This window comes from Ruegeria sp. D1(2025), from assembly GCF_056536425.1.
On record NZ_JBQFPO010000004.1, the window covers coordinates 229,393 to 344,735 of the forward strand.

The window sequence follows — 115,343 nt, forward strand, 5'->3', positions numbered from 1 at the left end:
GCCACCCTTAATCTTGGGTTTCACACACAAATCAGGCGCAGCATACTGCCACCCGGCAGTCGCGTTGGCCCGCGATATGAAACAGCTCTGGTTCATTCCGCCGCGATCTTCTCGGCCTTGCGTGCCTGCGCCTGCGCCGAAAGCTCGGCCATCAGCTGCGAGGCCCGCGCAATCGGGTTGGTCAGGTAGAAATCCTTGACCGCGTTGCGGAAGGTCGCCGTGCCCAACGGGCCGGCATCCAGCGGCTGAACTTCATTTTCGACCACCTGATCGATCTGGGCCAGGTGCGGAACCGCTTCGACAAGCGCGGTGCGCAACTGCGCCAACGAGTCGAAGGGTAGCGTAGCACCCAGCTCGGCCGACAGGGCACGCAGGATCGCCCAGTTCTCTTTCGCCTCACCGGGCGCGAACCCGGCGCGCATGGCCAGTTGCGGGCGGCCTTCGGTGTTCACGAACAGGCCGTTTTCCTCGGTATAAGCGGCACCCGGCAGGATCACGTCGGCGCGATGCGCGCCGCGATCACCATGGCTGCCCTGATAGATCACGAAGGCGCCCTCACCGATCTCGACCTCGTCCGCGCCGAGGTTGTAGATCACGTCCGCCGCTGAAACGGCATCCATGCCACTTTCGTTGGTCGCATCCACATCCATCGCACCTACGCGCGAGGCGGCGGTATGCAGAACGATCAGACCGCTTTCCGTGTTTGCAGCAATGGTTTGTGCGGCGGCCAGAACGGCGGCGCCGTCCGCCTCTTGCAACGCACCTGGGCCAATAATGACCAGCGAGCGTTTGCCCTTGATCGTATCGTCGCCACCCATGTCCACGACCTTTTGCAGCGCCGTGCGGTCATCACCCACATGGTGATACTCATAGGTCAGGTCCACAGCGGGACCTACCAGTGCAACCTCGGCCCCGTGCGCCCAGGCCCTGCGGATCCGGGCGTTCAGAACCGGAGCCTCGTCACGCGGGTTTGTGCCGATCAGCAGAATGCGTTCAGCAGCGTCAATATCCTCGATCGCCGCAGTCCCGGCATAGGCCGCACGATTGCCCGCAGGCAGTTTGGCCCCGTCGGTGCGGCATTCAACAACACCACCCTGCCCTTCGATCATCTGTTTCAGAGCAAACGCAGCCTCGACCGGAGCCAGATCACCGACGATCCCAGCCGGTTTCTCGGCCCCTTTCAGCGCCTCGGCGGCCTTGGTCAGCGCCTCAGACCAAGAGGCCGGGCGCAGCTTGCCGTTCTCGCGCACATAAGGCTTGTCCAGACGCTGACGGCGCAGGCCGTCCCAGACGAAGCGGGTTTTATCGCTGATCCATTCTTCGTTCACGCCATCATGGTTGCGCGGCAGGAAACGCATCACTTCACGGCCCTTGGTATCGACGCGGATGTTCGAACCCAATGCATCCATAACGTCGATGCTCTCGGTCTTGGTCAGCTCCCACGGCCGCGCAGTGAAGGCATAGGGCTTCGACGTCAGCGCCCCGACCGGGCACAGATCGATAATGTTGCCCTGCAGGTTCGAATTCAGCGTCTGGTTCAGGTACGACGTGATCTCGGCATCCTCACCACGCCCGGTCTGGCCCATCTGGGTGATCCCGGCGACTTCGGTGGTGAAGCGTACGCAGCGGGTACAACTGATGCAGCGCGTCATCGCGGTGCCGACCAGCGGTCCAAGATCCAGATCATCCACCGCCCGCTTGGCTTCCTTGAAGCGCGTGCCCGACAGACCATAAGCCATCGCCTGATCCTGCAGGTCGCACTCGCCGCCCTGATCGCAGATCGGGCAATCCAGCGGGTGGTTGATCAGCAGGAACTCCATCACGCCTTCACGGGCCTTCTTGACCATGGGCGAGTTGGTCTTGACCACCGGCGGCTGTCCTTCCGGCCCCGGGCGCAGATCGCGCACCTGCATCGCGCAGGAGGCAGCCGGTTTCGGCGGGCCGCCAACAACCTCGACCAGACACATCCGGCAGTTTCCGGCAATCGACAGGCGCTCATGATAGCAGAAGCGCGGCACTTCGACTCCGGCCTGTTCACAGGCCTGGATCAGGGTCATCGCACCATCGACTTCGATATCCTGCCCGTCGATATTGATCTTGCGGAGGTCAGACATTCTCTAGTTCGCCCTCAAATACACGCCAATGGCGCTGTTTCTTTCGATTTCCGTCTGCCCCAGTGAGCAGAAGGACTTGGGGTTGTCATAAGACACACCGTTCTGGGCCAGATAAGCCTCGCCCTTGGCGCGCATCCGGTCCTTTTCGGAATCCGAGTCCACATAGGCGCGGATTTCCTGATCCGAGTACCCCAGTTTGTTCGCTTTGGATCGCAATCCCCACATCACTCCGATCGCCTTCATCCGGCGCCCGCTGATCGACGGGCACTGTTCCGAAATCTCGTTTGCGATGGCGATGTAGTAGAGTTCGTTGTCGATCTCTTTGACATCCCTCAAAGGCGGCTTGGCCTCTGCCATTATCGGGAAGGTTAATACTGAAATCAGAGCAACTGCCTTCGCGCCGAGCGTGATCCTTCCGTTCGGTATGGAAGGTCCACAACGAAGTTTTCTCCGGGCGCTAAGCAATAGCTGCCCGGTCAATCCGCCGCGATATGAAAAACCCTGCTTCATGGTCTCTGGCAGGTTCCTGCAAATGTCAGTTTGTCATCCGCTATGCGCAGATTCTGAGGTGCCGTATCAGGTCCGACCTTCCAGGCGATCCTGGACGATCCGAAGTTCTGAATACAGAACTTGGTACCCTCATAACGGCCGGCTTCGAGCGCGCCGTCCAACGACGCGGAAACACCTTTCACGGTCACGGTGAACTCGGCCGGCATGGCCTTTTTGTTTACCGCTTTCGCCTTGGCCCGGAAGGATTTGCCATCGAACGTGACCCGGTCATCCGGAGGTTTGACAAGGCCGCATGCCGTCACAAGCGACAAAGCCGCAACCGCCACTGTCAGCATCGATGCAGCCCTTGGCTTGCTGGTCGTATTTTCGCGTGCACCTGTCGACATCAGAACGCCGCCACCAATGCCATGAGACCGGTAAGGAACATGCAGGACCATGCCACGACGTACAGCACGGAACGCAAACCGCTGTTGGGTTTGCCGACGCCGCGAATATGGACGAACAACATGACCAGTCTGGCAACCAATGCCACCGATGCAAAAAGGTTGACCCAGAACGGGCTTACGCCCATCAAAATTGCGGCAACTGTAACAGCCAGAAACGCAGGCAGCGTCTCGGTACCATTCAGATAGGCCCGGTTCAGGCGGTAAGCCTTGTCCGAATAATCCTGATCCGGTGTCGCCCCCGGAGCCAGCCCTTTTCCCTGTTTGGCCAGCGCGGTGAACGGTGACAGAAACAGAACAACCAGGGTGAAAATCACCAATGCGGCGATTGCGTGGGAATATTCGGCATAGATTTCCATTGAGTTCACTCCGCAGCCATCGCACCCATGCGGCCCGACTTCTGAGCCTTGATGCGATCCTCGATTTCTTCACGGAAGTTGCGGATCAGGCCCTGGATCGGCCAGGCCGCCGCGTCGCCAAGGGCGCAGATCGTGTGGCCTTCGACCTGTTTGGTCACGTCGAACAGCATATCGATCTCTTCCAGTTCCGCCTCGCCTCGAACCAGGCGGTCCATGACGCGCATCATCCAGCCGGTACCTTCGCGGCAGGGCGTGCACTGACCGCAGCTTTCGTGCTTGTAAAACTTTGACAGACGCCAGATCGCCTTGATGATGTCGGTGGACTTGTCCATCACGATCACGGCCGCCGTGCCCAGGCCAGATCCCAGATCGTTGCGCAGATGATCGAAATCCATGATCGCATCGCGCATGTTCTCACCGCGCACACAGGGAACGGACGAACCGCCCGGGATCACCGCCAGAAGATTGTCCCAACCGCCGCGTATACCACCGCAATGGGTTTCGATCAGCTGTTCGAACGGGATCGACATGGCCTCTTCAACCACGCAGGGGTTGTTCACATGGCCAGAGATCGCAAACAGCTTGGTGCCCGCGTTGTTCTGGCGGCCGAAGCCCGCGAACCAGTCGGCCCCACGGCGCAGTATCGTCGGCACCACAGCAATCGATTCCACGTTGTTCACCGTGGTCGGACAGCCGTAAAGACCCGCACCTGCCGGGAACGGAGGTTTCATCCGCGGCATACCCTTCTTGCCCTCAAGGCTTTCGATCAGGGCGGTTTCTTCACCGCAGATATAGGCCCCGGCACCGTGATGCAGGAACAGGTCGAAATCCCAGCCCGAACCAGCGGCGTTCTTTCCCAGCAAGCCAGCGTCATAGGCCTCATCAATCGCGGCCTGCAAAGCCTCACGCTCGCGGATATATTCACCACGCAGGTAGATGTAGCAGGTGTGCGCGTTCATCGCGAAAGACGCGATCAGGCAGCCTTCGATCAGCGTATGCGGATCATGGCGCATGATCTCGCGGTCCTTGCATGTGCCGGGCTCGGATTCATCCGCATTCACAACCAGATAGGCCGGGCGCCCATCGCTTTCCTTTGGCATGAACGACCATTTCAGACCGGTCGGGAAACCCGCACCACCACGACCACGCAGGCCCGAGTCCTTCATCGTCTGGATGATCCAGTCGCGCCCCTTTTCGATCAGGCCAGCGGTGCCGTCCCAATGCCCCCGGGCCTGCGCGCCTTTCAGCGTGCGCTCATGCATCCCGTAGATGTTGGTAAAGATCCTGTCCTGATCCTTCAGCATCATTCGTTACCTTCAGCTGTCCTGACGCATGCGCCAGAGTTGAAAAATGTTCACGCCCGCATAGATGAATGCCGCCAACGCAGCAAAATCAAACAGCAGCGCGTGTCGCGCCGTCAATCCCAACGCGGGGCCGACAAACAAGTTCATGGCAAGCCAAATCGTCATCGTCACTGCGATGACGATACCGATATGTCGGCCCTTTCGGGCTATGGCCTGTTCTTTGTCCTTGTCCATCACACATTGATGCCCCGGATGGGCACCGGCTATTACTCTTCGTATGTGCCGTCTTTCTTGGCACGTTTCGCAAACTCGGTTTCTTCACCAGCGGCCAGCTTGCCCGCCTGCTCGATCCAGCCATCCCGTTCGATCCGGCCCTTGAACTTCAAACGCGCGTCGACCCAAGCCACCTGATCAGGCGTCCAGGCGGCGATCTGGTCAAAGTGGTAGAATCCCAGCTCGTTCAGCGTTTGCTCCAGCTTCGGCCCGACGCCTTTCAGCAGCTTGAGATCATCTGCCTTGCCATCCCGCGCAGCAGACAGCGTTTCAGGCGCGTTTTCCTTGGCCTTCGCCTCAGCCGCCTGTTTCACTGCAGGCTTAGCCGGCGCAGGTGCTTTGGGAGGCTTCGGAGCCGTCTTGGTCGCGGCAGCCTTGCCATCCTTGCCCAGCCAGGGCGTCAGGATCGGCACTTCGGTTCCGTCGATCCGCTTGACTGTATCACCCTGATCCGTCGCCAATGCGACGCTGGCGTTATACTGCGTTCGGCCACTGTCATGCTCGGTCAGGCTGGTCAGCCCTTTCAGCGGTTCCGCCGCATAGCGCCCGTTCTGCGGACCCGGCGTCGGAACCTTGCCCGCCGCCAGATCGTCAATGATCTGGCCAAAGCTCTCGGCGGTCAGATCCTCATAGTAATCCTTACCGATCTGCGCCATCGGAGCATTGGTGCAGGAGCCAAGGCATTCGACCTCTTCCCAGCTCAGCTTGCCATCGGCGGACAGTTCATGCGGCTTGGCGGCGATCTTTTCTTTGCAGACCGCAATCAGATCCTCGGCCCCGCAGATCATGCACGACGTCGTGCCGCAGACCTGAATGTGCGCAACAGATCCAACCGGTTGCAGCTGGAACATGAAGTAGAAAGACGCAACCTCAAGCACGCGAATATAGGCCATTCCCAGCATGTCGGCGACGGATTCAATCGCCGGACGGCTCAGCCAGCCCTCTTGTTCCTGTGCACGCCACAACAGTGGGATGACCGCGCTGGCTTGACGGCCTTCGGGGTATTTGGTGATCTGCGCTTCGGCCCATTGCTGGTTGGCAGCGGTGAAGGCAAAGCTTTCGGGTTGTTCGGGATGAAGACGGCGGAGCATTAGCGGTCAATCTCTCCAAATACGACGTCCATAGTGCCAATGATGGCGGCGACGTCGGCCAGTTGATGGCCCTTGGCGACGTGGTCCATGGCTTGCAGGTGCAGATAACCCGGAGCGCGCAGTTTGGCGCGGTAGGGTTTGTTGGTTCCGTCTGCGACCAGATAGACGCCGAACTCGCCCTTGGGGGCCTCGACGGCGGCGTAGACCTCGCCCGCAGGCACGTGGAAGCCTTCGGTATACAGCTTGAAGTGATGGATCAGGCTCTCCATCGAGGTCTTCATTTCCGAGCGTTTCGGCGGGGTGATCTTGCCGCGTGCCAGTACATCGCCGGGGCAATCACGGATTTTCGAGATGGCCTGACGGATGATGTGCAGCGACTGGCGCATCTCTTCCATGCGGCAGAGATAACGGTCATAGCAGTCGCCGTTCTTGCCAACGGGGATCTGGAATTCGAACTCGTCATAGCACTCATAGGGCTGCGCGCGGCGCAGGTCCCAAGCGAGGCCCGATCCGCGCACCATCACGCCCGAGAAACCGTATTTCTGGATGTCATCCTCGGTCACAACACCAATATCGGCGTTGCGCTGTTTGAAGATGCGGTTTTCGGTCAGCAGGCCGTCAATGTCATCGAGAACTGAGGGGAACTCATGGCTCCACGCCTCGATATCGTCCAGCAATTCCGGCGGCAGATCCTGATGTACACCGCCGGGGCGGAAATAGGCGGCGTGCAGGCGGGCCCCGCAGGCGCGCTCATAGAACACCATCAGCTTTTCGCGCTCTTCAAAGCCCCACAGCGGCGGGGTCAGCGCGCCAACATCCATCGCCTGCGTGGTCACGTTCAGCAGGTGGTTCAGGATGCGCCCGATCTCGGAATACAGAACCCGGATCAGCGAGCCGCGACGTGGCACTTCCACACCGGTCAGCTTTTCGATGGCCAGACACCAGGCGTGCTCCTGATTCATCGGGGCCACATAGTCCAGACGGTCGAAATACGGCAGGTTCTGCAGATACGTCCGGCTTTCCATCAGCTTTTCGGTGCCACGGTGCAGCAGGCCGATATGCGGGTCGCAGCGTTCGACGATCTCGCCGTCGAGCTCAAGCACCAAACGCAGAACTCCGTGCGCCGCAGGATGTTGCGGGCCGAAGTTGATGTTGAAGTTGCGGATCTTTTGTTCTCCGCTCAGCGCGTCCGTGCTGCCGTCATCGTATCTTGAGCCGTCCATCAACGCCCTCGTTTCTTCTTTTTCGCCTCAGCCCGGACCCGGACCTTTTCGGCTTCGGCCGCTTTCGCTGCAGCCCCCGCAAGCAAGACGCCCAAGGCGCCTAAAACGATCAGTTCGCCCATCATGTCAGCGTCGCTCCATCTCTTGCAGCTTCATGGCCATCATCCACAAAAGGACAATGACCACTGGCGAAATCACGCAAGCGAACGCCCAGTTCTGGTTGATCCCGAAATGCGGCAACAGCTTGGTCATCGGAATGACCGTTGCAACCACCACGATAATCCAGATCAAGAACTCCATGATTACGTCTCCTGTTTTTCGTCCCCTGGCAGAATGTAGTTCGCACCTTCCCATGGGGACATGAAATCGAATTGACGATATTCCTGAACCAGCGACACGGGTTCGTAGACCACGCGCTTCTGCGCCTCGTCGTACCGCACCTCGGTATAGCCGGTGGTCGGAAAATCCTTGCGCAGCGGATAGCCGCGGAAGCCATAGTCGGTCAGGATACGCCGCAGGTCCGGATGGCCCGAGAACAGGATGCCGAACATGTCGAACACCTCACGCTCGAACCAGTTGGCCGAGGGGTGAACGCCCACGATCGAGGGCACCATGTCTTCCTCGCGGATCGAGACCCGCAGGCGGATGCGCTGATTCTGGTACATCGACAGGAAGTGGTACACCACATCGAAGCGCTTGGCCCGTTCCGGGTAGTCCACACCGGTGATGTCCACCAGCGTCGAAAACTTGCAGTTCGGATCGGACGTCAGGAATTCGACAAATTCCACAAGGTTCGACGGGGCCACATCAACGTTCAGCTCGCCGTGGGATACATCCCAGGACAAAACGCAATCGGCCCGCTTCAGTTCCAACTGTGCGCCGAGTTCTTTGAGTGCTTCGCTCATCAGCTCTCTCCTCAGCGTACGATGGTGCCGGTGCGGCGGATTTTGCGCTGCAACTGCATCAGACCGTAAAGCAGCGCCTCAGCCGTCGGAGGGCAGCCGGGGACGTAGATGTCCACAGGAACAATCCGGTCACAGCCGCGAACAACAGAATAGGAATAGTGATAGTACCCACCGCCATTGGCGCAGGACCCCATCGAGATCACGTAACGCGGTTCCGGCATCTGGTCATACACCTTGCGCAGCGCCGGTGCCATCTTGTTGGTCAGCGTCCCCGCGACGATCATCACGTCAGACTGACGCGGAGAGGCGCGTGGAGCAATGCCAAACCGTTCGGCATCGTAGCGCGGCATCGAGGTGTGCATCATCTCAACCGCGCAGCAGGCCAGACCGAATGTCATCCAGTGCAGCGACCCGGTACGCGCCCAGTTGATGATGTCTTCGCTCGAGGTCAGCAGGAAGCCCTTGTCCTGCAGCTCGGCATTCAGGGCCTGGGTGGCGACTTCCTTGTCGACGCCAGCGGTGTTTGAGCCCGTCATCACTCCCATTCCAGGGCCCCTTTCTTCCATTCATAGGCAAAGCCGATCGTCAGCACCGCCAGGAATACCATCATGGACCAGAAACCCACATCGCTAATGTCGCGGAAGCCCACGGCCCAGGGGAACAGGAAGGCGATTTCCAGATCGAAGATGATGAAGAGAATCGAGACCAGGTAGAATCGGACGTCGAATTTCATCCGCGCATCGTCGAAGGCATTGAAGCCACATTCATATGCGCTGACTTTTTCAGGATCAGGATTGCGAACAGCAAGCACCACAGCCGCAAGAATAAGGACTATTCCAAGGCCTACGGCGACGGCCAGAAACACCAGGATCGGGAGATACTCCCGCAACAGCTCTTCCACGAGTGGCTCCTTTCCTGCGCGTCCGGTCCCGGGCGCGCCGTCAATTGGCGTGTTGACTGGACATTCTCTATCCGCGCGGGGTCAGAGGGTCAACCAAGCACAGGCGGCGAATGCCGTATTAATCTGCATGCCTGACCCCGATACACCGCCCGGATTTCGCTTTATCCAACAAACGGGAAGATGCTGCTAAACCTTACTATTCCATGCAGGTTTTCGTTTCTCGAAGAACGCACTGATTCCCTCTTGCGCCTCTTGTGTTTCCCACCTTTGGACCAGGGCGTTGATCGTGTGATCAATCACGGCATCGTCGATTTTCGGGCCCAACGCCTGAACAAGGCTTTTGGCGGACGCGACAGCCCCGGGCGCGCAGGACAGATAAGGTTCCACATGGGCTTCCACCGCGTCCTCCAGACCTTCGGCGGGCACGGTCTCAGCCAGCAGCCCAAGATCCACAGCCTCGCTCGCATCAAACAGGCGCGCGGACATGAAGACACGGCGCGCTCGCGCTTCGCCCATGCGAGCAACGACGTATGGCCCGATGGTTGCCGGGATCAGACCAAGGCGGGTTTCCGTCAGGCCCATCTTCAGGCTGTTCACACCGATCGCAATATCGCAGACGGCCACCATGCCCACACCGCCCCCGAACGCGTTGCCCTGCAAGGCGCCAATCAACGGCTTGGGCAGAGTATTCAGGGCGTTCAGCATTTCGGCCAGCTTGCGTGCTTCGGTGAACCGTGTGGCGGAATCCGCTGCCATCTGGTCCTGCATCCAACCAAGGTCGCCCCCGGCGCAAAAGCTCTTTCCTGCCCCGGTCAGAACAACCAAGCGCACGTTTTCATCCTTGCCCAGCGCCGCTGCCACGTTGGTCAGTTCCGCAATCATTTGCGCCGACATGGCGTTGTGCTTTTCGGGGCGGTTCAGGGTCAACCTGGCGACACCACGCTGATCAACTGCAATATCGATCGTTTCAAACATCGTTTTTCTCCTGTGGGTCTTCACGGATCGCAGCCGCCAAAAAGGTCGCCGCCTCGGCCGGATCTGTCTGCGCTGTGTCGATCCTGATATCGGGATTTGGAAACGGGTCGTATCTGCGCGTCTCAACGGCCTGCCAGGTCGGCGGTGACCAATTGCGTAACTCGACCACGCGCTTTTCGACACGTTTTCGATGTTCGGTCTTGTCTGAGCACCAGAATTCCACATCAAGATGCCGCGCCCGGGCTTTCCCCGACACACCGTGCCAAGCGTCTCGCGTCAGGCTGATCGGGTTCACACAATCGGCTATCACATCAAACCCCTGCTGCAAGGCACCAGTGGCAACGGCTTGTGCTGCGGCATAGCCGCCATCTGCAAGATCATCGACCTTCATATGCGACGACCGCATGGCGGTTTCGATCTGATCAATCCAAAGCCACAACGCACCTGTCCGCTCCGCAACCATTCGGGCAATTGTCGTTTTGCCAACACCCGGCAAACCGGACAGACACATCAAAACCGGCACTCAAGTGCCCCGCATCGAACGGGCCATCTCTGCCGCTTCCTGCAGGGTCGCGGCGTCCAGACCCGTGTCATAGCCCAACCGTTCAAGATGCGCCGCAACCGCCTCGGTCGCCACGTTCCCCGCCGCCCCCGGCGCGAATGGGCAGCCGCCCAACCCGCCGACCGCCGCATCGAAGACACGCACCCCGAGTGCCAGAGCGGCATCGATATTATCCATCGCCCGGCCATTCGTGTCATGAAAATGCCCCGCCAACCTTGTGACCGGCACCTGCTCGCGAACAGCAAGGATCATGCGCGCGATCTTGTCGGGCGTGCCCTGCCCGATGGTATCGCCCAATGAAATCTCATAGCAGCCGTGCGAAAACAGCACATCAGCCACTTCGGCGACTTTCTCCGGCGCTGTCGGTCCGTCATAGGGGCAGTCGGTCACGCAGGAAATATACCCGCGCACCGGCAAGTCGATATGCCGCGCTTCCTCCAGAATCGGCTCGAACCGCGCGATGGATTCCGCAATAGACGCATTGATGTTTGCCTTCGAAAACCCTTCGGATGCCGACGCGAATATGGCGATTTCGTCAGCATGTGCGGCAATAGCATCCTCATAGCCGCGCATATTTGGCGTCAAGGCAGCGTAGCGGACGCCAGCCGCGCGGGTAATGCCTGCCAAAACCGCTGCACTGTCTGCCATTTGCGGCACCCATTTCGGTGATACAAAACTCGCAACTTCGATGCGATTGAAGCCGGCATCGCTCAGGCGGTTCACCAGCTCCACTTTCTCGGCCAAGGGGATCTGGCGCTGTTCATTCTGCAGACCATCCCGGGGCCCGACCTCAAAGATTTCGACTCTGTCACCCATTCCTGCGCCTCTCCTGTGTTGTTCCGATCAACGGCTGAACCTGCCCCGACAATGGCATGCGATGCATCACAGGGATAGGCTACTCCTCTTCCAGCCGAACAAGCGCGGCACCGGCTTCGACCTGCGATCCGGGTGCGGCCAGAACTTCGGCAACGATGCCGTCGCGTGCGGCCAGCAAGGCGTGCTCCATTTTCATCGCTTCCAGAATGGCCAAGCGGTCGCCCTCCGATACGGACTGACCAGCCTCGGCGAACACGGCCTTGACCAGACCGGGCATGGGCGCCTCGATCACGTTTGTGTTGCCGGATGCTGTCGTATCGCGATCCAGCGGATCGATTAGTTCAAACGCGTGGCCGTAATCGTCAAAAACCGTGATGACGGCTCCGCTGATGGCAACGCGAGGCATGGGCTGACCGTCCAGACGCCAGAGGCCATCGCGCCGCCGTGCCTCGATCTGTTTCTGGTTTACATACCACAGTTGCCGGTCACGCCCATCGACCTGCACGTCCAGATCGATGACATCGCCCCGGTGCTGCAGGTGGACCGCACGACGCAGCGGCTCCCACAGAGTGAAACCGGTCTCGTGATCCGTGTTGACAAGGCCCAGGGCCGCCATAGCGGCGGCCACGGAATGTCCGGCAGAGGGTTCTGTTTCCGAAGTCAGCCCCGGCAATTCCCGGCCAATCAACCCGGTATCAACGTCTCCTGCTGCAAATCCTGCATGCCGTGTCAGCGCGCCCAGAAATGCAAGGTTCGTGACCGTTCCAGCGACCTCGGTTTGCTGCAACGCACGGTGCAATTGCTCCAGCGCCGCCGATCGGGTTGGTCCATGCACGATGACCTTGGCAATCATCGGATCGTACCACGGGCTGATTATGTCACCGGCACGCACACCACTGTCGGCGCGGCAATCATCTGGAAACCGAAGATGAGAAAGCTGTCCGGTCGCGGGCAGAAACCCTTTTGGTACGTCTTCAGCGTAAAGCCGCGCCTCGAAGGCATGCCCGCTGATCGACAGATCTTCTTGACCGGCGGGCAGCTTTTCCCCGGACGCGACCCGCAATTGCCATTCGACCAAATCAACGCCAGTGATCGCTTCTGTCACGGGATGTTCAACCTGCAACCGTGTGTTCATTTCCATGAACCAGAACCGGTCCGGGCGCAGCCCTTCCGAGGCATCTACAATGAACTCAACGGTCCCTGCGCCCTTGTAGCCGATCGCTTCGGCGGCCCGGACACCTGCCTGCCCCATCGCCTCGCGCATCTCGGACGTCATCCCCGGCGCTGGCGCTTCCTCGATGACCTTCTGATGGCGCCGCTGTAACGAGCAGTCCCTTTCGAACAAATGCACGGCATGAGTTCCGTCGCCGAACACCTGCACCTCGATATGGCGGGGTTTGGCGACGAATTTCTCGACCAGAACCGCGTCATTGCCAAACGCCGTCCTAGCCTCGCTGCGCGCGCTTTCCAGCGCGGCGTCGAAGTCCTGCGGCTTTTCGACCAAGCGCATGCCTTTGCCGCCGCCACCGGCAACCGCTTTGATAAGAACCGGGTAGCCAATGGTATCCGCAGCCCCGGCAAGGTGTTCCGGGTCCTGGTTTTCGCCGTGATAGCCGGGAACAACCGGCACACCGGCCTCCTCCATCAGAACCTTCGCGGCATCCTTCAATCCCATCTTGCGGATCGCATCGGCGGACGGTCCTATGAACGTCAGGCCGGCAGCTTCGACTGCATCCACGAAATCGGGGTTTTCGGACAGGAATCCATAGCCGGGATGGATCGCTTGCGCGCCGGTTTTTAACGCCGCCTCGATGATCACGTTCCCTTTAAGGTAGCTGTCCGCAGGGGCCGCGCCACCGATATGCACAGCCTCATCGGCCATCTGGACGTGCTTGGACCCGATATCGGCGTCCGAATAGACGGCAACGCAGGAAACGCCCAGCTTTTGCGCAGTTTCCATAACTCGGCAGGCAATCTCACCCCGGTTGGCAATCAGAATTTTAGTGAACACAAGCCCAGTTCCTCTCTGAACAAAAATCCCTCGACGAAGGATTTCTTCCCAAGAATTTTCGCAGAAACTTCTCTGCCATCACATCCTGAACACGCCGAAGCGCGTCTCCTCGATCGGGGCATTCAACGCAGCGCTCAGCGAGAGGGCCAGCACATCGCGGCTTTTGCGCGGGTCGATGATGCCGTCGTCCCACAACCGCGCCGAGGCATAGAGCGGATGCGACTGCTCCTCGAACATGTCCAGCGTGGGCCGCTTGAATTCCGCTTCTTCTTCAGCCGACCATGTGCCGCCCTGCCGTTCGATCCCGTCGCGCTTGACCGTGGCCAGAACACCCGCCGCCTGTTCGCCACCCATGACCGAGATGCGCGAGTTCGGCCAGGTCCAAAGGAAGCGTGGCTGGTAGGCGCGGCCCGCCATGCCATAGTTCCCGGCCCCGAACGAGCCACCGACAAGCATCGTAATCTTCGGAACCGAGGTCGTCGCCACTGCCGTCACCATCTTGGCCCCGTGCCGTGCGATGCCTTCGTTCTCGTATTTCCGCCCGACCATGAAGCCGGTGATGTTTTGCAGGAAAACCAGAGGGATTTTGCGTTGTGAACAGAGTTCAACGAAATGCGCGCCCTTCTGGGCTGCCTCTGAAAACAGCACCCCGTTATTGGCGATGATCCCGACGGGGCAGCCTTTGACATGGGCGAACCCTGTCACCAGCGTTTCCCCGAACCGCGGTTTGAACTCGTCAAAGCGCGAGCCATCCACCAGCCGCGCGATTACCTCGCGGATGTCATAGGGCGTGCGCAGATCGGCGGGGACCACCCCCAGAATCTCTTCAGGATCATAAGCGGGGTCCTCCGGGTTCGCCCAATCCACGGTCTGCGGCTTGCGCAGGTTCAGCGATGCGACGGCCCGGCGCGCCAGCGCCAGCGCATGGGCATCATCCTCGGCCAAATAGTCGGCTACGCCGGACAGGCGTGTATGAACGTCACCACCGCCCAGATCCTCGGAACTGACCACCTCACCCGTTGCGGCCTTGACCAGAGGCGGCCCGGCCAGAAAGATCGTCCCCTGCTCTTTCACGATGATCGTTACGTCCGACATCGCAGGCACATAGGCGCCACCCGCCGTGCACGACCCCATGACCACCGCAATCTGAGGGATCCCCTTCGCGCTCATCCGCGCCTGATTGTAGAAGATGCGACCAAAGTGGTCGCGGTCGGGAAAGACCTCATCCTGATTGGGCAGGTTCGCGCCGCCACTGTCGACCAGATAGATGCAGGGCAGATGATTTTCCTCGGCGATCTCCTGCGCGCGAAGGTGTTTCTTGACCGTCATCGGGTAGTATGTGCCGCCCTTCACGGTGGCGTCGTTACACACCACCATGACCTCGCGTCCCTGCACCCGGCCTATGCCCGCAATGGCCCCGGCAGACGGCGCGGCATCTCCGTACATGCCATGGGCCGCCGTTGCACCGATTTCAAGGAACGGAGAGCCCGGATCGAGCAAGTTCGCCACCCGGCGGCGCGGCAGCATCTTACCCCGGGATTCATGCCGTGCACGGGACTTTTCACCGCCCCCCATACGGGCCGCTTCCGCAGCAGCGGAGATTTGTGCCAATGCCTCGAGATGAGCAGCGCGATTTTGTTTGAAGCCCTCGGAGGTGGGCATGGCTTTGGATGTGAGTTTCATACCTTGACCTCTAATTTCAGCATTTGATTACTCAGCGGCATTGCAACAAAGACCACATAAATCAGAAAGGGAATGAATTTGGCGACGCCCGATGAAACGAAAGGTGCCATTGACGTTATACTGTCTGCTAGCACATCTAGTATTCCCTGAGAAATTAGGAAGAAAATCGGGACAAACATCAAGATAAGTGAAACCAAGAAAAAGCTCAGTGCGTTACCAAGCCTAACTCTTAGAACGCTGTTACAGTTCGCGCATTTACCTGCGGGCAAATGGCCTTCAACAATATCAACACTCCCCGCAAGCATCCAAGACACCCATAGCGGAAGCGGTTCACAACAATTCGGGCACTTTAGGCCAGCCAGTCGTCGAAAAAGCCCAATCAATTGTTTGTTTCCTCTGCAGCCAAGTGCTTCAACTCTTTCCGAATAACCTTCCCCGTCACCGTCATTGGCAATTCTTCCAAAAACGCCACCTCGCGCGGATAGGAGTAATGCGCCAGACGGTCTTTGACCCAATCCTGCAACTCGGCCCCCGACGCCTCGGCGCCGGGTTTCAGCACGACATAAGCCTTGACGATCTCGGTCCGCAGCGGGTCAGGCTTGCCGACTACGCCCACGGTCGCTACCGCCGGATGGGTCAGCAGGCAGTCTTCGATCTCGGCGGGGCCAATGCGGTAGCCAGCTGAAGTGATCACGTCATCTTCGCGGCCGACAAAATGCAGGTATTCCCCCTCCCACACGCCGCGATCGCCAGTGATCAGCCAATCGCCGCGAAACTTCTCGGTCGTGGCCTGAGGCCGGTTCCAGTACTCCAGCATCATTGAGGCCGACCCCTGCCTGATCGCTACGTCGCCTTCCTCGTCCGTCGGAACACCATACTCGTCGATCACCGCGACCTCATGCCCCGGCACCGGTTTGCCGATGCATCCGGGACGGACCGGATAGTCCTCGGCGCAGGAAGACACGACCATGTTGCATTCGGTCTGACCGTAGAATTCGTTGATGGTCAGGCCAAACGCCTTTTCCCCCCAGGCCAGCATTTCCGGGCCCAAAGGCTCTCCTCCCGAGGCGACAGAGCGCAGGCCGGGAATGCTCTGATCTGCCGCTTTCAGCATCCGCAGCGCAGTCGGCGGGAAGAAGACGTTCCGTATTCCACCCCGCGAAATCACGTCGGCGCACCCTTCGGGCGAAAACTTCTCAAGCCGCGCGGCAACCACCGGAATTCCCAATGCCAACCCCGGCATCAACACGTCGAACAGTCCGCCAATCCAGGCCCAGTCCGCAGGTGTCCAAAGGCAATCACCGTCCCGCAGATGGTTGTGGCTGATCGACACGCCCGGCAGATGGCCGGTCAGCACCCGATGCCCGTGCAAAGCCCCTTTCGGAGTCCCTGTTGTACCAGATGTATAGATCAAAACCGCAGGGTCGTCGGGGCCCGTGTCGGCAAAAGGCACCGGATCACCTGGTTCTCCGATCTGGTGCGCCAGCAAAGGTTCGGCCAGATCGCCCAGCAGCGCGGCCCCTTCGGCGTCGGTCAGCACAATCCACGCCCCGGAATCCCCGACTCGCGAAGACAGAGCATCGCGGCGGAACAGCTTGAACAGCGGCACTGAAATGGCACCGATTTTCCAGATTGCCAGATGTGCCGCAGCGCACCAGACAGACTGCCCCAGCAACACACCAACCCTGTCCCCGGTCCGCACCCTGCGCAACAGCGCCCGTGCCAAACCATCCGCCAGAGCGCTGAGTTCGCCGTATGTCACGGATGAGGTTTCTTCACCGGTCAGATCCAGCAGCGCCAATTTGTCCGGGGCCTGCGCCAAGCACTGCCGGGCCATGTTCAATTGCGCCGGACAATCCCAGCTGTGATCGGCGCGCAAACCCGGTATGACCTCAGTGGGACGCATGGGTTTTTTCCATTGTTTTACTGCGCTTTACCGCCGCTACCTCATTTGGCATTTCGACACGGATTTGACTCAGATCAGAGTCCGCCAGCCTTTGATCCGGCACCACAGCCTCATCAACATAACCAAAGGCATGAATATGACCAAGAAACTCGCCGCTTTGACCTTGTCTACTGCACTGGTTGCGCTGGCCGCGCCGGCTTTTGCACAATCGCAAGGGGACTGGACCGTGGGTATCGGTGTCGGCTACCTCGACCCGAAATCCGACAATGGCACTCTGGCCACGCTGGATGCCGAAGTCGGGTCCAGCACCCGCCCGATCTTTACCGCCGAGTACTTCGTCCGCAACAATCTTGGTATCGAACTTCTGGCCGCAACCCCGTTCAGCCACACCATCGCGCTGGGTGGCATTGATGCCGCCAGCACCAAGCAACTGCCGCCAACCCTGTCCCTGAACTATCACTTCCCGACCAACAGCGCCTGGAAGCCCTATGTTGGTGCCGGTCTGAACTACACGATCTTCTTTGACGAAAAGTCGGCCTTGGGCGATCTCGATATCGACAATTCCCTTGGCGTCTCGCTGCAGGCCGGCCTGGACTACATGGTCACCGAACAAGGCTCGGTGCGACTGAACGTGCGCTGGTTCGACATCGACTCGGACGTCACGCTGGACGGCGCCAAAATCGGCAAAGCCGAAATCGATCCGTGGCTGGTCGGTGTGTCCTACGTCCATCGCTTCTGATCCGTTCGCAATCCCGCCCCGCTGGTCCATTGGCCTGCGGGGCGAATTATCTCAGAGCATCTTGTTCATCATTTCGCGCCCAATCAGCATCCGACGGATTTCGCTGGTCCCGGCACCAATTTCCATCAGCTTTGCATCCCGGAAGATGCGGCTGACCGCGGCGTCGGACAGGAACCCGGCCCCGCCCATTGCCTGCACCGCCTGATGAGCCTGCGTCATGGCCTGCTCCGACGCATAGAGGCAGCAAGCCGCCGCGTCTTGACGGGTCACGTCGCCCCGGTCACAGGCCTTTGCGACCTCGTAGATATAAGCTCTGGCCGAGTTCATCGCGGTGTACATATCGGCGATCTTGCCCTGCATCAGCTGAAAGGTACCGATTGGTTTGCCAAACTGCTTGCGCTCGGCCAGATAAGGCATGACCTCATCCAGACAGGCCGCCATGATACCGGTTCCAATCCCCGCAAGAACGACGCGTTCGTAATCCAACCCGGACATCAGCACCGAAACGCCTTTGCCCTCCTCGCCCAGAACATTCTCGAAGGGCACTTCGACATCTTCGAAGATCAGTTCGGCGGTATTCGACCCGCGCATCCCCAGCTTGTCGAAATGGGGTGAGGTCGAAAACCCGGTCATCTCCTTTTCGATCAGAAAGGCGGTGATGCCCTTGGACCCTGCGTCCGGATCAGTCTTGGCGTAGACAACCAGCGTATCGGCATCCGGGCCGTTGGTGATCCAGTATTTGTTGCCATTCAGCCGATAATGATCGTTCCGTTTCTCGGCCCGCAGCTTCATCGACACAACATCGGATCCGGCCGAAGGTTCGGACATCGCCAACGCGCCGACATGCTCACCGGAAATCAGGCGTGGCAGGTATTTCTGTTTCTGCTCGGCGTTGCCGTTCAGCTTGATCTGGTTCACACACAGGTTCGAATGGGCGCCGTAAGACAAAGACACCGAAGCGGACGCGCGAGCGATTTCCTCGACCGCGACCGTGTGCGCCAGATAGGACATTCCGGCTCCGCCGTATTCCTCGGGCACGGTAATGCCCAGCAGGCCCAGTTCCCCCATTTCCGTCCACAGATCATTCGGAAACGCGTTCGAGGAATCGATCTCGGCGGCCATCGGTTTGACCCGCTCCTGCGCCCAGCGATGCACCATATCGCGCAGGGCATTCACATCTTCGCCCAGATCAAATTGCATTGTTGCGGTGAACATCCGGGGCCTCCCTTGCCGGTTTAATGAACAGTTGTTCAATAACGACATACCAGCTTGCATCCGGCCGGTCAACGTTACGGTTTCACGATCTACCAAAACGAAAAAACCGCCGCCTGATGGCAGGCGGCGGTTTGTTTGAGAAATCAAGCGTGCGCCGCAGGCGCACTCAATCGGATTGCGCCTGATAGACTGCTCCGACTTCGGATCGGATAATCCGTGCAATGACGCGACAGTCTTCAAGCGAAAACGTCAAAGGCACCCGCATATCCATGATGCCGGCCAGGATACGGTCGCTCGCTGGCATGCGAGTGCTTTCCGCATAGCGCCAGCTGTCATAGCGCGAGGTAAAACCGGCCGGTTCCGCCCCGCCAAACCACTTCAACTCCACCCCTCGCGCGGCACAGCGGGCAATGACCTCTGCGATGCGGTCAGGGGGCCAGTCCAGCAGCAGAAACTGGATCGAAGACCCGACATAGGTCTCGGCCTCCGGGCGTTCGACAATCGTCAACCCGGGCGTTTGGCGCAAACCTGCCTCAACTTCTCTGTAACGTTCGTTCCAGCGCTGCACCTGACGGTCGAGATCCCGCAGTTGCGGGCGCAGAATCGCGGCCCGCAGATTATCCATGCGGCCAGAAACGTTAGGCGTGGTGTATTTGATGCGCTCGAAAACCTCCGGCCCGGGGGCGGCCAGATGCCGTTCATACAGCATGTAGGATCCTGACAGCATCGTGGCCTTGGCGGCCAGTTCCTCATCATTGGTGATCAGCAGCCCGCCTTCACCGGAATTGACATGCTTGTAGGTTTGACAGGAATAGCACCCGATGGAGCCCTGACGGCCCGACAATTGCCCCCGCCATGCCGCGCCCATCGTGTGGGCGCAATCCTCGATCACCGTGACACCGGCCGCATCACACATCTGCATCAGCCGGTCCATGTCGCACAGATGTCCGCGCATATGGCTTAGCATCAGAACGCGTGCCTGACCCACCTTGCTTTCCAGATCGTCCAGATCGATCGTCAGGCTTTCCGTCACCCCGACAAACACCGGGCGGGCACCGACCGAGGCGATTGACCCCGGCACCGGAGCCAGCGTGAACGCATTCGTCAGAACCGGATCACCAGGCTGAACCCCGACGGCCCGTAAGGCGGTCGCCAGCGCATACCCCCCCGAGGACACGGCGAGACAGTATTTCGCACCGGTCTGCGCGGCGAATTCCTGTTCCAGCAACGCAGTCTCACCCAGTTCCCCGGGCACCACGTTATAGCGATGCAGCCGACCGTGCCGGAGGACGGCTAACGCGGCTTCGATTGCGTCTTCGGGGATGGGTTCCTGCTGCGTGAAGCTGCCAGAGAATGTTTCGGTCATGTGCCAGTTCTGATCCTGCAAAAGGTTCCGGTCAAGAGCTTACGCCGTCACGCCGATCAGGTCATTCACGACGTCGGGCAGATCATTGAAATGATGCAGCAGGGCGTCCGGTTCCAACGCGGCCATATCTTCGCCGGAAGGCCCGAACGTCACCAGGACCGACGGCACCCCGGCAGCGCGTGCCGTGTTGTGGTCGGTATCCGAGTCCCCAATCAGAACGCACAGGTCGGGGTGCCCGCCCGCGCGGCGCGCGGCCTCGCGCAGTGGTTCGGGATCGGGCTTTCGCACCGCAAGCGTATCGGCCCCAACCAGCGAGGCGAAACGATCCCGCACCCCAAGACGCATCAAAAGCAGATCGGCCAGAGCCTCGGGTTTGTTGGTGCAGATACCCACACCGTACCCTGTGGTTTTCAACGTATCGACTGCCTCAAGCGCGCCGGGGTAGAATTTGGTGTGGATGTCAATGGCTTCCGAATAGGCCTCGAGCAGAATTGGATAATACGCCAGCACTGTTGCCTCGTCATACGCTCCGACCCGTTTCAGCCCGTGGCTCAGCATCATGCGTCCGCCACGCAAGGCAACACCGGCGTCCTGTTCCCGCGTCAGAACATCGCCGTGCCCCATTTCACGAAAACAATGATTTGCCGCCGCCAGCAAATCGCCTGAAGTATCCGCCAAAGTGCCGTCCAGATCGAAGATGACCGTACGCATTTTGCCTCCTTGCTCGGCAGAAACCCGCCATGAGATGTTGCAAACGGCAATCTTGTTTGATGGGCGAACCGCTTGCGCCTTTGAAACCAGCGGATAAAACGGACGACAACAAAACACAAAGAGAAAACGATTTCATGACCACTGCCCTTGTCATCCTCGCCGCCGGAAAAGGCACCAGGATGAATTCGGAGATACCAAAAGTTCTGCATCCCATCGCGCAGGCCCCGATGCTGGTTCACGCCATGCGCGCCGGCGCAATTCTGTCCCCCGAACGCACTGTCATCGTCACCGGGCACGGGTCCGAGGCGGTCGCCAAAGCCGCGCGGGCCGAGGATGAAGACGTGCATATCGCCATGCAGGAGGAGCAACTGGGCACCGCCCACGCGGTCGCGCAGGCACGCGGCGCGTTGGACGGGTTTTCCGGCGATATCGTGGTTCTGTATGGCGACACACCCTTTCTGCAACCGGACACTCTGGAACGGATGGTAGCCGCGCGGGCCGAGAACGATCTTGTCATTCTGGGGTTCGAGGCGGCCGATCCCGCCCGTTATGGCCGACTGGTCATGAAGGGCGACACACTGGAACGGATCGTTGAATTCAAGGACGCCTCCGAGGAGGAGCGCGCGATCACCTTCTGCAATTCGGGCCTTTTGGCCTGCGATGCTCAGACCCTGTTCTCGCTGATCGACGCGGTCGGGAATGGCAATGCATCCGGCGAGTACTACCTTACCGATGTTGTTGAAATCGCGGGAAATCGCGGACTGAAGGTCACCGCTGTTGCCTGTGATGAGGCCCAGACACTGGGCGTCAATTCCCGCGCCGATCTGGCGGCGGCAGATGCCGTTTTTCAAACCCGCGCTCGTGCGGAACTGATGGATCTGGGCGTCACGCTCATCGATCCGCAGACCGTGTACCTGGCTGCTGACACAGTGATCGGGCGGGATACCGTGATTGAACCAAATGTGGTTTTTGGCCCCGGCGTTACCGTGGAAAGCGGCGCAACGATCCGCGCCTTTTCGCATCTTGAAGGGTGCCATGTCAGCCGCGGTGCCATCGTCGGCCCCTATGCCCGCCTGCGTCCGGGCGCCGAATTGGCCGAAGATGCGCGGATCGGTAATTTCGTCGAAATCAAGAATGCCGAAATCGGCGAAGGCGCCAAGGTCAATCACCTCAGCTATGTCGGGGATGCCTCGATCGGGGCCAGAACCAATATCGGCGCCGGAACCATCACCTGCAACTATGACGGCGTCATGAAGCACCGAACAACGATTGGTGACGATGTCTTCATCGGCTCCAACACCATGTTGGTGGCACCGGTCACGCTGGGCGACGGCGCAATGACGGCCACTGGCACGGTGGTCACTAGGAATGTCGATCCCGACGCACTGGCCGTGGCTCGTTCACGCCAGGAAAACAAACCGGGTTATGCGCGTAAATTGTTTGAAATGTTAAAGGCGAAGAAGGCTCGCCGCGACAAAGGAGCCTAGAATATGTGTGGTATTGTTGGCGTACTGGGACAGCACGAAGCCGCCCCCATTCTGGTCGAGGCGCTGAAGCGGCTGGAATATCGCGGTTACGACAGTGCGGGGATTGCAACGGTCAACAACGGCGCACTGGGGCGTCGGCGGGCCGTGGGCAAGCTGGTCAACCTAAGCGATCTGCTGGTGCACGACCCATTGCCCGGCAAATCGGGTATCGGCCACACCCGCTGGGCAACACATGGCGCGCCTTCGGTCATCAACGCCCACCCGCACAGGGCGGGCCCGGTGGCCGTTGTCCATAACGGCATCGTCGAAAACTACCGCGAATTGCGTGCTGAGCTGGCAGAAAACGGGATCGATTTCCAGACCGAAACCGATACTGAAACCGTCGCCCTGATGACCGAACACTACATGAAAACCGGTCTGAACGCGGTTCAAGCCGCCTTTAAAACGATCGACCGGCTGGAAGGTGCCTTTGCCCTGGCATTCCTGTTCGATGGAGAGGATGACCTGATCATTGCCGCCCGCAAAGGCTCTCCGCTGGCGATTGGTCATGGCGATGGCGAGATGTTCGTTGGCTCGGACGCCATTGCGCTGGCCCCGCTGACAGACAGGATCACATATCTCGAGGAAGGCGACCGCGCCGTCCTGACCCGCACGTCGCTGGAAATCCGCAATGACAAGGGTGACTTGGCCAACCGGGAAACGCGCCGGATCAAACTGGATCACACCCGAACCGACAAGGGCGGACACAAACATTATATGGCCAAGGAAATCGCCGAACAGCCGGTCGTAGTGGCCGAGGCGATCCGGTCCTATCTGCCGACCGGTGGCGACCGAGTCGTGTTGCCCGATGCGGATCTGGATTTCACGAAACTGGATCGGTTGACCATGGTGGCCTGCGGCACAGCCTTCTATGCCTGCCTGACCGCAAAATACTGGTTCGAACAACTGGCCAAAATGCCGGTCGAAGTCGATATCGCCAGCGAGTTCCGCTACCGCGAGCCACCGATCACTGATCGCACACTGGCCCTGTTCGTCAGTCAGTCAGGCGAAACGGCCGACACATTGGCCGCGCTGCGCTATTGCGAGGGCAAGGCGGACAAGATCGTTTCGGTCGTCAATGTCCCCGAAAGCTCGATTGCCCGCGAAAGTGACATCGCCCTGCCGATCCACGCCGGCGTGGAAATCGGCGTGGCATCGACGAAGGCGTTCACGTGTCAGCTGAGCGTGTTGCTGATGCTTGCGCTCAAGGCTGCCGCCGACCGGGGCACGCTCAGCGACGAAGAACTGGCCGATCACGCCGCAGCTTTGCGCGGTCTGCCCACAATCCTGAACGCGGCGCTGGATCAAAGCCACGCCATCCGCAAATCCGCCCAGCGCCTGTCCGAGGCGCGCGACGTGTTGTTTCTGGGCCGGGGGCTGATGTATCCGCTGGCCATGGAGGGGGCGCTGAAGCTCAAGGAAATCAGCTATATCCATGCGGAAGGTTATGCCTCGGGTGAATTGAAACACGGGCCCATCGCCCTGATCGACAAGCACATGCCGGTGGTTGTCATGGCCCCGCGCGACGCCGTTTTCGACAAGACGGTTTCGAACATGCAGGAGGTCATGGCGCGCAAGGGCAAGGTCATTCTCATCTCGGACGATGACGGCATTACCGACGCGGAAGACGGTGTCTGGAACACGATCCGCATGCCGCATGTCCATACAAGCCTGGCGCCAATCTTGTATTCGGTGCCGGCCCAGTTGCTGGCCTATCACACCGCTGTCGCAAAGGGCACGGATGTGGATCAGCCGCGCAACCTGGCCAAATCCGTAACGGTGGAGTGAACCATGTCCAAACAATTCCCGGAACTGGACGACGCCCAACGCAAGTTCATCGAAGACCAGCACATGTTCTTCGTTGGCACCGCAGGGCCTGAAGGTCGCGTCAATATCTCGCCCAAGGGCATGGATTCATTGCGTGTTCTTGGGCCCAACCGGATCGTTTGGTTGAACCTAACCGGCAGTGGCAACGAAACCGCCGGTCATTTGCTGCAGACCAATCGCATGACGCTGATGTGGTGCTCCTTCACCACGCGCCCTCTGATCCTGCGCACCTATGGCACTGCACATACCCTGCACGTCGGCGACGATGGCTGGGACGAACTGGCCGCCCTGTTCCCCACTCATCGCAGCGCCCGGCAGATCTATGACCTCAGCCTCGACATGGTGCAGACGTCCTGTGGCTACGCGGTTCCGTTCATGGAATTCCAATCGGACCGCGACACGATGCAAAAGTGGGTCGACGGAAAATCCGACGAGGACATCCGTGCCTATTGGGTCGACAAGAACCACTCCACGATTGACGGCCACCCCACCCGTGCCTTGGAAAAGGGCGGCTATGCCGGATAGCTATCTCAACCAGATCAAGGCTCATGCCGACCCAGAGCGCGCAGACCAGATGGCGGCCTATCACAAGGTCGAGCGTCCTTACTTGGGGGTCGCCAATCCGGTTTTGAACGACCTCACCAAGTCGTGGCGGCAAGAGCTGGATGTTTCTGATCGCGTAGAAGTGGCGGACGCTCTGTGGCAGAGCAACATTCACGAGGCTCGTCTTGCTGCTGCCAAACTGCTGACGCAGGCCCGTATCTGGCCAGATCAGGCGGTCTGGGAACTGCTGCATAGCTGGTTGCCGGATTTTGACGCCTGGGCGGTGGCCGATCACGCCTGCATGGCAATGCAAAAGCGCCTTACAGCAGATCCCGAACGGCTGGATCAGGTGGAACTCTGGACCACCTCAGACCACATGTGGACCCGCAGGGCTGCGCTGGTCGCCACCCTGCCATGGACCAAGCAAAACCACCCCAAACCCGACGATCTGCAGCGCCGCGACCGTATTCTGGGTTGGGCTGCGGGTTATGTTCCCGATCGTGACTGGTTCATTCAGAAATCTGTCGCCTGGTGGCTGCGTGAACTGTCCAAACACGATCCGTCCCGCGTCATTGCGTTTCTGTCCGCGCATGGCAGCCAGATGAAGCCCTTTGCCCGCCGCGAGGCCGGCAAATACCTGAAAGATCAGTTGGAATAGACTTCAAGTTCGACCAGAGCGTCGAGCGGCAACAAAAGTGCCCGCATTGCATCCAGCGACAGGCGGCTGCCCCCGCTTTCAGGTCCCGGCGTCGGGACCAGCGCAATATAGGCCTGCGCCCCTGTACTTGGGACCAGAACGCGCCCCGTGAACTCGGTCTCGACCAAAGGGGTTTCCATCCAGCGTCCCGGCGTCGTGGGATCACCCAGCGCGGCGACGGTCGTTTTGGCGCCGATCCAACCAGCCGCAGTGGCCGCAACAGGTTCCGGTTCGACCGTTTCCCCGGCAGTCGCAGCATCCTGTTCGGCAGTGCCATCGCCACCGCCAAAGACCCGGTCCGTCGTTGACCGAACCGCGTCACATCCCGCCAACAAAGCGCAAAACACCAAAACCGCATATCTCATGGCCACAACCTATCGACCTGTGCCCATCTATGCCAGCGCAAAGGAAACTTCACCCTTGTCGTGGGCAGGCCGCAGCTTTACCTATGTCGCATGACAGCTCCACTTATCGACCCGTTTGCGCGCGCCATCACCTACCTCCGTGTTTCCGTCACGGATCGCTGCGATTTCCGCTGCGTCTATTGCATGTCCGAAAACATGACGTTCCTGCCCAAGAAGGACCTGCTGACTCTCGAGGAACTGGATCGCATGTGTTCGACATTTGTCCGGTTGGGCGTCGAAAAGCTGCGCATAACCGGCGGGGAACCACTGGTGCGCCGTAACATCATGAGCTTTTTCAACGCCATGACCCGGCATCTGGACAGCGGCGCGCTGAAAGAGCTGACGCTGACAACCAACGGATCACAGCTAAACCGTTTTTCCGAGGATCTGTATGCCGCGGGCGTGCGCAGGATCAACGTGTCGCTGGATACGCTGGATGACGACAAATTCGCCCGCATCACTCGTTGGGGACGCCTGAAACAGGTGCTGAACGGCATTGATGCCGCACAAAAAGCCGGATTGCGGATCAAGATCAATGCCGTGGCTCTGAAAGGCTTCAACGAGGAAGAACTGCCGCGCATCACGCAATGGTGCGCCGAGCGTGACATGGACCTGACCTGGATCGAGGTCATGCCGATGGGGGACATCGGCAACGAAGATCGTCTGGATCAGTACTGGTCACTCAAGGATGTACGGGCCGAATACGAAAACCACTACCGGGTCACCGATCTGGCCGAGCGGACCGGCGGCCCTGCGCGCTATGTCCGGCTCGAGGAAACGGGGCAGAAGATCGGCTTCATCACGCCGCTCAGCCACAATTTCTGCGAAAGCTGCAACCGCGTGCGGCTGACCTGCACGGGCGAGCTGTACATGTGCCTGGGCCAGGAAGACATGGCCGATCTGCGCGATCCGCTGCGGGATCATCCGGATACGGAACAACCGCTCGAAGACGCGATCCGCGCTGCGATCAACCTCAAACCCAAGGGGCATGATTTCGACTATTCCCGTCAGGCGGTAGATGGCCGGATGAGCCGCCATATGAGCCACACAGGCGGCTGACATGCCGCGCCGGAACGGCCAGACACTGCTTTATCGATTGTATTGCGGCCTGACCTCAATTGCCGCACCGCTTGTCTGGCGTACCGTGCGCAACAAGCTGCAGGCTGCAGGGGTTCCCCAGGCACGGCAACAGGAACGCCTCGGCCACGCAAGCCAGCCCCGTCCAGATGGCCGCCTGGTCTGGTTTCACGCCGCCAGCGTCGGAGAAAGCCTGTCCGTTCTCAGCCTGATCAATCGGCTTGCGGAAAAGCTGCCAGATGCGCATTTCCTGATCACATCCGGCACTCCGACCTCGGCGGCCCTTATCGAAAAGCGCCTTCCGCCCAGAACGCGCCACCAGTACCCGCCGCTGGACACCGGCGGCCCCGTCGGACGGTTTCTCGCCCATTGGAAGCCCGATGCCGGGATCTTCGTCGAAAGCGAAATCTGGCCGCACCTGATTGTCGAGGCCTCGCACCTGGGAATGCCGCTTGCCCTGCTCAATGCCCGACTGTCGGATAAATCGGTCGCTGGCTGGAAAAAGCGTCCGCGAACAGCACGGTTCATCCTTGAACAGTTTCGCTTGTTTTTGACTCAGAACGACAAGGCGGCGGCCAACCTGCTGGCCATGGGGGCCCAAGCTGACCGGGTCAAGCCCGGGACCAACCTCAAGTCGATGTCCGACCCCCTGCCCGTGAACAAGGAAACGCTGACCAGCATCCGCAGCCAGATTGCCGGGCGGCCGGTCTGGATCGCCAGTTCCACCCACGCCGGAGAAGAGGAAATCGTGCTGGCGGCCCACGCGCAATTGCTGGAAAGCTGGCCCGACCTGCTACTCCTGCTGATCCCCCGCCATCCTGAACGGCGCGAAGATGTCGGTACATTGATCCAGCAGGCCGGCCTTTCCATGTCGCTGCGCTCTGCCGACATGCCAATCACGGCAGACACGCAGGTCTACGTCGCCGATACCCTCGGCGAAACTGGAACCTGGTATGCCTTGTGTCCGATCGTATTTTTGGGCGGCTCGCTCAAGGAAATCGGCGGTCACAATCCGTTTGAACCGGCACAGGCCGGCGCGGCCGTCATTACCGGGCCGGGGTATTTCAACTTTGCCGAAACATTTGCGCCTCTGATCGAAAGTGGCGGCACAATCGAGGTGCGGACAGCACAAGACCTTGCCACCGCCGTCGCCACTTGGCTGAGCGACAAAGTGGCATTAGCGGAAGCCCAAAGCGCCGTGAAAACCTGCGTGAACACTCAAAAATCGGCGCTGGACGACGTCACAGATACACTCTGCACGCATCTTTCTCTCACGTGATCGCCCGTGGGGTCCACGCTTCATCTGGCTAAAAATATCCCGGGGGAGGCGCGCCATAGGCGCGACGGGGGCAGTGCCCCCATCGCCTTTGCCGTCAGGCGGCCGGCATCCTTTGCTCGACAATCTCGGCCCACCAACTGCATCCTGCCGGAATGGCCTCATCATTGAAGTTGTATTGCGGGTGATGCACCATCGCCGTGTCGCCGTTGCCAACCAGAATATAAGCGCCCGGACGTTCTTCCAGCATAAAGGCAAAATCCTCGCCGCCCATGACCAGAGGTGCCTCCTCGCAAGCGCCTGAGACTGAACGCGCCACGTCCGCCGCAAAATCGGTCTGCTCGTCGCTGTTCACCATAACCGGATAGCCCCGGATATAGGTCACATCAGCGTTCCCACCGTAAGTCGCGGCAACGCCGTTGCAGATTTCGTTGATCCGGCGCTCAGCCAGATCCCGCATAGCATTGCTCATGGTGCGCACGGTTCCCTTGATCTGAACCGTCTGAGGGATCACGTTGAAAGCCTTGGAGGAGGTTTCGAACGAGGTTACGGATACCACAATCTGATCGACCGGATCGGCATTACGCGAAGCGATGGTCTGCAACGCCAAAACTGCATTGGCGGCCAGGACGGTCGTATCAACAGTTTCATGTGGTTTGGCCGCGTGGCCGCCAAGGCCTTCGAACGTGATGTCGAACTGGTCAGTAGCTGCAAAGAACGCACCCGGACGGATCGCAAACGACCCTACGGGCTTACCAGGCCAGTTGTGCATTCCATAGACTTCCTGAATATTCCAGCGATCCATCATGCCATCTTCGCACATCTCGCGCCCGCCGCCGCCGCCTTCTTCGGCAGGTTGGAAGATGACCACAACCGTTCCATCGAAATTGCGGGTTTCAGCCAGATATTTTGCGGCCCCCAACAACATCGCCGTATGCCCGTCATGGCCACAGGCATGCATGGCACCCGGAGTTTTCGATGCATAGTCCAGCCCGGTCGCCTCATGGATCGGTAGCGCATCCATATCCGCCCGAAGTCCGATGACCTTGCCTTTGGTATCCGACTTGCCCTTGATCACGCCAACAACGCCGGTTCGCCCGATGCCGGTTACAATCTCGTCACAGCCGAATTCCTTCAGCTTGTCGGCGACCACCGCGCTGGTGCGATGCGTTTCGAACAGTATTTCCGGATTTTCATGAAGATCCCGTCGCCAAGCGGTGATTTCTTCCTGCATCTCGGCAAGGCGGTTCTTGATAGGCATGTCATTCTCCCCTGTGTGTCATGCGACGGGCATTCGTCGTTCCACCACTTCCGCGTACCAACTGCAGCCCGCGGGTATGGCTTCGTCATCAAAGTTATATTCAGGATGGTGGCACATGGCGGTGTCCCCATTGCCAACAAAGATGTAGGCGCCCGGCCGTTCTTCAAGCATGTAGGCGAAATCTTCCGACGGCATGATCGGATCGACGCTATCATTCACCTTGCCGGCAACAGCCGCCGCAGCTTCGGCCGCATAGCCTGTTTCCGCATCGGTATTGACAGTCGCCGGGTACCCCGGCGTCCAGATCACTTTTGCCGTTGCACCAAAGGCCGAGGCCGTGTCCTCGGCGATCCGGCGCACCCGCTCTTCCGCGATGGCGCGATACTCGGGATCCAGCGTTCGCACCGTGCCCTGCAGCCGCACCGTGTGCGCGATCACGTTTGACGCAACGCTATCAGTCACGAAGGTGCCAACCGTCAGCACCACACGCTTGATCGGATCGACGGTGCGCGACACAACCGACTGCAAAGCCACGACAATATGAGATGCGACAAGTGTTGTGTCCACCGCATCATGCGGCGCGGCGGCGTGCCCGCCCTTGCCCATCACAACAATCTCGAATTCGTCAGACGAGGCCAGCAAGGCACCGGGTCGAATGGCGAACTCTCCCACCGGAAGGCCAGGCATATTGTGCATGCCGTATACTTCCTGAATGCCCCATCGTTCCATCAGGCCATCCTGACACATCGCCAATCCGCCCGCGCCGCCTTCTTCGGCGGGCTGGAAAATCAGAACAACGGTGCCATCAAAATTCCGGGTCTCAGCCAGATACTGTGCCGCCCCCAGCAGCATCGAGGTATGGCCGTCATGCCCGCAGGCATGCATCTTACCCGGCACGGTCGAGGCATAGTCGAGCCCGGTTGCCTCTTCGATGGGCAGTGCATCCATATCGGCGCGCAGGCCCACCACACGGCCCTTCGTGTCGGTCCGCCCCCGGATCACGCCAACAACGCCTGTTTTGCCGATACCGGGCGTAATCTCATCCACGCCAAACGCTTTCAGGCGCTCTGTTACAAAGGCGGCCGTTTCATGGACGTCATACATCAATTCTGGGTTGGCATGCAGGTGGCGGCGCCATTTGGTGATCTCGCCATGCATTTCGGCTAGCCTGTTTTTGACGGGCATTTTCATCCTCCTGTGACAAGAGTTTCAATATCGACCAAGTGGCCACAAATCTCAGGCCCCGAGCTTGTTTACCAGCCGCTCCATAAATCTGTGACCTTCATTGAACTGTGCAATCGTTATGAACTCGTTCGGCTGATGGGCCTGTGCAATATCGCCGGGGCCGCAAATAACCGCTGAATAGCCCGCTTCCTGAAACTGTCCCGCTTCAGTCCCGTAGCTGACAACATGCGAGGCATTGTCCCCCGTCAGGGATCGCACCAAGGCCTCGGCCTCTCCATCAGGTTCGGGCACCAGCGCCGGTACTGCAAAATCCTCGGCCACGTCGATGCGCGCTTCCGGGTGGACCTGCTGCATCCGGGCTTCGATCTGCCGCACCTGCTTCAGATAGTCCGTTCTCCAGTGCGATGCCTGTTCACCGGGCACCACTCGGAAATCCATCATGAACCGGCAGTCCTTGGCAGTGATATTGTGCGCCGTGCCCCCTTCGATCATCCCGACATGGCAGGTGGTCCAGGGCGGGTCGAATATCGCGGCGACATCACTCGGTTCGGCTGCCATATTCTCGGCATTACGATCGTTGGCCCAATCGATCAGCGGCGCCGCCGACATGATCGCGTTGACCCCGGTATGCATGATCGAGCTGTGGACCTCAAACCCGACAACATGTGTATCATACCCGAAGCTGCCTTTGTGGCCCGTGACGGCCTGCATCATCGACGGCTCGCCCACGATCACCGCGGATCCTTTGGGCAGAAACTCCTGCATGGCTTCGATCATCGGCGGGGCTCCGGTGCAGCCAACCTCCTCATCAAAGCTCAGCGCCAGTTGCAGAGGTCGTTTGAGATCCGCGTATTGCGCCTCGACCAATGCCCAGATGGCCAGTGCGCCAAAGCCCTTCATGTCGCAGGTTCCGCGTCCGAAATATTTGCCGTCTCTTTCAACAACAGTGAAAGGGTCGCTGTCCCATGGCTGCCCGTCAACGGGCACGACATCGGTATGGCCGGACAGGACAACCGCCCCTTCCTGCCAGGGGCCGACATGGGCCAGCAGGGCGGCTTTGTGAGGCTGGTTCGGATCGGGCCAGCGATGCGACGTGATGCCGTGGCTGGCCAAGTAGGCTTCGACCCAGTCCACCAGAGGCAGGTTGGTCTCACGGCTCACCGTCGGGAACGAGATCAGGCGCGTCATGATCTCAAGCGGCGTCAGGCGGTGCGGCATGGGGATCAGTAACCGCTATCCGTGGTTAGGACGAAGTGACCCGGCTCGACCTCGCGGTATTCTGAAGGTTCGGGTTTATAGCCGATTGGATGAATTGGCGACGGGATCGGCTTGAAATTCAGATCCTTTTCCGATTTCCGCTGGTTCGGATCGGCAATCGGAACAGCCTTCATCAGCGCCTGAGTATAGGCGTGCTGCGGGTTCTCGAACACCCGGGCACGCGGGCCAAGTTCGACAATGCGGCCCAGATACATGACGCCGACATGGTGGCTGACCCGCTCGACCACGGCCATGTCGTGGCTGATGAACAGATAGCTGAGGCCAAGTTCCGACTGAAGCTCCATCATCAGGTTCAGAACCTGCGCCTGGACCGATACGTCAAGCGCCGATACCGCCTCGTCCGCGACGATCAGTTTGGGGTTCAGCGCCAGCGCTCGGGCAATCGCGATCCGCTGCCGCTGACCACCCGACATCTCGTGCGGGAAACGACGCATGAAGCTGCGCGGCAACTGTACCTTGTCGAACAGTTGCGCCACACGGTCCTGCAACTCCGAGCCTGACGCGACACCGTAGTTGCGCATCGGTTCAGCCACCTGATCGATCAGCTGCATCTGCGGATTGAGCGAGGCGAACGGGTCCTGAAAGATCATCTGCATATCCAGCCGCGCTTTGCGCAGACCCGCAGAATCCAGTTTCATGATATCAAGGCCATCCAGATTGACCTCACCTGCCATCGGCTCGACCAGCCGCAGGATCGACCGACCCGCCGAAGATTTGCCGCACCCTGATTCGCCCACAAGGCTCAGCGTCTGGCCCTTGTTCAGGGTGAACGAAACGTCTTCGACCGCGTGCACATTGGAAATCGTGCGGCGCAGCAGCCCACCCTTGACGGGGAACCGGGTGGTCAGGTTCTTGACGGACAGCAGAACTTCTTCAGTGCCAGGGATTGGCGCGATGTTCTGCCCTTCGACACCCAGCAGCTTCATCGGTTCCGGGGCCGATTTTCCCTGCATTTCGCCCAGTTTCGGAACAGCGGCCAGCAGCGCCTTGGTGTAGTCGTGCTGCGGATTCTCAAAGATCTCCTTGACCGTGCCCTCTTCGACCTTGTTGCCGCGGAACATGACCACGACGCGGTCGGCCATCTGCGCCACAACCGCCATGTCATGCGTAATGAACATCACCGCCGTGCCGGTTTCCCGCTTGAGCCGGTCCATCAGTGCGAGGATCTCGGCCTGAATGGTCACGTCCAGCGCTGTGGTGGGTTCATCCGCGATCAGCAGGCGCGGCTCGCAGGCCATGGCCATGGCGATCACCACCCGCTGGCGCATGCCGCCGGACAATTCGTGCGGGTATTGCTTCAGTCGCCGTTCGGGTTCTGGAATGCGGACCTGACGCAGCAGTTCCAGCGCGCGGCCCTCGGCCTGCGACTTGGACAGGTTCTTGTGGATCCGCAACCCTTCGGTCAACTGCCGGCCAACGGTAAAAACGGGGTTCAGCGCTGTCATCGGCTCCTGAAAGATCATTCCGATCTCGTTGCCGCGAATCTGTTTCATCAGATTCTGATCGGCCCCAGACAGGTCCATTTCGGTCTTGTCGCGCCGGTCAAACAGCAGTTGCCCACCCGCGATCTCACCGCCGCCGAATTCCACCAACCGCATCAGCGACAGAGACGAGACCGATTTCCCCGACCCCGATTCACCAACGATACATACGGTTTCGCCGGGATGGATCGAAAACGAAACATCTTCGACCCCGACCACCGGACCATCCTTGGTCTGAAATTCGACCCTGAGATTCTTGATCTGGGCAATAGGCTGATCCAGCACGCGCACGCTCCCCTTGGCGGCTTGTTATTTTTGAATGCCAAACGCTAAGGCGGCAGGAAGGGAAAAGTCAAACGCATTGCAGGTTTTCCTTAAGGCAAGGCTTGCAATTTTCCAAAACTCTGTTTCGATACGCCGCGTAACCGTTTTTGGGAGATGGCGGAATTCGCGAAGCGTGGCTTGCATACATGTTTCTTTTCAGCGCCTTACAATCCCACACGGCAACGCCAAACCCGCAGGCCTTGCGGAGATAATCGAGACACGAATGTGTCCAACATGGAGTGTATGATGAAAATCAAAACCCTTTTGCTTGGTGCGATTGCAAGCACAGCGATGGCCCCGATGGCCTTTGCCGAGCGCGGATCGGACGGCAATGTCAGCATCATTTACTGGCAGGCACCGTCGATCCTGAACCCGTTCCTTTCAGGTGGCACCAAGGATGTGGAGTCGGCCTCGCTGGTGATCGAACCGCTCGCCCGCTACGACCAGGACGGCAACATGGTGCCTTATCTGGCATCGGAAATTCCAACCGTTGAAAACGGCGGTGTCAGCGAAGATCTGACCTCGATCACCTGGAAAATCGCACCGGGAATCACCTGGTCGGATGGTAGTCCGTTCACTTCTGCGGACGTGAAATTCACAGCTGACTACTGCATGCACCCCGAAGGTGGCTGCGCGCAGGTGACCAAATTCGAAGGTGTCACATCAGTCGAAGCCGTGGACGACCTGACCGTAAAAGTCACGTTCGATGCACCGACCCCGTTCCCCTATGGTCCGTTTGTCGGCGGCGAAAGCCCGATCATTCAGGCCGCACAGTTTGCCGACTGCCTGGGCGCGAAAGCCCCCGAATGCACCGAGCAGAACTTTAACCCGATCGGCACCGGCCCGTTTGTCGTCACCGAGTTCAAGCCGAACGACGTGATCACCATGAAGGCCAACGACAACTACCGTGATCCGGCAAAACCTGCCTTTGCGACGCTGACCTTCAAAGGTGGCGGTGACGCAACTGCGGCGGGCCGCGCGGTGATGGAAACCGGCGAGTTTGACTATGCCTGGAACCTGCAGCTGGCACCCGAGGTGATCCAGCAGATGCAGGAAGGCGGCAAGGGCACTCCGGTCGCAGGCTTCGGCCCGCTGGTCGAGCGCATCATGCTGAACCAGACCAACCCGTCGCCCGATCTGCCGGAAGGCGAGCGTTCGACTGCTGCGCATCCGCACCCGTTCCTGCAGGATCCTGCGGTTTACAAGGCGATGTCTCTGGCAATCGACCGTCCGCTGCTGGTGGAAATCGGCTATGGCCAGGCCGGTCAGGTCACCTGTAACTGGGTTCCGGCCCCGGCTGCCGTCAATTCGGACACCTTTTCCTGTGACACGCAGGACATCGAAGGTGCGAAGAAACTGCTGGATGACGCGGGTATCGTAGACTCTGATGGCGACGGCGTGCGTGAAAAAGACGGCGTTCCGCTGAAGATCGTCTACCAGACCTCGACCAACGCCGTCCGTCAGGACTTCCAGGCGCTGATCAAGGAATGGTGGAGCCAGATCGGTATCGAAACCGAGCTGCGCAACATCAACGCGTCGGTCTTCTTCGGCGGTGACCCGGGTTCGCCCGACACCTTCCAGAAGTTCTATGCGGACGTTGAAATGTACGCCAACACCTTCAACGGCACCGACCCGCAGTCCTATCTGGGCAACGGCTTGTGCGACAAGGCTCCCAAGCCGGAATCGCAGTGGCAGGGTGAAAACATCAGCCGCTTCTGCAACGAAGAATTCGACAAGCTGCATGGTCAGCTGGCCGAAACCGCCGGTGCGGAAGAGCGTGCGAAAATCGCCCGTCGTCTGAACGACATCATGGTTGAAAACGGCGGTATGATCCCGCTGGTGCACCGTGGCCGTCTGTCGGCGCACGCAAACACCCTGGGTGGCGTGATCCTGAATGTTTGGGACAGCGAGCTGTGGAATGCAGCAGACTGGTACCGCAAGACCGGATCCTAAACATCAAGTTGCAAAGCTGCGCCCCGATCTGTATCGGGGCGCGGTCATTTGCACACCACTCCAACAAGAAGACGCACAATAAAGGCGCCTTTTGATGCTCAACTTCACCATCAGACGACTGATTCTGGCCGTTCCGACGCTCCTGTTCATCAGTCTCGTCATCTTCCTGCTGCTTGAACTCGCACCCGGCGATCCCATGGCGCAGGTTCCGCTTACCGTCCCCCCCGAAGTCAAAGAGAAGATGCGCGAGGCGCTTGGCCTCGGGCAGCCGATGCATATCCGGTTCTGGAAATGGATCGTGCAGTTCTTCTGGATTGAACCGCAGGTGCTGATCGACTCGATGTTCGGCACGACCTTCTCCGAAGGCGATCTGCGTGTGATTTCGTGGCAGACCCGCTCGCCCGTCATGGACATCGTCGTTCAGCGTATCCCGCAGACCCTGTGGGTCGTCGGCACCGCTTATGTGGTCGCCATCCTTATCGCGCTGCCCATCGGCATCTATTCCGCATACCGCCAGTATTCCTGGTTCGATCAGATGGGTACATTCGTGTCGATGGTCGGCTTCTCGGTCCCGCCTTTCTTCTCGGGCGTGCTGGTGATCGTGATCTTCTCTGTCCAACTTGGCTGGTTCCCGTCAATCTATGACACAACACATGTGGTCGACAGCTGGGACAGTTTTGTCGTGCAGCTGAAGCAGATGATCATGCCTGTCATGGTTCTGGCGCTTCAGATCACCGCACAACTCAGCCGGTTCATGCGCGCCTCGATGCTGGATAACCTCAACCAGGACTACGTCCGCACCGCCCGCGCCAAGGGCCTTAGCGAATACACCGTCGTGATGGTCCACGTGCTGCGCAACTCGATGATTCCGGTTGTCACCGTGATTGCTCTGGGCATTCCGGCCATCTTCGGCGGCGCCATCATTACCGAGCAGGTCTTCAAGGTGAACGGCATCGGCCAGTTGCTGATCGGGGCCATTCAGGCCAATGACCTGCCGATGGTGCAGACCCTGACCTTCATCTTCGCCGTCCTGATCGTGCTGTTCAACCTGATCGCAGACGTCCTGTATGGCATTCTGGACCCGAGGATTCGCTATGACTGATCATGATCGCACGGATTCTCTGGTTCCGGACGAAGGGCTTGCCCCGGCCTCGACCGCCCTGCCAACGGCAGACGTGCTGGAGGAACTGGCCACCCCGCCCCGCAGTCAGTGGCGCGATGTCTGGGATCAGTTCAAGACCCACAAGGGCGCGATGATCGGGGCCGTCCTGTTTATCTTCATCGTGGCCGGCGTCTACATTGGTCCTTATCTGTGGAGCATCGACCCGACACAGATCGACATCCGGTCCCGCAATCAGGGGCCAAGCTGGTCGCACCCGTTTGGAACGGACCAGTTGGGCCGTGACATTCTGGCCCGTATGATGTCAGGCGGGCAAACCTCGGTCTCCGTGGGCATCACCGCGATGTTGCTGGCGTTGTTCCTGGGATCTTTCATCGGCGTTCTGGCCGGGTTCTTCAAACGGCTGGACGGGCCGTTGATGCGCCTGACCGATCTGTTCCTGGCCCTGCCCCTGCTGCCATTGCTTCTAGTCATGATGCTGCTGTTCCGAGAACCGCTGTCAGCGGCATTCGGGCTGGAGCGCGGGATTTTCATCCTGATCGTCGCCGCAATCGGCGTCACGTCGTGGATGCCGACCGCACGGATCGTGCGCGGAGATGTTCTGGCGATCAAGGAGCGGGAGTTCGTTCTGGCCGCGCGCTCGATCGGGACAAGCAACGGACAGATCATCACACGGCACATCCTGCCCAATGTACTGTCCCCGATCATGGTCTCCGCCACGCTGGGCATCGCCACCGCGATCATCACCGAAAGCGCACTGTCCTTCCTGGGTCTGGGCTTTCCACCGGATTTCCCAACCTGGGGCCGTTTGCTGTTTGACGGTGTCGACTATCTGCAGCAATACCCTGAGCGCGTGTTCTGGCCCGGTCTTGCGATCTCGCTGACGGTGCTAAGCGTCAACTATCTGGGTGACGGTCTGCGCGACGCTCTGGACCCGCGTATTCGCGGACGTTGAACCAAGTCAGCCGGCGCGTTTCAGCGCGCCGGCCAACACGACGATCAGTACCGCCAGCGGTATCAGCACCGAAAACGCCATTCTCAGGCCAAACAATTCGGCCAGAAACCCGATCAATGGCGGCCCGATCAGCAACCCGCCATATCCAAGCGTTGCAACACTGGCAATTGCCTGTCCGGGGGGCACCAGCGGATCATTCGCGGCGCGGCTGAATGCCAAGGGCATGATGACGGCATAACCGATCCCCATCAAAGCAAAGCCGAACAAAGCCAGCGAGGTCGCCGCAGCGGATACCACGCAAAACACCCCGATGGCCGCACAGACACCTCCGAATCTTGCGATGCTGACCGGCCCGAACCGGGCTATGAACACACCACCCGCCAGTCTGAGCGCAACCATCGCGACCGAAAACACCGCATAACCCAACGCCGCAACACCTTCGGTCGCTTCCGTGACATCGCGCAGGTAGACCGCGCTCCAGTCCGCGACCGCTCCCTCGCCCAACGCACCACACAGGGCCGCAATTCCAACAAGAACCAAAGCACCGGACGGCCATGCAAAAACGGCGCCGCCCGCGCTTTCCGACAGTTTTGACGTCCAGCGCACCCATGACAGGGCAAGCGCAAACCCTACGACAATCCCACCCGCCAGCAGGAAATGAGTGATCACGGTCAGCCCCATCTGGGCCGCCACGTAACCGCTGAGCGCCCCCAGCCCGGCCCCAAGGCTCCACATTGCGTGAAACGAGGACATGACGGGTTTATCGTAAGCCTGCTCTACCTCGGCCGCCCAGGCGTTCATCGCAACGTCCATCGACCCGTGGAATGCCCCAAAAATGAACAGAAACACAGCCAGCGCCCAGAACCCGCCTGCCAGCGCCAGAAGGATCAGCGAAAGCGTGTAGAGAACGGCAATCACACGCGTTATGACGACAGCTCCGAAACGGTCGGTCAGACGCCCCGTCACTGGAAATGAACACACCGCCCCTGCCGCCATGAACAGCAAGCCATAACCCAACGCCTCGTGCGTCAGCTCCAGCCTGTCGCGCACCGCGGGGATGCGCGATGCCCAGATGCCGAACAAGGCACCGTTCAGGATGAACATGGCCGCGACGGCGCGCCATGCGACCACTATTCCGATCACGAAAAACCCCTCTTGCCGGACAAACCTGCCGGCCCCGTTCTACAGGCCTGTTGGATTTTCGCAAACGTGATCTAGGACAGCCGCTTGCGGATACGGCGGACACCGACCCAAACGCCAGCGACGACCGGCAAGGTCACGGCGGCCGTCAGCATTCCCTTGCTGATGCCCGCGCTCGTCAGCGGATACAAAAGATAGCTGACCAAAGACACCGCATAATAGCTGATTGCAACAACCGACAAGCCTTCTACCGTGTGCTGAAGCCGCAAGGCCAGATCCGCGCGACGATCCATGCTTTCCAGCAGCGCCTGGTTCTGAGCACTTCGTTCCACATCCACCCGCGTCCGCAGCAGGTCGCCGGCGCGGATAGCCCGGTCCGACAAGGCTTGCAGGCGGCGCTCGGCCGACTTCACGGTGCGCATAGCCGGGTCATAGCGGCGCATCATGAAATCGGCAAAAGACTGGCCGCCCTCGAACCGTTCCTCACGCAGGATTTCGATCCGCTGGTTGACGATGGCTTCATAGGCGCCCGACGCTCCAAAGCGGAAAGAGGATTGGGCCGACAGGGTTTCCAGTTCGATCGACGTGGACAGCAGTTGCGGCAACAACTCATCCGGCTTGGACGAACTGACAGTCATCTGCTTCATCAACTCCGTCAGCTTCCCGTCCAGTTCGCCTATGCGCGGCATCAGCCGTTTCACCCTCGCAAAGCCCAGCATGGACATTGCCTTATAGGTCTCGATTTCACACAGACGCTGAATGATACGGCCAGTCCGGCGCTGATTGGTCCCGTCACGGACAAAAACGGCAAAGCGCATATGACCCGCCGGGTCGATGCGAAAATCGCTGGCGCAAATGGCGGCGTCATCCAAAACGCGGGCCACCGCCAGGCTTTCCGGTTCGAACCAATCCGCAAGCATCGGCTTCACGGAGTCATCATCCTTGCATTCCACCACCCGCAGCATCGCCGAGGTTACGCGCTGACCGGGGCTTGCCATCAGCCAGTCGGGCGGAAAAATTTCGAAGTCCGCCGGATTGAACGGGCGGTCACTGACATTCTGCGCAATGGCCGTATACGTTACGAATTCAGCGTGCTGCTCCCATTTGAGCCAGTGGCGTCCGATCTGCCCGGCATAATGCGTGGCCCCGGGCTGCGGATGCGGCGCTCCGTGGCGGTTCAGCAAATCCGTCAGATGCGCAATATCTTCATCACGATCCCGCGCTGCCGCCGCAACGGGCTTCTTGATGGCCAGAAACACCACCGTACAGGGCGTTTTCGCCACCGGAAACGGGCGCGCGTGCAATTCATTGGCCAGCGCATAGCGCAGCGGATGATCCTGGATGGGCGTCATTGTTAGCTCCCTGACTCCAGGCCACTATACCCCGCATTCAAAATACATCAATTATTGTTTTATTTCATATACTTACATGAATACCACCGCATACAGTGGCGCTATCCTATTGATTTGGCTGCCAGAGCTCGACCGGATTGCCTTCAGGGTCGTGAATACGAGCGAACTTCCCGACCTCACTGTCCCACTCATCGCGGGTTTCGACCTGGATGCCTGCTGCCTCAAGCTGAGCGATTAACGCTGCCAGATCATCGACGCGGAAGTTGATCATCCACTGTTGCTCTGACCGGCCGAAATATTCGGTCTCCTGATCGAAAGGCGCAAACACGGTGTACCCCTCGCGCTGTTTCCAGGGGACAGGATCGTAGTGATTGACCCCCAGATGTGTTTCATACCACGCGGACAGCGCTTTCGGATCGCGCGCGCGGAAGAACACACCGCCGATACCGTTCACCTTTTCCATCAACGCCCTCCTGTCAACAACCCGTCCTGCCCAGCCTAGCACGCCCCGCCTGCTTCATCTGGCCAAAAATATCCTGGAGGTCAGGAGGCAAAGCCTCCTGCATATCAAAAAAAGAAAAGGGCGCCGTCTGGCGCCCTTTGCAATTTTGATACAGCCTGCCGATCAGTCGATCATGGGCAGCAGCTTGTCCAGGCTCGCCTTGGCGTCGCCATAGAACATGCGGGTGTTTTCCTTGAAGAACAGCGGGTTTTCGATGCCCGAATAGCCAGTACCCTGACCACGCTTGGACACGAACACCTGCTTGGCCTTCCAGCATTCCAGAACCGGCATGCCGGCAATGGGGCTGTTGGGGTCTTCCTGCGCCGCAGGGTTCACGATGTCATTCGAACCGATCACGATGGCCACATCCGTGTCCGGGAAGTCATCGTTGATCTCGTCCATTTCCAGAACGATGTCATACGGCACCTTCGCTTCGGCCAACAGAACGTTCATATGGCCCGGCAGACGACCGGCTACGGGGTGGATCGCAAAACGCACCTCTTTGCCCTTGGCGCGCAGCTTGCGGACCAGTTCAGAAACGGACTGCTGCGCCTGCGCGACGGCCATACCGTAGCCCGGGATGATGATCACGCTGTCAGCGTCGTTCAGCGCGGCCGCAACTCCATCTGCGTCGATCGCCACCTGCTCGCCCTCGACCGCCATCTGCTCGCCCTGCGGGCCACCGAAGCCGCCCAGGATCACGCTGACAAAGTGACGGTTCATCGCCTTACACATGATGTAGGACAGGATCGCACCGGACGAGCCCACCAGCGCGCCGACCACAATCAGCAGGTCGTTGCCCAGCGAGAAGCCGATCGCCGCAGCGGCCCAGCCCGAGTAGCTGTTCAGCATCGACACAACCACCGGCATGTCGGCGCCTCCGATGCCCATGATCAGGTGGTAACCAATGAACAGCGCCGCCAGCGTCATCAGGATCAGCGGGAACAGGCCACCCGACGAGGTGTACCAGATCAGGCAGATCAGCGAGAGACCGGCAGCCGCCGCGTTCAGCGCATGACCGCCGGGCAGTTTAGTTGCGGCGCTCGTCACCTTACCCGCCAGCTTGCCATAGGCGACAACCGAACCGGTAAAGGTAATCGCACCGATGAAGATGCCGAGGTACAATTCGACATGCAGGATTGCCAGTTCCGCCGCGGTCTTCTTGGCGATCAGCTTAGCAAATGCGCCCAGATCGGAAAGATCCGCCTGAGACGCACTGTCGGCAATCGCCATGACCTGCGCCACGTTACCGATTTCGAAATGAGCGTTGAAGCCGACGAACACAGCCGCAAGACCCACCAGCGAGTGCATAGCTGCGACAAGCTGCGGCATCTCGGTCATCTGCACGCGCTGCGCCACGTATTGGCCGATGAAACCGCCACCGGCGATCAGCAGCAGCGACAGCAGCCACAGTCCCGAACCGGGACCAACCAGCGTGGCGAAGACCGCCAGCGCCATACCGACGATGCCATACCAGACCGCGCGCTTGGCGCTTTCCTGGTTCGACAGACCGCCGAGCGAAAGGATGAACAAAACAGCCGCAACAACATAGGCAGCAGTAGTGAAGCCAAATTCCATGTGCCCGGCCTCCTTAAGATTTCTGGAACATGGCAAGCATGCGCCGGGTTACGAGGAAGCCACCGAAGATGTTGATCCCGGCCATGAAGACGGACAGCGCCGCCAGCAGAATGACCAGGAACGATCCTGATCCGATCTGCATCAAGGCCCCAACGATGATGATCGACGAGATCGCGTTGGTGATCGCCATCAGCGGAGTGTGCAAGCTGTGCGAAACATTCCAGATCACCTGGAAGCCCACAAAGATCGCCAGCACAAAGACGATGAAGTGCTGCATGAAACTGGCCGGAGCGATCAGCCCCACCAGCAACATCAGCGCACCACCAACACCCAGCAGTGTGAACTGCTGCTTGGTCTGCGCCTTGAAGGCCGCAATCTCCTGCGCCTTCTTCTCTTCCGGGGTCAGTTCCTTGACTTCCGGTTTCTTCTGCGCTGCAATCGCCTGCACTTTCGGCGGCGGCGGCGGGAAGGTAATCTCGCCCTCATAGGTCACAGTCGAGCCGCGAATGACGTCATCTTCCATGTCGTGATTGATCTGACCGTCCTTTTCGGGCGTCAGGTCGGTCATCATGTGACGGATGTTGGTCGCATACAAAGACGAGGACTGTGCTGCCATCCGGCTGGGGAAGTCGGTATATCCGATAATGGTCACGCCATTGTCGGTCACGATCTTCTCGTCCGCCACGGTCAGCTTGCAGTTGCCGCCCTTTTCCGCCGCCAGATCGACGATCACCGAGCCGGGCTTCATGCTTTCAACCATGTCCTTGGTCCAAAGCTCGGGCGCTTCGCGGTTCGGGATCAGCGCCGTGGTGATGACGATGTCCATCTCGGGCGCAAGTTCGCGGAACTTGGCCAGCTGCGCGTTGCGGAACTCTTCGGACTGGACCGAGGCATAACCGCCGGTGGCCGCGCCGTCCTGCTGGTCTTCTTCAAAGTCCAGATAGACGAATTCAGCACCCATGGACTCGACCTGCTCGGCCACTTCCGGGCGCACGTCGAACGCATAGGTGATCGCGCCCAGCGAGGTCGAGGTCCCGATGGCCGCCAGACCGGCCACACCGGCGCCAACGATCAGCACCTTTGCAGGCGGCACTTTACCTGCCGCCGTCACCTGACCGGTGAAAAAGCGACCAAAGTTGTTGCCCGCCTCGATCACGGCGCGGTAACCCGCGATATTGGCCATCGACGACAGCGCGTCCATCTTCTGCGCGCGCGAAATACGCGGCACCATTTCCATGGCGATCACGTTTGCGCCCTTGGATTTGGCCAGTTCCATGCCTTCTTCGTTGCCCGCAGGGTTGAAGAACGAGATCAGCGTCTTGCCCTTGGTCAGCCGCTTCAATTCCACATCGGTCGGTTGGCGCACCTTGGCGACGATATCAGCCGCCTTCCAAAGCGCCGCCGCGGTCTTGACCACCTCGACACCCGCAGCCTCATAGGCCGCATCCGAGAACCCGGCAGCGGCACCCGCGCCCTTCTCGATCAGGCACTCATAGCCCAGCTTCTGCAATTGCACGGCAGAGTCCGGCGTCATCGCAACCCGGTTCTCTCCGTCCAGTCTTTCCTTCGGTGTGCCTATTTTCACCGGTGCTATCCCCCTAATTTTGACTCAAACTGAGCAGGTGGTCGGTATTGTTTGATAAGCAAACATGTATCCTGCGCAACATTATTTCGCAAGCGCAGCATTTTTGACGTTGGATCATGGCCGCAACCCACTCATATCCACCGCCGTGTTTCCCGTTCATAGCGGGCAAAATCGGCGCGGAATGTCCGGCGCAGGCGGTCTTCTTCCGGCAGGATAAAACGGCGTTCCAGGACCCAGACAAAGACTGGCACCAAAACCAGCGAAAGCACTGCATCAAAACGCAGAATCAGACCGGCCAGGATCAGAACATCCCCCAGATAAATCGGATTGCGGCTGCGCTTGTAGATGCCCGATCGCACCATCGTGGTTGGTGTTTCGTGCGGAATAACGGTGGTTTTGTGGCGGCGGAATTCGACGATGGCCAACACGGCCAGAAGGATGCCCCCTCCGATCAGGATGCCACTCAAAAGATCGGTCAGGCCGCTTTCCAGCGACAGATCCAACGACAGATGACGTCCCTGCAGCCACGCGAGCACGGCGAATCCCAAAAGCCAGACGGGTGGTACATCGATCCGTTGCACGCACATTTCCTGTGATTGACGACACGCGCAATCATGTCGCTTCTGAACGACGTCCTACCGCTTTCGGGCCAAAATGGCAAAGCTCAGGATGTCGCATCGATGGACAGGCGGTTTCCGATCAGATAGGCCCGTGGAAACACTGATCCGAAGCACAATAAGATGAGCCCTGAATGACCGATTTTGCCGCAACCAAAGCCATGTTCGACCTGCCTGAGGGCGTGATTTATCTGGATGGCAATTCGCTCGGTCCCTTGCCCAAGGCGGCGGGCGCACGTGTGCAGGACATGATGGCCAACGAATGGGGGCAAATGTTGATCACCGGCTGGAACAAGGCAGGCTGGATGGGAATGCCGACCGAGCTGGGTGATCGTATCGGGCGGCTGATTGGGGCCGAACCCGGCAGCGTTGTGGTCGGCGACACATTGTCGATCAAGGTATATCAGGCCGTGGCGTCCGCGCTGGAGCTGTGCCCCAACCGCAAGGTTGTTCTGTCGGACAACGGAAACTTCCCCTCGGACCTTTACATGGCGGACGGGCTTCTGCGCTCACTCGGACCGGATTATGAATTGCGTGTGGTCGCCCCCGAGGACGTGGCCGCGAACATTACCGAAGACGTTGCCGTTCTGATGCTGACGGAAGTGGACTACCGCTCGGGACGCATGCACGACATGAAGGCGCTGACGGAACAGGCGCATTCGAACGGCACAGTTACGGTCTGGGACCTGGCCCATTCTGCGGGCGCAATCCCCGTTGACCTGTCGGGCTGCAACGCAGATTTTGCAGTGGGCTGCACATACAAATACCTCAACGGTGGTCCGGGCGCGCCAGCCTTTATCTATGTCGCACCACGTCTGGCTGACAGCGTCAGGCCCGCACTGTCCGGCTGGCTGGGTCACGAAGCGCCATTTGCCTTTGATCTGGATTACCGTCCGGGCAGCGGGATCGAAAGAATGCGGGTCGGCACCCCCCCGGTCATTCAGATGAGCGCGCTTGCATCAGCAATGGATGTCTGGGATCTGGCAGACATGAACGACGTGCGCGCCAAGTCCATCGAACTGACCGAGCTTTTCGTTGCGCGCGTCGAAGCCACCTGCCCTGGTCTGCATTTGGCCAGCCCGCGAGATCCGAACCTGCGCGGCAGTCAGGTCTCATTCCATTTCACCGACGGTTATGCCGCAATGCAGGCCCTGATCGCGCGCGGCGTGATCGGAGATTTCCGGGCCCCGGACATTATGCGCTTTGGCTTCACGCCGCTTTATATCGATGAACAGGATGTCGAACGCGCGGTCGAAATCCTTGCAGATATCATGCAGAACAGATTTTGGGACGCGCCGGAATACAAAATTCGCCAGCGCGTTACCTGACCTCGAGCCCGGCGCCGAACAGGTCGGCAACCTGGCCCACCTGTCGTTCATAAACCTCGGCACCCGCTCCGGTCAGTTTCAGCCCCTTGAGCGTCGCTGAAATGGTCCGGCCGGTTTCAACCGCGTCTGCGAACAACCGAACGCGCCCAGCTTGTTGTTGGTGTGACAGCCAGTCTGCGTAAAGCCCCGCCAGCATGGCCTCCCCCTCCGAGATGATCTCGGAAGACATGGACTTGGTGTTATCCAGCAGTTCAAGCCCGTGCGGCAGCGCCAGAATGGCTGCCATTCCTTCGGTCTGCGCCCGTATTGCTCGCTTCAACACGTCCGGCACGGAACCGGGCGACGCCAGCGCTGCAGCAACCGCTGCGCTTTTTTCCGCATAGTAGAGTTCGGTCAGCTTTCTGACGATCGCTTCTTTGTTCTTGTAGTGCAGATACACGGCCGGTCGGGACATCCCCGCGCCCCGCGCTATGTCGTCCATTGATGTCTTGCGAAATCCGTACGTTGCAAATGCCTGAAAGGCCGAGTCCAGGATCGCTTTTTGCCGTATATCGCCAACTGCTTCTGTCATGCTCAAATTCTTGACATTTTTTGTTTATTTTGTCAATTGACATCCTGACACTTTTCAACAATTGTGTCAGAAACCGCGACAGCTACGAGAGGTGCGCCATGGCGACCGCCCTTAAGATCAATGGAAAGAAGCATCAGATTGACCTGCCCGATGACGTCCCCCTGCTTTGGGTCTTGCGGGATGAGGTCGGCCTGACCGGGACCAAATTTGGCTGCGGCGTGGCAGCCTGTGGGGCCTGCACCGTCCATATTGATGGCGAGGCGGTACGCTCGTGCCAGGTTGCGCTATCGGACGTTTGGGGTGACGTGACCACAATAGAAGGTATCGGCACCCCGGACGCGATGGCGACCATACAGCAGGCCTGGGTCGATCATCAGGTCGCGCAATGCGGTTATTGCCAGTCGGGCCAGATCATGCAGGCCGCTGCGCTGCTGGCGGAAAACCCCGCCCCAAGCGACAGTGATATCGACGAGGCGATGCAGGGCAACCTGTGCCGCTGCGGCACCTATCCCCGCATTCGCGCCGCGATTCACGATGCGGCGTCCAAGATAAACGAGGCGTAAATTATGGCATCTGTTGGTAAAATCCTCCGCCGCACGTTCCTGATCGGTTCAGCCGCAATTGTCGGCGGCGTGGCGTTCGGCGCCTACTATGTCAGCCGCCCAGTTGCCAATCCGCTCAAACCCGGCAAAGGCGAGGCGGCGCTGAACCCGTTCGTTTTGATCGACCAGAACGGCGTTACCCTCTTTGCACCCCGCGCCGAGATGGGGCAGAGCGTGAAAACCACCTGGGCCGCACTGATCGCGGAAGAACTGGACGTGGATCTGGACCAGATCACCGTCCTGCACGGCCCGGCGGCGCAAGCCTATTACAACACGGCCATGATCGGTGAAGGCTTGCCGAACAAGGGCTACGACATATCTGATTTCCAGCACAATCTGGGTGAAGCTTTGGGCGGGATCGGCAAAGTGCTCAGCCTGCATGTGACGGGCGGCTCGACCTCGATGAAGGACGGGTTCGAGCGGATGCGGGAAGCCGGCGCCTCGGCCCGCGAAACGCTGAAACAGGCTGCCGCCGACCGTCTGGGCGTGGACCGCACTACCCTGAAAACGGCCTCGGGCCATGTGATTGCCCCGAATGGCGACAAGATACCCTACACCGAACTGGCCGTGGATGTGGCCAAGCTCGACCCGATCGAGGCGCCGCTGCGTGACCCCTCAGAATGGCGTTACCTTGGCCGACCCCAACCGCGTCTGGACATGGCCGAAAAGGCGACCGGCACCGCCGAATTCGCAATCGATGTACGCCTGCCCGGAATGAAGTTCGCCTCGGTCCGCATGAACCCGAAACTGGGTGGCCAGATGAACGGCTTTGACGACACCGCCGCGAACTCAATGCCGGGGGTCGAGAAAATCGTCGATCTGGGCACTGGCGTTGCTGTCATTGCCACCAATACATGGCTGGCCAATCAGGCAGTCGAAGCCATTGACGTGGATTGGGGCGACGCGCCCTATCCGCCCGGGACAGAGGCAATCTTTGACAGGATCAGGGAGGCGTTCGAGAACGACCCGAACTCGACCATGCGCGATGACGGCGACGTCAGCACTCTGCCGGACGGCGCCACCGAGATATCCGCGGAATACACCGTGCCTTATCTGGCCCACGCGACAATGGAACCGATGACGGCCGCCGCGCTGTTTTCCGGCAACAAACTGGAATTCTGGGGCGGCAATCAGGCCCCGACCTTCATGCAGATCAAAATTGCCGAGGCGGCCAATCTCGAAACCGATGCTGTTGAGGTTCATACCACCTATCTGGGCGGGGGCTATGGCCGTCGGCTGGAGTTTGACTTTGGGGTCATCGCCACAAAAATCGCCTTGGCCATGCCGAACACGCCGGTTCTGACGACCTGGAGCCGGGAAGAGGACATGCGCCACGACTTCTATCGTCCCGGCGCAATAGCCCGGATGCGCGGTGCGGTCAAAGACGGTCAGGCGGTCCTGATTGACGGTCGGGTCGCCTCGCAATCCTGCACACATCAGGCCGTGTCTCGCGTGACCGGGTTCGCCGGCGGCGGCCCCGACAAGGTACTTGTCGAAGGGCTGTTCAACCAGCCATATGCCGTGCCGAACTATCGCATCAGCGGCCACATCGCCGATCTGGATATTCCCGTCGGCTTCTGGCGTTCGGTCGGCAACAGCCACAACGGGTTCTTCCACGAAACTTTCATGGATGAAATGGCCCATGCCGCCGGCCGCGACCCGCTGGAATTCCGGCTGGAGCTGATGAAGAACGAACACGCGCCATCGGCCGGGTGTCTGGAAGCGGTGCGCGACATGTCGGGCTGGACCGGCCAGACCCCGGACGGAGTTGGCCGCGGGGTCGCCTTCACCTACAGCTTCGGCACTCCGGTAGCTCAAGTGATCGAAGTCGTTGACGAAGTCGGCAGCATCCGCATCAGCAAGGCTTGGATTGCCTGCGATATGGGCATTGCGCTGGACCCCGATAACGTCAAGGCGCAGATGTTCGGCGGCATGATGTACGGCCTGTCAGCGGCCTGCTTTGGTGAAATAACCTTTGCCGATGGCGAGGTCGAACAGTTCAACTTCCCCGACTATGACGCCATGCGTATGCACACGGCCCCGGAAGTCGAAGTGCGCGTACTGGAAACCAACCGTCACCTGGGCGGCGCAGGAGAACCCGGCACGCCGCCATCAATGCCGGCACTGGGCAACGCGCTTTTTGACCTGACCGGAGAACGTGCTCGGTCTCTGCCGCTGATCAATCAGTTCAATCTGGTGGTTTGATGCAACCCGACCGGTCCCGTTTTGCGGGGCCGGCGCAAGTCACGCGGTTTGTTGAAACAGTCCAGCTTCCGATCCAGTCGCCCAGGCCCGCACCGACGCTCCAAATGCTTCGAACAATGGCCGTGACACAGGATCATTCACAGCATCCCATTCCGGGTGCCACTGAACGGACAGGGTAAATCCCGGGGCGTCTTTGACATAGATCGCCTCGGGTGTGCCGTCCGGTGCATGGCCGTCGATTTCGATCCTGTGGCCGACTGTCTTGATCCCCTGCCCGTGCAACGTATTGGTCATCACCTCGGTCGCGCCCATCAGGCGGTGGAACACACCACCCTCGGCCAGTGTCACGACATGGCGCAGGGCGAATTTCTCTTCCAACGTACCGTCGGGCGGCATCCGGTGGTTCATGCGCCCGGGCAGATCACGGATTTCGGGGTATAGCGTCCCGCCCAATGCCACGTTGACTTCCTGAAACCCACGGCAAATTCCAAAAAACGGCTGACCTCGCTCAACACAGGCCCGGACCAGTGGCAAAGTTATCGCATCGCGCGCCCGATCGAATTCCCCATGCGCTTCGGTGGCCAGTTCGCCATACTCCTCCGGGTGAACATTGGGGCGCCCACCTGTCAGCAGGAAGCCGTCGCAGACCTCAAGCAGTTCATCGACGGATACATATCTGGGGTCTGCCGGGATCAGCATCGGCAGGCAGCCCGAAACATTCGCCACCGCATCGGAATTCATCGTTCCGCCGGCATGCGTCGGGTATTGATCGTTCATCAGATACGAGTTTCCGATGATACCAACCACGGGTCGTGACATTGTTGTTTTCCAAAACGTTTCCAGATCTAGCTGAAAACTATCGGCAGCAGATGAGACGTGCAATAGCACACACCCTGCATCTCAGCGCAAGCTCCTGTTCACAACTGCACAATTTTTCCCAATTTTAGATCAATATTCAGGAAGCTGTTCCAGAAATGTCACTAATAGAGGGAAGAAGTTCCTAATGGCGGTTCTTCAGCCTCCACACCGGCCACGACATAACGTTGCGTGTCAGATCTCGCCCGTCAGACCCGCGGCTTCGATGCCAGCCAGGGCCGCCGCCGCGTCGTTGTCCGACGTATCGCCGGTCACCCCAACCGCACCAATTACGGCACCCTTTTTGTCGCGCAGCAGGACGCCACCCGGAACAGGCACGACCTGACCGCCATAAACGCCATTTACCGCCGCCATGAAATAGGCCTGAGCCTCGGCGCGCTGCATCTGCGCAGTACCCGCCATGCCCAACATGACCGCCCCATAAGCCTTGCCGTGCGCTATTCCAAAGCGCCCCGGGGCCGCGCCGTCCTCACGCTCGAATGCGATGACGTGACCGCCTGCATCCAACACAACCACCGAGAGTGGCTTCAACTCCATCTCATGCGCTTTTTCCAACGACTTTCGAATGATGGTGCGCGCCTTGCGCAAGGAAATAGCCATCCCTGATCCCTTTCATCTGGCCCAAAATATCCTCGGGGGAGCGCGAGGGGGCAGACAGCCCCCTCGTTCCCGCCCGTACAGCTCAACCCAAACTGGCTTTCTTTTCCAGCCGCCGTGCATGCAGAACCGGTTCGGTATAGCCCGAAGGCTGCACCCGCCCCTTGAAAACCAGATCGCAAGCCGCCTGAAAGGCGATACCATCAAAACCGGGCGCCATGGGAGAATATTCCGGATCATCCGCATTCTGGCGATCGACCACGGCGGCCATCTTGCGCATTGCGGCCATCACCTGGCCTTCGTCAATCACATCATGATGCAGCCAGTTGGCCAGCGCTTGCGAGGAAATCCGGCAGGTCGCGCGGTCCTCCATCAGGCCGATGTCATGAATGTCCGGCACTTTCGAGCATCCGACACCATGATCGACCCACCGCACAACATAGCCCAGAATGCCTTGCGCGTTGTTCTCGACCTCACGAGTAATTTCCTCTTCGCTCAGGTTGCGCCCGCCCAGCAGGGGCACGGTCAGCAGATCCTCAAGCGTGCCGCGCGCGCCGCCGGCCGCCAGTTCGTCCTGACGGGCCAGAACATCAACCTTGTGATAGTGGGTCGCATGCAGTGTAGCGGCGGTTGGCGAAGGCACCCAGGCACAGGTCGCGCCGGATTTCGGGTGGCCGATCTTTTGGTCCAGCATGTCGCCCATCCGGTCGGGCATCGCCCACATGCCCTTTCCGATCTGAGCCTTGCCCTTCAGGCCGCAGGCCAGACCGATATCAACGTTGCGATCCTCATAGGACGCAATCCACGGCGTGTTCTTGATGTCGCCTTTCGGCAGCATCGGGCCGGCCTCCATCGAGGTGTGAATCTCATCCCCGGTGCGGTCCAGAAAGCCGGTATTGATAAAGGCCACCCGCGATTTTGCAGCGCGGATACATTCCTTGAGGTTGACCGACGTGCGGCGCTCCTCGTCCATGATGCCCAGTTTCACTGTGTTGCGCGGCAAGCCCAGAATATCCTCGACCATGTCGAAAATTTCGACCGAGAACGCCACTTCTTCCGGCCCGTGCATCTTGGGCTTGACCACGTAAACCGATCCTTCGACCGAGTTGCCCCCCTCGCGCCGCAGATCGTGCATCGCGATCAGTGTGGTGCAAAGCGCATCCATCAACCCCTCGCCGATCTCATTGCCCTCGCCATCCAGAACGGCGGGGTTGGTCATCAGATGGCCGACGTTTCGGATCAACATCAGCGAGCGGCCCTTCAGCGCCGCGGTTTCGCCGCCAACGGCGGTGTATTCAACGTCGCCAGCCAGCTTTCGGGTGAATGTCCGGCCACCTTTCGAAACCTCTTCGGTCAGGTCGCCCTTCATCAGACCCAGCCAGTTGCTGTAGGCCACAACCTTGTCGGCGGCATCCACGCAAGCCACCGAATCCTCGCAGTCCATGATAGTGGACAGCGCCGATTCCAGGCGCACATCAGCGATGCCTGCGGGGTCGGAGGCACCAATATTGCTGGACGGGTCGATCATGATCTGCACGTGAAGACCGTTATTCTTCAGTACCACGAACTCAGGCTTGTCAGCGGAACCGCCAAAGCCAACGAAACCTGCGGGATCGGCCAGCGCGGGCACCAGCGCACCGCCTTCGACGCTCAGGTCCGAAACGTCGGACCACGAGCCATTTTCCAGCGGTACCGCGTCATCCAGAAATGCCTTGGCCCACGCGATCACGCGGGCACCCCGAGCGGTATCGTATCCTTTACCCACGGGCAGATCGCCCATCGCGTCGGTGCCATAAAGCGCATCATACAGGCTGCCCCATCGTGCGTTGGCGGCGTTCAACGCAAAGCGGGCGTTGGTGATTGGCACCACCAGCTGAGGCCCGGGTGTCAGAGCAATCTCCGGATCGACCTTGGCGGTTTCGATCTGAAAATCGGTACCTTCCTCGACAAGGTATCCAATCTCTCGCAGGAAAGCCTGATACGCGGCGGCATCATGATCCTGCCCTGTTCGGGCCAGATGCCAGCCGTCGACCCGGCCTTGGATCTCGGCCCGTTTTGCCAGCAACGCTTTGTTCTTCGGCCCCAGCTCCTGAACCATTCGGGACAGGCCTGACCAAAAATCCTCGGATAAAACGCCCGTTCCGGGCAGCGCCCGGTTTTCGATGAAATCTGCCAGTTCAACGGCGATCTGCAAACCGTTCCGGGCTTCTCTACTGCTCATATTCGACATCTCCCGCAATTGTACGCCACTGTATGCCGGCTTCAATTAGAGCGGAAGTTTCCGATAGGCAACATATTCGCCATCGCTTTTCGGCGGACCTGCCGGATTGGCGTCGCGTCAGCACGTAGGAGAAGCACGCCGGATTTACGTGCCCGGCACCGCTTGCAGCGCATCGCCGCAACCCATAACGTCGCGCCAGACATGAACCGATGCGAGGCCCCCGATGCGCGACGCCACCCCCACCATAATCTATCTGAAAGACTACACGCCCTTCGGCTATCTGGTGGACAGTGTGCATCTGACCTTTGATCTGGCCGAACACGCCACGCGCGTCACATCGCGCATCGCGTTCCACCCCAATCCCCAAGCAACGGACCGAACCTTTTTCCTGCACGGCGAGGATCTGAAACTGATCCGCGCCGCCATTGATGGCGCGGACATCGCGCCACAGGTCACCGACAAGGGCCTGACTGCGGATGCACCGGATGCGCCGTTCGTGTGGGAGGCCGAAGTCGAGATTGACCCGGGCAACAACACCGCGCTTGAGGGGCTTTACATGTCGAACGGCATGTACTGCACGCAGTGCGAGGCCGAGGGGTTCCGCAAGATCACTTTCTACCCCGACCGCCCGGATGTGATGTCGACCTTCACCGTGCGGATAAATGGCGACCTGCCCGTGCTTCTGTCCAATGGCAACCCCACGGCCAAAGGCGAAGGCTGGGCCGAATGGACCGACCCATGGCCCAAACCCGCCTATCTGTTCGCACTGGTCGCGGGCGACCTGATCGCCCATCCTGACCGGTTCACCACCATGTCGGGCCGGGATGTGGACCTGAACCTTTGGGTTCGTCCGGGCGACGAGGGCAAATGCGCCTTTGGCATGGAAGCGCTGAAGAAGTCGATGAAATGGGACGAAGATGTCTATGGCCGCGAATACGATCTGGATGTGTTCAACATCGTGGCCGTCGATGATTTCAACATGGGCGCGATGGAGAACAAGGGGCTGAACATCTTCAACTCTTCGGCCGTGCTGGCCAGCCCCGAAACTTCGACCGACGCCAATTTCGAACGGATCGAAGCGATCATCGCGCATGAGTACTTCCACAACTGGACCGGAAACCGGATCACCTGCCGCGACTGGTTCCAATTGTGCCTGAAAGAGGGTCTGACCGTCTTCCGCGATGCGCAGTTTACGTCCGACATGCGCTCAGCCCCTGTCAAGCGCATCCACGACGCCATAGACCTGCGCGCACGGCAGTTCCCCGAGGATAACGGGCCGCTATCGCACCCCGTCCGGCCCGAAAGCTTCCAGGAGATCAACAACTTCTACACCGCGACCGTCTACGAAAAAGGCGCCGAGGTGATCGGGATGCTGAAGCGGCTGGTGGGGGAGGAGGCCTACTCCAAGGCGCTCGACCTTTATTTTGACCGCCATGACGGGCAGGCCTGCACCATAGAGGACTGGATCCAGGTGTTCGAGGACACTGCTGGCCGCGACCTGAGCCAGTTCAAGCGCTGGTACAGCCAGTCGGGAACCCCGCGGGTGGCCGTAACAGAGGACTGGGCCGATGGCACCTATACGCTGACCCTCAGCCAGCGGACAGAACCCACACCGGGTCAGACCGAGAAGTTTCCGCAGGTGATCCCCGTTGCTGTTGGCCTTTTGGGGCCGAACGGAGACGAGGTGCGCGCAACCGAAATGCTGGAATTGACGGAAGCGGAACAGAGCTTTGCCTTTTCCGGTCTGGCCGCCAAGCCAACGCCATCGATCCTGCGTGATTTCTCGGCGCCTGTGATCCTGGAACACGATCAGACCAATGCCGAACGCGCGTTCCTGCTGGCCCATGACACCGACCCGTTCAACCGCTGGCAGGCGGGACGCTCACTGGCGCAGGACACACTGCTGCGCATGATATCCGAAGACGCCACCCCGGACTCCGATTATCTGGACGGGTTGCTGGCCGTGCTGCGCAACCGGGATCTTGATCCGGCTTACCGCGCCCTGATGCTGGGACTGCCAACGCAATCGGAACTCGCTGCCGCCTTGTTCGACCGTGGTGAAACACCAAATCCAATGGCGATCTGGAGCGCGGTCGAGACATTGCGGCAAGCCACAGCGCAACATGTGCAGGACCTGCTGCCCCGCCTGCACAGCGAAGCCCTGGTTCAGGCCCCCTACAGCCCAGACGCGGAGCAATCCGGCAAACGCGCACTGGGCAGCGCCGCTCTGTCGCTGACTTCGCGCCTGGACGGCGGTGCCAAGGCAGTAGAAGAGTATGGCGCAGCCAACAACATGACCCTTCAACTCTCGGCCCTGGCTTGTCTTTTGCGGGCCGGAAAAGGTGAGACGGAACTGGCCGGATTTTACACGCAGTGGCAGCACGACCGGCTGGTCGTGGACAAATGGTTCGGCCTGCAGGTCGCGATGGCCGCGCCCGATGCGGTGCCAGATACCGCGCACAATCTGACCGAACATGCCGATTTCAACTGGAAGAATCCCAACAGGTTCCGCGCAGTAATGGACGCGCTGGCAATGAACCACGCCGGGTTCCATCAGGCCGACGGCGCAGGTTATGCCCTGCTGGCGGACTGGCTGATCCGGCTTGACCCGGTCAACCCGCAGACCACCGCGCGCATGTGCTCGGCCTTCCAGACATGGAAGCGGTATGACGGTGACCGTCAGGCCCTGATGCGCGCACAACTGACACGCATCCAGGATACCCCAAACCTGTCGCGGGACACCGGGGAAATGGTGTCACGCATACTCGACGCATGACGCCCTTTACCTTCACCCGGCAAAACCGCGCGCCCCGCGCTGTACTAATCCTGATCGGCGTCTTTGCGGGGCTGATATCGCTCGTGATCTTTTTCAATGCCGCACTATGGCTGGTCGGGGTGCTGGCGCTTGCCACGCTGCCGGCCATCTGGGACATCGTGAAAGACACCAGCGCCGGGCTGACGCTGGACCGGGATTGCCTCAGGTGGCATTCGGGCGGGCGCGAAGGTGAAATCGACCTGAACGAGATCGATTTTTTCCGCTTCGACACACGTTGGGACTTCTCGGTTCGCGTCTCTTTAATGTTGAGATCAGGCAAGCGTATCCGGCTGCCGGATGAGTCGGTCCCGCCGCACCGGGCCTTTGAAAACACTTTGGAAAACGCCGGCTTTCGGGTCGAACGGCATCATTTTACAGTTTTCTGAAACGATGAGCCGCCACTGACCGGATTGACCCGGGATTCTGAAGTGTTTCAGGCAATTTACTTGAACTGACGCTGATTTACGGCCAGACTTCCGCTGTAAGTTACGCTTTTTTGTTACAGTTCCGAGTTTCGCCATGTTCAGGTCATTCAGGGCTCATCTTGCCCGTTTCACAAATCCTTCCCGGCAAATTGCGCCGCCAAACAAGGTGGCAGCAGATGCTGTTGCCGCCGTTCTGCCTGATCAGGGGCAGCTTAACATTCCCGTTGCACAACTAAACGCTGGCGACTTCGTGGGACGCACCACTATTGAACGGGGCCGTCACCTGGCCCGGCAGGACCGGTGGGAAGATCTGTCCGCGGAAATGCAGGCAGCTGATGCAGCGCGCGACACCGCGCCCGACGGGTTGCCGATTGCTGATTTGCTGGCATTCGGTGCACGCTCGGATGTGGTTCTGGCCGCTGAACATGCATTGTCGGACGGCAAGGCCCTGTCAGACTATGATCTGCTAGGAGGCGTCGCCGATCTGGAAGACGTGATGCAGGAACACCCTGGCAACCCGATGATAGCCCTGATCGTTGCACTGGCACATATTGATCTTGCTTGGGCATGGCGGGGAACGGCGCTGGATGCGACCTTGCCACCGCTGCACCGGTCGCGCTGCGCAGCGCATTTTGACCGGGCGGCGGCTATTCTACCCAAGTGCAAGGCCGCGTTGCCAGACAGCCCGTTGGTCGCTGCGGCAGGCTGCGCCCTGCTGGCCGGTCAACGCCGCACGTCGGTTCGGGTAGCGGACGAGTACGAGCGGCTGATCGCGCTGGACCCCGAAAACCAGCGTCACATGCGCGCCATGGGCAGCCATCTGCTGCCGCGCTGGTTTGGCAGCTATGAAGAGCTTGAGGTTCAAGCCCTGCGCAACGCCGCCAGAACGCAAAAAATATGGGGCGCCGGGGGATATACCTGGGTCCAATTCGATGCGATTGCCTTGGATGAGGAAGCCTGCGCTCGGGTCGATATCGAGTTCTTCCTGGAGGGGCTGCACGACATCTTGGAGCGTCGTCCGGATCAGCAGACCATCAACATGCTGTCGGCCTATTGCGCCATTACCGTGCAAAACGGCGTGGGCCTGAACGAAAAAGCCGATCTTGTCCGCTCGCAACTGCGCGAGGCGGCAAACTGGCTGATCCGCGATCATCTGACTGAACTGCATCCGCTGATCTGGGCGCATGCGGCCGCCGGGTTCAACAACTCGGTCCGCGTTCCTTCGCCCGAGCGGTTCGCTGCGCGCGGACACCGGGACGCACTGCGGGCCATCGCCGATCTGTTTCGCGAGGAACTCAACAGCGGCAAGGACGTGACATTTACCTCGTCGGGCCTGCAACTTTCACGGAACTGAACCGGCAAAAGACTGGAAATCACAGCCATTCCCCCTTGCTCCTCTGACGTGCCGGGCCTAATACGCTGGCCTAGACTTTCTGCGGATATGAGGCGCGCCATGCTCGACCTGACATACGAAATGCCCAAACCCAAGACCATTGCCGGGGCCAAGCACGACTGGGAACTGGTAATCGGGATGGAAGTGCATGCGCAGGTCTCGTCCAATGCCAAACTGTTTTCGGGCGCGTCGACAAAATTCGGGGCTGAACCAAACGCAAACGTTGCTTTCGTGGACGCGGCAATGCCGGGCATGCTGCCGGTGATCAACGAGTATTGCGTGGAACAGGCGGTGCGGACCGGGCTGGGCCTGAAGGCAGACATCAATCTGAAATCGGCCTTTGACCGCAAGAACTATTTCTATCCCGATCTGCCGCAGGGATACCAAATTTCCCAGCTTTATCATCCGATTGTGGGTGAGGGCGAAGTGCTGGTCGAGATGGGTGACGGCACCGCGCGCAAGGTGCGGATCGAGCGTATCCACATGGAACAGGATGCGGGCAAATCGATCCACGACATGGATCCGCATATGTCCTTCGTCGATCTGAACCGAACTGGTGTTTGCTTGATGGAGATCGTGTCGCGTCCCGACATCCGTGGCCCCGAAGAAGCCGCCGCCTATATCGCCAAGCTGCGCCAGATCATGCGCTATCTGGGTACCTGCGACGGCAACATGCAGAACGGCAACCTGCGGGCGGACGTAAACGTCTCGATCTGCTTGCCGGGCGCGTATGAGAAGTATCAGGAAACGCAGGACTTCTCGCATCTGGGCACACGGTGCGAGATCAAGAACATGAACTCGATGCGCTTTATCCAGCAGGCGATTGAGGTCGAAGCCCGCCGTCAGATCGCAATTGTTGAGGCCGGTGGCAAGATCGATCAGGAAACCCGCCTGTATGACCCGGACAAGGGTGAGACCCGCTCGATGCGGTCCAAGGAAGAAGCGCATGATTACCGCTATTTCCCGGACCCCGACCTGCTGCCGCTTGAGATCGAGCAGGCGTGGGTGGACGATATCGCCGCGAATCTGCCGGAACTGCCGGACGGCAAAAAAGCACGCTTTATCAGCGAGTTCGGCCTGACCGATTATGACGCTTCGGTCCTGACTGCCGAGGTAGAGCTTGCGAATTTCTTCGAGGAAGTCACCCAAACACGTGGCAAGGACGGATTAGAAATCCAAGGAAAAACTGCCGCGAACTGGGTGATCAACGATCTTCTTGGCCGTTTGAAACAAGATGACCGCGCGATTTCGGAATCACCTGTTTCGCCAAGTCAAATTGCGCAGATCATTCACCTGATTTGGGACCAAACAATCTCGGGCAAGATCGCCAAGGACCTGTTTGAAATCGTCTATACCGAAGGCGGTGTCCCGGCACAGATTGTCGAAGAACGCGGCATGAAACAGGTGACGGATACCGGCGCGATTGAAACGGCTTTGGACGAGATCATCGCCGCCAACCCGGCGCAGGTCGAAAAGGCCAAAGTGAACCCGAAACTGGCCGGATGGTTTGTCGGTCAGGTGATGAAGGCGACCGGTGGCAAGGCCAACCCGAAGGCCGTCAACGAATTGGTCAGCAAGAAACTAGGGGGCTAGTACGGACGGGACAGATACTCCTGCGTAGCACTAATCGATGACCAGACCTGCTAGGTTTCCGGGCAGAGGGCTCTTTTTGGTCGGGTTTTCGAGTTAATCCGGTCCCGGAAAAACGACCTGGGCGGCTTCGTCACAGTTTTTCCGGAATTTACCGGTGCACCCGTTGTTTAATTGAGCAAACATAAAAACAGCCTGATTGTAATTTAGTTCAGAGTTGGCGTTTAAGATGCTCTGTATCACCAGAGCCTGCTTAGTTGAGTCGTTTACACTGAAAAATACCGGACGTTGGTGCCGTTTCTTAATCTCATCCCGATCCATTTTCACCCAATTGTCAGCTACGTTAAACTCATAAACATCGTTTCTAACCTCGTTATCATTCCAAAAGCTGATCTCTACTGACGTGATCCAATCTCCGGGTTTAGTGCTCCCCACCCCGCTTTGGCATTCAAATCGTTTCTCGACAAAAAATGGGAGTTCCTCTCCGACCGCAGTTTTCATCAGGCCCCATTGGCTGAACACCGACGCTTTTGACGAATCTTGTTGCGTTCGGTTTGATTTAATCGACGACCCACTGTCTTCAAAGCGGCCACCCGCATCTGCAGATAATTTGAACCATGACCAAAATCCAATCTCGGTCTCGACCGAGGCCTCGGCAAAGGCTTGGATTATCTGTTCCTCTTTGAACTCAACCGTCTTGGTTGTGTTACACGGAAAATAGTAGTCATCAATGAACTCGAATTCGGTTAGAGGGTGCTTTCTGTCCAGACGAAACAAAACCCCCTGGTTTTCAAACCTGTCGAGATCGTTCTCATAGATATCAAAGGTGTAGATTTCACTAGCCACCGGGCCAAGCTCAGCGATGGTTTTTTCGTCAGGATATGCCGTCGCTTGCAGCTTTTTTCCCTTAGAGGTTTCAACCCCAGTTTCGATCAATTCGAACACCCACCCTTCGCCAACAGGCTCTGAATCTTGGCATTGCCCTACGGTTGCGAACGGATTCGTTTCACCCGGACAATATACCGATTGCAAGAGGCGAAACCTTGCTCTGTCATCGCGTGCCGTGATCGACCTGTACCTTGTGACACCGCGTTTCGGCAAAAGCTCAAGGTTGACCGGATATCCGTGAAAAGTACGTGCAGAACGAAACTTCGCCGCTTTAGGTCCTTGGACGCGATCTGTTTTCTGAATGTCAAAAATCAATGTTCCTTCGGGTAGCCAAAGTTGAACCGGCCTGCGTCCAAATGGATCCAGATCACGCCCTTCGGTCCACAATCCTTCCGTCAACTCCGCAATAGGAACGGACTGACCAATCGCCGGGGCCGTAAATGCAACAGTTACAATAGCCTGTGCTATCCAATTGCGAACCTTCATATCCGCACACCCCCAAAAAATGATTTGCTCCAATGCGTTTCTAAAAGATTGAGTGTGTCAGAAGATTACTTTGTCACGCAACAGTGATGTTCAACCAAACTGACCTGTTAGGACATACAAGACTTGGCATCCTCAATTCTGACTAGGCCCGAACACTCTAACAACTGGCTTGACTTGGCAGGGGAAGCCACCCTTTCATCCCCGACAATTGAGGTGAGGTAACATGCAGAAAAGATTTGATCAGGAACTCGAAGACCGGCTGGTCCGGTATGCGGCGATCGACAGTCAGAGCGATGAGACGTCGTCCTCGACCCCAAGTTCGGACATCCAGCTGAACATGCTGAACCTGCTGCGCCAGGAACTGACCGAAGTCGGCGCGCAGGATGTTGAGCTGACCGGCGACAGCGTTGTTGTCGCCACCATCCCCGGCACAGTTCCGGGACCGACCGTGGGTTTTCTGGCTCATGTCGACACCGCCCCGCAGTTCAATGCCACCGGCGTCAAGCCGCGCGTGATCAAGGGGTACAATGGTGGCGAAATCACCTTTCCCGACGACCCCGATCTGGTCCTGTCGCCGGAGGAGCACCCCTATCTCGCCGAAAAGATCGGGCACGATCTGATTACTGCATCGGGCACCACGTTGCTGGGCGCGGATGACAAGGCGGGTATCTCGATCCTGATGACCATGGCGCGGCATATGATAGAAAATCCTGATATTCCGCACGGGCCGATCCGCATCGCCTTTACCCCCGATGAAGAGATCGGGCGGGGTGTTACCGAACAACTATCCAAGGATCTGGGCGCTGATTTCGCATACACTCTGGATGGTCAGGAAGTTGGCGAAATCGAATATGAGAGCTTTTCGGCCGACCGTGCCGTGATCCGGATCGAGGGCGTCTCGATCCACCCCGGGCTGGCGAAGGGAAAAATGGTCAACGCAGCCCATCTGGCAGCTAAGATCGTGCAGACTTTGCCGCAGGCGACGATGACGCCCGAGGTCACAGATGACCGCGAAGGGTTCATTCACATTACCGATATGAATGGCGGCTCCTCCGAGATGGAGATCAAGCTGATCCTGCGCGACTTCGAGCTGGACGCATTGCAGGCGCAGGGCGATCTGGTGCGGCAGGTCTGCGCCGCCGTGCAAGCCACGGAGCCACGCGCAGTGATCGAGTGCGAGATTTATCCGCAGTACCGCAACATGCGCTATTGGCTGGAAAAGGACATGACCCCGGTTGATCTGGCCCGCGACGCCTGCCGCGACATGGGGATCGAGCCGGTATCTGTTCCGATCCGGGGCGGCACTGACGGGTCGCGCCTGACCGAGTTCGGCACCCCATGCCCCAATATCTTTACCGGGATGCAGTGCATTCACGGCCCGCTGGAATGGATTTCGGTGCAGGACATGGCCGTCGCGACCGAGTTGTGCCTTTCCGTGGCGACCAGGGCAGCGCAGAAACCGGGCAACAGTGGCGGGTAAAATCCGACATCGGGTCGACGTCTCTTTCGCCCGGCGGTCAACGTGATAACCTGTCCGCTACAGGCATTTCAGGAACGGTTGATGCAGCGCTACGAATACAAGGTTGTCCCCGCCCCGCAAAAAGGCACCAAGGCCAAGGGCGTGAAAACGCCCGAGGGGCGGTTTGCCAATTCGGTCGAACAATTGCTGAACGAGATGGGTCAGGACGGCTGGGAATACCAGCGCGCCGAGTTGCTGCCCAGCGAGGAACGCTCGGGCCTGACCGGATCGACGACCCACTGGCGCAATGTGCTGGTGTTCCGCCGCGCGTTCGAGGCTGAGGTCGCCCCGGTTCCCGTCCCGAGCCCGACAGAAACGCCCGAAGGCGTTCCGCTGGCCCACCCGATCCCGGGACCGGATACGGTGAAGGCGCCCGAGCCGGATGCGGTTCAGGCCCCGGGACCTATTTCAGCCGAGGTAGATGAGCCGCCCCTGACCTTGCAACCCGGCGAAAAAGCCGACGAAGATTCCAAGTAACAAGCATCAAGACCAGACGGTTCGAAAGGTGTGGTTTTGATGGCACGGAATTGACCGACAGGACTGAGACGGTCATCCGATTCAGGGTTCCGGTCGTATCTTTAAGAGATATTTTTTTGACACCCAGAAGGACCCCGTGCTGCGATGAAACCCCGCACAGCTTGTCTTTGTCTTTTTGCCGCCATCGCATGCCAGTTCGCGTTGCCCGCCGTCGCACAACAACGGTTAGGCTGGGTCAGCCAGATCGACGGGTTGGCCGCCTATCAGGGCAGCGCCGATATGGATCAGGGCGGCGACTTCAGCGCGACGCGGTCGTTCCTGCGGGCTACGGGGCTGTATTATTTTGACAGCGGTACTTCGCTTGGTGTTTCGGTAAGTTATGGGCAACTGGATTACGATTTCAGCGCAGCGGACAACCAGCCATGGAACGATATCCGCGACATCCGAGTTTCAACCCCGCTTCGGTTTCAGGCCGGGCAAAGGGCCAGCGTGTTCGTATCGCCTCAGTTCAGATGGGACTACCAAAGAGGTGCCGCATCTTCGGATGGGCGCACATATGGTGTTTTTGCGGGCGTCGCATGGCAGATGAGCGAAAGCTTGACCATCGGCCCGGCATTTGGGGCCTTCTCGCAACTGGAAGATAGCGGTGTGGATGTCTTTCCCGCGTTGTTGGTGGATTGGGACATCAATGATCGCTGGAACTTGAACACCGGATCCGGAATCGGAGCTACGCGAGGGCCGGGGCTGACATTGAGCTATGCGGTGAATGAAGATTTCAGCCTCTCGCTTTCGGCACGTTCCGAGAAAATCCGCTTCCGGCTAGACGACAACGGGCTGGCTCCAAGCGGGATTGGTGAAGATCAGAGCATCCCGGTGGTTGCGTCCCTCAGCTATGACCCGAATCCCGGCGTGTCAGTAACCGTCTTTGCAGGGGCCGAGTTCGACGGCCGACTGACGCTGGAGGACGAGAACGGTAACGAAATCAGCCGTCAGAACTATGACACGGCCCCTCTGCTCGGTCTCGCCTTCCGGCTGCGGTTCTAAGCGCAATCAGACACCGATATCCAAAGCCAGCGCATGAATGCGCGGAACCACATCGCCCAGCGCCTTGTGCACGGCACGGTGGCGGGCAACGCGGGATTGGCCTTCGAAGGCTAAGGCGCGGATGCGGACGTTGAAGTGGCTCTCGCCCCCGTCCTGGTATCCGGCATGGCCCCGGTGGCTTTCGCTGTCATCAACCACTTCAAGCTCGCGCGGGTCAAACGCGGCCTGCAGGCGGGATCGGATTTCTTCGGTCACGCTCATTTTTATGCTCATCGGCAAAATTTTTGCCGCCCCCCTCTTCTACTTTCGGCTGCTTAGACTAAACTGCTGCCTCCGAGTCGAAAAGATGTGTTCGTAAGGATCAGAGCATGACGAAATCAGACCCATTCGGATTCGATATGTCCGTTTCCAGCGCCAAGAAAAAGAACCCGCGCGGGCGTCGGGGCATGTCGGGTGCGTCTGAGACCTCGATGCGAATCTGCGATCACGAGGGTTGTGAAGAGGCGGGCAAGTTTCGGGCGCCAAAAGCGCCGGACGTTCTGGATGACTTCTTCTGGTTCTGCCAGCAGCACGTGCGCGAGTATAATCAGAAGTGGAATTTCTTCGACGGCACCACCGAGGCCGAACTGAACGCGCAGCGGTCCAAGGACAAGGTGTGGGAGCGTGAGACCAAACCCATGGGCGACCCCGAGGCGCGCGCCTGGGCCCGGCTGGGCATCGAGGATCCGCACCAGGTGCTGGGTGCCAACGGTACACAGAACAAGGGCCGTACATCAGGTGGCGGCGGGCGTCGCCTGCCCCCGACCGAGCGCCGTGCGATCGAGATTCTGGAAGCCAATGACAGCTGGTCAAAGGCCGAGGTGCGCAAGGCCTACAAGAAGCTGATCAAGGTGCTGCACCCGGATATGAACGGCGGCGACCGCAGTCAGGAAGAGCAGCTGCAGGAGGTTGTCTGGGCCTGGGATCAGATCAAGGACAGCCGGAACTTCAAATAGACCGGCATCCGGTTGGCCCTGCCGCAAACAATGACAGCAGGACCAGAACGGATCTGGCGCGTCAAACAATCATTCCGGAACGTAGCGCGGATAGGTCGATTTGCTTTGCGCGGCAAAGTCCAGATCGATCTCGACCGTGGCAAAGGGATTGTCAGGGTCGGTGGTGGCCAGCACGTTCCCTTCGGGGTCGATCACCCAAGCCAGACCGCCTGCGTCGGGGGCTTCTCCGACAGGGGCCCACAGGTTGGACGACAGGCAATAAGCACCGGAACACACGGCCGAGGCCTGACCGCCGGCCAGCCATTTTTCGACAGAGCCGTGCGGCGTCGCACGCGGGACGCATAACAGGTCGGCACGCGAGGCCGCATAGTGGCGGGCCCATTCAAAGAACCACATCTCGGTACAGATCTGAACGCCGACGCGCATCCCCAGAACACGGGCCAGATCAAAGCTTTTGGGTCCGCGATCATACCAGCTGTGCTCATGATAACCCGGTTCATCCGGCAAATAGTATTTCTCATGCACCGGCGCTGCGCTGTCGGTTTCAGCGGTCCAGACATAGGCCTGATTGCGGCGGCTGCCAGCGGCGTTGACAATCGGGCGGGTTCCCATCGCGCCGCGAACGCCCAGTTTCGAAAGCTGCGAAATTCTGTCGTCATGCGCCGCAACGGAGGCAGCCCAGCGCCCGGCATCAGGCGTTGCGTCATGCGCCAGCCAGTCGTAAAAACACATCTCGGGCAGCAGCAAAAAATCTGTTCCGGCAGCTTGGACATGATCGGCCAGACCCGACAGGTACTGGTCCAGTTGTGATGGGCGCGGGTCGAGTTGGCAAACGGTGACTTTCACGGCTGCGGTCCTTGGACATGGTTGATATTGCGGATCAGCATGACTGCGCTTGCATTGGCGCAAAAGTCAGTGAGTGATATAATTTCGATAGATCTTTAACGATTTGACAGCCAATTTGACGAAAGCGAATGCAAGGCATGGATAATATCGATCGGGAACTGCTGCGGCTTCTGAGTGGGGATGCCCGTCGTTCGGCCGCCGAACTGGCGCGTGAACTGGGCGTGTCGCGGGCTACGATCCAGAACAGGATCGACAAGCTGAAGGCGAACGGCACGATCGCGCGGTTTACGGTGGAACTTGGGGGCTTGGTTGAAAATGCGCTGGTCGATGCACTTGTGCTTTTGAAGCTGGCACCGGGGGACAGCAGACGGATCATCGACCAACTCAGGAGAATTCCCGAAGTTCAGTCGCTTGGTTCCGTGAACGGTGTGTTCGATCTGGTTCTGGAATTGCGCACCTCCTCGCATCAGCGTCTGGATACGGTCCTGATGGATATCCGCCGCATGCCGATGGTGGCCGAAACCAACAGCTGCATCCGCCTTAATCATTTCAAATGAAGCAAGTGCCCGCAGCGAAATATCTGTCCGATGTCGCAGGTGGACAAGCCTAAAGGTCCGATTCGATCGTCTGATCACCGCATGGGCAACGATCACCTGTACGACAATCTTCTGCGCCTTTCGCGCGACGCCTATCGCGGCAATCGTGAATTGACGGCCTTTGCGGCGTTTCCGGATGACATCGAACGGCAGCCGATCACGCCATTACACCGCCCCTGCGGTGACGTTCTGCGCAACGAAACCGGTTTGTCATCCCAACACTATGGCGATCTGCAGGATGCCATCATTGCCGCCGGTCCGGCGGCTGTCTGGCGTGAAACCTACAAGGGCACCAATATCGGGGACCGGTTCCTGCAAAATTTCGGATGCTATTCCATCATCGGCAAAGGCGGGCCGTTCACCTCGCGGCAGTTGTGGCTGTGGGTCGTCCATATGCCAGCCGGGCTGTACTATCCCTGGCACCATCATCCGGGGGAAGAGGCGTATATGGTCGTATCCGGGTCGGCTGTTTTCAAGCGGCAGGGATGCTCCGACGAACCCCTGCGCGAAGGCGACACGGTACTGCATCAAAGCAACCAGCCACACGCAATGGAGACATTGGACGCCCCGGTCCTGTGCCTTGTCGCATGGCGAAACGGGTTTGACACACCGCCTGTTCTGACCTCTGCCGAATGATTGCCGACGACCGCTGCGCTGATCTGCACTTCATTCTGCGCGGTCAACCTCCCGCTTCACCATGGCGCCTTCCGGACCGTTCTCACAGCGCAGTGCCTGCGTCTTTCGGATCTTGGCTTGTCGGACCAGGTCGACCGGATTGGGTCATTTTCCAACTGGTTGTACGGGACCAGTTCGACCCGCGCCCGCACGTGTAGCAGGCACCATGGACCGTTTGATGCCCGCCGCCGAGCTGGGTTCAATGCTTTTATGGTCAGTTTCAAAGAAACATCCGGCCAGCTAAAGGAACGGGCGGCTTTCCCTTGCCCTTGTCCGCAATATGTTGCACCACACACGGGTTCAAACCCGGAGAGCGGGGCAAAGGATAAGGACAAGGCGCATGGCTGACGGATCGATCGATATCAACGCAAAACCAACCGAAGACATCTCGGTCCGTGACGTATTTGGAATTGACAGCAATATGGCGGTCAAGGGGTTCGCCGAGCGCAGCGACCGCGTTCCGGTGATCGACCCGACCTACAAGTTCGACCCCGAAACCACGCTGGCAATCCTGGCGGGTTTTTCGCACAATCGCCGCGTGATGATCCAAGGTTATCACGGCACCGGGAAATCGACCCATATCGAACAGGTCGCCGCGCGTCTGAACTGGCCTGCCGTACGTGTGAACCTGGACAGCCATATCAGCCGGATCGACCTGATCGGCAAGGACGCGATCAAGCTGCGCGACGGCAAACAGGTGACCGAATTCCACGAGGGCATCCTGCCCTGGGCGCTGCGCAACCCCGTCGCCATTGTCTTCGACGAATATGATGCGGGCCGTGCGGACGTGATGTTCGTGATCCAGCGTGTGCTGGAACATGACGGCAAGCTGACCCTGCTGGACCAGAACGAGATCATCACGCCGAACCCGAACTTCCGCCTGTTCGCGACGGCCAACACCGTGGGTCTGGGCGATACCACCGGCCTCTATCACGGCACGCAGCAGATCAACCAGGCGCAGATGGATCGCTGGTCGCTGGTTTCGACCCTGAACTATCTGAGCCATGATGCCGAGACCATGATCGTGCTGTCAAAGGCACCGCACTACAACACCGCCGAGGGCCGCAAGACCGTCAGCCAGATGGTGACCGTTGCCGACCTGACCCGGACGGCCTTCATGAATGGCGATCTGTCCACGGTGATGAGCCCGCGGACCGTGATCAACTGGGCCCAGAACGCTGAGATTTTCCGCAATGTGGGTTACGCTTTCCGCCTGTCGTTCCTGAACAAGTGCGATGAGTTGGAGCGCCAGACCGTGGCCGAGTTCTATCAGCGCTGTTTCGACGAGGAACTGCCCGAGAGCGCGGCGAGTGCGAGCCTGGGGTAAGCACCTGAATTGCGCCCGTTTCGGGCGCAATGCCTCCGGCGGGGATATTTTTGGCCAGATGAAGGCGGATCCGTTAATGTTTTCCAGGCCGGGCTGGTCACTTTGATGAGGGCTTAAGGACATGGCACAGAAGAACGACAACCCCGCCGATCCTTTCAAGAAGGCCTTGGCCGAGGCCACCAAGGTGATGGCCGACGATCCCGAGCTTTCGGTGAGCTATACGGTCGACCCGTCGGGCCTGTCCGGTGAATCGATGCGATTGCCGCAGGTCTCTCGTCGCATGACACGGGAAGAGGTGTTGCTGGCGCGCGGCACGGCGGATGCTTTGGCGCTGCAGCGGCGGTATCATGACGATGCGACCCATGCGCGTTATGCGCCTCCGGGCGATATGGCGCGGGATCTTTATGAGGCGATGGAAGTTGCCCGTTGTGAAGCGATGGGCGCACGGGACATGCCCGGGACTGCCAGCAATATCGATGTCAAGATCAGCCACGAGGCGATCCGGCGCGGATATGACCAGTGCAAACAGCCTGCAGATGCGCCGCTTGCGGTGGCCGCGGGCTATCTGATCCGGCATCTGGCGACCGGGCGGGATCTGCCGCCGGCGGCCGAGAACATCATGAACCTGTGGCGCGGGTTCATCGAAGAACAGGCGGGTGGCGTGCTGGAGAACCTTGAAGAGGTTCTGTCGGACCAGGCGGAATTCGCAAGGTTTGCTCGTCAGATGATCAAGGATCTGGGCTATGGCGACCAGCTGGGCGAGGACCCGGACGAGCTGGACGACGAGCAGGAAGATCAGGCCGAAGACGACGCCGAGGAACAGCCCGACCCCGACAGCACCGGGCAGGACGATCAGGACGAGCAGGACGCCGACGCCACCCCCGAACAGACGCAGGAAGAGCAGCAGGATCAGTCTCAGGCGCAGGTCTCGATGGACGAGATGACCGAGGATGAGATGGGCGAAGAGGCCGAGATGCCCGATGGCGAGGCTCCGCTGGAGCCGCCTGCCCCGCCGCCCGCGTCTGAAGCGGATCCCGACTACAAGGTTTACCTGAGCACCCATGACGAGGAGATCGCCGCCGAGGATCTCGCGGAACCGGCCGAGTTGGAGCGGCTGCGGGCCTATCTGGATCAGCAGCTGGAGCCTTTGAAAGGGGCGGTTTCGCGCCTGGCCAACAAGCTGCAGCGCCGGTTGCAGGCGCAGCAGAACCGGTCCTGGGAGTTTGACCGCGAGGAAGGCATTCTGGACGCGGGCCGTCTGGCGCGGGTGGTGGCGAACCCCACGACGCCGCTAAGCTTCAAGGTCGAGAAGGATACCGAGTTCCGCGACACCGTGGTGACGCTGCTTTTAGACAACTCGGGCTCGATGCGCGGGCGTCCGATCTCAATCGCGGCCATCTGTGCCGATGTTCTGGCGCGGACGCTGGAGCGCTGCAACGTCAAGGTCGAAATTCTGGGCTTTACCACACGGGCATGGAAAGGCGGTCAGGCGCGTGAGGCCTGGCTGAACGATGGACGCCCACAGCAACCCGGCCGTCTGAACGACCTGCGCCACATCATCTACAAAGGTGCGGACGCCCCTTGGCGTCGTGCACGACCTAATTTGGGTCTGATGATGAAAGAAGGCCTATTGAAGGAAAACATCGACGGCGAAGCCCTGGAATGGGCACATCGCCGGATGCTGGCGCGGCGCGAACAGCGCAAAATTCTGATGGTGATCTCTGACGGTGCGCCGGTTGATGATTCAACGCTGAGCGTTAACCCTGCGAATTATCTGGAAAAACACCTGCGTGACGTGATTGCGATGGTGGAAAAACGCAAGATGGTCGAACTGCTGGCGATTGGCATCGGTCACGACGTGACCCGCTATTACGACCGTGCGGTCACGATCACCGATGTCGAGCAACTGGCGGGTGCCATGACCGAGCAGCTGGCGGCTCTGTTCGACAGCGACCCGCGGGCGCGGGCGCGGGTCATGGGAATGAAGCGGGCCAGCTAGATCCGTTGACGTCGCCCTGCCGGGCGGCATAGCATCCTAAGCAACCAGCCCCAGATTGACGATCCGGTAGTCGGAGCAATTCGGGGCTGGGTATTATTGTGCCTGTGGCGAACGGCCTTGTGGTGCAATAACGCGATATCGAAGGGTGGCATCATCTGAAGCTCCTGTTTGTTGCCTCTAATTTGGCAACGGCGCTGCCCTCTCGCTTGAAGACAATCCTGAGAAACCCCCGAGAAACCTTTGGGAATGCCATTGAACCTTGTGGCCCCAATCGAAACGGAGTGTATTCAGCCCATGCGCTATGAGTTTGCAGATTGTATTCTGGACGTTGACCGCCACGTGCTGTTGCGCGGGGGCGAAGCGGTTCCGGTTGAACCTCAGGTCTTTGATCTGCTGGAGTTACTGGTTGAAAGCCCCGGCAAGCTGGTTGCACGCGAAGAGATCATCGAGCGGGTCTGGCATGGTCGGTTTGTCTCGGAATCGACCATAAGCGCCCGCATCGCTGCAGCACGCAAGGCAGTAGGCGATGATGGCAAGACGCAACGGATCATCCGGACAATTGTGCGGCGTGGCCTGCAGATGGCGGCTGAAGTCAGCCGTGATTCACAGCCTGCACAAAACGGCGAACATCGAACCCAGCGGCTAAGATATGCCCGGGGACATGACGGTCAGGCGATTGCCTTTGCCATGTCCGGAGAAGGCCCTCCGGTTCTGAGGGTCGGTTCCATCGTTTATGATCTGGAGGCAGAGGGGCGGCTGGCTTCAGAGCGGACCTACCTTGAAGCGATGGACGCTGAGTTCACGATGTTGCGTTACAACAAAAGCCACCAGTCCCATTGGGGCGACCCCTGCCGGGCCAATTACGAAGGGGTTGCCGAAGACATTCTGGCGGTGACGCAGGCCGCAGGATTTGACCGGTTTGCCATTGTCTCGGAATTCGGCGGCATCTTCTCTGCCCTGCAGTTCGCCACGAAATATCCCGAGCGCGTCAGCAGGCTGGCGATTGTTGGCGGCTGGGCAGAAGGGCGCGATCATCGTGAAGGTGTGGCGGGGCCGGATTCGATCCGCAACCTGATCATCGAAGGCTGGAAAGACCCCGGGAGCGGTTATGCGGTTGGCTCGCTACTGAGCTACTTTCCCGAGGGACCTTTGGAAACCGTGCGCGAAATTGTGAACGAGATGCAGACGCTCTATTCCGTCGAGCAGAAACTGTATCAGCGCGACAGCGGAAACACCGCGTCGGTTCTGCATCTTTTGCCGCAAGTGCAATGCCCGACGTTGGTCCTGCATGGGCGCAACAGCGCCGTCCACCCCTTGTCCGAGGCGCGAAAACTGGCAGCCGGTATTCCCGACGCTTCGCTTGTCATTCTGGAAACCGCCAATCACATTCCTCTGCCCGGAAACGACGTTTACGACCCTTATATCGAGACGCTGAAAGGCTTTCTGGGCGCAACCGAATAGTGTCGTCGCGATGTGCTGGACATTTGCCGCCGCGCGCCCCACTTTTCGCCGCACCAAGACATAAGCAAGAGGCCCCCATGTTCCAGACATTCGAAGTGACCGCCCGCCCGGAACAGGGACCGCCCAGGCTGGCGGCCTTGCGCGGCGAGATGGCTCAGGAAGGGCTGGACGGATTTCTGATTCCCCGCGCGGATGCGCATCAGGGGGAATATGTCGCGCCGCGTGATGAGCGTCTGGCCTGGTTGACCGGGTTCACCGGATCGGCCGGGTTCTGTGCCGCGCTGAAAAACGTGGCGGGTGTATTCATCGACGGGCGCTATCGCACGCAGGTCAAGGCGCAGGTCGCGGATGTGTATTCTCCGGTTCCCTGGCCCGATATCGGGTTGGCCGCCTGGCTGAAAGAACAGCTGCCACAGGGCGGCAAGGTCGGGTTTGACCCCTGGCTGCATGGTGTGGGTCAGATCACGAGCACGCAGAAGGATCTTCAAGGCAGCGGTATCGAACTGGTCCCCTGTCCGAACCTGGTGGACCGAATCTGGGCGGACCAGCCTGCGCCACCGATGAACCCGGTTAGCGCGCACCCGATTGAATTCGCGGGTGAATCCGCCGAAAGCAAGATCAGCCGCCTGGCCGAAGCGCTGCAAAAGGCGGGACATGCGGCTGCGGTGATCACGCTGCCGGACTCGATCATGTGGCTGCTGAACATCCGGGGATCGGATATCGGGTACAACCCGGTGGCGCACGGGTTTGCGATTCTGCATGCCGATGGCGGAGTGGACCTTTTCATGGCCGCCAAAAAGCTGTCCGATGTTGCCGATCATTTGGGGCCGCGGGTGCGCCAGCACGAACCGGATGTGTTTTTGCAGGCCATAAGCGGGCTGGCTGGTTCGGTGCAGGTCGATCCGGCGACACTGCCGCAGATTGTTGCGGACGCTCTGGGCGACAGGATGGCCGAGGGGGGCGACCCCTGCGCCCTGCCCAAAGCCTGCAAGAACGCTGCGGAAATCGCGGGCAGCGCCGAGGCCCATCTGCGCGATGCGGTCGCGGTGATCGAAACGCTGTGCTGGTTGGACGCGCAGCCCCCAGGCAGCCTGACCGAAACGCAGGTCGTCACCCGGCTGGAGGAAAACCGAAGGCGGGACGCGGCACTGCGGGATATCTCGTTCGACACCATTGCGGGCACCGGGCCAAACGGCGCGGTTATGCATTACCGGGTGACCACCGAGACAGACAGCCTGTTGAAGGATGGCCATATTCTGGTTCTGGACAGCGGAGGGCAATATCTGGACGGCACCACGGACATCACCCGAACCGTTGCGATCGGCACCGCCGGTGACGAGGAAAGCGCCTGCTTCACACGCGTGTTGAAAGGCATGATTGCCATGTCCATGCTGCGGTGGCCCGTCGGGCTGTCCGGGCGCGACATCGAATGTGTGGCGCGCGCGCCGCTGTGGTCCGCGGGGCAGGATTTCAACCACGGCGTGGGCCACGGCGTCGGCGCGTATCTGAGTGTGCACGAAGGCCCTCAGCGCCTGTCCAAGGTCAGCCATGTTGCGCTGGAACCCGGTATGATCCTGTCAAATGAGCCGGGGTACTACCGGGAAGGTGCCTTTGGTATCCGGATCGAGAATCTGGTGGTTGTGGACAAAGCCCCCTCGCTGCCCGGTGGTGATACCGAACGGGCGATGCTGAACTGGCGTACGCTGACCTTTGTGCCCATTGACCGCCGGTTGATCGTCGCCGACATGTTGTCCCCGCAGGAACGGGCATGGCTGAACGAGTATCACCGCGAAGTTGCGGAAAAAATCAGGCCAAGGCTGGGCCATGACGCGCAACTGTGGTTGGATGCCGCAACCGCGCCGGTGTGACATCCGGCTGTTACATAGACTGGGCAGAGGAAAGGCCCTGACGCGACAAAATAAGGAGCAGACATGACCGACCACATAACAATCCGCAAGGCGCCCGGAAAATGGAGCGTCCGGTCAGGTGGCGCGATTCTGGGCGAAACCACGGGTGCGCTGGAGTTGCTTGAGGGGAATCTGGATCCGGTGATTTATTTCCCACGCTCCGATATCGCGATGGCCTTTCTGGACCAGACGGATAAAGTCACCCACTGCCCGCACAAAGGCGACGCCACGCATTTCTCGATCGTCAACAAATCCTCGACAACCCAAAACGCCGCGTGGAGCTATGAATACCCGATCCCGGCGGTGGCCGAAATCAAGGGCTATCTGGCGTTCTATCCGCTGGATTCGGTGAAGGTCGAACAGTTGTAGAACCATCCGGTGTTGAGAAGTCAGTCGAAGCCGACGGTTGCACCAAGTGATGGCAGGCCCGATCATCCCTCGGCGGGTTGCACGGCCCGCTGATAGAGATGCCATGTTGTGTGGCCAAGGATCGGCAGGGTGAAGATCAGTCCCAGAAACGCCGGGACAAGCGACAACAGCATAGTGACCGAGATGATCGCCGCCCAGCCAAGCATGACCAACGGATTTTCCGTGACGACGCGAATGGACGTGATCATGGCAGAGACGAAATTGGTTTCCCGGTCAAGCAGCATGGGCATGGCGATGACGGTCACCGAGAACAAGGCAGCCGACAGAAATGCGCCGACGCATGTGCCAACGGCCAGGAAAGTCCAGCCCTGCGGTGTGAAGAACACGGTGTTCAGAAACCCGTCGAAATCCGAGAAAGATGCATTCTGAAGGATGATCGCCAGCCATAGACGGACCTGATAAATCCACACCCAGAAGATGAACAGGGTGACAAAGGCCATCCAGCCCATTTCGCGCTTGCGCTGGTTGGCCATGACGGTGAGGATTTCAGACCAGCCGAAACTCTCGTCGTTCTGCATCCGGCGGGACATCTCATACAGCCCGGCGGCAGCAAATGGCGCGACCAGGGGGAAGCCGACGACCGCTGGAATGATCATCCAGATCTTGCCAAGCCAGACCAGGCTCCAGACAAACAGGATGCCGAAGACTGCATAGAAAAGGCCAAAAAAGCCACTCATGAAGGGGCGGGCCAGAAAATCGGAAAAGCCGGCCTTCAGGGACGCCGTGATATCATCCGCAGTGACCTTGTTGATCCTGGGCATGGCCTGCGGCGGCGGCGTCAGATTGTTCGGTGGCGTGGAACCCGCAGTCTTGGATGTCATGACACTCCTCCCAAAGCAGCTGCACCGTTCTGGTCCGCTTTCAAACAGACCCAACGGAGAAACAGACATCCCTCCTTTGCGGTCAAGTTTGCATCAGGTGGGGCACAAGGGCAAGAAGCGAGTATTGTGGCCAAGTCTTCGCAGGGTCTGCGGAAAATCACCAACTTCGCGTCAAGAGTACGCCGGTTCCCAAGGCCTGCGTTATTCGGGAAGGCTATGCGACCGCCCGGAACCCTGCCTTTGTGTTGCCTTTTGGATAGTCCATGTCGGGTGCCGGCAAGCCCAGCCCCCTGCACAAAGGACCCCAACCGGAGCCAAGCGGCAGGTCGATAAGCCGTTCAGCAGGCACTTCGTTTCGGACACTGGCGATCGTGTCCTCGTAAACAGACAGAACATGCGCCTTGTCCTGGATGTTTCCGCCGAAAACCCCTTCGGTTATCACGCTGGTTCCCAGACCGCCGACATCCGTGCCCGTTAGCAGCGCTGTCTGAATCGTATTGGTGAAACTGTTCCACCAGTCTTCGGCGGGCCGGTGGGTCAGCACCACTTTGGCATCCGGGTAGAAGGCCATCGTTTCGCGCCAGTAGGCGGCTGATGGCCAGTCCACGGCGCTGTTGTATCCTTCAAACAGAGAGGGCCAGTCGGGTGTTGCCCCGTTTGCGAAAGCGATCCAGCGTTCCCGCTGCGTTTCGCTGTCCATGACCTCGTACATGTGGTGCGTCGGTCCGAGCCCAAGGGCTTCAAGCGCCCGCTTGAGGCTTTCCGTTCCTGTCCGTCCAAATCCGGCTCCGATCACTTTCAATGTCATGTTCATCCTCCGGTCTGTTGCAATGCATCCCGTGACGGGTCTGCTTGCCTAAGGATGTCCGGATGTGTCAGATTGAACAATCAGATCAATCCGTTTCATTGCATTGAAATTCTCAATCACACTCAGACAGGGTTCCGATGTCCACAGCGCCAGAAATACTCTCGCTCGATTTCGCGGCGCTTCGTACGCTGAAGCTGGTGTACACGCACCGCTCATTCGCAAAGGCCGCGGCCGAGCTGGGCATGAACCCGTCTTCGGTCAGTTACACGATCGAACGTGTCAGAAAGGCAGCGCAGGATCCCCTGTTCGTCAAACAAGGCGGGGGGATAGCACCCACGCACCATTGTCATCGGCTCATGGACCGGGTGGAGCACATGTTGGAAGAAGCCGAGCAGTTTCGCGACGATGAGGCATTCGATCCGAAGCAGTCCGTGGGAGAGATCCGGATCAACATCACCAGTTACGAAACGTTGCTTGTTTTGCCGCAAGTTGTTCGACGGCTCCGGCGCGAAGCACCGGCGATCCGGCTGATCCTGAACTATAACTACGGCCTTGCCAGCGACTTGTTGCTGAGTGGCAGCGCCGATATCTACCTCGGGCCGCAGAAAGTGTCGGACAGCGGGATTTACGGCGAAGAATACCTGAACCGCGAGCAGCATGTCTGTATGATGGATCCGTCACACCCGCTGGCAAAGAAAGAGGTCCTGGGGCTGGACGACATCAAGGAGATGAATTTCGTCCATTTCGAACCGCGCCCCGGCTGGCAGCAGGCGCCGGTTCGCTATGCCGCCGAACAGGGCATCAGCCTGCCACGTTCGATCGTCAGCAGTGATGCGATATCCTTTGGCGAAATCATCGTGGGCACCGACCTGCTGGCCGCGTTGCCGTCACGGATGGCCAACCGGTTCAGGGACAGGCTTGCTCTGCGGCCTTTCGATTTTGACACGGGCATGGCAGAGCATATGTACTGGACCGCTGCAACCGACCGGTCGAAACTGGCACGTTGGGTCCGGTCTGTGATCAAGGAAGAAGCGAGGAAAGCGCCAACCGGCTAAGCGGCTCCCGTTTCAGAAGACGCAGTGCAACGCGTCGGCTTCGGCCTCGCTACGAATGCTCCTCGGCCGCTGTCGCCGCCAGCGCACGGTTATACGCCTTGAGCGCATCTATGTGATAAAGCGCGCCGACCGGGGTTTCGACACCGTTATCTTCGATCAGAACCACCGGAATGCAGGGGATGTCACCGCGGTCGAAATAGGGCATCGCAGCCTCAAGCGTGGCGCTGGCCTGAATGCAGAAGCCCTGTTCAATCAACTCCTGCGCCTCATCCCTGGTGATCGAGCGCGGATCTCCGAGCGGTCGCATCACGGCGCCAGCGCGCAACATGGCCAGCAGGTAGGCCTGCGGCCCGGCGGCCAGATGCACGTTGCGGCGCTCCAGTTGAGTCAGGAAGAAGGACCGGTCCACCAGGCGCGAAGCCAGCGCGGTGGACATCGAAACCGAGACCATCACCGCAAGGCCGATCTGCCAGTCTCCGGTCAGTTCGAACACGATCAGCGTGGTCGAGATGGGTGCCCCCAGAACTGCGGCGGCCACGGCACCCATTCCGGCAAAAGCATAGAGCGTGTGGGTCCCCGATACGTCCGGCAGCAAGCCGGTGGCGATCAAGCCAAAAGCCAGCCCAGTCAGCGCGCCGATCATCAGGGAGGGCGAGAATACGCCGCCCCCCATGCGCCCGCCCATGGTAATGGCGACCGCAACGGTCTTGAGAACGGCAAACAGGATTGCGGTGGTCAGCAGCAGGTCGCCGGTCAGGGCGCGGATCGTGGTCTCGTACCCGACACCGATGATATGTGGGAACCAGATCGCCATCAGCCCCAGCATCGCCCCCGATACCGCCGGCCGCAGCCAGCGCGGCAGAGACAGGCGGGTCTGAATGTGGTTGCCGATATCCTCGGCAAAGAAGATCGAGCGCATCAGCAGCAGCGAGACGAACCCACAGATCAGCCCGAGGATCAGGAACGCGGGCAACTCCACATAGAATTGCAGCGATCCGGGGGTCTCCAGGACAAACTCGGTGACGTCACCATAGGCCAGACGGTTGATAACTGTCCCCGCGACCGAGGCAATTACGATAGGGGCGAAGGCATGGACCGCGAAATGGCGCAGAACCACTTCGAGCGCAAAAAGCGCACCTGCGATCGGGGCGTTGAAGCTGGCTGAGACGGCGGCGGCCACGGCACAGCCCAGCAGGTCGCGACCGGTGATGCCGTCCGCGTGGATGCGGTTGCTGACCCATGTTGAAATGACGCCCGCCATGTGAACCACCGGCCCTTCACGACCCGTCGAGCCGCCTGAGCTGAGCGTGATGAGCGAGGCGAGGAAAGACGCGATCCCAGCCTTGATCTCGACCCTCCCATCAGTGACGGCAGAACCTTCCATCACGTCCGCCACGGACCGGACACGCCCGTCATCGGTGAAAATGTGCAGGATGATGCCGACAACCAGGCCACCGATGATCGGCGTGATCAGGATCAGGACCCAGGGCAGCTTTTCCACATGGCTGTGCAGCAGAAGGATATCTTCGGTGTTGTAGATATACGCCTGAAGTGCAGCGATGGCCTTGCGGAATCCCAGCGCCATGAAACCCGCTGCGATACCGATGGCCAGGGCGATGAACCAGAACTGAATCTGGCTGGGTCCCCGGCGGAGCATCACCCGCCATGCATCCTTGATCGCGGCCAGTGCCTGATTGAGCTGATTGCGCAGAACGGTGCGGGTCGACTGGGTCATTTGCCCTCGGAGGTCATCGTTCCCTCATTAGTAAGCCACGGGGCGTCCTTATAAAAGTGGGATAGCGACGGTTTGAGAACCGGAAAGCGGCAGATATGTCTCAGGCCTGCAGCAAAGCGCGTGCGGCGGCGCGGGCTTCGTCCGTTATGGTGTCGCCTGCGACCATGCGGGCAATCTCATCCACCCGATCCGGGTCGGCCAGCGGGATGACGGTGGACAGGGTTTGCCCGTCCGCAACCTGTTTCTGCACACGCCAGTGATGCGCGGCCCGCGCGGCCACCTGCGGCGAATGCGTCACGACCAGCACCTGCCCCCCCTGCGCCAGCGCGGCGAGACGGCGGCCAACGGCATCGGCAGTGGCACCGCCGACACCCCGGTCGATTTCATCGAAGATCATTGTGCGGGCGCTGTCATCACCGCTAAGGCAAACCTTGAGCGCCAGCAGGAAGCGGCTGAGTTCACCGCCGGATGCGATCTTGTTCAGCGGTCCCGAGGGCGCGCCGGGATTGGTGGCGACGGTGAAGGCCACCGCATCGGTGCCTTCGGGGCCGGGATCGGCTGGTGTGATTTCGGTTCGAAACACCGCGCGTTCCATTTTCAGCGGTGCAAGTTCAGCCATCACGGCCGCGTCGAGTTGCCCTGCCGCATTCTGACGCGTGGAGCTGAGCTGGGCTGCAGCGGCATCGTAGGCGGCCTGCGCGGCCTCGACAGCGGCACGCCTGTCGGCGAGATCGGCATCTCCGGCGTCCAGCCGGTTCAGACGCTCACGCAGGGTGTCGGCGAAAGCGCCCAGATCGTCAGGCGCGACGTCGTGTTTGCGGGCCAGCGCGCGAATGGCGAACAGGCGTTCCTCGGTCTGTTCCAGTTCTGCCGGGTCGAAATCCAGCGCCTGAAGGCAGGCGTTGACGCCATCCTGCGCTTCGCCCAGTTCAATCATGGCGCGGCCGAGTGCGGCGATGGGCTCTTCAAGCTGGCCGCCGGCATGGTCCGACACACCTTCAAGCCAGCGCACCGCGTCGGCCAAAGCGCCTTCGGCGCCCTCGCCTCCCAACAGGGCAAAGGCACGGGCCACGTCGTCGCGGATCCGTTCGGCCCCCTGCATCATGCGGCGGCGGGCGTCTAATTCGGCATCTTCACCCGGCTGAGGATCAAGCTGATCCAGTTCCGACACGGCGTGGCGCAGAAACTCTTCTTCGGCGCGCATTGCGGCCAGCGTGCCTTCGGTCTCGGTCAGCGCCTTGCGGGCGCGGGACATCTGTGACCAGGCCGCTCGGACGGCGCTAAGCTGGTTCCCTGCCCCGGCATAGTCGTCCAGCAGAACACGATGCCCGCGCGGGTTCAGCAGGCCGCGGTCATCGTGCTGGCCGTGCAGTTCGATCAATGTCTCGGACAGCGCACGCAGCACCTCGCCCGAGCAGCGGCGGTCATTGACCCAGGCGGTTTTGCGGCCCTCGGCCGTGTTGACGCGGCGCAGGATCAGTTCTTCGCCGCCGGGCAGCCCGGCCTCGGCCAGAACGGCATGGGCGGGATGATCGGCGGGCAGTTCAAACTCGGCCAGCACTTCACCCTGCGTAGCCCCCTGCCGCACCAGTTCGGCGCGACCGCGCCAGCCCAGAACAAAGCCCAGCGAATCCAGCAGGATCGACTTGCCCGCACCGGTTTCACCGGTCAGCGCATTGAGACCCGGCTGGAAGGTCAGTTCCAGCCGGTCGATGATCAGCATGTCGCGAATATCAAGGGCGCGTAGCATCGGGTCCTACTGTCCCAACCCTATGGTCATGGCGATTACAACCACTGCCCTTTGATCGATTGACGGTAAACCTGGCTGAGCCAGTTGTTGCCACGGCTCTTGAGTTTGAGGCCGCGCGAAGTCAGCAGGGTATAAGCACTGTCGTACCATTCCGAGGACTGGTAGTTGTAGCCCAGGATCGCACCGGCCGACTGCGCCTCATCCACCAGGCCCAACGACAGGTACGCCTCGACCAGACGATACAGCGCTTCGGCGGTATGCGAGGTGGTCTGAAAATCCTCGACCACAACGCGGAAGCGGTTGATGGCGGCTGCAAAATGATCCTGACGCAGGTAATAGCGTCCGATCTCCATCTCTTTTCCGGCCAGATGGTCGAAGGCGAGATCGAATTTCAGCACCGCAGAGGTGGCGTATTCACTGTCCGGATAGACCTCGATCACCGTGCGCAGCGCCTGCAGCGCCTGAAAGGTCAGGCCCTGGTCGCGGCCCACTTCGTCGATCTGGTCATAGTAGCTTAGCGCCAGCAGATACTGGGCATAGGCGGCATCTTCGTCCGTGGGATAGAAATCGATATACCGCTGAGCTGCCGCCCGGCTTTCTTCATAGTTCTCGTCGGTATGGAACGCGAAGGCCTGCATGATCAGCGACCGTTTGGCCCAGTCAGAATAGGGATAGAGCCGCTCGACTTCCGAGAAATACCACGCCGCATCGTCAGAACGGTTCTGCGACAGTTCGTATTCACCGCGCGTGTAAATCTGTTCGGGCGTGAAGCCTTCCAGGTTCTGGTCGCGGTCCGCGCCCCTTCTTCCGAAAAGTCCGCCATTGCCGCACGCTGCTAAAGTTGCTGCCAGAAGAATCGCCCCTGCGAACCTGACTGCCGCTTTGCTGCCCACCATTCCGCTCATCCTTGTCGTCTTGCTTAACGGGTTCTGACCCGGATTGTGCCATGGTCTAGCACAGAAAATTCCGGTGCAAAACGTCTTTAACGCTCTCTGTCGGAAATGTCGCCAGTGTTGATCCGCGGCATCTCGCGGACCGCCCAGATCAGGCGACTTCGGGGATTTCCGCCCAGATCAGGCCCTGACCGGGCAGTCGGGCCGCCTGTTCGGGGGTGCACAGCACGGGGCGCACGGCGCCGGGCGTCTCGAACAGCTTGCGCAGCAGCGTGTTGGTCATCGAATGACCGGACTTGTCGCCGGTGAAGTGGCCCAGAATCGGACCGCCTGCCAGATACAGGTCGCCCAGGGCATCCAGCATCTTGTGGCGTACGGCCTCATCCGCGCGGCGGAACCCGCCTGGTGTCAGAACGTCGGTGCCCTGAACAACGACTGCGTTGTCCAGCGTACCACCCAGCGCCAGGCCGTTTTCGCGCATGGCTTCGACATCGGTGCGGCGGCAGAACGTGCGGCAATCGCTGAGTTCGCGCGCGAACGAGCCATTGCGCATATCCAGCGTCTTGGTCTGGTTGCCAATCGCGTCATCTTCGAAATCGATGTGGAAGTCGATGATCAGCCCATTTGCCGGAGCGATCGAGGCGCTTGCGCCCTCGCGAGAGACGGTGACCGGTTTGAGCACTTCGTAAGCCAGAACAGGGCTGGCCTGACGGCGCACGCCCTTGGCCATGATGCCACGCACGAATTCGATGGACGAGCCGTCCATGATCGGAACTTCGGGACCATCAATCTCGACCAGCGCGTTGTGCACGCCGCAACCGGCAAGGGCCGCCATGATGTGTTCAACGGTTGAAACGGAAACGCCGGCCTCATTCACCAGACGGGTGCAGAGCGGGGTCCGGTCCACCATGTCGTAGATGGCCGGGATCAGCGCATTGCCCAATTCGATATCCGTCCGCTTGAACCAGATGCCGTGACCGGCGGCTGCCGGCTTCAGGACCATCGTCGCAGGCTTGCCGCTGTGCAGCCCGGTGCCTGTAAACGTGACCGATGATTTGAGCGTGTGTTGCAAAACTGACCTCAGTGAGTGATGTCCAGCCTGCTCGGGCTGTGTTGGACACTCAGTTAAGGAAGCCGGCGATAAGGCTCAACTCACTCTTTGCAACCGATTGAAACATGGATGTTACAGATCGGCAAAACCCTGCTTACATTACTATAAGCTCTTTATTTTAAACGAAAAAGGGCCGCCAAACGGCGACCCTTTGTCATCATTTTGTTACCGCGATCAGTTGGCCTGACGGCGCAGGAAGGCCGGAATTTCGATACGTTCCTGATCCGGATCAGCCTCTTCATGGGCAGGTGCCGTGGCGTCAGCCTGGCGCATGACCGGCTGTTGGCGGGCCGGTTGAGCGGGTGTATCGGCCGCATGACCGGTCATGCGGTCGATCAGCCTGTTGAAGCCGAAACGGGGCCGGTCATGAGCTTCCGCCCGCTGTGCGGGGGCTGCTTCTTCGACGTCCGCGCGGCTTGCCGCCATGCGCTGTTTTGCCGATGGCACGTTCTGAACAGCTGCCTGCAGTCGCTGCAGGGCCTCGGGGGACGGAGTGCCGGCAGCAGCGGCGCGTGGTGCGACAAAGCTTTCCGGCGCAGGTTCCGCAACCTCGGGCTGCGGTTCAAACTCGGCCACGCGCGGCTGATAGGCGGGCGGCGGCAGGTCATCATCATCCTGTTCTGCCTGCGGCTGGAACTGAGGCTGGGACTGCACCGGCTCGTCAGCCGCTTCGAACAACGAAGGTTCGGGGTTTACCTCAGCAGGTGCCTGCTGTTCTGCGGCAACGGTCTGCGCTTCTTCCTGTGCCTGCTCTTCCGCGGAAACGGTGCGGGTCAGCGGTGCCGACATCGAACGACGCGCAACCGGAATTTCGGCTTGCTTGTCGGTAGCATCGATCCCGGTGGCCACGACGGATACGCGCATGCCGCCTTCCATCGCGGTATCGAGGGTCGAACCGACGATGATGTTGGCTTCGGGGTCCACTTCTTCGCGGATGCGGTTGGCGGCTTCGTCCAGTTCGAACAGGGTCAGGTCGTGCGAACCGGTGATGTTGATCAGCACGCCCTTGGCACCCTTGAGGCTGATTTCGTCCAGCAGCGGGTTGGCAATCGCCTTCTCGGCCGCCTGTACCGCGCGATCTTCGCCGGTTGCCTCGCCGGTCCCCATCATCGCTTTGCCCATCTCGTCCATGACGGCGCGAACATCGGCAAAGTCGAGGTTGATCAGGCCCGGACGGACCATCAGGTCGGTCACGCCTTTGACGCCCTGATACAGAACGTCGTCAGCCATCGAGAACGCCTCGGTAAAGGTCGTCTTTTCATTGGCCAGACGGAACAGGTTCTGGTTCGGGATGATGATCAGCGTATCGACAACCTTCTGCAGCGCCTCAACACCGTCTTCAGCCTGACGCATCCGCTTGGCACCTTCGAACTGGAAGGGTTTGGTTACGACGCCTACGGTCAGCACACCCAGCTCCCGCGCGGCCTGCGCGATGATCGGAGCCGCGCCTGTCCCGGTGCCACCGCCCATGCCAGCGGTGATGAAACACATATGCGCGCCGGCCAGATGATCGACGATCTGCTCAATGCTCTCTTCGGCGGCCGCAGCGCCAACGGTCGGGCGTGCCCCTGCCCCAAGACCTTCGGTGACTTTCACACCCAGCTGCACCCGCGCCGAGGACTGACTTTGCTGCAGGGCCTGCGCGTCTGTGTTGGCGACCACGAAATCGACGCCGTCCAGCTGTTTTTCAATCATGTTATTGACGGCATTGCCGCCTGCACCGCCCACGCCAAATACTGTGATCCGAGGCTTCAGTTCGTCGTGCCCGGGCATCGAAAGATTCAATGTCATGCTCTGTCCGCCTGTTCTTATAACCCGCCAAAGCGGTGTTTTTCTTACCTATCCGCCTTTAATTCTACCGGTCATATCCACAAACGTCACGTCAAAAATCGCAGGAATCCACAAAATATGGAGGAAATAAGGCAGCCAGAGGCGGTATTTCGCGCGATCTGCCAGATGTTGCGGAGCGGACGCAAGGCGCCACAAGGCATACGCAATTCGTGCCGCAGCCAGAAGATGCGTCACAATCGGGTCCATTCTTGTTTTGCGGGTACCTGCTCGGGTCCTGCCGCCGGGCCTCTGTCGGGCCTTGTGGATATCTTGAGGGATATTCTCGGGCACCGCAAGCCGATTTTTCAACTGACAGGGACACTTGGACAGTTGAGGCTATCCTCGCTTATTCGGCGGACCTCCTGAATTTCACCGCCGACGAAGGTGGCCAGGCGCACCAGCAGCCGGTCGTGGTGCAGAAACGGCCACCAACAGACTGGCACCCCGTCCGTGTCGTTGTCATAGAGGAAGCAGATCTGCCCGTTTGGCGTGGTGATCTGACCATAGACGCAGCCCAGGCCATTCTCGCGCCAGACCGAGGTGTTGCGACTTAAAAACTGCTCTGTTCCGACCAGCTGACCGCTGCGGATCTCGTAGAACGTGACCGTCTTGCCGATGACCGCATCCAGAAACGCGTCGGGAGAGATGGCGGTCTGAGCGACCCCGCCGGCGGGCAACAGCAACGGGGCGATCAGCCACCGAAGCAGCCTTCTACCAGTTGTCACGGAACCAGCGCACGGCGCGTTTGAAGGGGCGCGCCGCGTAGGTGTCGACCGGGATCTCGAAATCCCACCATTCGTCCTGCGGATGGGCGGCGAACAGGCTGAGGCCCACAGCAGACGAAAAGCTCGGCCCTGTGGCCGATTGCGGCAGGCCGTGAACGCGCAAGGGGCGACCAAGGCGGACGCGCTGACCCAGGATACGGGTGGCGAGGCCGTCCAGCCCCATGATCTGGCTGCCGCCGCCGGTCAGGACGATCTGCTGGCTGGGCATGTGTTCGAACCCGGCTGCATCCAGCCGCACACGGACTTCTTCGAGAATTTCCTCGACCCTTGGGCGCATTATGCCGATCAGTTCAGCACGGCTGACGGTGCGACGGTCATGTTCCCAGTCGCCGGTATCGCCGCCGATATCGATCAGATCGCGGTCATCGGCCCCTGTGGCATGCACGCCGCCATTGAACGTCTTGATCCGCTCGGCCACTGCCGCTGGAACGCCGAGGCCCATGGAAATGTCCGAGGTCACGTGATCACCACCCATGCGCACGCAATCGGCATAGATCATGTGTTTCTTCATGAAGATCGACACGCTGGTCGTGCCGCCGCCCATGTCGATACAGGCCGCGCCCAGTTCCTGCTCGTCCTCGACCAGCGCCGAGATGCCCGAGACATAGGCTGAATTCGCTATCCCCGCCAATTCCAGGTCGCAACGTTTGATGCACCGCACGATGTTCTGGATCGCCACCGCATCAACGGTCAGCATGTGCATATCGACCGCAAGGCTCTGCCCCATTTGTCCCCGCGGGTCGATCAGGCCGGACCGGTTGTCCAGCGCGAAGTTCACCGGCTGGGCATGCAGAACCTCGCGCCCGGCCCCGTAATCGGGAACGTCGCACGCGTTCAGCACACGTCCGACCTCGGCTTCGGTCACAAGCTGACCTTCCAGATCGACCTGAGCGTCCAGACCGTAGGAGCGCGGGTTTGCGCCCGAGAAACTGGCGATGACGTGATCAACGCGAATGTCGGCCATTTTCTGCGCCGCCTGCAAGGCAGTGCGGATGGCGCGTTCGGTTTCCTGCATGGCAGTGACTTCGCCGAACTGCACCCCGCGCGAGCGGGTCGTCGCGGCGCCGATGACACGGAACCCGGTCTGCCCAGCCAATGAGCCGATGCTGTTGTCATCGCTCAGCCGGCCAGTGCCGTCAAATCGCAGCACCAGACAGGCGATCTTGGAACTGCCCACGTCCAGAATGGCGATGACGCCCCTTTGCATGGCTTGCCTGCGCATCTGCCGCATGGCCCGCTGGGACTGATAAAGATCGGTCATCATTGTCGCTACTGCCCGCTACTCGTTGTCACTTTTGTATTCCACCAGTCTTCGCTGGCGGCTTTGGTCATTCGGATGGTCGGACGCTGACCGAGGCGCATGTCGACCACGGCCACATCGCGTTCCAGAAGGTCCTGTACCTCGTTTACCGCCAATACCCGCTCGAGCGCGCGAACCGGGCGGTCGGTTGGCAGCATGATGCGCTGGCCACGATCCAGGACCAGGTCCCAGCGGCGTTCACCGATGCGTACCAGTCCGCGCACGCGGTCACCGAGGCTGCGTGCCGTGGTCAGGATCCGCAGCGCTTCGCCGACATGCCGATCCGCCCCCTGACCCGCGATCAGCGGCAGATCCGCATGATCCTTGCGCGAGGCGACCTGATCCACATGGGCACCAGTTTCGTCCAACAATTCGATCCCGTCGCGCGTGCGCCAGACGATGACCGGCTGACGCTCGACCACATCGACCTGAAGAATGCCGCCCGGGCGAATGCGGACGGTGGCCGATTTCACCGGGTCCAGTCCGGTTATGGTGTCGCGCATCTGTTCGACATCCAGATCCCAGGAACTGATCGGGAAGTCCAACGGCACGACTTCGCGGATGTCGTCGGACAGGCCCGGCCCCGCACCATCGATGGCCATCAGGTTGACCATGAATTCGGGGCGCTCCTGAACCGAGGTCTTGATGTCGGCGATATAGGTGCTGAGCGCTTCGCGCCGGTCTTCGGACGCGAAATAGAGCCCGACCGCCGCCGCAACAACGCAAACCGGCAGGCCCAGACGAACGCTCAGCCGGATGCCCGGTGTCAGCATCCAGCGCTGGAACCGGTAGCTGAGCCGCGACGGCGCGGGATCGGAGCGGCGGGCGTTGCGACCAAAAAACCGGGCGCCGCGCAGTTGCAGTTTCGGCTTTGCCTGAGGGGTCGGCTCGGCAGTGGCGAAATCGGCATCCGGTCCGGCCAGAGGCTTGCTGCGATGGATCACGGGTGCGCGGGTGGCGGTCAACGGTCGCATGAGGCGTCCTCCACCATCCAGGCGCAAAACTGGCCGAAACTCATGCCCAGATGCGCGCCCTGTTCTGGCGCGAGCGAGGTCGGCGTCATACCGGGCTGGGTATTGGTTTCCAGCAGGAACAGACCATCCGCGCCCCGTGCATCGTCCCAGCGGAAGTCGGTGCGGCTGACCCCCTTGCACCCCAGCACCTTATGGGCGCGGACGGCATAGTCCATGCACATGTCGAAAATGTCAGCCGGAATCTTGGCAGGCAGTTCGTGCGACGAGCCACCGGGCTTGTACTTGGCGTCGTAGTCGTACCAGCCTTCGGTCATGATCTCGGTCACGGTCAGGGCACGGTCGCCCATCACGGTCACGGTCAGTTCGCGCCCCGCCACATATTGCTCGACCATCACCTGATCCGGCATGTCGTCGGACAGTTTCGGGGGACCGTTGGTGCCTTCGTGCACCAGATAGATACCGACACTGGAGCCTTCGTTGTTGGGTTTGACCACATAAGGCGCAGGCATGACGTGGTCGGCTTCGACCTCAACCTTTGGGGCGATGATGCTTTCTGCGATGGGCAGGCCTTCGACGCGGAACGCTTCCTTGCTGCGCTGCTTGTCCATGGCCAGGGCCGAAGCCAGAACGCCGGAATGCGTATACGGGATACGCATCCATTCCAGCATCCCCTGCACACAGCCATCCTCGCCCCAGCGGCCATGCAGGGCGTTGAAAACCACATCAGGCTTGATATCCAGAAGACGCGCGTAAAGGTCGGGACCAGCGTCCAGTTCGACCACCTCAAAGCCTTCTTCCCTAAGGGCGGCTGCGCATTCGCGCCCGCTGCTGAGCGAGACCTCGCGTTCCTTCGAGGGGCCGCCCATCAATACCGCCACTTTGGGGTTTGTCCTGCTCGACTTACCCACTTCGTGCGCCTCAATGTCCCCGGACCTTATGTGGTGGTCCGTATCTTGTTTATGCCTTTGATCCGCCGCCTGAATTTGCCTGCTATGGTCTGACGGATGGGGCTTTATTCTGTCAGCGGATCACCGACCCGCATGATTTCCCACTCTAGCGTGATGCCGCTTGTTTCGTAAACCTTTTTTCGCACCTCCTCGCCCAGTCCTTCGAGGTCGGCGGCGGTGGCGGTGCCGGTGTTAATCAGGAAATTCGAGTGCTTTGGACTCATCTGCGCCCCGCCACGTGTCGCGCCGCGCATGCCCGCATCATCGATCACTTTCCACGCCTTCAGGTCGTGGACGTCATCGGCCCGGCCTGTGGAGGAGAAACCGGCAGGGTTGCGGAAAGTGGAACCGGCGCTGCGATCCTTGGTGGGCTGTGTCTCGTCGCGCTTTTGCAACTGCGCCGCCATGCGCGCATGAAGGTCCTCGGGATCGCCCGGGGGGCCTTCGAACGTGGCCGAGACCAGAACCGCGCCTTCGGGCAGATCTGTCTGGCGGTAGCGGAAGTTCAGTTGGTCGGGCGACAGGTCCACAACACTGCCCTGCCGAGTCACGATGGTGGCCTTGCGCAGTACATCCGCCGTGTAGTTGCCGTAACAGCCTGCGTTCATTCGCACCGCACCACCGATGGAGCCGGGGATGGTTCGCAGGAAGGTCAGGTCGACCCCCGCGTCCGCCGCCTTGCGCGCCACATGCGCGTCCAGTGCCGCCGCGCCCGCGGTAACAGTGTTTCCCTTGACCGAGATGCCGTTGAAGCCGCGCCCCAGCCGGATCACCATGGCCCGCAAGCCGCCGTCGCGGACAATCAGGTTCGAACCGACGCCCATCGGGAACACCGGAACATGCGCCGGCAGGTCGCGCAGGAACGATTGCAGATCGTCAAGGTCGGCTGGCTGGAACAGATAATCCGCCGGTCCTCCGACACGAAGCCATGTGAGATCGGCCAGTGGACGGGCCTCGGACAGGCGGCCTCGGGTCGCGGGGAGGGTTGTCATTCGGCCGCACGCGCAGCCAGGCTGCGCCCGCCGACCCCGCCCATGATCGCGGCGAATAGAAACGGAAGCACACCGGCGGTCAGCCAGACGAGCGGACCGAATGCCTGCTCTTCTTCGCCCGTTCCAACGCTGGCCAGCATCACGATCAGCACCAGCCCGGCGGCAGACGCCAGCCCAATCAGCCACAACAGACCGCGCAGTCCAATCCAGCGGCCTGCGGTGAACCCTGCGGCGGCACCAAGAACAAGGGAAATGAGCGGCAGATAGGCAAATGTGGTGATCGTCGCCATGGCGGACCTCGTGAAGTTGGCCGGTTATTCGTCAGCCGCCTTCATGCCCTGCATTTTCGCCTTTGTCCAACGGGTCAGATAAATCACCGGCCAGCGCAGCACCGACATGCCAGCGGCCAGTACGATCAAACCTACCCATGGGCCATTCTGATAGGTCACAAATCCCAGAATCGGGATCCCCAGCGCAATCAGGACATAGGCGCGGGTCCAGTGATTGTCCTTGCTGGGGATCATCGCCAGCACATTCGCGGCAACCCCCCAGAGAGCGGCGAGAGCAATGGACCAGTTCATTCCATGACCTCCCCGCGCACCCATTTGCGCCAGTAATAGCGGATCGGATTGCGGAACATCGAGACAAAACCGCCCAAAGCCAGCAGCGACCAAAGCCAGCCATGTACGTAGCCCAGCCAAACGATCAGCACCGGCGCACAGATCAGCAAAATGATACCCGGAGGGAATTGCAGCCGCATCGGCAACAACGCCACGATAGTAGCGCAGATCACCCAGAGCGCTGAGAAGATCATCGAATAATCCATTCGCCCCTCCAAGGACGCGCGGAAGCCGCCCGCAGCATATCACACATCTGGGTTGTGCGCCAAATGAGCGCGAGGGTCAAACAGCTTGTTTTCGCTGTAATCTTTCGGGCAATCCATTGGCCCAGGCGCTGATTGTACCAGCACCGAGGCAGACGACCATGTCGCCTGGACGGGCCTGTTCCCGGACAAGGCGCTCCAGATCGTCCTCGCTCAGGATTGCACGGGAATGGCGGTGGCCATGGCGGATCAGGCCTTGCACCAGAGCATCGCGCGAGGCGCCTTCGATCGGGTCTTCCCCGGCCGCGAACACCTCGGCGATGGCGACCACGTCGGCGTCGTTGAAGCAGGTGCAGAAGTCATCAAACAGGTTCGACAGGCGGGAATAACGGTGCGGCTGGTGCACGGCGATGACACGGCCGTCGGTGGCCTGACGGGCCGCCTTTAGCACGGCGGCGATTTCAACCGGGTGGTGGCCGTAGTCGTCGATGATGGTGACACCGTCGACTTCCCCGACCTTGGTGAAGCGGCGATTGACGCCGCCGAAATTCGCCAGCGCCTCGCGGATTTCCGACGCCTTCATACCCAGATGACGGGCGACGGCCACGGCGGACAAGGCGTTCGAGACGTTGTGGTCGCCCGGCATCGGCAGGGTGCAACCTTCGATCACTTTGTCTTCGTATTGCAGGTGGATGTCGAAATGCGCCACACCGCCCTTGTAGGTCAGGTTCACTGCCCGCACATCCGCCTGCGCGTTGAAACCGTAAGTGCGGACGCGGCGATCGGTGATGCGGCCCACCAGCGCCTGCACTTCGGCATGGTCCGTGCAGCAAACAGCCAGACCGTAGAACGGCAGATTCGTGACGAATTCATAGAACCCGTCGCGCAGGGTGTCGAAATCGCCCCAATGCTCCATATGCTCGGGGTCGATATTGGTGACGATAGCGATAGTTGCAGGCAGTCGGTTGAACGAGCCGTCGGATTCGTCGGCCTCGACCACCATCCATTCGCCCTGCCCCATGCGCGCGTTGGAGCCATAGGCGTGGATGATGCCGCCATTGATGACGGTCGGGTCGAAATCGCCCGCCACCATAAGCTCGGCCATCATGGTGGTCGTGGTGGTCTTGCCGTGGGTTCCGGCGATGGCGATGTTGGATTTCAGGCGCATAAGCTCGGCCAGCATGTCGGCGCGGCGGACAACCGGCAGGCCTTGCGCACGGGCTTCGTCCAGTTCGGGATTGCCCGGCTTGATCGCGGTCGAGACAACGACAACAGCGGCGTTCTTCAGGTTCTCGGCGCGCTGCCCCACGAATATCTCGGCCCCCAGACTGGCCAGACGATCCGTGATTTTGGAAGCTTTCAGGTCGGAGCCCTGCACCCGGTAGCCAAGGTTCAGCAACACCTCGGCGATGCCTGACATCCCGATCCCTCCGATCCCGACGAAATGGATCGGGCCTACGTCCTGCGGCAGTTTGGTTGCTGGGGTCATGCGGTCTCCTTCTGCGCCAGATGTTCGACAAGGGCTGTCAGTCGCTCGGTTGCGTCCGGCGCCCCCGCGGACAAGGCGGCACGGGCCATTTTCTGTGCGGCTTCGGGCTTGGTCAGAACCGTGGTGATTTGCTGTGTCAGCGAGGCAACGTCAAGTGCATTTTCGGGGATCATGATCGCCCCACCCGCCTGAACCAGTCCGCGCGCATTGGCGGTCTGGTGGTCCCCTGCCGCGGCAGCAAAGGGGATCAGGATCGAGGGGCGGCCGATCACTGAGATATCGGCGACACTGGATGCGCCCGAACGGCTGATGACCAGTTGGGCATCTGACATGCGGCGGGGCACATCGTCGAAAAAGGGCTGAACATCGGCGCGAATGCCGTGGTCGCTGTAGAACGCGGTGACCCGTTCGCCATCTTCGTCGCGCGCCTGATGAGAGACGCGGATATGGTTGCGGATATCTTCGGGCAGTGCGGCGATGGCTCCGGGCACCATATCGCTGAGGATGCGTGCGCCCTGCGAGCCACCCATCACCAGGATCGACATCGGGTAATCACCCGGCGGGATATACCCTGCGGCGGCCCGATCCAGAACAGCGGCGCGCACCGGGTTGCCGGTATGGATGCCATGTGCGCCTTCGGGCAGATCAGTGGGCCAGACGCCGCAGGCCACTTGTGCAACACGGGTGGCGAACAATTGGTTCACACGGCCCAGTACCCCGTTCTGTTCATGGATCATGCGGGGGATATTAAGCATGGTCGCCGCGCCCAACGCCGGAATCGAAGGATAGCCGCCAAAGCCCACGACCACATCCGGGCGGTCGCGCATCATCTGAAACGCCATCCCCGTCACACCGGCGGCGATCCGGGGCCCGACCATCGCCTTGGCCGCCAAGCCACCACGTGCGAAAGTGGCCGAAGATGCCTCGACAATCTCGGTCGCGTCGGGGAAGGCCCCGGTGTATCGGGCGCCACGGGCATCGGTGGACAGGCGCACGCGCCATCCTTTTTGCAGCATCGCCTCGGCCAGCGCCTGTGCCGGGAACATGTGGCCCCCGGTGCCGCCCGCCGCAATCAGAAGGTAGGGTTTGCTCATCAACCTCGTCCGCGCAGAATATCACCCAGTTCGCCCTGTGGGCGGGTGCGGGTAAACGCCAAAAGCATGCCGACCGCAATGCCGCCTGCAATCAGCGATGAGCCGCCGTAGCTGACGAACGGCAGCGTCATGCCCTTGGCGGGCAACAAGCGCACGGCAACGCCCATGTTGATCATCGCCTGAACACCGAACATGCAGGCCAGACCGGTTCCGGCCAGACGGATGAACATGTCTCGTTCGCGCATCAGGCGCAGCAGCGACCGCACGACGATCAGCGAGTATAGCGCGATGATGATCAGAACCAGGATCAGGCCATACTCCTCGGCCGCCACGGCGATGATGAAATCCGTATGCGCGTCGGGCAGCGACCATTTCACCTGCCCTTCACCGACGCCGACACCGAACAGCCCACCCTCGCGGATGGCGTTGGTGGCATAGCCCAACTGGGTGGTCGGATCGACCTCCTGGTTGAGGAAACCGTCAATACGGCGGGCGAAGTGTTCCGAGTTCGAATAGGCGAACATGCCGCCCAGAACCACAAATGCAGCCATGCCGACCAGCAACAGCATCGGTGCGCCTGCCACAAAGTACATAACACCCCAACCAAACAGGATCAGACACGCCTGCCCGAAATCGGGTTGCATCACCAGCATTCCGACAATGGCCGTGCACAGCGCGAAAGACCACAACCGCCCCGGCGGGCCGTTGATTTCCTGTGATGCGGCAAGAAGCCATGCAGCCACGACAACAAACCCGGGTTTCAGAAACTCGGACGGCTGCAGCGAGGCAAACCCCAGCGAATACCAGCGCACCGCGCCTTTGCCGAAATCGGTGCCGAAGACGGGCAGAAAGGCCAGAGCCACAAATGAAGCCAGAAAACCCAGCACCGCCAGACGTCGCACCAATGTCGGCGACATCATCGAGGTCAGCAGCATTGCGATCAACGCCAATCCGCCGAAAAACGCCTGACGTTCGACATAGTGGAACGGGTCGAACCCGTTGCGCCCCGCCAGTGGCGGTGATGAGGCAAGCCCCAGCAAAAGCCCGATGACAAACAGGATCAGAACGCAGGACATCGTCCAGCGATCAATCGTGCGCCACCACTTTGGTAGAATCGGTTCACCGCGCTGGTCCTGGACCGCGCCATACACCATCTCAGTCATGAGATACCGCCACTTTCTGCCTCGTTCACGTCCCGTTTTCGGGATCTGATTGAGAGTCTAACGCGATTTTTGCGTTTGGGCCAGTGGAATGAGGGCGGTCAGCGGAATTCCCATCGCGAGAATGCCAGGGGCTCCGTACCCCCAAGACTGTGGTGCGGGTGGACCTCAGGCCTCAGAAACCAGCGGCTTGCTGTTTTTCAGATGCCGCTTGACCAGTGTCCGCGTTTGCCCTCCGGTCCGCGGGATGATCCGCGCCATTTCGGGCGCATAGGTTTCGGACATGATCTCGGGAAACAGTTCTGCGATTTCGGCGGTGGCCTCTTCACCTATGCCTTTGAGGGCCTGTGGTCCGGTGAACAGGCTTTCCGACGGCGCCCCTTCGGCAAAAATCACCTCATGTCGATCAAACAGTATGTGGAAATACGTCACCTGCTGGTCGTCTTCTTCGATGGAAATACCAGGCATCCCAACCAGCTCGTGCGCAGGAACCAGAACCTCGTGCTTGGAAAACATTCTGGCCGCGATCGGGGATCGGACCAGCATCCGATGCTGCCGGGACACTCGCAGTTCGTCTTTAGGCAGACCATTCCCAAGCGCACCCCTGGCAATCCGAACCGGCCGCAGCTTTGGCTTGACCCTCAGATCAATGCTGTCCAGTTCGCGCGAACCGATCCAGCGGATTATCTGGGGCCCATTGTCCAGGGTCGTGACCACATCGCCCGGATTCAAGGTCTCGATCCGGCGTGGACCATCAGGCGTCTGGATGCTTGTCCCCTCCACAAAGCAAGGGACAACAGTGTCGACATCGATGTCCGGGCCATTGTCGATAATGGCGGTGATGGTCAGTGTCGTGTTCAGGGGCGGAATGGTCCCGCCGATGAAGCCCAGAAAATACCCGTCCTCGCTGTCGACCCCGATCGAATTTCCATCCCCGTCGAGGTCATAGTCGAAAAGGCCGATCTGGTAGGTATTCGTGCCGTCCGTCACCGAAACGGTGAAATCCCAGAAAATGATCTCTCCGTTCAGGGTCTGGGTCGGGTCGTTGCCGGTCTCGTTTGAGATGTTGTCGCCATCGATAATCGTGGCGTCTGCGCCGTCCTGGATCGTGATCTGGCTGTAGGCCGATATCTGGAACGTGGATCCCACGACACTGGATGAAGCCCCTGCATCGGACAATGTGCTGTCAGACCGAAAGGCACCATATACGTTCGTGGGCATGTGGCCCCTCCACCAAATTTATTAACGCAGACAAATAGTCACTTTACCGAAGAATTCGTAGGATTTGAGGCTCGTGCAGGTCAAGTGCCGCCATGGGAAAACTTCGAAGTTGTGACTGGCAGGCAAGTCCTCGTCTTGCTGCCCGCCTGTTGGAAATGCCAAAAACAAGGGAAAATGGGCGTTGGAAAACATCTCGCCCTTGCGGTTGCGGGAAAACCGGGCCATGCGCTTGCACATGACCTTTGACACGATCATCCTTGGTGCCGGAGCCGCCGGCATGATGTGCGCCGCCCACTGTGGCGGGCGTGTTCTGGTGATCGATCACGCCAAGGCAGCCGGAGAAAAAATCCGCATCTCGGGCGGTGGGCGCTGCAACTTTACCAACATGTATGCGGGGCCGCAGAACTTCCTGTCGCGAAACCCCCATTTCTGCAAATCGGCGCTGGCGCGATACACGCAGTGGGATTTTATCGATCTGGTAAACCACCACGGCATCGCCTGGCATGAAAAAACCCTGGGTCAGCTGTTCTGTGACGGGTCGTCAAAGCAAATCATTCAGATGCTGCTGGACGAGATGCAGCGTGCGGGGGCCGAACTGTGGATCCGAACCGAACTGAAGGACCTGCGCAAGACCGAAGGCGGCTTTGCACTGGATGTCGAGCGTGAAGGTAAACGCCTGAGCCTGACCTGCGCCAATCTGGTGCTGGCCACGGGTGGCAAGTCGATCCCCAAGTTGGGTGCGACCGGGCTGGCCTATGACCTTGCCCGGCAGTTCGGGCTAAGGCTGACGGAAACGCAGGCGGCGCTGGTGCCTTTTACCTTTTCGGACGGCAAGTTCCGGGACTTGTCTGGCGTGTCCCTGCCCGCACGGTTGTCAAACGCGCGGACCAGTTTTGACGAGGCGCTGTTGTTCACCCATCGCGGCCTCAGCGGACCATCGGTGCTGCAATTGTCGTCCTATTGGCGCGAAGGTGAGACGATCAGAGTGAACCTGATCCCGGATCTGCCACTGTTCGACATGCTGCGGGACCAGCGGCAAAGCGGTGGCCGCAAGGCTCTGACCACGGAGCTGGCGCGCCACCTTCCCGCGCGATTGGTGGATTACCTGAAACAGTACATCCCGATGCAGGGCAATCTGGCGGATCAGTCCGATGCCGCGCTGAACGACCTGATCGCGTCCCTGTCCGACTGGCAACTGACGCCTTCCGGCACGGAAGGCTATCGCACTGCCGAGGTCACGCTGGGCGGAATTGACACCGACGACCTGTCGTCCAGAACGATGGAGGCCAGGGATGTCCCCGGCCTCTATGCGATTGGCGAAGCGGTGGATGTCACCGGCTGGCTGGGCGGTTACAACTTCCAATGGGCGTGGTCTTCGGGCTACGCCGCCGGAACTGCAATCGCGGGGCGTTAGCCGACGACGTTGTACCCGCGTCCGCGCATGCAGTTGCGCACGATAACTTCCTTGTTCTGGTTTTTCGCGATGACATCCGCGCCCGCACCGATCACCGCGCCGGCGGCGGCGGCCCTGCCCAGGTTGGAACTGCTGTCCTGAATGATGGCGGTCGTGGCGGCAGCACCCGCTGCGCCGATCGCCGCGTTGCCGGCGGTCGAGCCGTCAACGCTGGCCTGCGACGCCGCCAGCTGCTGGCATTGCGCCAGATCCGAATTGTAGTTCGGACCCACAGGGCCATCGATGACCGGTTGGTAATTGGCACCGGAGTTGGCGCAGGCCCCCACCAGAACAAGGGCGGGAACGACCAGAAGTGACTTGCGATTGAACATTTTCGTGACCTCGTATTGATTTACCCGCAGGTAATACCGCCGGGGACAGTCTTCAAGCAGGCAGGGTCCAAGCCTGCCCGAACCGGCGGTCTATTGCAAACGCGGCTCAGTCCAGCCGTAGGCGCACCTGCGCGGTGAAGTCATCTCCGCGCTGCTCGAAATTGTCGTACTGGTCGAAACTGGCCGCTGCCGGAGCCAGCAATACCGTTTCACCCGGCTGCGCGTCCTGCATCGCGCGCTCGACCGCCATGGCCATCGTGGTGCAGATTTCGGTCTCGACCTCAAGCTGCATGGCGAATCCTGCGGCCTCGCGCCCGATCACGTAGGCTTTGCGGACCTGGTCCTTCACCTCGTTCAGGCCGGACAGGCCGCCGTCCTTTTCCAGCCCCCCACAGATCCAGCGGATGTTGCGGAACGCGCTCAGCGCCTTTACCGCGCTGTCCACATTGGTCGCCTTGGAATCGTTCACATAGGTCACATCGTTTGCTTCGGCGATGATCTGGCTGCGATGCGGCAGGCCGGGATAGCTGTGCAGGGCCTGCTCGATCATTTTTGGCGCAAGCCCCACTGACCGGCAGGCAGCATATGCGGCGCAGGCGTTCTGGTGGTTATGCGCCCCTGGCAGTCCCTTGATCCCACGCAGGTCGATTGATCCGGCCTGGCGCCCCTTGCGGTACTCCGAAAGAAACCCCTTGCGGGCAAAAACCTGCCAGCCCGGCCCGGTCAGCTTGCGCGCAACCGATACCCGGATGACGCGGTCGTCGGCAGGGCCTTCGGACATCTGACCGGCCAGAAACGCGCCTTCGGCCTCATCCACGCCGATGACCGCGCGATCCGGTCCGCCTTCGGCAAACAGGCGACGCTTGGCGGCGAAATACCCGCCCATGCCGCCATGGCGGTCCAGATGGTCGGGCGAGAGGTTGGTGAACACAGCCACATCCGGCGTCAGCGCACGGGCAAGTTCGGTCTGATAGCTGGAAAGCTCAAGCACCACGACCGAACCATCACCGCCGGGATCAATATCCAGCACTCCGCGTCCGATATTCCCGGCCAGCTGCGCCTCGCGTCCGGCCTCGGTCAGGATGTGGTGAATCAGTGCTGCGGTGGTGGATTTGCCGTTCGACCCGGTTACGGCGATCACACGTGGCGGGGTGTCAAAATTGTTCCATGTCTGATCCGCGAATGACCGGAAGAACAGGCCGATATCGTTGTCGACCGGCACACCGGCCTCAAGCGCGGCCGCCACGACCGGGTTGGGTTCGGGATAGAGATGCGGAATGCCGGGGGAGACGATCAGAGTGGCGATGTCATCGAAGGCCCCATGACGCCGCAGATCGGCACAGGTGAACCCTTCGCCTGACGCTATGTCACGCGCCGTCGGGTTGTCATCCCAGCAGATCGCATCGGCCCCACCCGCCCGCAGCGCACGCGCCGTGGTCAGACCGGACCGGCCCAGCCCCAGAACCGCAACTTTCTGCCCTGAACACCCTTTGACCGGGATCATGCCGCCACCCTTCCTACGACCTTCGATTGGCCGCCACACTGCGCAGAAGACCTGACCGAAGGCAAGGGTCCGGAAAGGCTCGCGCGGCAGCGCGAGCCGGGCCCAACAGGTGGCAGGCGGACCGCAGGTCCGCCGAACCTGGCGGGAGCGTTAGCGGACCTTGAGCGTCGCCAGACCGATCATCGCCAGGATCAGCGAGATGATCCAGAAGCGGATGACGATGGTGGGTTCCGCCCAGCCCTTTTTCTCGTAATGGTGATGGATCGGCGCCATCAGGAACACGCGGCGGCCTGTGCGTTTGAAATACAGCACCTGAATGATCACGCTCAGCGCCTCGACCACGAACAGCCCGCCGACAACGGCCAGTACCAGCTCGTGTTTGGTGGCCACGGCAATTGCGCCCAGCGCCCCGCCCAAGGCCAGGGATCCGGTGTCACCCATGAACACGGCGGCAGGCGGTGCGTTGTACCACAGGAACCCAAGCCCCGCCCCAAAGAGCGCCGAGGTGAAGATGAAAATCTCACCTGTGCCTGGCACGTAATGCACATCCAGATACTCGGTGAAGTCGACCCGCCCCACTGCGTAGGCGATGATGCCCAGCGTCGAAGCCGCAATCATCGCGGGCATGATCGCCAGACCGTCCAGACCATCGGTCAGGTTCACCGCATTGGCGGCCCCGACAATCACCACGATCGAGAAGGGAATATAAAAGATGCCCAGATTGATCAGCGTGTCCTTGAAGATCGGCAATGCCAGCTGGCTTTGCAGCATTTCGGGGTGATTCAACGTTGCCCAAAGCGCCGCCAGGGCTGCAATGATGATGCCCAGCGCCATGCGCATTCGGCCGGACACGCCTTGCGTGTTCTGCTTGGACACTTTGGCATAATCGTCGGCAAAGCCTATGGCCGCATAAGCCAGGGTCACGAACAGCACCATCCAGACATACGGGTTGTCCCATCGCGCCCAGATCAGCGTCGATGTCACCAGCGCCCCAACGATCAGCAACCCACCCATCGTGGGCGTTCCGGCCTTGGAAAAATGCCCCTCTGGGCCATCATCGCGGATCGGCTGACCTTTGCCCTGCTTGCGGCGCAGCACGTTGATCAGCGGTTTGCCGAACAGGAAGCCGAAGATCAGCGCCGTCATGAAGGCACCGCCTGCACGGAAGGTGATATACCGGAAGAGGTTCCAGAAATCTCCTCCGTCCGACAGGCCGGTCAGCCAATACAACATAGCGATACCTTTCTCACGCGGTGGTCACGGGGGCAAACGCTCATGACCCGGGCGCGCCCACTTGCCCCATTTTGCGCAAACCGTCAACAATACGGGCCAGCGCCATGCTCAGCGAGCCCTTGGCCAGAACGGTATCTCCATCCCGGACCAGTTCCGGCAGGCGGTCGGCCATCTCGGCGCTGGTCTCAAACCACAATCCCCGTTTTTCTGCGGGCAACGCCTGATGCAACGACTGCATCAGCGGGCCGATGCAATGGATCTGATCGACCTCGCCCATGGCAGGCAGGTCAGCCATACCGGCGTGCATGGCGATTTCCTGCGCGCCCAACTCCTTCATATCGCCCAGAAATGCGATCCGGCGGGAGCCGCGCGACGCGGCCAGTACATTCAGCGCCGCCTCCATCGAGGTGGGGTTGGCGTTATAGCTGTCGTCGAGCAGTTCGATATTACCGCCTTCAGCCAATGTGATCTGCTCGCGCACACCGCGCCCTTTGACAGGCGACCATTGCCCCAGTCCAGCGATCGCCTGATCCAGGTCCACACCCATTTCGACACAAGCTGCCAATGCGCCCAATGCGTTCATGGCAAAATGCAGACCAGCGGACCTGACGCCAAAACGGATCGTTTTGCCGCCCACCATTGCCGCCGCGGAAACCGAATCGACCTCCTGTGCCGCGCCTCCCAGAATGAAATCCTTCCCATCGCGGCCAAATTCGACTGTTTTCAGGCCGAGCTTCTGCGCACATTCCCGCAGGATGTGCGCGTGTTCGATGTCCGCATTGACGATGGCTGCGCCGCCTTCGGTCAGTCCCTCAAAAATCGCGGCCTTTTCCCGGGCGATAGCAGCTACCGACTCGAAGGCTTCGAGGTGAACCGCCGCCACAGTCGTCACCAGCGCCACATGCGGCTTTGCCCGCCGCGCCAGCGGCGCAATCTCGCCCGGGTGGTTCATGCCGATCTCGATCACCGCAAACTCGGTGTCGCGCGGCATCCGGGCCAGCGTCAACGGCACTCCCCAGTGGTTGTTGTAACTGGCGACGCTGGCATGGGTCCTGCCTTGCGTTTCCAGGATCGTAGCAAGCATTTCCTTGGTCGAGGTCTTGCCGACACTGCCGGTCACACCAACCACTTTCGCATTTGTCCGGGCGCGTGCGGCCTGCCCCAGCGCTTCGAGCCCCGCCTGAACATCGTCGACGATCAGCAATGGCGCGTCGCCTGGCACGCCATCGGGAATACGCGAGACCAGCGCTGCGCCTGCGCCCTTCTCAAGCGCCTGCGCCACAAAGTCGTGCCCGTCACGCGCGGCCTTCAGTGCGACAAACAGATCGCCCGGCTGGATGGTGCGGGTGTCGATGGACACGCCGTTTGCTTCCCAGTCAGAGGTCGCACGCCCGCCGGTTGCCGCGGCAGCCTCAGCCGCTGTCCAGAGCGTCATGCCACCCTCCCGTCCAGTGCGGCCACGGCGATACTGGCCTGTTCCGCATCGTCGAACGGCAAAACCTGATCGCCGACAATCTGGCCCGTCTCGTGCCCTTTGCCCGCAATCAGCAGCGCGTCACCCGGTTGCAGCGCGTCGATGCCACGCAGGATGGCTTCGGCGCGGTCACCCACTTCGGTGGCTTCCGGCGCGCCATCCATGACGGCGGCACGGATGGTAGCCGGATCTTCGCTGCGCGGATTGTCGTCGGTGACAAAGACGATGTCAGCGTGATCAGCCGCAGACCTGCCCATCAGCGGGCGCTTGGTGGCATCCCGGTCCCCGCCCGCGCCGACGATGGCGATCAGGCGACCCATGACATGCGGGCGCATCGCTTTCAGCGCCGTGGCGACCGCGTCAGGCGTGTGGGCGTAATCGACAAAGACCGCAGCCCCGTTTTCGCGGGTTGCGGCAAGCTGCATCCGCCCGCGAACCGTTGTCAGGTACGGCAGGGTTTCGAACACACGCTCGGGTTCATCCCCGGCCGCGATGACCAGCCCGGCGGCCAGCAGTACGTTTTCGGCCTGAAACCCCCCGATCAGGTTCAGGCGGGTCAGATGCGTTTTGCCCTGCCACGAAAACCGCAAATCCTGCCCGGTCGCGTCAAAGCGTTGGTTCATCAGGCAAAGGTCCGCATCGCCGAGCCCGACTGTCAGGACCGTCTGACCGCGCTGTTCGGCAATTCGGCGCACCTGGGCGCCCTTGGGATCGCTCAGATTGACGACGGCCGTTCCATCCTGCGGAAGAACCCGGTCGAACAGGCCCATTTTGGCGGTGAAATACGCCTCGAACGTTTCGTGGTAATCCAGATGATCCTGCGTGAAGTTCGAGAATCCGGCGGCCGCCAGGTGCACACCGTCCAGGCGGCGCTGCTCCAGTCCGTGCGAGGACGCCTCCATCGCGGCGTGGGTCACGCCATTCCCCGCTGCCGCCGCCAGACAGCGATGCAAGGTGATAGGTTCCGGCGTGGTGTGGGCCAGCGGCGCGGTCCATGCGCCTTCGACACCGGTGGTGCCGAGGTTCACGGCGGCGTGGCCAAGCTCGGTCCAGATCTGGCGGACAAACGTGGCAACCGAGGTTTTGCCGTTGGTCCCAGTGACGGCCACGATGGTTTGCGGCTGCGCGCCGAACCACAGGGCTGCGGCGCCTGCCAGCGCCTGACGCGGATCTTCGACAACAATCAGGGCCGCGTCCGATGCAGCCAGTTCGCTGGCCGCGATCTCAGCGCCTCTGGCATCGGTCAGGATGGCGGCGGCTCCCATGCGCAGAGCGAACTGGATGAATTCGCCCCCATGAACGCGTGTCCCGGGAAGCGCTGCGAAGAGAAAACCGTCTTTGACCTCGCGGCTGTCAACCGCCAGACCGGTGATGTCGGGATTCGCGCCGCCCCGCGCGGTCAGGGCCAGTTGGCTTAGTTTCTTTGACCTTGCGCCCATGACCCACCTCTTGTCCGACGGCCTAGTTCGAGGTCAGCGTTATAGCAGCGCGCGCCTCAGGCTCAAGCCGGGGTCTGAGGCCCAGCAAAGGTGCGACCCGGCCGATCAGTTCGGCAGCCACCGGGACGGCCGTCCAGCCTGCCGTGCGGCGTTTTTCGCCATAGGCCACGATCGACGGTTCATCGAGCGTGACGATCAGAACGTATTTCGGGTCGTAGGCCGGGAAGATCGTCGCAAAGGTGGCGATGACCTTGTCGTCATAGTAGCCCCCGCGAGGTTTTGGCTTGTCGGCGGTGCCGGTTTTGCCCGCGACATCATAGCCTGCAACTTCACCAAAGCTGGCGGTCCCGTCCGTCACGACCTTGCGCAACATCTTCTGGGCCTGCTGCGCCGCATTTTCCGACAGCACACGGGGCCCGTATTGCGGACCGTTCTTTCGCAGGATCGTGGGGCTGACATAGTGGCCGCCATTGGCGATCGACGCATACCCGGCCGCCAGATGCATGGGGCTGGTCGACAGGCCATGTCCGTATGAGATGGTCACGGTGCTCAATTCGCCCCATTTCTTGGGTTTCAGGGGCGCGCCACCTGCGGCCTCGACAATTTCGAACGGGGTGGGTTCGAACATGCCCAGCGATTCAAGGAAATCCTGTTGTCGCTGTGCGCCAATTTGCAGGGCCAGACGCCCGGTGCCCCGGTTCGAACTGTGGACGATCACGTCCGCCACGCTGATCTTGCCGTAGTTCTTGCCGTTGAATTCACCAATCGGAAAGCGCCCGATCTTCATCGGACCCGAGGTGTCGATGATGGTGTTTGAATTCACCAGCCCAAGCTGTACTGCCTGCGCGGCGGTGAATATCTTGAAGACCGATCCCAGTTCGTAGACGCCCTGAACATAACGGTTGAACAGCGGGCTGTCCGAGGGATCAAACCCCGAAGTCGGCGGGCGCGGACGGTCATTGGGATCAAAGGACGGCAGGGAGGCCGCCGAAATCACCTCGCCCGTGTGGGCATTCATCAGGACAGCCGAAGCACCTTTGGCATTCATGATCTTCATGCCGCCGTAAAGCACCTGTTCGACCGCGGCCTGAACGGTCAGGTCCAGCGACAGTTGCAGCGGCTTGTTTCCGTTGGCCGGATCGCGCAGATACTCGTCAAACTGTTTTTCAACACCGGCAACGCCAATCACCTCAGCCGCGCTGACGCCTTCGCGACCAAACCCTGACCCACCGAGGATATGCGCGGCCAGCCTGCCGTTCGGATACAGCCGCATCTCGCGCGGGCCGAACAGGATGCCGGGGTCGCCGATGTCGTGCACCGCCTGCTTTTGCTCGGGCGAGATACGTTTCTTGATCCACAGAAACTTGCGGTTGCCGGTGAAATCCTTGACCAGACGATCCTTGTCGAGATCGGGGAAGATGGCCACAAGCTGATCGGCGGCGGCAACCGGGTCGATCATCAGCGGGGGCTGGGCATAGACCGAATAAGTGTCCAGATTGGTCGCCAGAATGCGCCCGTCGCGGTCGACAATATTGGCGCGCTGCATGGCGATGGCCGCACCGGGGGCGCTGGCCAGTGGCTCCTGCGCTTCGGACGTGGCAAGCATTCCCATCCGCACGCCAACGACCGAAAAAGCGCAAAAGAAGAACAGGCCAAGCACCAGAAGACGCCCTTCGGCACGGGCGCGGGCGCGGTCTTTCATGCTCTCGTGACGTTGGCGAATGTTCTCGCGCTCGATGGCCTTGGGGTTTTCGCCCCGGGCGCGGGCGTCAAGGATGCGCGCCAGTGGGCGCAGAGGCGTGCGGGTCATGGAAACTGTACCTCGCCCAGCGCCTGAATGCTTGTGATGGCCTGCAGTTCGATCGGATCAACGATCGGCAGGTCGGGGTCTTCGGCATAGGCGATCTGGTCGGCGCGCCCGAACTGCTCGGCCCGCAGCGGCAGCAGACCAAGCCGTTCAAAGTTCAAATCCGCCAGTTCGCGCAGCCGGTCAGGTCGGTTCAGATAGGCCCATTCGGCGTTCAGCACGGCCAGCCGAACCTGCGCCATGCCAATTTCACGTTGCAGACCCTGCGTTTCCTTCAGCACCTGCTGGGTGCGGTAATTCTCCTGATAGGCCCACAACGCCAGTCCGAACACGGACAGAGCAGTCAACACATACAGAACACTCTTCATCTTGCCCTTCCCCCCAGTTGCGGCATGCCGATTGCACGGGCGTCAATTTCCCCTGCAGGCGCCTCGGTTCGCACAGCCACACGCAGCTTGGCCGAGCGTGCGCGCGGGTTTTCCTGCAATTCCTGATCATCCGGGCCGACGGCTTTGCGGGTTTTCAGGGTGAATTGCGGCTGTTCCTGTTCCATCTCGGGCGCATAGCGATTGGCGCGGCCCGTTTTCCCTGCGCGCGCCTGGAAGAACCGCTTGACCATCCGGTCCTCGATGGAATGGAACGTCACAACGGCCAGTTGCCCGCCCGGTTTCAGCGCGCGTTCGGCGGCCATGAGGCCCTGAAACAGTTCCTCGTATTCGGCGTTCACGGCAATGCGCAGCCCCTGAAAGCTGCGGGTCGCCGGGTGCGACTGCCCCGGTTTCGGGCGCGGCAGGCAGGATTCGATGATTTCAACCAGACGCAGGGTCGTTGTGATCGGCGCATCCGTCCGCGCCCGTGCAATCGCTTTGGCGATGCGGCGGCTGGCGCGTTCTTCGCCATAGTGAAACAGGATGTCGGCCAGTTGCGCCTCGGTTGCGGTATTCACCAGATCGGCGGCGCTTTCGCCATCCTGACTCATCCGCATGTCCAGTGGACCGTCCTTCATGAACGAAAATCCACGCTCGGCCTGATCCAGTTGCATGGACGAAACACCAAGATCCAGCACGACACCGTCCAGATCCTGAGCGTATTCATCCAGTTGCGAGAAAACGCCGGGCTGCATCACCAGTCGGTCGCCGTAGTCACCTGCCCATCCGGCTGCCATCTCAAAAGCCAGAGGATCGCGATCGACACCGATAACCTTGTCGGCGCCAGCCTCGAGCAGCGCACGCGTGTACCCGCCCGCACCAAAGGTTCCGTCCAGCCAAACGCCCGAGACGGGCGCAATGGCGGCCAGCAAAGGACGCAGCAAAACGGGGATATGGGGTTTGTCGGAAGGGGACCCGGCGCCGGCCATGCCGTTACGCGTCCCCGACGCCGTCTAGGAACTCCAGAGGATCGAAGTCCTCGGGCTGATCGTCCAGCCAGTCTTCGGCCGCGGCCAGTTCTTCGGTCTCGTAGGTTTCGGGCTTCCAGATCTGGAACGTGTCGCCGGCGGCGATAAAGAAGGCCTCGTTCTCAAGCCCGATCTTGTTGCGCAGCTTGGCCGGCAGGACCAGACGCCCGGTTTCGTCGACCGTTGTCGGGAAGGACTGGCCATGGAACATACGCTGCAGCATCTTGCGCTGCATCGACCCGCGCGGCAGTGCATTAATCTTTTCGTCGACCTCGTCGATCGCCTGCATTGTATAACATTCAAGGAACTTGCGGCGGTGATCCCCGTAGACAATCACCAGTTCGGGGGTATCTCCAGGTTGCCAGTTGGGGTCCGAAGCCTCTAGCACACGGCGAAACGAGGCCGGGATCGAAACCCTGCCCTTCGTATCCACCTTGTGGTGGCTTTCACCTCTGAACCTGCGCGCCAAGACGACTGTCCCTTTCGCTTGCGCCCCACTTGATCTTTACGTTCCCCCCTGATGAAAAACGGCGGGTTGATCTGCTGCCACTGATCAACCCGCCGCATTCGCCCGCTGTGCGGGGATGTCCAGCTGCGCGCGCCACCTGGGGGGATGTCTGCTCGCCCGCGCGCCGGATCTGTTAAGTGATGAAAGCGAGATGCCTGTATGAAACCTGATTATTTTTGGTCGGGGTCGTTTGGTGCCCCATCTGCCTCGTCCTCATCGGATGTATTAGGGATGACATGGGAAATCATGGAAATCAACAAGTTTTTTGGGCACTGGCGTATTCTGGACGCAATCCACACGCGAAAAATCAACATAAACTTGACCAATGGACACCATAAATAGGCGCTCTTTGACAACTGCACACAATATATCCACAGAATTTGCTCAGCCCAAATTGTCCCATGATTTCCCAGAAAATTCGAATCCTTCTTACATCGGTTGGCAAAAAATCGGTATTTTGCCGAACACCGCCTCGAATCAACCGTGTCGGATGGCGCAATTACCCCACACACATCGCAAGAACACCGGCAGCCCATGAATTCCCATCCGGAATACAAGGGCCCCTTAACATGTGAATGTGCATGCACCGAACGATCGGCCTCGACACCATTTCCATTCCTCCATCACGCCCATGCGCCGGACAGCTTCACCCAAAAGCACACCCGCCGAAGCCCCAAAGGTGACCCTACGGCACCCGCTACCCCTGGGCGCAACTGCCCCAACAATTTGATATCTATGCATTTGCTGCATAGCGGCATTGACGACGCCCGCTATTGTGCATCTGCAGCATTTGCCTATTTTCATCCTCAAGCAAACGCCGGAACACTTCGGCAAACGATCAAGTCAGAGGCATTGAAAATGGCAGTCGCAACCAACCACTCCGCGCTTGGCAATGCACCGGCAACCGGGCTGGTGGCACTGTTTGAAGCAGTAAAAACACGTTTTGTTCGCTATCGCCTGTACCGCCAGACACTCAACGAGCTGTCGGGCCTGTCGAACCGCGAACTGGCCGATCTGGGCCTGCAACGCTCGATGATCCGTCAACTGGCCCTGCAGGCCGCTGCGGATTACACCGCGCAGTAAGCGCACAACAGTTTAACGAGATCAGGTCCGTCCTCCTCCCTTTGGACCTGCATTTCGGCGGCGGCATCTCTCCTCCTCCCTGATGCTGCCGCCCCAAATACCGGCCCTGACAGCCGGGACATGACACATCGGGGCTCTCCTCCTCCCTACCCCGATGTTGAAAGCACGCGGCGACACTTATTCTCCTCCCTTGTGTCGCCGCGTCTTCCTCATACCGGGATCAGACCCGGGTTCGGATACATCGGGGCCTTCCTCCTCCCTGCCTCGATGTTGAAAAGAACGGCGGTTCCCCTTCCTCCTCCCTGGGAACCGCCGTTTTTTGTTTGCGCTTGTGTGTGTGTAAGGTGAAGCCGGAACCGAAGTTTCAGGAGTTTCCAATGGCTGCATATTTCATCGCCCAGATCACAATTCACGACCCAGACGGATACCAGAAATACCTTGAAGGGTTCATGCCGGTCTTTGACAGGCACGGAGGTCGCCTTCTGACAGTATCATCCAAACCAGTGGACGTGATCGAGGGCACCTGGGCTGAGGAAGGGATAGTCCTTATGGAGTTTCCGTCGATCGAAGCCGCAAAGGCATGGAAAGACGATCCCGACTACGTCGAACTGGCGAAAATCCGGCACAAGACCGCGACGGCAAACATGGTTCTGGTCGAAGGCCTTTAAAACGGAACGTCATCCTTGGCGGACAGAAAGCGCGAGACAACCTTCTTCATGCCCGCCTTGTCAAAATCGACCTCGACCTTGTCCCCTTCGATACCGATCACTGCGCCATAGCCGAATTTCTGGTGGAATACCCGTTCGCCCAGCGTGAAACTGGCCACCGCGGTCGCATCGATGACGGTGTTGCGGCTTTCGCGCGGTTGCGACATGCCATACTGACCCTGCCGCGCCTGCATCCGTTTCCAGCCGGGTGAGTTGTAGACGTTTGCTTCGGCGGCGCGGGTTTCGATCCCGGCCGTGGTCTGACCGCCACCGTAGAGACCCGGAGGCGTCAGAACCTCCACATGAACTTCGGGCAATTCATCGATAAATCGGGACGGCATCGAATTCTGCCACTGACCAAAAACGCGCCTGTTGGCGGCAAAGGAAATCGTGCAGACCTCCTCCGCGCGGGTGATGCCGACATAGGCCAGCCGCCGTTCTTCCTCGAGGCCTTTGAGGCCAGCCTCGTCCATCGACCGCTGCGAGGGGAACAACCCGTCCTCCCACCCCGGCAGGAACACGGCGGGAAATTCCAGACCTTTGGCGGCATGCAGGGTCATGATCGACACTTTCGCGCCATCCGATTCCTGTTCGTTGTCCATCACCAGGCTGACATGTTCCAGAAAGCCCTGCAGGTTTTCAAAGTTGTCCAGCTGATTGACCAGTTCCTTGAGGTTTTCCAACCGCCCCGGGGAATCTGGATTCTTGTCGTTCTGCCAGTGCGCCGTATAGCCGGATTCGTCGAGGATAATCTGCGCCAGTTCGATATGAGTATGTTCCGGTTCGCCAAAGCGTGTGGGAGCGGTGCCATCATCAATGACGGAATCGTCGTCAACCTCGATCCTGGGTCCCCGGGTCATTGCGTTCCAGCGGGCCAGCCCATCGACAAGCTGGCGCAAGGCCGCGCCGCCCTTGCCTTTGATCAGCCCTTGTTCCACCGCAATCCGCGCGCCTTCGACCAGAGAGACGCCATTCTGTCGGGCGGTCGCCTGAATCGTCTGCTGCGCCTTGTCGCCGAGGCCACGTTTGGGCGTATTCACGATCCGCTCGAACGCCAGATCGTCTTCGGGGCTGATGACCAGCCGGAAATAGGCCATGGCATCGCGGATCTCCATTCGCTCATAGAACCGCGGGCCGCCGATGACCTTGTAGGGCAATCCAATGGTCAGAAAACGGTCCTCGAAGGCACGCATCTGGTGGCTGGCGCGCACGAGAATGGCGATTTCATCAAGGGTCATCGGCCGCACGCCACGGGTGCCGCCCTGCATCGCGTCGATTTCCTCGCCAATCCAGCGCGCTTCTTCTTCGCCATCCCAGTGGCCGATCAGCCGGACCTTTTCGCCGTCCTGCTCGTCGGTCCAAAGCTCTTTGCCCAGGCGATTTTCATTGCCGCGAATGACATTCGACGCGGCGGCGAGGATATGCGGGGTCGAGCGGTAGTTCTGTTCAAGCCGGACGACATAGGCACCGGGGAAGTCTTTCTCGAACCGCAGAATGTTGCCCACCTCGGCCCCGCGCCAGCCATAGATCGACTGGTCATCATCGCCCACGCAACAGATGTTCTTGTGACCGCCCGCCAGCAACCGCAGCCACAAGTACTGGGCGATGTTGGTGTCCTGATACTCGTCCACCAGAATGTAACGGAACCACCGCTGGTATTGTTCCAGCACATCCGCATGTGTCTGAAAGATCGTGACCATGTGCAAAAGCAGATCACCGAAATCCACCGCGTTCAGCTCGCGCAGACGGGTCTGGTACTGGGCGTAAAGGTCGACGCCCTTGTGATTATAGGCTCCGGCATCAGCAGCGGGCACTTTGTCGGGTGTCAGTGCACGGTTTTTCCAGTCATCGATGATTCCCGCCAGCATCCGCGCAGGCCAGCGTTTGTCGTCGATATTGGCCGCCTGAACCAGTTGCTTGAGCAGGCGCAGCTGGTCGTCGCTGTCCAGAATCGTGAAGTTCGATTTCAGCCCCGCAAGTTCGGCGTGGCGACGCAGCAGCTTGACGCAAATCGAATGGAACGTGCCAAGCCAAGGCATCCCTTCGGCGGGCTGGCCGAGCAGGCGGCCGACACGCTCTTTCATTTCACGCGCAGCCTTGTTGGTGAATGTCACCGACAAGATCTCGTTGGGGCGCGCGCGACCGGTATTCAGCAGGTGCGCGATCCGGGTCGTGAGAGCCTTGGTCTTGCCGGTCCCTGCCCCGGCCAGCATCAGAACCGGACCGTCAAGCCGTTCAACCGCATCGCGCTGCGCCGGGTTGAGATCATCCAGATAAGGCACGGCACGCGCGGCCATTGCCTTTTGGGACAGCGATGCGCCCTCGAAGGCGTCCATTTCGTCAAAACTGCTCATGCCCCCAAACTACGCCGGATGCGGCCCGAGGGAAAGGGTTTGTTCACGGCTTGTTCACAAAGAAATCGCAGAAGATAATATACTGGTTTCCAGACAAAACCTTTGTGTACATCCGGCGTTCTTACCTTTCTGCAAAAGCTTGTTTCTGATGCCCGGTCCATTGCTGTGGGAGAGCATATGACGAAGCAGGCGACATGGGCAGTGCGAAGTTCGCGGCTGAAAATTGTAGGTGTTATGCTGATGCTCAGCGCCCTAACGGCGGCTGCGGGTTGGGGGATTTACGCCGTACCCGCGCGAAGGATGTCCAGCTCACCTTCAATACCACTGTCGAAGATAATTGGCAGGTCCGTCGATGCCTTGACCCGCGCAGAAAAAGTACGGCTGGCGGTTGAATCCGTTGCGGTCAGATATAGTGAAAAATCCCTGCCCCGCATTGCGACTTCGGTGGGGGTCGCCCATTACCCGGCGCATGGAACCATGCCACAAGATCTTCTGCGCGCAGCGGATGACACCCTCTATACAACCTAGGACCGGGCCCGAAATCAGGTGCAGATTGCCAACTCCGCGTCCTGCGGCGCAGACATCGGGGACAGCCGGGTTCGAAACAAGGGGGCCAAAATCAAACGGTCTTCCTCGACAGCCGCTTGAAAAACTTGCCGAATCGCGCGGCAAATCGGATCAATCCTCATGGACCTGCACAGCACATATCCCGGCATTGCCGATTTGAAACGCCTTGCGCGGCGTCGGTTGCCCCGCTTTGTCTGGGAATTTGTGGAAAGTGGCACCGGCGCTGAAACCCTGATCCGGCGCAACCGCGAAGCGCTTGACCGGGTTACACTGACCCCGTCGATCCTGCATGGCGAACTGGAGTTCGACACAGGAAAGAAGCTGCTGGATCACGACTGCGCCCTGCCGTTCGGTATCGCACCCATTGGAATGTCGGGGTTAGTCTGGCCGGATGCCGAAGGCATTCTGGCCCGCGCTGCGGCCACGGCCAACATTCCCTACACCTTGTCTACGGTCGCCAGCCAGATGCCCGAGGATCTGGCCGGCCACATCGGCGAAAACGCCTGGTTTCAATTGTATCCGCCACGGGATCCCGACATCCGCACCGATATGTTGGCCCGCGCGCGCGATGCGGGATTCCGGACGCTTGTGCTGACTGCGGATGTGCCGGTTGCATCTCGGCGCGAACGGCAAGTGCGGTCCGGGTTGACGCATCCGCCAAGGCTGACACCGCGCCTGCTGGCGCAGATTTCGCGATGCCCGGCCTGGGCTATGGGGATGCTGCGTAAGGGACCACCCAGAATGCGCACGCTCGAGAAGTATTCGGACAGCAGCCTCAACCTCCCTCCAACGGCACATATCGGGTATCTTCTGAGAACGTCGCCGGACATGGAGTACGTGTCCTGGCTGCGCGACAACTGGGATGGCGCGTTTGTCGTCAAAGGCGTCCTGCGGCCGGAAGATGCCGTTTCGCTGCAAAAGGCGGGCGTTGACGCCATATGGGTGTCGAATCACGGCGGCCGTCAGTTTGACGGCGCGCCCGCCAGTATCGACGCGTTACCGGCCATACGCGCAGCGACGGACCTGCCGACTATCTTTGACAGTGGTATTGAAGGTGGGCTGGACATCCTTCGCGCGCTGGCCCTTGGCGCGGATTTTGTCATGCTGGGGCGCGGGTTTCTCTTTGGTCTGGCGGCGTTAGGCGAACGCGGCCCCGCTCATGTCATCGACATCCTGCGGCAGGATCTGAAGGCCAATATGGGCCAGTTGGGCCTCGCAAGTTTACAAAATGTGACATCTGCAATCACAAATATTGATGCTGCATCGCAGCATGTGTAAGTAGATTGCGCCAACAGGCGGCGTTTGCGAGCGATAACATGCCGGTTCTACCCAGAACGACTGATATACGTGCGCGTATTGTCCGCCTATGAACACGGCCACACCATAAAGACCGGGACCTGACATGACCGACTTCAAAAAGATCCTGATCGCCAATCGCGGCGAGATTGCTATTCGCGTGATGCGCGCGGCCAACGAGATGGGCAAACGCACCGTTGCCGTCTTTGCCGAGGAGGACAAGCTTGGCCTGCATCGCTTTAAAGCGGATGAGGCATATCGCATTGGCGAGGGGATGGGGCCGGTTGCCGCTTATCTGAGCATAGACGAGATCATCCGTGTCGCCAAAGAATGCGGAGCGGATGCGATCCATCCGGGCTATGGCCTGCTATCTGAGAACCCGGACTTCGTGGATGCCTGCGTCCAGAACGGCATCACTTTCATCGGTCCCAAGGCCGAGACCATGCGCGCGCTTGGCGACAAGGCCAGTGCCCGTCGCGTCGCCATCGAGGCAGGAGTTCCGGTGATCCCCGCGACCGAGGTTTTGGGCGATGACATGGACGCGATCCGCAAGGAAGCCGCCGAGATCGGCTATCCGCTGATGCTCAAGGCGTCCTGGGGCGGCGGCGGGCGCGGTATGCGCCCGATCGAGTCCGAGGACGAACTGGAAGAGAAAGTCCTGGAAGGTCGTCGCGAAGCCGAAGCCGCATTCGGCAATGGCGAGGGCTATCTGGAAAAGATGATCACCCGCGCCCGTCACGTCGAAGTGCAGATTCTGGGCGACAAGCATGGCGAGATCTACCATCTCTACGAACGCGACTGTTCGGTCCAGCGCCGGAACCAGAAGGTCGTGGAACGCGCCCCCGCTCCTTATCTAAGCGAAGAACAGCGTGCCGAAATCTGTGAACTGGGCCGCAAGATCTGTGCCCATGTGAACTATGAATGCGCTGGCACCGTCGAATTCCTGATGGATATGGAAACCGGCAAGTTCTACTTCATCGAGGTCAACCCGCGCGTGCAGGTGGAACACACCGTCACCGAGGAAGTCACCGGCATCGACATCGTGCAGGCCCAGATCCTGATCGCCGAGGGCAAGACGCTGGCCGAGGCGACCGGGGCCGCCAGCCAGTCGGACGTTCAACTGAACGGCCACGCCCTGCAAACCCGGATCACAACCGAGGACCCGCAGAATAACTTCATCCCCGATTATGGCCGCATCACCGCCTATCGCTCGGCCACGGGTATGGGCATCCGTCTGGACGGCGGCACGGCCTATGCGGGCGGAGTGATCACGCGGTACTACGACTCGCTGCTGACCAAGGTGACCGCTTGGGCACCAACGCCGGACAAGGCGATCCATCGGATGGACCGCGCGCTGCGTGAATTCCGCATCCGCGGCGTCAGCACCAATATCGACTTTGTCATCAACCTGCTGAAGCACCCGACCTTCCTGTCGAACGAATACACCACCAAGTTCATCGACACGACGCCAGACCTGTTCCAGTTCAAACGCCGTCGGGATCGGGGCACCAAGGTTCTGACCTATATCGCGGACATTACCGTGAACGGACACCCCGAGACCAAGGATCGTCCCGAACCGCGCGCCGATCTGAAAGAGGCCAGGCCTCCTGCCCTGAAGGGTGAGCCCCAAATGGGCACCCGCAACCTGCTGGAGCAGAAGGGCCCGCAGGCCGTGGCCGACTGGATGAAAGCGCAGCGGCAGTTGCTGATCACCGACACCACCATGCGGGACGGCCACCAATCCCTGCTGGCGACCCGGATGCGGTCGATCGACATGATCAAGGTGGCGCCGGCCTATGCGGCGAACCTGCCGCAACTGTTCAGCGTTGAATGCTGGGGCGGCGCGACCTTTGACGTGGCCTATCGCTTTCTTCAGGAATGCCCGTGGCAGCGTCTGCGTGACCTGCGCGAGGCGATGCCGAACCTGATGACACAGATGCTTCTGCGCGGCGCGAACGGGGTCGGCTATACCAACTACCCCGACAACGTGGTGCAGGAGTTCGTGCGTCAGGCCTCGCAGAATATCGACGTCTTCCGCGTATTCGACTCGCTAAACTGGGTCGAGAACATGCGCGTGGCCATGGATGCGGTGGTTGAAAACGGCAAGATCTGTGAAGGCACCGTCTGCTATACCGGTGACATTCTGGACCCCGATCGCGCCAAGTACGACCTGAAATACTATGTCGGCATGGCGAAAGAGCTGCGCGACGCAGGTGCGCATATTCTGGGTCTGAAGGACATGGCAGGCCTGCTGAAACCGGCCTCGGCCAAAATCCTCATCCGTGCTCTGAAAGAAGAGGTCGGCTTGCCGATCCACTTCCACACTCATGATACTGCCGGAATCGCCAGCGCCACCATTCTGGCCGCGTCCGAGGCGGGCGTGGACGCGGTGGATTGCGCGATGGACAGCTTCAGTGGCAACACCAGCCAGGCGACGCTGGGCACCGTTGTCGAGGCGCTGCGCCATACCGAGCGTGACACCGGGCTGGACATCAAAGCCATCCGCGAGATCAGCGACTATTTCGAAGCCGTTCGCGGCCAGTACGCGGCCTTTGAATCCAGCCTGCAGGCCCCTGCATCGGAAGTGTACCTGCACGAGATGCCCGGCGGCCAGTTCACCAACCTCAAGGCGCAGGCGCGTTCGCTTGGGCTGGAGGAACGCTGGCACGAGGTGGCGCAGATGTATGCCGACGTGAACCAGATGTTCGGGGACATCGTTAAGGTGACGCCGTCCTCCAAGGTGGTCGGTGACATGGCGCTGATGATGGTCAGCCAGGGGCTGACCCGCGCCGACGTCGAAAGCCCCGAAACGGATGTGGCCTTCCCGGATTCTGTCGTCGACATGATGCGCGGAAATCTGGGTCAGCCTCCGGGCGGGTTCCCCGACACGATCATCAAGAAGGTCCTCAAGGACGAAGCGCCCAACACCCAGCGCCCGGGCAAGGACGTTCCCGCCGTGGATCTTGAGGCCACCCGCGCCGAACTGTCCAAGCAACTGGAAGGCAAAGAGGTCGATGACGAGGATCTGAACGGATACCTGATGTATCCCAAGGTCTTCCTGGACTACATGGGCCGCCACCGGGTTTACGGCCCGGTCCGCACCCTGCCCACGCGCACCTTCTTCTACGGCATGGAGCCCGGGGAAGAGATCACGGCGGAAATCGATCCGGGCAAAACGCTGGAAATCCGCTGTCAGGCGATTGGTGAAACCGACGAAAAGGGTGAGGTCAAAGTTTTCTTTGAACTCAATGGTCAGCCCCGTGTCATCCGGGTGCCGAACCGTCTGGTGACCTCGACCACGCAGGCCCGGCCCAAGGCCGAGGCGGGCAACCCCAACCATAT

104 protein-coding genes (1 of these 104 running past the window's edge) are annotated in these 115,343 nt (G+C 60.1%); 35 read left to right on the forward strand and 69 right to left on the reverse strand.

Annotation, left to right across the window (positions count from 1 at the left end; translation table 11 throughout):
- Window positions 1-92: 92 nt before the first annotated feature.
- From nuoG to ACR1XU_RS12420, 18 genes are all read right to left on the reverse strand, one after another.
- The gene (nuoG, locus tag ACR1XU_RS12335) at window positions 93-2,114 is read right to left on the reverse strand and encodes an NADH-quinone oxidoreductase subunit NuoG (protein WP_480908545.1); all 2,022 of its coding nucleotides are present in this window, start codon (window positions 2,112-2,114) and stop codon (window positions 93-95) included.
- Window positions 2,115-2,117: 3 nt separating this feature from the next.
- The gene (locus ACR1XU_RS12340; RefSeq protein ID WP_480908547.1) at window positions 2,118-2,471 is read right to left on the reverse strand and encodes a DUF5333 domain-containing protein; all 354 of its coding nucleotides are present in this window, start codon (window positions 2,469-2,471) and stop codon (window positions 2,118-2,120) included.
- Between the two features lie 149 nt (window positions 2,472-2,620).
- Window positions 2,621-3,010, reverse strand: coding sequence for a hypothetical protein (locus ACR1XU_RS12345; RefSeq protein WP_480908549.1), 390 nt, complete (start codon window positions 3,008-3,010; stop codon window positions 2,621-2,623).
- Entirely contained in the window at window positions 3,010-3,426 is a 417-nt protein-coding gene (locus ACR1XU_RS12350; protein WP_480908551.1) for an MAPEG family protein, read from the reverse strand. The genes ACR1XU_RS12345 and ACR1XU_RS12350 overlap by 1 nt, the downstream gene beginning before the upstream one ends.
- A gap of 5 nt (window positions 3,427-3,431) precedes the next feature.
- Window positions 3,432-4,730 carry an NADH-quinone oxidoreductase subunit NuoF gene (gene nuoF, locus ACR1XU_RS12355; protein WP_321254057.1) on the reverse strand — a complete coding sequence of 433 codons (1,299 nt, stop codon included), beginning with the start codon at window positions 4,728-4,730 and terminating at the stop codon, window positions 3,432-3,434.
- A gap of 12 nt (window positions 4,731-4,742) precedes the next feature.
- Window positions 4,743-4,964 (reverse strand): DUF5337 domain-containing protein, encoded by a 222-nt coding sequence (locus tag ACR1XU_RS12360; protein ID WP_170806546.1) that lies wholly within the window; start codon window positions 4,962-4,964, stop codon window positions 4,743-4,745.
- Between the two features lie 32 nt (window positions 4,965-4,996).
- Window positions 4,997-6,094, reverse strand: coding sequence for an NADH-quinone oxidoreductase subunit NuoE (nuoE, locus tag ACR1XU_RS12365; protein ID WP_480908553.1), 1,098 nt, complete (start codon window positions 6,092-6,094; stop codon window positions 4,997-4,999).
- On the reverse strand, window positions 6,094-7,317 hold the full coding sequence (locus tag ACR1XU_RS12370) for an NADH-quinone oxidoreductase subunit D (protein ID WP_480908555.1): 1,224 nt from the start codon (window positions 7,315-7,317) through the stop codon (window positions 6,094-6,096). Before ACR1XU_RS12370 ends, nuoE begins: the two co-directional genes overlap by 1 nt.
- 126 nt (window positions 7,318-7,443) lie before the next feature.
- Window positions 7,444-7,617 (reverse strand): hypothetical protein, encoded by a 174-nt coding sequence (locus ACR1XU_RS12375; protein ID WP_480908557.1) that lies wholly within the window; start codon window positions 7,615-7,617, stop codon window positions 7,444-7,446.
- 2 nt (window positions 7,618-7,619) lie between these two features.
- The gene (locus tag ACR1XU_RS12380; RefSeq protein WP_480908559.1) at window positions 7,620-8,222 is read right to left on the reverse strand and encodes an NADH-quinone oxidoreductase subunit C; all 603 of its coding nucleotides are present in this window, start codon (window positions 8,220-8,222) and stop codon (window positions 7,620-7,622) included.
- An 11-nt stretch (window positions 8,223-8,233) separates the two neighbouring features.
- A complete protein-coding gene (locus ACR1XU_RS12385; RefSeq protein ID WP_480525231.1) occupies window positions 8,234-8,767 on the reverse strand; it encodes a NuoB/complex I 20 kDa subunit family protein in 534 nt (177 codons plus the stop codon).
- Window positions 8,758-9,123 carry an NADH-quinone oxidoreductase subunit A gene (locus ACR1XU_RS12390; RefSeq protein ID WP_170615352.1) on the reverse strand — a complete coding sequence of 122 codons (366 nt, stop codon included), beginning with the start codon at window positions 9,121-9,123 and terminating at the stop codon, window positions 8,758-8,760. The genes ACR1XU_RS12385 and ACR1XU_RS12390 overlap by 10 nt, the downstream gene beginning before the upstream one ends.
- A 186-nt stretch (window positions 9,124-9,309) precedes the next feature.
- Window positions 9,310-10,098 (reverse strand): crotonase/enoyl-CoA hydratase family protein, encoded by a 789-nt coding sequence (locus tag ACR1XU_RS12395; RefSeq protein ID WP_480908562.1) that lies wholly within the window; start codon window positions 10,096-10,098, stop codon window positions 9,310-9,312.
- Window positions 10,091-10,621, reverse strand: a complete 531-nt coding sequence (locus tag ACR1XU_RS12400) for a P-loop nucleotide/nucleoside kinase family protein (RefSeq protein ID WP_480908564.1) — start codon at window positions 10,619-10,621, stop codon at window positions 10,091-10,093. The genes ACR1XU_RS12395 and ACR1XU_RS12400 overlap by 8 nt, the downstream gene beginning before the upstream one ends.
- Window positions 10,622-11,476 carry a hydroxymethylglutaryl-CoA lyase gene (locus ACR1XU_RS12405; protein WP_480908566.1) on the reverse strand — a complete coding sequence of 285 codons (855 nt, stop codon included), beginning with the start codon at window positions 11,474-11,476 and terminating at the stop codon, window positions 10,622-10,624.
- Between the two features lie 79 nt (window positions 11,477-11,555).
- Window positions 11,556-13,487, reverse strand: a complete 1,932-nt coding sequence (locus ACR1XU_RS12410; protein ID WP_480908568.1) for an acetyl/propionyl/methylcrotonyl-CoA carboxylase subunit alpha — start codon at window positions 13,485-13,487, stop codon at window positions 11,556-11,558.
- A gap of 78 nt (window positions 13,488-13,565) precedes the next feature.
- Window positions 13,566-15,170, reverse strand: a complete 1,605-nt coding sequence (locus tag ACR1XU_RS12415; RefSeq protein WP_480812188.1) for a carboxyl transferase domain-containing protein — start codon at window positions 15,168-15,170, stop codon at window positions 13,566-13,568.
- A gap of 379 nt (window positions 15,171-15,549) precedes the next feature.
- Window positions 15,550-17,076: an AMP-binding protein gene (locus tag ACR1XU_RS12420; protein WP_480908570.1), complete on the reverse strand. Its 1,527-nt coding sequence runs from the start codon at window positions 17,074-17,076 to the stop codon at window positions 15,550-15,552.
- A gap of 136 nt (window positions 17,077-17,212) precedes the next feature.
- Here ACR1XU_RS12420 and ACR1XU_RS12425 point away from each other — a divergent pair, with 136 nt between their 5' ends.
- Entirely contained in the window at window positions 17,213-17,815 is a 603-nt protein-coding gene (locus ACR1XU_RS12425; protein WP_480908572.1) for an OmpW/AlkL family protein, read from the forward strand.
- A gap of 51 nt (window positions 17,816-17,866) precedes the next feature.
- On the opposite strand, the gene ACR1XU_RS12430 is transcribed toward ACR1XU_RS12425, so the two are convergent.
- The 3 genes from ACR1XU_RS12430 to ACR1XU_RS12440 all read right to left on the reverse strand — a co-directional run bounded on the left by ACR1XU_RS12430 (window position 17,867) and on the right by ACR1XU_RS12440 (window position 21,107).
- Window positions 17,867-19,030: an isovaleryl-CoA dehydrogenase gene (locus tag ACR1XU_RS12430; protein ID WP_480525216.1), complete on the reverse strand. Its 1,164-nt coding sequence runs from the start codon at window positions 19,028-19,030 to the stop codon at window positions 17,867-17,869.
- A gap of 166 nt (window positions 19,031-19,196) precedes the next feature.
- Complete coding sequence (locus ACR1XU_RS12435) at window positions 19,197-20,396, reverse strand: DegT/DnrJ/EryC1/StrS family aminotransferase (RefSeq protein ID WP_480908574.1); 1,200 nt, start codon at window positions 20,394-20,396, stop codon at window positions 19,197-19,199.
- Window positions 20,397-20,435: 39 nt separating this feature from the next.
- Window positions 20,436-21,107 (reverse strand): HAD-IA family hydrolase, encoded by a 672-nt coding sequence (locus ACR1XU_RS12440; protein ID WP_480908576.1) that lies wholly within the window; start codon window positions 21,105-21,107, stop codon window positions 20,436-20,438.
- A gap of 134 nt (window positions 21,108-21,241) precedes the next feature.
- On the opposite strand from ACR1XU_RS12440, the gene glmU reads away from it, so the two are divergent.
- From glmU to ACR1XU_RS12460, 4 genes are read left to right on the forward strand one after another with little or no spacing between them, the layout of a single operon-like run.
- On the forward strand, window positions 21,242-22,594 hold the full coding sequence (glmU, locus tag ACR1XU_RS12445; RefSeq protein ID WP_480908579.1) for a bifunctional UDP-N-acetylglucosamine diphosphorylase/glucosamine-1-phosphate N-acetyltransferase GlmU: 1,353 nt from the start codon (window positions 21,242-21,244) through the stop codon (window positions 22,592-22,594).
- Window positions 22,595-22,597: 3 nt separating this feature from the next.
- Complete coding sequence (gene glmS, locus ACR1XU_RS12450; RefSeq protein WP_480908581.1) at window positions 22,598-24,421, forward strand: glutamine--fructose-6-phosphate transaminase (isomerizing); 1,824 nt, start codon at window positions 22,598-22,600, stop codon at window positions 24,419-24,421.
- A gap of 3 nt (window positions 24,422-24,424) precedes the next feature.
- Window positions 24,425-24,985, forward strand: a complete 561-nt coding sequence (locus ACR1XU_RS12455; protein ID WP_480908583.1) for a pyridoxamine 5'-phosphate oxidase family protein — start codon at window positions 24,425-24,427, stop codon at window positions 24,983-24,985.
- Complete coding sequence (locus ACR1XU_RS12460) at window positions 24,975-25,661, forward strand: DNA alkylation repair protein (RefSeq protein ID WP_480908585.1); 687 nt, start codon at window positions 24,975-24,977, stop codon at window positions 25,659-25,661. Before ACR1XU_RS12455 ends, ACR1XU_RS12460 begins: the two co-directional genes overlap by 11 nt.
- Here ACR1XU_RS12460 and ACR1XU_RS12465 read toward each other — a convergent pair.
- Complete coding sequence (locus ACR1XU_RS12465; protein WP_480915611.1) at window positions 25,649-26,065, reverse strand: hypothetical protein; 417 nt, start codon at window positions 26,063-26,065, stop codon at window positions 25,649-25,651. The two genes, ACR1XU_RS12460 and ACR1XU_RS12465, sit on opposite strands and share 13 nt — an antisense overlap.
- Before the next feature lie 90 nt (window positions 26,066-26,155).
- Between ACR1XU_RS12465 and moaA the strand changes: the two genes are divergently transcribed.
- Window positions 26,156-27,163, forward strand: coding sequence for a GTP 3',8-cyclase MoaA (moaA, locus tag ACR1XU_RS12470; protein WP_170806566.1), 1,008 nt, complete (start codon window positions 26,156-26,158; stop codon window positions 27,161-27,163).
- Between the two features lies 1 nt (window position 27,164).
- Window positions 27,165-28,460 carry a 3-deoxy-D-manno-octulosonic acid transferase gene (locus ACR1XU_RS12475; protein ID WP_480812198.1) on the forward strand — a complete coding sequence of 432 codons (1,296 nt, stop codon included), beginning with the start codon at window positions 27,165-27,167 and terminating at the stop codon, window positions 28,458-28,460.
- A 94-nt stretch (window positions 28,461-28,554) separates the two neighbouring features.
- Here ACR1XU_RS12475 and ACR1XU_RS12480 read toward each other — a convergent pair whose 3' ends face one another.
- The 4 genes from ACR1XU_RS12480 to ACR1XU_RS12495 are packed head-to-tail and all read right to left on the reverse strand — an operon-like array spanning window position 28,555 to window position 33,947.
- Window positions 28,555-29,718, reverse strand: coding sequence for a M20 aminoacylase family protein (locus tag ACR1XU_RS12480; protein ID WP_480812199.1), 1,164 nt, complete (start codon window positions 29,716-29,718; stop codon window positions 28,555-28,557).
- A gap of 18 nt (window positions 29,719-29,736) precedes the next feature.
- Window positions 29,737-30,903 carry a M20 aminoacylase family protein gene (locus ACR1XU_RS12485; protein ID WP_480908591.1) on the reverse strand — a complete coding sequence of 389 codons (1,167 nt, stop codon included), beginning with the start codon at window positions 30,901-30,903 and terminating at the stop codon, window positions 29,737-29,739.
- A 51-nt stretch (window positions 30,904-30,954) separates the two neighbouring features.
- Window positions 30,955-32,121, reverse strand: coding sequence for an acetylornithine deacetylase (gene argE / locus ACR1XU_RS12490; protein ID WP_480908594.1), 1,167 nt, complete (start codon window positions 32,119-32,121; stop codon window positions 30,955-30,957).
- A gap of 5 nt (window positions 32,122-32,126) precedes the next feature.
- Complete coding sequence (locus ACR1XU_RS12495) at window positions 32,127-33,947, reverse strand: ABC transporter ATP-binding protein (RefSeq protein ID WP_480908596.1); 1,821 nt, start codon at window positions 33,945-33,947, stop codon at window positions 32,127-32,129.
- A 285-nt stretch (window positions 33,948-34,232) separates the two neighbouring features.
- On the opposite strand from ACR1XU_RS12495, the gene ACR1XU_RS12500 reads away from it, so the two are divergent.
- The 3 genes from ACR1XU_RS12500 to ACR1XU_RS12510 all read left to right on the forward strand — a co-directional run bounded on the left by ACR1XU_RS12500 (window position 34,233) and on the right by ACR1XU_RS12510 (window position 38,014).
- Window positions 34,233-35,939 (forward strand): peptide ABC transporter substrate-binding protein, encoded by a 1,707-nt coding sequence (locus ACR1XU_RS12500; RefSeq protein WP_170615308.1) that lies wholly within the window; start codon window positions 34,233-34,235, stop codon window positions 35,937-35,939.
- 94 nt (window positions 35,940-36,033) lie between these two features.
- A complete protein-coding gene (locus ACR1XU_RS12505; RefSeq protein WP_170615306.1) occupies window positions 36,034-37,041 on the forward strand; it encodes an ABC transporter permease in 1,008 nt (335 codons plus the stop codon).
- Window positions 37,034-38,014 (forward strand): ABC transporter permease, encoded by a 981-nt coding sequence (locus ACR1XU_RS12510; protein WP_170677871.1) that lies wholly within the window; start codon window positions 37,034-37,036, stop codon window positions 38,012-38,014. Before ACR1XU_RS12505 ends, ACR1XU_RS12510 begins: the two co-directional genes overlap by 8 nt.
- Before the next feature lie 6 nt (window positions 38,015-38,020).
- Here ACR1XU_RS12510 and ACR1XU_RS12515 read toward each other — a convergent pair whose 3' ends face one another.
- The 6 genes from ACR1XU_RS12515 to ACR1XU_RS12540 all read right to left on the reverse strand — a co-directional run bounded on the left by ACR1XU_RS12515 (window position 38,021) and on the right by ACR1XU_RS12540 (window position 44,752).
- Window positions 38,021-39,157 (reverse strand): MFS transporter, encoded by a 1,137-nt coding sequence (locus ACR1XU_RS12515; RefSeq protein WP_480908598.1) that lies wholly within the window; start codon window positions 39,155-39,157, stop codon window positions 38,021-38,023.
- A gap of 71 nt (window positions 39,158-39,228) precedes the next feature.
- Window positions 39,229-40,506, reverse strand: coding sequence for a DUF3422 family protein (locus tag ACR1XU_RS12520; RefSeq protein WP_480908600.1), 1,278 nt, complete (start codon window positions 40,504-40,506; stop codon window positions 39,229-39,231).
- 106 nt (window positions 40,507-40,612) lie between these two features.
- Entirely contained in the window at window positions 40,613-40,969 is a 357-nt protein-coding gene (locus ACR1XU_RS12525) for a VOC family protein (RefSeq protein WP_170806573.1), read from the reverse strand.
- A gap of 162 nt (window positions 40,970-41,131) precedes the next feature.
- Window positions 41,132-42,586 (reverse strand): NAD(P)(+) transhydrogenase (Re/Si-specific) subunit beta, encoded by a 1,455-nt coding sequence (locus ACR1XU_RS12530; protein ID WP_170615302.1) that lies wholly within the window; start codon window positions 42,584-42,586, stop codon window positions 41,132-41,134.
- A 13-nt stretch (window positions 42,587-42,599) separates the two neighbouring features.
- Complete coding sequence (locus ACR1XU_RS12535) at window positions 42,600-44,171, reverse strand: Re/Si-specific NAD(P)(+) transhydrogenase subunit alpha (protein WP_170677877.1); 1,572 nt, start codon at window positions 44,169-44,171, stop codon at window positions 42,600-42,602.
- Between the two features lie 131 nt (window positions 44,172-44,302).
- Window positions 44,303-44,752, reverse strand: coding sequence for a methyltransferase family protein (locus ACR1XU_RS12540; protein WP_480908603.1), 450 nt, complete (start codon window positions 44,750-44,752; stop codon window positions 44,303-44,305).
- Between the two features lie 170 nt (window positions 44,753-44,922).
- Between ACR1XU_RS12540 and kynU the strand changes: the two genes are divergently transcribed.
- Window positions 44,923-46,116, forward strand: coding sequence for a kynureninase (kynU, locus tag ACR1XU_RS12545; protein ID WP_480908606.1), 1,194 nt, complete (start codon window positions 44,923-44,925; stop codon window positions 46,114-46,116).
- On the opposite strand, the gene ACR1XU_RS12550 is transcribed toward kynU, so the two are convergent.
- The gene (locus tag ACR1XU_RS12550) at window positions 46,109-46,687 is read right to left on the reverse strand and encodes a TetR/AcrR family transcriptional regulator (protein ID WP_480908608.1); all 579 of its coding nucleotides are present in this window, start codon (window positions 46,685-46,687) and stop codon (window positions 46,109-46,111) included. The genes kynU and ACR1XU_RS12550 overlap by 8 nt on opposite strands.
- Window positions 46,688-46,785: 98 nt before the next feature.
- Between ACR1XU_RS12550 and ACR1XU_RS12555 the strand changes: the two genes are divergently transcribed.
- Window positions 46,786-47,250 (forward strand): (2Fe-2S)-binding protein, encoded by a 465-nt coding sequence (locus ACR1XU_RS12555; protein WP_480908610.1) that lies wholly within the window; start codon window positions 46,786-46,788, stop codon window positions 47,248-47,250.
- 3 nt (window positions 47,251-47,253) lie between these two features.
- On the forward strand, window positions 47,254-49,494 hold the full coding sequence (locus tag ACR1XU_RS12560) for a xanthine dehydrogenase family protein molybdopterin-binding subunit (protein ID WP_480908611.1): 2,241 nt from the start codon (window positions 47,254-47,256) through the stop codon (window positions 49,492-49,494).
- 39 nt (window positions 49,495-49,533) lie between these two features.
- Here the strand turns inward: ACR1XU_RS12560 and ACR1XU_RS12565 are convergent, their stop codons facing one another.
- From ACR1XU_RS12565 to ACR1XU_RS12575, 3 genes are all read right to left on the reverse strand, one after another.
- Complete coding sequence (locus tag ACR1XU_RS12565) at window positions 49,534-50,313, reverse strand: gamma-glutamyl-gamma-aminobutyrate hydrolase family protein (protein WP_480908612.1); 780 nt, start codon at window positions 50,311-50,313, stop codon at window positions 49,534-49,536.
- A gap of 231 nt (window positions 50,314-50,544) precedes the next feature.
- The gene (locus tag ACR1XU_RS12570; RefSeq protein WP_170615294.1) at window positions 50,545-50,970 is read right to left on the reverse strand and encodes a GlcG/HbpS family heme-binding protein; all 426 of its coding nucleotides are present in this window, start codon (window positions 50,968-50,970) and stop codon (window positions 50,545-50,547) included.
- Between the two features lie 82 nt (window positions 50,971-51,052).
- Window positions 51,053-53,188, reverse strand: coding sequence for a malate synthase G (locus ACR1XU_RS12575; protein WP_480908614.1), 2,136 nt, complete (start codon window positions 53,186-53,188; stop codon window positions 51,053-51,055).
- Between the two features lie 223 nt (window positions 53,189-53,411).
- On the opposite strand from ACR1XU_RS12575, the gene pepN reads away from it, so the two are divergent.
- The 4 genes from pepN (at window position 53,412) to gatB (ending at window position 59,414) form a co-directional block, all read left to right on the forward strand.
- On the forward strand, window positions 53,412-55,964 hold the full coding sequence (pepN, locus tag ACR1XU_RS12580; RefSeq protein ID WP_480908616.1) for an aminopeptidase N: 2,553 nt from the start codon (window positions 53,412-53,414) through the stop codon (window positions 55,962-55,964).
- Window positions 55,961-56,389, forward strand: coding sequence for a hypothetical protein (locus tag ACR1XU_RS12585; RefSeq protein WP_480525175.1), 429 nt, complete (start codon window positions 55,961-55,963; stop codon window positions 56,387-56,389). Before pepN ends, ACR1XU_RS12585 begins: the two co-directional genes overlap by 4 nt.
- 205 nt (window positions 56,390-56,594) lie before the next feature.
- The gene (locus tag ACR1XU_RS12590) at window positions 56,595-57,782 is read left to right on the forward strand and encodes a hypothetical protein (RefSeq protein ID WP_480915612.1); all 1,188 of its coding nucleotides are present in this window, start codon (window positions 56,595-56,597) and stop codon (window positions 57,780-57,782) included.
- Between the two features lie 99 nt (window positions 57,783-57,881).
- Window positions 57,882-59,414 carry an Asp-tRNA(Asn)/Glu-tRNA(Gln) amidotransferase subunit GatB gene (gene gatB / locus ACR1XU_RS12595; protein WP_480908092.1) on the forward strand — a complete coding sequence of 511 codons (1,533 nt, stop codon included), beginning with the start codon at window positions 57,882-57,884 and terminating at the stop codon, window positions 59,412-59,414.
- Window positions 59,415-59,507: 93 nt separating this feature from the next.
- Here gatB and ACR1XU_RS12600 read toward each other — a convergent pair whose 3' ends face one another.
- Window positions 59,508-60,785 carry a hypothetical protein gene (locus tag ACR1XU_RS12600; protein ID WP_480908090.1) on the reverse strand — a complete coding sequence of 426 codons (1,278 nt, stop codon included), beginning with the start codon at window positions 60,783-60,785 and terminating at the stop codon, window positions 59,508-59,510.
- Window positions 60,786-61,008: 223 nt separating this feature from the next.
- Between ACR1XU_RS12600 and pepT the strand changes: the two genes are divergently transcribed.
- From pepT to ACR1XU_RS12615, 3 genes are all read left to right on the forward strand, one after another.
- A complete protein-coding gene (gene pepT / locus ACR1XU_RS12605) occupies window positions 61,009-62,265 on the forward strand; it encodes a peptidase T (protein WP_480908088.1) in 1,257 nt (418 codons plus the stop codon).
- An 81-nt stretch (window positions 62,266-62,346) separates the two neighbouring features.
- On the forward strand, window positions 62,347-62,781 hold the full coding sequence (locus ACR1XU_RS12610) for a DUF4177 domain-containing protein (protein WP_170806585.1): 435 nt from the start codon (window positions 62,347-62,349) through the stop codon (window positions 62,779-62,781).
- Between the two features lie 144 nt (window positions 62,782-62,925).
- Entirely contained in the window at window positions 62,926-63,825 is a 900-nt protein-coding gene (locus ACR1XU_RS12615) for a hypothetical protein (RefSeq protein WP_480908087.1), read from the forward strand.
- 6 nt (window positions 63,826-63,831) lie between these two features.
- Here ACR1XU_RS12615 and ACR1XU_RS12620 read toward each other — a convergent pair whose 3' ends face one another.
- Window positions 63,832-64,086: a BolA family protein gene (locus ACR1XU_RS12620; RefSeq protein ID WP_480908085.1), complete on the reverse strand. Its 255-nt coding sequence runs from the start codon at window positions 64,084-64,086 to the stop codon at window positions 63,832-63,834.
- A 107-nt stretch (window positions 64,087-64,193) separates the two neighbouring features.
- Between ACR1XU_RS12620 and ACR1XU_RS12625 the strand changes: the two genes are divergently transcribed.
- Window positions 64,194-64,820: a J domain-containing protein gene (locus tag ACR1XU_RS12625; protein WP_170615281.1), complete on the forward strand. Its 627-nt coding sequence runs from the start codon at window positions 64,194-64,196 to the stop codon at window positions 64,818-64,820.
- Window positions 64,821-64,889: 69 nt separating this feature from the next.
- Here the strand turns inward: ACR1XU_RS12625 and ACR1XU_RS12630 are convergent, their stop codons facing one another.
- Window positions 64,890-65,666 carry a carbon-nitrogen hydrolase family protein gene (locus tag ACR1XU_RS12630; RefSeq protein ID WP_480908083.1) on the reverse strand — a complete coding sequence of 259 codons (777 nt, stop codon included), beginning with the start codon at window positions 65,664-65,666 and terminating at the stop codon, window positions 64,890-64,892.
- A gap of 137 nt (window positions 65,667-65,803) precedes the next feature.
- Here ACR1XU_RS12630 and ACR1XU_RS12635 point away from each other — a divergent pair, with 137 nt between their 5' ends.
- The 7 genes from ACR1XU_RS12635 (at window position 65,804) to ACR1XU_RS12665 (ending at window position 74,000) form a co-directional block, all read left to right on the forward strand.
- Window positions 65,804-66,223 carry an Lrp/AsnC family transcriptional regulator gene (locus ACR1XU_RS12635; protein ID WP_480908081.1) on the forward strand — a complete coding sequence of 140 codons (420 nt, stop codon included), beginning with the start codon at window positions 65,804-65,806 and terminating at the stop codon, window positions 66,221-66,223.
- Between the two features lie 81 nt (window positions 66,224-66,304).
- Entirely contained in the window at window positions 66,305-66,898 is a 594-nt protein-coding gene (locus ACR1XU_RS12640) for a dimethylsulfonioproprionate lyase family protein (protein ID WP_480812213.1), read from the forward strand.
- A gap of 379 nt (window positions 66,899-67,277) precedes the next feature.
- On the forward strand, window positions 67,278-68,264 hold the full coding sequence (cobS, locus tag ACR1XU_RS12645; protein WP_170615271.1) for a cobaltochelatase subunit CobS: 987 nt from the start codon (window positions 67,278-67,280) through the stop codon (window positions 68,262-68,264).
- A 121-nt stretch (window positions 68,265-68,385) separates the two neighbouring features.
- Window positions 68,386-70,263, forward strand: a complete 1,878-nt coding sequence (cobT, locus tag ACR1XU_RS12650; RefSeq protein ID WP_170806589.1) for a cobaltochelatase subunit CobT — start codon at window positions 68,386-68,388, stop codon at window positions 70,261-70,263.
- A 246-nt stretch (window positions 70,264-70,509) separates the two neighbouring features.
- Window positions 70,510-71,724, forward strand: coding sequence for an alpha/beta hydrolase (locus ACR1XU_RS12655; protein ID WP_480915613.1), 1,215 nt, complete (start codon window positions 70,510-70,512; stop codon window positions 71,722-71,724).
- A gap of 77 nt (window positions 71,725-71,801) precedes the next feature.
- On the forward strand, window positions 71,802-73,592 hold the full coding sequence (locus ACR1XU_RS12660) for an aminopeptidase P family protein (protein ID WP_480908077.1): 1,791 nt from the start codon (window positions 71,802-71,804) through the stop codon (window positions 73,590-73,592).
- Window positions 73,593-73,655: 63 nt separating this feature from the next.
- Window positions 73,656-74,000, forward strand: a complete 345-nt coding sequence (locus ACR1XU_RS12665) for a DUF427 domain-containing protein (protein ID WP_480908075.1) — start codon at window positions 73,656-73,658, stop codon at window positions 73,998-74,000.
- A gap of 62 nt (window positions 74,001-74,062) precedes the next feature.
- Here the strand turns inward: ACR1XU_RS12665 and ACR1XU_RS12670 are convergent, their stop codons facing one another.
- Together ACR1XU_RS12670 and ACR1XU_RS12675 are read right to left on the reverse strand one after the other, a co-directional pair.
- Complete coding sequence (locus tag ACR1XU_RS12670) at window positions 74,063-74,881, reverse strand: DUF2189 domain-containing protein (protein WP_480908073.1); 819 nt, start codon at window positions 74,879-74,881, stop codon at window positions 74,063-74,065.
- A gap of 214 nt (window positions 74,882-75,095) precedes the next feature.
- Window positions 75,096-75,689: a sulfotransferase family protein gene (locus ACR1XU_RS12675; RefSeq protein ID WP_480908071.1), complete on the reverse strand. Its 594-nt coding sequence runs from the start codon at window positions 75,687-75,689 to the stop codon at window positions 75,096-75,098.
- A gap of 137 nt (window positions 75,690-75,826) precedes the next feature.
- Here ACR1XU_RS12675 and ACR1XU_RS12680 point away from each other — a divergent pair, with 137 nt between their 5' ends.
- On the forward strand, window positions 75,827-76,744 hold the full coding sequence (locus ACR1XU_RS12680; RefSeq protein ID WP_480908069.1) for a LysR family transcriptional regulator: 918 nt from the start codon (window positions 75,827-75,829) through the stop codon (window positions 76,742-76,744).
- A gap of 49 nt (window positions 76,745-76,793) precedes the next feature.
- On the opposite strand, the gene ACR1XU_RS12685 is transcribed toward ACR1XU_RS12680, so the two are convergent.
- From ACR1XU_RS12685 to ACR1XU_RS12770, 18 genes are all read right to left on the reverse strand, one after another.
- The gene (locus ACR1XU_RS12685; protein WP_170615256.1) at window positions 76,794-78,479 is read right to left on the reverse strand and encodes a chloride channel protein; all 1,686 of its coding nucleotides are present in this window, start codon (window positions 78,477-78,479) and stop codon (window positions 76,794-76,796) included.
- A gap of 100 nt (window positions 78,480-78,579) precedes the next feature.
- Complete coding sequence (gene recN, locus ACR1XU_RS12690; RefSeq protein WP_480908067.1) at window positions 78,580-80,229, reverse strand: DNA repair protein RecN; 1,650 nt, start codon at window positions 80,227-80,229, stop codon at window positions 78,580-78,582.
- A gap of 35 nt (window positions 80,230-80,264) precedes the next feature.
- On the reverse strand, window positions 80,265-81,125 hold the full coding sequence (locus ACR1XU_RS12695; protein WP_170615252.1) for an outer membrane protein assembly factor BamD: 861 nt from the start codon (window positions 81,123-81,125) through the stop codon (window positions 80,265-80,267).
- Window positions 81,126-81,273: 148 nt separating this feature from the next.
- The gene (gene lpxC, locus ACR1XU_RS12700; protein WP_170806597.1) at window positions 81,274-82,194 is read right to left on the reverse strand and encodes a UDP-3-O-acyl-N-acetylglucosamine deacetylase; all 921 of its coding nucleotides are present in this window, start codon (window positions 82,192-82,194) and stop codon (window positions 81,274-81,276) included.
- Window positions 82,195-82,407: 213 nt separating this feature from the next.
- Window positions 82,408-84,024, reverse strand: coding sequence for a cell division protein FtsZ (gene ftsZ / locus ACR1XU_RS12705; protein WP_170615248.1), 1,617 nt, complete (start codon window positions 84,022-84,024; stop codon window positions 82,408-82,410).
- Between the two features lie 48 nt (window positions 84,025-84,072).
- Window positions 84,073-84,270: a hypothetical protein gene (locus ACR1XU_RS12710; RefSeq protein ID WP_480915614.1), complete on the reverse strand. Its 198-nt coding sequence runs from the start codon at window positions 84,268-84,270 to the stop codon at window positions 84,073-84,075.
- Window positions 84,271-84,368: 98 nt separating this feature from the next.
- Complete coding sequence (locus tag ACR1XU_RS12715) at window positions 84,369-84,788, reverse strand: hypothetical protein (protein WP_480908064.1); 420 nt, start codon at window positions 84,786-84,788, stop codon at window positions 84,369-84,371.
- Complete coding sequence (gene ftsA / locus ACR1XU_RS12720) at window positions 84,775-86,109, reverse strand: cell division protein FtsA (protein ID WP_170615246.1); 1,335 nt, start codon at window positions 86,107-86,109, stop codon at window positions 84,775-84,777. Before ftsA ends, ACR1XU_RS12715 begins: the two co-directional genes overlap by 14 nt.
- Before the next feature lie 8 nt (window positions 86,110-86,117).
- Entirely contained in the window at window positions 86,118-87,122 is a 1,005-nt protein-coding gene (locus tag ACR1XU_RS12725; RefSeq protein WP_170806598.1) for a cell division protein FtsQ/DivIB, read from the reverse strand.
- Window positions 87,110-88,030 (reverse strand): D-alanine--D-alanine ligase, encoded by a 921-nt coding sequence (locus tag ACR1XU_RS12730; RefSeq protein ID WP_480812222.1) that lies wholly within the window; start codon window positions 88,028-88,030, stop codon window positions 87,110-87,112. The genes ACR1XU_RS12725 and ACR1XU_RS12730 overlap by 13 nt, the downstream gene beginning before the upstream one ends.
- 104 nt (window positions 88,031-88,134) lie before the next feature.
- Complete coding sequence (gene murB / locus ACR1XU_RS12735; protein WP_480908062.1) at window positions 88,135-89,061, reverse strand: UDP-N-acetylmuramate dehydrogenase; 927 nt, start codon at window positions 89,059-89,061, stop codon at window positions 88,135-88,137.
- The gene (locus tag ACR1XU_RS12740) at window positions 89,058-89,351 is read right to left on the reverse strand and encodes a hypothetical protein (RefSeq protein ID WP_170615238.1); all 294 of its coding nucleotides are present in this window, start codon (window positions 89,349-89,351) and stop codon (window positions 89,058-89,060) included. The genes murB and ACR1XU_RS12740 overlap by 4 nt, the downstream gene beginning before the upstream one ends.
- Before the next feature lie 24 nt (window positions 89,352-89,375).
- The gene (locus tag ACR1XU_RS12745) at window positions 89,376-89,642 is read right to left on the reverse strand and encodes a DUF2484 family protein (RefSeq protein WP_170677935.1); all 267 of its coding nucleotides are present in this window, start codon (window positions 89,640-89,642) and stop codon (window positions 89,376-89,378) included.
- Complete coding sequence (locus ACR1XU_RS12750) at window positions 89,639-89,887, reverse strand: DUF2484 family protein (protein WP_170677938.1); 249 nt, start codon at window positions 89,885-89,887, stop codon at window positions 89,639-89,641. Before ACR1XU_RS12750 ends, ACR1XU_RS12745 begins: the two co-directional genes overlap by 4 nt.
- A 76-nt stretch (window positions 89,888-89,963) precedes the next feature.
- Window positions 89,964-91,373, reverse strand: coding sequence for a UDP-N-acetylmuramate--L-alanine ligase (gene murC, locus ACR1XU_RS12755; RefSeq protein ID WP_170677940.1), 1,410 nt, complete (start codon window positions 91,371-91,373; stop codon window positions 89,964-89,966).
- On the reverse strand, window positions 91,370-92,467 hold the full coding sequence (locus ACR1XU_RS12760; protein WP_480908059.1) for a UDP-N-acetylglucosamine--N-acetylmuramyl-(pentapeptide) pyrophosphoryl-undecaprenol N-acetylglucosamine transferase: 1,098 nt from the start codon (window positions 92,465-92,467) through the stop codon (window positions 91,370-91,372). Before ACR1XU_RS12760 ends, murC begins: the two co-directional genes overlap by 4 nt.
- Complete coding sequence (ftsW, locus tag ACR1XU_RS12765; protein WP_170677944.1) at window positions 92,467-93,630, reverse strand: putative lipid II flippase FtsW; 1,164 nt, start codon at window positions 93,628-93,630, stop codon at window positions 92,467-92,469. Before ftsW ends, ACR1XU_RS12760 begins: the two co-directional genes overlap by 1 nt.
- Before the next feature lie 165 nt (window positions 93,631-93,795).
- A complete protein-coding gene (locus ACR1XU_RS12770; protein WP_480908057.1) occupies window positions 93,796-94,848 on the reverse strand; it encodes a Hint domain-containing protein in 1,053 nt (350 codons plus the stop codon).
- A 235-nt stretch (window positions 94,849-95,083) separates the two neighbouring features.
- Between ACR1XU_RS12770 and ACR1XU_RS12775 the strand changes: the two genes are divergently transcribed.
- On the forward strand, window positions 95,084-96,262 hold the full coding sequence (locus ACR1XU_RS12775) for a BaiN/RdsA family NAD(P)/FAD-dependent oxidoreductase (RefSeq protein WP_480908094.1): 1,179 nt from the start codon (window positions 95,084-95,086) through the stop codon (window positions 96,260-96,262).
- Here ACR1XU_RS12775 and ACR1XU_RS12780 read toward each other — a convergent pair.
- From ACR1XU_RS12780 to mraZ, 9 genes are all read right to left on the reverse strand, one after another.
- Window positions 96,259-96,633 (reverse strand): glycine zipper family protein, encoded by a 375-nt coding sequence (locus tag ACR1XU_RS12780; protein ID WP_170677948.1) that lies wholly within the window; start codon window positions 96,631-96,633, stop codon window positions 96,259-96,261. The two genes, ACR1XU_RS12775 and ACR1XU_RS12780, sit on opposite strands and share 4 nt — an antisense overlap.
- 106 nt (window positions 96,634-96,739) lie before the next feature.
- Window positions 96,740-98,137 carry a UDP-N-acetylmuramoyl-L-alanine--D-glutamate ligase gene (gene murD / locus ACR1XU_RS12785; RefSeq protein ID WP_480441397.1) on the reverse strand — a complete coding sequence of 466 codons (1,398 nt, stop codon included), beginning with the start codon at window positions 98,135-98,137 and terminating at the stop codon, window positions 96,740-96,742.
- 150 nt (window positions 98,138-98,287) lie between these two features.
- The gene (gene mraY / locus ACR1XU_RS12790; RefSeq protein ID WP_170615220.1) at window positions 98,288-99,370 is read right to left on the reverse strand and encodes a phospho-N-acetylmuramoyl-pentapeptide-transferase; all 1,083 of its coding nucleotides are present in this window, start codon (window positions 99,368-99,370) and stop codon (window positions 98,288-98,290) included.
- Window positions 99,371-99,410: 40 nt separating this feature from the next.
- Window positions 99,411-100,805, reverse strand: coding sequence for a UDP-N-acetylmuramoyl-tripeptide--D-alanyl-D-alanine ligase (locus tag ACR1XU_RS12795; RefSeq protein WP_480908054.1), 1,395 nt, complete (start codon window positions 100,803-100,805; stop codon window positions 99,411-99,413).
- Window positions 100,802-102,283, reverse strand: coding sequence for a UDP-N-acetylmuramoyl-L-alanyl-D-glutamate--2,6-diaminopimelate ligase (locus ACR1XU_RS12800; RefSeq protein ID WP_480908052.1), 1,482 nt, complete (start codon window positions 102,281-102,283; stop codon window positions 100,802-100,804). Before ACR1XU_RS12800 ends, ACR1XU_RS12795 begins: the two co-directional genes overlap by 4 nt.
- Window positions 102,284-102,305: 22 nt before the next feature.
- Window positions 102,306-104,093 carry a peptidoglycan D,D-transpeptidase FtsI family protein gene (locus ACR1XU_RS12805; RefSeq protein ID WP_480908050.1) on the reverse strand — a complete coding sequence of 596 codons (1,788 nt, stop codon included), beginning with the start codon at window positions 104,091-104,093 and terminating at the stop codon, window positions 102,306-102,308.
- On the reverse strand, window positions 104,090-104,458 hold the full coding sequence (gene ftsL, locus ACR1XU_RS12810) for a cell division protein FtsL (protein WP_170615212.1): 369 nt from the start codon (window positions 104,456-104,458) through the stop codon (window positions 104,090-104,092). Before ftsL ends, ACR1XU_RS12805 begins: the two co-directional genes overlap by 4 nt.
- Window positions 104,455-105,447 carry a 16S rRNA (cytosine(1402)-N(4))-methyltransferase RsmH gene (gene rsmH, locus ACR1XU_RS12815; RefSeq protein ID WP_480908048.1) on the reverse strand — a complete coding sequence of 331 codons (993 nt, stop codon included), beginning with the start codon at window positions 105,445-105,447 and terminating at the stop codon, window positions 104,455-104,457. The genes ftsL and rsmH overlap by 4 nt, the downstream gene beginning before the upstream one ends.
- A 4-nt stretch (window positions 105,448-105,451) precedes the next feature.
- Window positions 105,452-105,955: a division/cell wall cluster transcriptional repressor MraZ gene (gene mraZ, locus ACR1XU_RS12820; protein WP_170677960.1), complete on the reverse strand. Its 504-nt coding sequence runs from the start codon at window positions 105,953-105,955 to the stop codon at window positions 105,452-105,454.
- Between the two features lie 897 nt (window positions 105,956-106,852).
- Here mraZ and ACR1XU_RS12825 point away from each other — a divergent pair.
- Together ACR1XU_RS12825 and ACR1XU_RS12830 are read left to right on the forward strand one after the other, a co-directional pair.
- Window positions 106,853-107,077, forward strand: coding sequence for a DUF1127 domain-containing protein (locus tag ACR1XU_RS12825; RefSeq protein ID WP_170615206.1), 225 nt, complete (start codon window positions 106,853-106,855; stop codon window positions 107,075-107,077).
- 377 nt (window positions 107,078-107,454) lie between these two features.
- Complete coding sequence (locus tag ACR1XU_RS12830; protein WP_170806611.1) at window positions 107,455-107,745, forward strand: DUF1330 domain-containing protein; 291 nt, start codon at window positions 107,455-107,457, stop codon at window positions 107,743-107,745.
- On the opposite strand, the gene ACR1XU_RS12835 is transcribed toward ACR1XU_RS12830, so the two are convergent.
- Window positions 107,742-110,138, reverse strand: coding sequence for an ATP-dependent helicase (locus ACR1XU_RS12835; protein ID WP_480908045.1), 2,397 nt, complete (start codon window positions 110,136-110,138; stop codon window positions 107,742-107,744). The genes ACR1XU_RS12830 and ACR1XU_RS12835 overlap by 4 nt on opposite strands.
- Window positions 110,139-110,315: 177 nt before the next feature.
- Between ACR1XU_RS12835 and ACR1XU_RS12840 the strand changes: the two genes are divergently transcribed.
- The 3 genes from ACR1XU_RS12840 to ACR1XU_RS12850 form a co-directional block, all read left to right on the forward strand.
- Window positions 110,316-110,666, forward strand: coding sequence for a GGDEF domain-containing protein (locus tag ACR1XU_RS12840; protein WP_480908043.1), 351 nt, complete (start codon window positions 110,316-110,318; stop codon window positions 110,664-110,666).
- Window positions 110,667-110,825: 159 nt separating this feature from the next.
- Window positions 110,826-111,983 carry an alpha-hydroxy acid oxidase gene (locus ACR1XU_RS12845; RefSeq protein ID WP_480908041.1) on the forward strand — a complete coding sequence of 386 codons (1,158 nt, stop codon included), beginning with the start codon at window positions 110,826-110,828 and terminating at the stop codon, window positions 111,981-111,983.
- A 124-nt stretch (window positions 111,984-112,107) separates the two neighbouring features.
- On the forward strand, window positions 112,108-115,343 hold the 5' portion of the coding sequence (locus tag ACR1XU_RS12850) for a pyruvate carboxylase (protein WP_480908039.1). 202 nt of this gene lie beyond the right edge of the window; only the first 3,236 of its 3,438 coding nucleotides appear in the window; its start codon is at window positions 112,108-112,110; the stop codon falls past the right edge of the window.

Coding starts and splice junctions, on each gene's coding strand:
- ACR1XU_RS12420 (WP_480908570.1), bottom strand. CDS start 17,076: ATGCGTCCCACTGAGGTCATACCGGGTTTGCGCGCCGATCACAGCTGG.
- ACR1XU_RS12430 (WP_480525216.1), bottom strand. CDS start 19,030: ATGTTCACCGCAACAATGCAATTTGATCTGGGCGAAGATGTGAATGCC.
- ACR1XU_RS12695 (WP_170615252.1), bottom strand. CDS start 81,125: ATGGTGGGCAGCAAAGCGGCAGTCAGGTTCGCAGGGGCGATTCTTCTG.
- ACR1XU_RS12425 (WP_480908572.1), top strand. CDS start 17,213: ATGACCAAGAAACTCGCCGCTTTGACCTTGTCTACTGCACTGGTTGCG.
- murC (WP_170677940.1), bottom strand. CDS start 91,373: ATGACCCCAGCAACCAAACTGCCGCAGGACGTAGGCCCGATCCATTTC.
- ACR1XU_RS12620 (WP_480908085.1), bottom strand. CDS start 64,086: ATGAGCGTGACCGAAGAAATCCGATCCCGCCTGCAGGCCGCGTTTGAC.
- ACR1XU_RS12520 (WP_480908600.1), bottom strand. CDS start 40,506: ATGACGCCCATCCAGGATCATCCGCTGCGCTATGCGCTGGCCAATGAA.
- ACR1XU_RS12415 (WP_480812188.1), bottom strand. CDS start 15,170: ATGAAACTCACATCCAAAGCCATGCCCACCTCCGAGGGCTTCAAACAA.
- ACR1XU_RS12440 (WP_480908576.1), bottom strand. CDS start 21,107: ATGCGTACGGTCATCTTCGATCTGGACGGCACTTTGGCGGATACTTCA.
- ACR1XU_RS12675 (WP_480908071.1), bottom strand. CDS start 75,689: ATGACATTGAAAGTGATCGGAGCCGGATTTGGACGGACAGGAACGGAA.
- nuoF (WP_321254057.1), bottom strand. CDS start 4,730: ATGCTGAAGGATCAGGACAGGATCTTTACCAACATCTACGGGATGCAT.
- ACR1XU_RS12685 (WP_170615256.1), bottom strand. CDS start 78,479: ATGACCCAGTCGACCCGCACCGTTCTGCGCAATCAGCTCAATCAGGCA.
- ACR1XU_RS12360 (WP_170806546.1), bottom strand. CDS start 4,964: ATGGACAAGGACAAAGAACAGGCCATAGCCCGAAAGGGCCGACATATC.
- ACR1XU_RS12510 (WP_170677871.1), top strand. CDS start 37,034: ATGACTGATCATGATCGCACGGATTCTCTGGTTCCGGACGAAGGGCTT.
- ACR1XU_RS12350 (WP_480908551.1), bottom strand. CDS start 3,426: ATGGAAATCTATGCCGAATATTCCCACGCAATCGCCGCATTGGTGATT.
- ACR1XU_RS12795 (WP_480908054.1), bottom strand. CDS start 100,805: ATGACGCTCTGGACAGCGGCTGAGGCTGCCGCGGCAACCGGCGGGCGT.
- ACR1XU_RS12380 (WP_480908559.1), bottom strand. CDS start 8,222: ATGAGCGAAGCACTCAAAGAACTCGGCGCACAGTTGGAACTGAAGCGG.
- ACR1XU_RS12840 (WP_480908043.1), top strand. CDS start 110,316: ATGACGAAGCAGGCGACATGGGCAGTGCGAAGTTCGCGGCTGAAAATT.
- glmU (WP_480908579.1), top strand. CDS start 21,242: ATGACCACTGCCCTTGTCATCCTCGCCGCCGGAAAAGGCACCAGGATG.
- argE (WP_480908594.1), bottom strand. CDS start 32,121: ATGCCGCACCGCCTGACGCCGCTTGAGATCATGACGCGCCTGATCTCG.
- ftsL (WP_170615212.1), bottom strand. CDS start 104,458: ATGAAGAGTGTTCTGTATGTGTTGACTGCTCTGTCCGTGTTCGGACTG.
- ACR1XU_RS12825 (WP_170615206.1), top strand. CDS start 106,853: ATGGCAGTCGCAACCAACCACTCCGCGCTTGGCAATGCACCGGCAACC.
- ACR1XU_RS12585 (WP_480525175.1), top strand. CDS start 55,961: ATGACGCCCTTTACCTTCACCCGGCAAAACCGCGCGCCCCGCGCTGTA.
- ACR1XU_RS12800 (WP_480908052.1), bottom strand. CDS start 102,283: ATGGGCGCAAGGTCAAAGAAACTAAGCCAACTGGCCCTGACCGCGCGG.
- ACR1XU_RS12760 (WP_480908059.1), bottom strand. CDS start 92,467: ATGAGCAAACCCTACCTTCTGATTGCGGCGGGCGGCACCGGGGGCCAC.
- ACR1XU_RS12710 (WP_480915614.1), bottom strand. CDS start 84,270: ATGGACCCGATTGTGACGCATCTTCTGGCTGCGGCACGAATTGCGTAT.
- ACR1XU_RS12750 (WP_170677938.1), bottom strand. CDS start 89,887: ATGGATTATTCGATGATCTTCTCAGCGCTCTGGGTGATCTGCGCTACT.
- ACR1XU_RS12480 (WP_480812199.1), bottom strand. CDS start 29,718: ATGCCTATCAAGAACCGCCTTGCCGAGATGCAGGAAGAAATCACCGCT.
- ACR1XU_RS12505 (WP_170615306.1), top strand. CDS start 36,034: ATGCTCAACTTCACCATCAGACGACTGATTCTGGCCGTTCCGACGCTC.
- ACR1XU_RS12345 (WP_480908549.1), bottom strand. CDS start 3,010: ATGTCGACAGGTGCACGCGAAAATACGACCAGCAAGCCAAGGGCTGCA.
- ACR1XU_RS12530 (WP_170615302.1), bottom strand. CDS start 42,586: ATGGAATTTGGCTTCACTACTGCTGCCTATGTTGTTGCGGCTGTTTTG.
- ACR1XU_RS12625 (WP_170615281.1), top strand. CDS start 64,194: ATGACGAAATCAGACCCATTCGGATTCGATATGTCCGTTTCCAGCGCC.
- kynU (WP_480908606.1), top strand. CDS start 44,923: ATGACCGATTTTGCCGCAACCAAAGCCATGTTCGACCTGCCTGAGGGC.
- ACR1XU_RS12565 (WP_480908612.1), bottom strand. CDS start 50,313: ATGTCACGACCCGTGGTTGGTATCATCGGAAACTCGTATCTGATGAAC.
- ACR1XU_RS12670 (WP_480908073.1), bottom strand. CDS start 74,881: ATGACATCCAAGACTGCGGGTTCCACGCCACCGAACAATCTGACGCCG.
- ACR1XU_RS12775 (WP_480908094.1), top strand. CDS start 95,084: ATGACCTTTGACACGATCATCCTTGGTGCCGGAGCCGCCGGCATGATG.
- ACR1XU_RS12635 (WP_480908081.1), top strand. CDS start 65,804: ATGGATAATATCGATCGGGAACTGCTGCGGCTTCTGAGTGGGGATGCC.
- ACR1XU_RS12485 (WP_480908591.1), bottom strand. CDS start 30,903: ATGCCCGTCAAAAACAGGCTAGCCGAAATGCATGGCGAGATCACCAAA.
- cobT (WP_170806589.1), top strand. CDS start 68,386: ATGGCACAGAAGAACGACAACCCCGCCGATCCTTTCAAGAAGGCCTTG.
- ACR1XU_RS12655 (WP_480915613.1), top strand. CDS start 70,510: ATGCCATTGAACCTTGTGGCCCCAATCGAAACGGAGTGTATTCAGCCC.
- ftsW (WP_170677944.1), bottom strand. CDS start 93,630: ATGACTGAGATGGTGTATGGCGCGGTCCAGGACCAGCGCGGTGAACCG.
- ACR1XU_RS12550 (WP_480908608.1), bottom strand. CDS start 46,687: ATGACAGAAGCAGTTGGCGATATACGGCAAAAAGCGATCCTGGACTCG.
- nuoE (WP_480908553.1), bottom strand. CDS start 6,094: ATGCTCCGCCGTCTTCATCCCGAACAACCCGAAAGCTTTGCCTTCACC.
- ACR1XU_RS12845 (WP_480908041.1), top strand. CDS start 110,826: ATGGACCTGCACAGCACATATCCCGGCATTGCCGATTTGAAACGCCTT.
- ACR1XU_RS12455 (WP_480908583.1), top strand. CDS start 24,425: ATGTCCAAACAATTCCCGGAACTGGACGACGCCCAACGCAAGTTCATC.
- ACR1XU_RS12660 (WP_480908077.1), top strand. CDS start 71,802: ATGTTCCAGACATTCGAAGTGACCGCCCGCCCGGAACAGGGACCGCCC.
- ACR1XU_RS12600 (WP_480908090.1), bottom strand. CDS start 60,785: ATGAAGGTTCGCAATTGGATAGCACAGGCTATTGTAACTGTTGCATTT.
- ACR1XU_RS12805 (WP_480908050.1), bottom strand. CDS start 104,093: ATGACCCGCACGCCTCTGCGCCCACTGGCGCGCATCCTTGACGCCCGC.
- ACR1XU_RS12610 (WP_170806585.1), top strand. CDS start 62,347: ATGCAGCGCTACGAATACAAGGTTGTCCCCGCCCCGCAAAAAGGCACC.
- ACR1XU_RS12475 (WP_480812198.1), top strand. CDS start 27,165: ATGCCGCGCCGGAACGGCCAGACACTGCTTTATCGATTGTATTGCGGC.
- murB (WP_480908062.1), bottom strand. CDS start 89,061: ATGACAACCCTCCCCGCGACCCGAGGCCGCCTGTCCGAGGCCCGTCCA.
- ACR1XU_RS12395 (WP_480908562.1), bottom strand. CDS start 10,098: ATGTTTGAAACGATCGATATTGCAGTTGATCAGCGTGGTGTCGCCAGG.
- ACR1XU_RS12835 (WP_480908045.1), bottom strand. CDS start 110,138: ATGAGCAGTTTTGACGAAATGGACGCCTTCGAGGGCGCATCGCTGTCC.
- ACR1XU_RS12575 (WP_480908614.1), bottom strand. CDS start 53,188: ATGAGCAGTAGAGAAGCCCGGAACGGTTTGCAGATCGCCGTTGAACTG.
- ACR1XU_RS12640 (WP_480812213.1), top strand. CDS start 66,305: ATGGGCAACGATCACCTGTACGACAATCTTCTGCGCCTTTCGCGCGAC.
- ACR1XU_RS12770 (WP_480908057.1), bottom strand. CDS start 94,848: ATGCCCACGAACGTATATGGTGCCTTTCGGTCTGACAGCACATTGTCC.
- ftsZ (WP_170615248.1), bottom strand. CDS start 84,024: ATGACATTGAATCTTTCGATGCCCGGGCACGACGAACTGAAGCCTCGG.
- ACR1XU_RS12465 (WP_480915611.1), bottom strand. CDS start 26,065: ATGAGATATGCGGTTTTGGTGTTTTGCGCTTTGTTGGCGGGATGTGAC.
- ACR1XU_RS12500 (WP_170615308.1), top strand. CDS start 34,233: ATGAAAATCAAAACCCTTTTGCTTGGTGCGATTGCAAGCACAGCGATG.
- ACR1XU_RS12560 (WP_480908611.1), top strand. CDS start 47,254: ATGGCATCTGTTGGTAAAATCCTCCGCCGCACGTTCCTGATCGGTTCA.
- ACR1XU_RS12555 (WP_480908610.1), top strand. CDS start 46,786: ATGGCGACCGCCCTTAAGATCAATGGAAAGAAGCATCAGATTGACCTG.
- murD (WP_480441397.1), bottom strand. CDS start 98,137: ATGATCCCGGTCAAAGGGTGTTCAGGGCAGAAAGTTGCGGTTCTGGGG.
- ACR1XU_RS12525 (WP_170806573.1), bottom strand. CDS start 40,969: ATGGAAAAGGTGAACGGTATCGGCGGTGTGTTCTTCCGCGCGCGCGAT.
- ACR1XU_RS12370 (WP_480908555.1), bottom strand. CDS start 7,317: ATGGACGGCTCAAGATACGATGACGGCAGCACGGACGCGCTGAGCGGA.
- ACR1XU_RS12745 (WP_170677935.1), bottom strand. CDS start 89,642: ATGAACTGGTCCATTGCTCTCGCCGCTCTCTGGGGGGTTGCCGCGAAT.
- recN (WP_480908067.1), bottom strand. CDS start 80,229: ATGCTACGCGCCCTTGATATTCGCGACATGCTGATCATCGACCGGCTG.
- mraY (WP_170615220.1), bottom strand. CDS start 99,370: ATGTTGTATTGGCTGACCGGCCTGTCGGACGGAGGAGATTTCTGGAAC.
- ACR1XU_RS12435 (WP_480908574.1), bottom strand. CDS start 20,396: ATGACCGAAACATTCTCTGGCAGCTTCACGCAGCAGGAACCCATCCCC.
- ACR1XU_RS12740 (WP_170615238.1), bottom strand. CDS start 89,351: ATGGCGACGATCACCACATTTGCCTATCTGCCGCTCATTTCCCTTGTT.
- ACR1XU_RS12680 (WP_480908069.1), top strand. CDS start 75,827: ATGTCCACAGCGCCAGAAATACTCTCGCTCGATTTCGCGGCGCTTCGT.
- ACR1XU_RS12830 (WP_170806611.1), top strand. CDS start 107,455: ATGGCTGCATATTTCATCGCCCAGATCACAATTCACGACCCAGACGGA.
- moaA (WP_170806566.1), top strand. CDS start 26,156: ATGACAGCTCCACTTATCGACCCGTTTGCGCGCGCCATCACCTACCTC.
- ACR1XU_RS12460 (WP_480908585.1), top strand. CDS start 24,975: ATGCCGGATAGCTATCTCAACCAGATCAAGGCTCATGCCGACCCAGAG.
- ACR1XU_RS12615 (WP_480908087.1), top strand. CDS start 62,926: ATGAAACCCCGCACAGCTTGTCTTTGTCTTTTTGCCGCCATCGCATGC.
- ACR1XU_RS12405 (WP_480908566.1), bottom strand. CDS start 11,476: ATGGGTGACAGAGTCGAAATCTTTGAGGTCGGGCCCCGGGATGGTCTG.
- ACR1XU_RS12665 (WP_480908075.1), top strand. CDS start 73,656: ATGACCGACCACATAACAATCCGCAAGGCGCCCGGAAAATGGAGCGTC.
- ftsA (WP_170615246.1), bottom strand. CDS start 86,109: ATGACCGATCTTTATCAGTCCCAGCGGGCCATGCGGCAGATGCGCAGG.
- glmS (WP_480908581.1), top strand. CDS start 22,598: ATGTGTGGTATTGTTGGCGTACTGGGACAGCACGAAGCCGCCCCCATT.
- ACR1XU_RS12780 (WP_170677948.1), bottom strand. CDS start 96,633: ATGTTCAATCGCAAGTCACTTCTGGTCGTTCCCGCCCTTGTTCTGGTG.
- ACR1XU_RS12385 (WP_480525231.1), bottom strand. CDS start 8,767: ATGGGAGTGATGACGGGCTCAAACACCGCTGGCGTCGACAAGGAAGTC.
- ACR1XU_RS12375 (WP_480908557.1), bottom strand. CDS start 7,617: ATGGAGTTCTTGATCTGGATTATCGTGGTGGTTGCAACGGTCATTCCG.
- gatB (WP_480908092.1), top strand. CDS start 57,882: ATGCTCGACCTGACATACGAAATGCCCAAACCCAAGACCATTGCCGGG.
- rsmH (WP_480908048.1), bottom strand. CDS start 105,447: ATGGCCGGCGCCGGGTCCCCTTCCGACAAACCCCATATCCCCGTTTTG.
- ACR1XU_RS12570 (WP_170615294.1), bottom strand. CDS start 50,970: ATGGCTATTTCCTTGCGCAAGGCGCGCACCATCATTCGAAAGTCGTTG.
- cobS (WP_170615271.1), top strand. CDS start 67,278: ATGGCTGACGGATCGATCGATATCAACGCAAAACCAACCGAAGACATC.
- pepN (WP_480908616.1), top strand. CDS start 53,412: ATGCGCGACGCCACCCCCACCATAATCTATCTGAAAGACTACACGCCC.
- nuoG (WP_480908545.1), bottom strand. CDS start 2,114: ATGTCTGACCTCCGCAAGATCAATATCGACGGGCAGGATATCGAAGTC.
- pepT (WP_480908088.1), top strand. CDS start 61,009: ATGCAGAAAAGATTTGATCAGGAACTCGAAGACCGGCTGGTCCGGTAT.
- ACR1XU_RS12340 (WP_480908547.1), bottom strand. CDS start 2,471: ATGGCAGAGGCCAAGCCGCCTTTGAGGGATGTCAAAGAGATCGACAAC.
- ACR1XU_RS12725 (WP_170806598.1), bottom strand. CDS start 87,122: ATGCGACCGTTGACCGCCACCCGCGCACCCGTGATCCATCGCAGCAAG.